The sequence below is a fragment of the Embleya sp. NPDC008237 genome, assembly GCF_042956465.1.
Taxonomy (GTDB): Bacteria; Actinomycetota; Actinomycetes; order Streptomycetales; family Streptomycetaceae; genus Embleya.
Genome location: NZ_JBIBGL010000020.1, coordinates 115,343 through 224,199, shown reverse-complemented (window position 1 = coordinate 224,199; position 108,857 = coordinate 115,343). Strand labels below are relative to the sequence as shown.

Below are 108,857 nucleotides of genomic sequence, written 5' to 3'. Positions count from 1 at the left end.
ACGGGCCACCTCGGCGAACAGCTTGTCGTTCTTCGCCGCTCCGTCCAGCATCGAGTATTCGGTGTGGACATGCAGGTGAACGAACGAGTCAGACATCGCTACCACCTTCTCTCATCGGTTCGAAGCCGCTCCTCGTCATCGGGTCCTGCTCGATCCGACCTCCACGACCAGGCGCAGACCACGCGCCGGGGCGGCGGCCCGCCCCTGTGTGGGCCAGTCGTCCGCCCGGATCCCGTAGATCGGAGGGGTCCATCCGGGGCTGTGGCGCCGATAGACGGTGGCCCAATCGGCCTTGAAATAGCAGGCGAGGAGGCCACCGGTGTTGGGGACCGGCTCGGGGGCCGCGCGATTCTGTTCGACGACCTGGGCGGCGACCCGTTCGGCATGGTCGTGGTGTCGGGCGCAGTACCGGTGTTCGATGTCCCAGCCGGTGGTCGGGTCCTTCTCGACAACGGTGTGGCGGCTTCGTGCTCCGCAGACCATGTCCCGGTTCCGGGGGTCGACTGGCGGCCGGTACTCGGGGGACACGTGCAGAACGGTCGGCGGGCGCCGGCGCAGCGGTATGGGGGCGTCGGAGGCCGGGGGAGTGGAGGGCGTACGCGGCCGATACACGTAGGGGCGAAGGCGGGGGGCCTCGCACCACCCTTGGTCGGGGGAGGTGTTCGGGGGTTTGTACCGGGGCGCGTCGGCGGCGATCATGCGGGGGTAGCGGGGTTGGCCGAGTGTGTCGCGGCCCAGGAGGGCGGCGGCGATCCGCAGGGTGGTTCGCGGGTCGTCCGCGCCTGGGATGAGGGCGAAAGCGACGGCGAGAAGGAGTTCGCGGGCGGGGTGGTCGGCACGCGGGTCACGGTAGATCTCGCGAACAAGCTCGACGTAGTGGTCGTTCGGCGGCTTCGCGGGCGCGTCGACGGCGCGGTGTTGGGAGGCGGTCGCCTGCTCTTTGCGTGATGAGGGCGAGGTTGGCGCGTGCAGCCGTTCGACCTCCGCCTGGAGCCGGTCCCGGTCCTCGTCGGCTTCGGCGAGCGTCTCGATCAACGCGTCGCGTTCGGTTTCCAGTTCTCCCGCGTAATGCTCCGCCTCGTCCTGGGCCCGGGCGGCCTCGATGGCGGCGGTCTCCCAGAGTTGCGCGTCGGAGAGGCGCCGGTGGGTGCCGGTCGGGGCGGTCATCGGGTGGTCCGGTTCATCGTGTGGTGCCCGCCTCGCCGTGGCGTGTCGGCCGTGGCGTGCCCGGCGGAGTCCGTGTCGGTGAGGGCGCTCCTTTGGTCCTGGTGGTGTCGGGGTTGGGGTGCGGCGTCGGGACGGTGCGGGTACGCCGCGGCGAGGAGGCGTCGGGATTGGCGGAGGCGGTGGTTCATCGCGGTCCCTTCGGTGGCTGGTGCGAGGCGGGAGCGGGGTGGTCGGGCGCGAACGCCGGATCTCGTATGGCGATTCCGGGTGGCCGGTCGGCATCACGACCGGCCCGACGTGGCCCGGCCGACGCCGGGAAACGGCTCGGGTGACGAGCGGGTCTCCGCTGGGATGGGCACTCGGCGTCGTTCCGCACGCGGCCTGTGTCGTCCGGGGTTCAACGGGGCTCGTGGTAGGCGCGGAATGGTCGCTCCTGGGCGTCGTCCGCGACGCACATGTGGATGCCGGCGGCGCGTTGCCGTTCGAACATGGCGGCGATCCAGACCTGTTCGGGGGCGTGGACGGCGAGATCGGCCCACGCCTGGGGGGTCAGTTGCATGGGGTCCCTGGGGAGCCCGCAGGGGCACGGGCACTCGGGGATGGGGTCGAGCAGGGCGTTGACGCCGTGGCAGCGGTGGTGCCAGTGGCACCGGCAGGCCTCGCAGGAGTCCTTCGGGATGATGTACGTGGTCGTCCAGGTCGGCGGCGCCGCAGTTGTGCGCCCGTTCGGGGCTCGGCGAGTACCGGCGTCTGTTCGGGCGGTTCCCTTGAGCGTCCGGGCGCGGATATCGGTGACGTCGGCCATGTCGTTGCCTCCGAAATGATCACTGCGGCGGGAAGTCGGCCACGTGGTGTGGACGGGCTCCGGCGGCCTTGAGGGGGTCGACGGGTGCGCGGTCGTCCGGGACGGTCGCGGTGCTGCGCAGGGCGCGAGCGATCCAGTGCGTGTACACGGGTGGGATCGCCTCGGCGATCTCCTTGCGCACGGACGTCCAGTGGATGCCCATGGCGTCCTGCCACTGGGCGATGGAGCCCTTGCCCCCGCCGTCGCCGTAGACGGCGAAGTAGGGCCCTTTGTGCCAGGTTCCGTGCCGGTATCCGGCGACGCGGCCGCGGTGAGGCAGGTGTTCGGGTTGGGGTACGACGGCGCCGAGGATCTCGAAGTACCTGTGCCGGATGACGGCCAGGCCGAACATCTCGCCGCACAACATGAGGTCACGGCGCAGCGCTGCGCCGGGGACGTTCTCGATGACGGCCGGTCTGCCGGACGCGAGGAGGACTTCGCGGGTGGGCTCGATCAGTCGGGGATAGGTGCGGCCTCGGTTGGTTCCCTTGGTGAGGGTGCAGGCGTCCTGGCAGGGCGGTGAGGCGTGAATGAGGTCGTACTCGTGGGCGTGGGCCCGGGCGTACTCGATCGCATCCGCCTGAACGAACACGTCGCCCACATAGTTGGGTTGGGGTGCGATGTCGACGCCGGTCACGTGATACCCGGCCATCTGGTATCCGCGGGCCGCACCCCCGGCGCAGCAGCACAGATCGAGCAGGCGAGGCTTGAGGCCGTCGGCCACTTCGAGTTGTCCGGCGATCACGCCGCGGCCCTCCGTCCCGCGTCCCGCTGTTCGGCGGCGATGCGCCACTCGGCCGCGATGGTCGAGGCCTCGACCCGGGCGCGGGCGAGGTCGCGGTCGGCGGGGGTCTGCGGGCGTAGGCCGGGAGGGATCATCGGGCGTCCTTCCTGGCGAGGCTCTCGGTAATGGCGTCGACCCACACCTGCGGGTCGTAGCCGGCGGCGGACGCCGCGTCCCAGGCGAACTCGACTTGGTCGGCTCCCTCGATGCGTCCGGCGATCAGCGCGGTGGCCTCGGCAGCCGCCGCGGGGTCGGCCGCCGCAAGGGCGTCCAGGAAGGCCAGGGCCGTGTAGGCCGCGCCGGAGAGAGCGATCAGCGCGTCCCACTCGCCGGTGCCGGGCGACAGGCGCCGGAGATGAACGTCGGTGGTGATCACCTGGCGGAGGAGGTCCTCGCGCATGCTGTCGGGGGTGGTCTGGTCGAGCTGGGTCATCGGGTCCTCCGGTGCGCTTCGTGGTGGTGGGTTGCGTTGGTGTCCGCACGCGAGACGGCACGCGCGCGGACGTCCGATGGGGACGCCGGTGTCCGCCGCCACGGCGGGCGGCCGGTATTGGGGTCGGCCGGCCTGACCACCCCGTCGGGGTCGATCACCGTGGCGCCCCAGTCGATGACGTCCTCGACGATGTCGACCGGGCCGGCGCAGCGGATGCACGCCAGCGGCCTCGGTTCGCAGGTGGTGGTGCCCTCGATGTGCGTGCGAGCCGCGACCTGTTCGGCGGAGAAGGTCGGGCAGTCGGTTGCTAGCGCAGGCGCCGGTCGGTGCCGTTCTCGGTGACCACTAGGTCGCGGCGGCCGGAGTCCGCCAGGCAGGCCGCGACGAACTCGCGCGCGGGGACCTGGTCGTCGTCGCAGGGCTTGTAGGTGGCCGTGAACGGGGTGCGGACGCCGTCGACGTCGCAGACGAAGCGGATGCGGGTGATCACGAGACTCCTTCGATCGCGGGTGAACGTGCGGTGGCGGGTGGCCCGCCCGGTCGGGGTGGGCCACCCGCGTCGTCAGGTCGGAGGCAGGCACCCGGCGCAGCGCTGGGTGTCGTCGTTGTCGCCGGAGGACCATAGGTGCTTGCCGCAGAAGTAGTCGCCGCAGCCTGCCTCGGGGCGGCCGGGCTCGGTGCCGCAGAGGTGGGCGAGGCCGCGATCGATGCGGGCGCCGCAGTGGGGGGTGGAGCAGGTGTCGTTCACGCAGTACCCGGCGTCGCGGCCGTCGGCGAGGCGGTAGAAGGCGTTACCCACTGGCTGCTCCCGTCCTCGGCGACGGCGCGGGGGGCGTCGACCGTGTGCCGGCGGGATGGCGGCCGGGGGCTGGGGCGTCGGCGTCGGCGGTGAGCGGGTGTGGGGCGGCGCTCGGTTCGATGTCGGGCGTCACGCTGTCGGAGTGCTCCACGTCCCGGTGATCCTGTGCGACGTCGCGGGCAAGGTCCTCGTCGTTCCCGTGGCCTTGCGCGGGACAGGAGTTGCAGAACCAGCGGAAGGACCCGTCGGGGTCGACGGTGATGGCGTACGGCTGGTCCGGCGCCCGCGCCGGTTCGCACGCCGCCGGTCCCGGAGCGGGGTCGGGCTCCTCGGCCCCCGGGGTGTCTTGCGCGATCCGCGTCGGCGTGCCGTGCTCGGGGATGCGGTGCTGGTCCTGTTCGGCACGGCGCGTGAGCGACCTGAGCAGGTCGACCTCGGCCAGCAGTTTGCGTTCCAGGTCGGTGGAGACGGCGGAGCGGATCGTGTCGAGTTGGCTGTGGGTCATGGCCGGGGAGGGCCCGGTCCCGCACCAGGCGGTGCACGTGAGTCGCGTGGAACCGGATGCGTCGTTCGTCCTTGTCAGGATCGCGCCGGAGTAGGCCGAGAGCCCGCACAAGGAGCAGCAGGGCACGTTCCGCGTGGGTGTGGATGTCGTCATGAAGTCGCCTTCGCGTGGTGGTGATGGCTTCGCGGGGCCGGTTGTCCGGGCGTTTCGCGCCGCGTGATCCGCTCGTCCGGTCGCCGGGCGTTGCACGGAGCCCGCGTCACGCGGCGTGGCTGATCGAGATCAGCCAGCCGGTCTCGTTGAGGATCGCCGCCGGCGTCTCGTAGCGGACGGGCGCGTGTTCGGGGGTGAGCGAGCGGAGGTGGCCGGGGGCGTGGTGGGTGGTGATCCACACGTGGCCGCGGCCGTCGCGGTAGAGGCGGCGCTCGCCGACCACGGGGCGCGGAGCGCCGGGCAGGCTCTGGTGGAGTCCGCGCATCCTGGCGTACTTGGCGTCGGTGGTGTGCCCGTCGTACTCGGCCAGGGGGTCGTCGGGGCCGACGCGGCGGACGTGTCCGAAGAGGTCGTGGAGGTCGCGTTCGCGGTTGATGTGCCAGGACATCGGCAGTTCGTTCGCGGGGTGGGCCTGGTAGAGCGCACGGTCCTTCAGGTCGGGGGCGGGGTCGATCACGACTCCGCCCCAGCGTGCGGCGAAGTCGTGGAGGAAGAAGGCGCGTTCGCGGTAGACGGGCCCGGCAGGGTCGGGGTCGGTGGTCTCGGTGGCTGGACGGTGGTGGGTGGCGAGGTTCACGATGGGTTCTCCGGCCGCCCTTCGCGGGGCGGGGTCGGGCTCGGGGACGGCCACGTCCTTGCTTGGTCGCGGTGTCGTGGCCGTCCCGGGGCGAATTCGGTGGTCCGGGGTCAGGGGTGCGTGCGGCGCGTGCGAGCGCGGGTCGGGTCGTCAGCTCGGGAGTTCGGTCGTGGACTGCACCGTCACGGGCTCGGCGGGCTCGGGGAACGGTGTCTCGCAGTCCTGGCAGGCGTGGGGAACGAGGTATCCGGCTCCCGCGATCTGCCGATCGGTGACCGGGAGGTCGTGCTGCTGCCGGGGGTCGGCGCACGAGAGGCAGAGCCAGCGGGCGTCGGGATCGGGGCTTCGGTGGATGGTGCTGCGCCGCACCACGCCCACTCGTGTGGCGGTGCGGAGCACGCGCTTGGGCACCAGGTGGGCCTCCTTGACGATCCGCCGGGTGCAGGGCCGGGCACTCTCGCATCGGGTGGCGGTGCGGGCCCCGTAGCAGGCGGGCGTGCAGCCGAGCGCGGGGTCGTCGATCTCGCGCTGCGCGGTCCACCAGCACGCGTGTTCCCGGCGCATCTGGCCCACGAGCAGCACCGTCTCCTCCGTGGTCAGCGCGGAGAGTGGCGTCGGGGTGGTCAGCATGCATTCCGCGCCCTCGTGCCACCTGCCCCACACGGTGTCGACGGAGAGGGTGATCTCGAAGCCCGTCGGTCGCCATGCGCCGGCGTTCGCGGGGTCGGGGACCTCCACCACGAACGCGCCGATTCCCTCGTTCAGGGTTATCCGCGCGTCGGGGATGTCGACTGTGGCGCGGAGCGCGTCGAAGGCGGCGTTGTGTGTGAGGTGGTGGGACTCGGTGCCGTAGGGGCAGATGAGGGCCCAGGTGGGCCTCTCGGTCGGGATGGGATAGGGGTCGTCGTCCTCGTCCCAGAAGTCGGTGTCGGGGTCCAAGTGGTTCTCGATGACGGTCACGATGTTTCCTCTCTGCACCCCCGCGGGGGCGCGGTGTGTGGACCGGACGGCCGCTACGCCTGGTCGGTCCCGGCGCGCGGCCGTCCGGAACGGATTCAGGTGGCGGCGACGATCAGCGGTGCCACGCGGCGCAGGCTCGCGAGGCGGTTGCGAACGGCTCGGGCGTGCCTGCGGGCGCCGTTGGTGGCGGCGGTGCTGTTCGCGAGTTCGCTCAGGGTCGACACGGCGTCGTTGACGTCGTCGACGGTGAGCCGGCAGTTCCCCGCGGCGAGCGTGTGGATGACGCTTACGCCCGGGCCGCGGGCGTGCGCCTCGGCGGCAGCCGCGAGTTCCTCCAGACCTCGTTGCGTTCCCAGGAGGGTCCCGCGCGTGCGGACGTGGCTCATGGCGTTGTCGCCTGCGCGTCGGCCGGGTCGACGAACATTCCTTCGTCACCGTCGTGTTCGGCGTGGGGGTGGACGGTCCGGTCGTCGATGCCGACCGCCTCACGGGCTTGGGCTGTTCGGTAGTCCTGGACTCCGTTGTTCACGGTGATCTCCCTCGTGTCGATCGGTGGAGCGGCGAGTTGCGGCGGTGCCGCTTTCGTCGTTCAGGCGGCGGCCTGCTCCGAGGCGCAGTCGTCGCACGGGTGTTCCAGCGCGCTGCCGTGGCAGCCGGGTGTGTGCAGGACCTGGTCGGCGACGCACGGTCCGGATCCGGGTGCGGTGTTCGCCGTCTCGTCGGCGTACGCGTTGCGCCAGGCGAGTTGATACGCGCCCAGTTCCGCGACGACCGTGTTGAACGCTTGGTGCATCGCGTCGGGCGGGTAGCGGTGTGCGGGAAGGCCGGGAATGTAGTCGCCGTCCGGGTCGGTGGCGCCGAGCAGGGTCTCGAGGGCGATTCCGATGGTGATCCCGGTGCTCTCCCAGCGGCCGTTGTCGAGGACGTCCAGGACCTGGCCGACGGGCGTGGCCTCCCAGCGGAGTTCCGCGTCGCCGTACGTGCGCGCGTACCAGGAGAGCCCGGCCTTTTGCGCGGCGGGCACGTCAGGGTGGGTGTCGTGCGGGTCGCAGGAGAGCGTGAAGCCGAGGGGAACGAATTCTCCGGGCATGAGGGCTTGTTCCTTTCGAGCGTTGCGGTGATTCGGGGGGTTGTGTCCGGCCGCGACCCGGACCGGGCCCGGCCGGGACCGTGCGGCCCCGGGGGGTATCGATCGCGCGGGCGTGCGGCCGGCTCGCGCTGAGGGGCGATCAGTGCCGCGAGGCGGCCGTGGGGGCAGGCCGGGTGGCCCTGGTGATCGGTGGGTACCGAGTCGGGCGATGCCGGCCCCCAGGTCGCTCGACTGCGCCGTGGGACGCCGCACGCGTGGGGGCCGGCTGTTGGGATGTGTTCGGGGCATGGGTCGAGGACCCGGGCGCGGGTGCGCGGGGTCGAGTCGACGGTGGGACGTGGCCCGAGGATCGGTCGCTGTGCGGGCAGGGTCGGCGGAGAACGTTCTTCCACGCGGATCCCGAGGGATCGCGCCGACCCGTGCCTGACGCCGCGGATGCGCGGACGATGACCGTGTGCTCGTTCCACCGTACGGGCGGAAGGTCCTGTTTCACCAGAGGGTGATCAGCGGATGAAGTTCGTTGCCCCGCGCGGGTGATCCGCCTCCGCCTTCGCCGCGACCGTGAAGGCGGCTACGCGAACGCGACCTCGGACCTGTGGATTCGGGGTACGCGGCCGGTCAGAGGGATGAGGCGAGGGCCACGGCGCCGGCCGTGAGGCCCAGCACGAGGAGCGCGGCCTGGATGAGCGTGAACTTGACGTTCGCGATCCGGCTCATCCGCTGATACTCCTGGGCCAGGGCCTGGGGCTGTTCGGATTCGGTGAGCAGGCGCAGCGTGGTGTCGGGGTCGGTGGCGACGCGCAGCGTGCCGTGGGTGCGCGGGAGCAGCACCCAGACCAGCAGCACGGCCGCCATGGCGAGGCCGGCGCCGGCGCCGTAGACCGCGGCGCCTTGGAGGGCGCGCAGGCCGGGCGCGACGAGCCCGGTGCCCGCCAGCAGCAGGCCGGCTTTTTGGTCGGCCGCGCGTTGGTTCGCGACGACCAGGTCGACGCGGCGGTGCAACGTCGATCGCAGTGCCGTGGGGTCGGTGTCGCGGGGCGATTCGGTGGTGGGGGGCATGCGGGGCGCTCCCGGGGGGGTCGTGGTTCTCGGGCGGCCGGTCGGCCGCGCTCGAAACCTCCGGCTCCCTGGGCGGGTTCCGGAGGCAACGAGCGCCCGACCGGTTCAGCGACCGGGCTCGGAAACACACCGGCTCACGGGGTGTCCCCGTCCCGGCCGAGCACGCCGAGCAGCGTGGCGACCGCGCCGTCGACGTGGGGGCGGTAGTAGTCGCCGATGGTCTTCGAGGCACTCGCGACGCGGAGCGCGTCGATCATCGCGTCCGCCTCGGCCGGGGTCATCCGGGCCCGGCGTCCGGCTCCCAGATCCGCCAACAGCGCGGCGCCGACGCCGTCCTGCGGGCCGTGGCGGCTGGTCAGGGTAGCGATGTGGTTGGCGTGTCCCTCGTCCGTGTAGACGCAGTGGATCAGGACGGCCAGATCGGCCGGGCGCGCACCCTTCGCCTCCAGGGCGGCGCAATCCGCGCACAACCCGTCGGTGAAAAGCGTGGCGCCGTGGCAGGCCGGGGTGTGAGCGATCCGTCGACGGCGGCGTCCTCCCTCCCAGGCGGCGCGGGTCGCGGCGAGTTCGGTCTGCAGTTGCCGCTTGGTCGCGTTTTCGATCGGCGTGGTGTCGATGTCGTGCGTGTCGGTACTCAAGGTCGTGTCTCCGAATCGCTGTGGTGGCTGGTTGAGTTGCCGGCGTTCTCCGCCTCTGTGGCGGGGTGCGGTGTGGGCCAGCGGCTGATGGGCGGTGCTCGTCGCCCCCGACCCCAGGAGCTGGGCGTCGGGGGCGACGAGCGTGCGACCGGTTCAGGGGTCGGGTTCATGCGTGCTCGCGGGTGTGCTCGGCGATCGGAACGGCCGGCGGGCGGCGCCGTTCACGGGGCGTCGACGTGGACGCCGTCGGTCGTGATGCGGATGCCGTCGTCGACGATTTGGGGGACGCGCGGGTTCGGCCAGTCCTCGATGGCGTAGAGGAGGGCGAGGTCGTCCATCTCCATCCAGCCGATGGGTCGCCAGGGGTCGAACTCGGCGTCCGCGTAGAGGACGGCGGCCAGGACGGAAGGGCCGGCCGTGCCGTTCCGGCGGACTTCCATCACCCGCAGGAGGCTCGGGTATTCGGCGCACGCTCCCGTGCGGCTGCGCAGGCGCCAGGTCTGGTCGGGGGCGGCGATGTGCCAGGGCGAGCAGTGGGACACGAGGTTCACGGCCAGGCGCATCGCGGCTCGCTCGGACAAGTGGTCGTCGCGCTGGTAGGCGTCGATCCAGCCCTGCACGACGCGGGCCGCGCCCTCGGAGCCCAGGACCAGGTCGATGCGCTTGTCGGTGTCCGTCACAGCGTCACCTCGGTCGGAACGGTGTTCTCGAACCTGTCGGCCAGGTCGCGTATGCCGGCAACGCGCAGGCCCCGCAGGATGCGTTCGCGTTCGTCGGTGTCACCGGTGAGCGCGGCGAGCTGCAAGTCTCGGGTGTAGTCCTGCTCGGTGCCGAGGGGGGCTCGACGACCGCTGGTCGTGGCATTCATGATGTGGACTGCCTTCTTCCTGGAGTCGGGTTGGGCATCCGGGCACGGCCGCGTCTGTGGTGGTCGACGGCCGTGCCCGGTCGTGCCCGTGGCCGGCTCTCGCGTCGTGGCGACGCGGGACCGGAACTGTCGGTCGGCTATGCGTCGTCGCGGGAGTCGGTAAGGGCCCTGCGGTCGGCGGCACACTCCGCGCACGGCGCGTACACGCGTGAGCCGTGGCAGCCGGGCGTGCATCGCACGTCTTGGAACGCGTCCAGGACTTCGTGCCATTTGGTGACGTGCGCGGCGACCTCGACGCGCATCGCGGACAGGGCCATCCGCGCTATCCCCTCGCTGAGGGAGCCGACGGAGGTGGGCGGGATACGGCCGTCGGGGGACCCGTACAGCGACGTCGTCGAGATGGCGACGCCGTATCCGGTGGGCAGCCACTCCTCGGCCGCGGGGTCCCACTGTTCGAGGATCTGTGTGTCGCCGGTCGGGGCGATGGCCCACATGGTCATGCGCTGCGGGAAGCGGACCGCGTGGGACCTTTCGGCTGCCGCCATCGCCTCCGTGGAGGAGTCGTACGGGTCGACGGCCGGAGCGTCGGCGGTGGGTGTGATCACGATCCAGGTGGGTTCCGTGTTTGCGGTGCCGGTGCTCACGATCCCTCCAGGGGTAGTCGGTCGGGACGTCATCCGAAACTCCGGCATGTGCCGCACAGGTCGATGCCGCGCACACCGAAGCAACCCGGAGTGCAGTCGCCCCCGCCCTTCCACCACTGCAGCCATGCCGCGATCTGCGCCCGGGATTGCGCGGCCAGCAGGCGCAGGTCGTCGGTGCCGAGGCACTCGATCGGCGTAGCCGGAACCGCCCCCGGGTCGAACTCGTCGGTAGGCGGGGTCCCCCACAGGGACACCACCGAGGGCACCACCTGCCAACCCGACGGCACGAGACCATCGGTCGCCGGGGCCATCGCTTCGACGTGAAAGGTGTCTCGGCTGATCGAGAGAGTCGCCTCGGTGCGGTCCGGCGCCCAGTCGGGCGTGGCGGCCAGGGCATCCTCGAACGTCGGGTACACGGTGGGCGACTCGACGCCGCACGGGTCGACGAGTTGCCAGGTCAACCCCGTTGGCTCGACGGACGTTTCGGCAATGAGCGCAGCGATGTCGAGTAGGGCCCGGGTTGTTGCGGAGGTCACGGTTCCTCCCTGTGTCGGTGGGTCGAATGGTCGGGCTCGGAGCCCGGGGTCGCCGCCCCGAGACGGGGCGGCGACGTACACGGTCACGCGCTCTTCGAGCACACTTCTCCCAGGGCGATGCCGAACGTGGCGCACCTGCCGGAGCACCAGTCGCGGGCCGGGTGCCGCGAGCCGCCCACGAGAGTGCGCACCCACCCGGCGGGTGGCGGTTGCGACGCCGCGGTCTCGCCGCAGCCCTCGGTGGTGCATTGCTCGATCACCGGGGAGTGGGCGGGGGGCCGGGATCGGCCGGTCTTGCCGCCGTTCCAGGTCGCGTTCCGCGTGGACTTCGGTTGGGGTCGTGGCATGACGTTGTCTCCGAAAGGGTTGGCGAGGGTAGGACGGGCCGGACACGCTGGTTCCCGGGTCATGGGGAACGGTCGGTCTGTCAGGGGTAGATCACGCCGGTGTTGCCGCAGCGGTCGCAGCCCTCGCCATAGCAGCGGCAGAGGGTGATGCGGACCTCCTCCTGGTCGTCGGGGTCGTCCGGGAGTGCGACGGGCGGTGGCGGGATGGTCCGGGTGGGCGGGAGGTAGTCGTCGGCCCAGGGGTCGGTGGTGGGCACGTGGTTCCCTTCCTGTCGGGGAGTTGGGGGTCGCCCGTGTAACCCGCGGCCTCGACCGGACCCGAACGAGGGCCGGTCGAGGCCGCGATCTCGGGGCTATCGGCCGAGGGTGGTGTTGGGGCGGGGGACACGGCAGGCCTCCGCGTGGCCCGCGGCCCAGGCGCGGGCGGCGTCGGAGATGCGCACACGCGCGTCCCGGGTGTCGCCGCCTTCGGTGTTCCAGGTCTTGCCTGCGGGGCAGCCGGTGCAGCAGGCGTTGATGACCAGCCAGCCGAAATCCTGGCTGGGGGTGAGGGTCACGCTGCAGTCGCCCGCGGTGGCAACGGCGGTCCGGCCGGTCAGGATCGACATCGTGTGCTCCGTGGTTCGTCGAGGGGTTCGGGTGGCTCGTGCACCCGCGACCCGTGGGGCCGGGCAGGCCGCACAGCGGGTGCGTCGTGTCGTCGGGACACAGGGCCCGGCGCCCCGAGTCCCTTCGAGGGGCCCGGGGTCGGGGCGAACGGTCAGCTCGCGTATCCGAGGTCGGCGGGGCTTTTGCCTGCCTTCAGACCGTCGGCGAGGCGCCTGTACTCGGTGTATTCGCGGTCGTAGTACTGCGCGGCCTCGTGATTCCGCCGGCGGCACTCGTCGTTCCTGTCATCGTCGGCGCCGCGTCGGGCCTCGTCGCGTTGGCGCAGGCTCGCCTTGGCCGAGGCTTCCAAGCCTTCGATCTCGGCGTCGCGTTGCTGCTCGGTCCATTCGATAGAGGGCTTGATCTTCATGGCGATGCTTCTCCTGTCGATCGGGTCGGTGCGGGACGGTCTGCTCAGCCCTGTCGTGAGCGGGCGAGGGTGTACACGAGTACGGCAGCGGCGATCAGCGCGGCGGCCAGGGCCCACAGGGCGTGAGCGGCGGCTTCGACGCCGGGGCCGGCGATCCTGATCGCGGTGGCGACGCCGATCAACGCGAGTGCGATTCCCAGGCCCCCGACAGCGACTCCGAGCGCCCCGGGGGGCACCGTCGTTCGAGCGGCGGGGGTCGGGTAGCCGACTTCGTACGCGATCCGCGTGGGGTGGTGAACCTGCGGTGTCGGATGGGTCGTGGGCACCGGGACACCGGCCGAGGCCGTGTCCGCCTCGGCGCCGGTGATCGCCACGTTTCTGGGCCTCGCAGCGACCGTGGTGAACGGATGCGGATGGCGGATCGCGCGGGAGTCGGGCAGCACGAAGGTCTCCTTGCGGATAACAGGGTCGGCGTCGGGGGGAGCCCCGAGGCTCTCCGCTCCGTCCGCGCCTGGGCGCGGGCGGAGCGGGCAACCGGGGTTCCTCAGTCGCGGCGGGGCGTGGCGGGGCACGAGGTCGGCGCCGAGCAGGCGGGACCGGAAGGGCGCCGAAACGCAATGCCCGACGCGGCGGTCCAGGCCAACACCGCGATCCCGGCGGCGACTTCGCGGTCGGGAGCCGGCGTGCCGATCCACACCATGGCGACGGATGCGCCGGCCCAGGCCGACCACGTCATACGCCCGGCGATCGAGCCGCAGGCGGCGGTGACCAGGGCGACCGCACCGGTCCACTGCCATGTCGTGTAAGCGGTGGACGCGTCAATCGCCAAATGCGTGGTGTGATCGTCGAGGTAGGAACCCACGGGACGGGTGATCGTGGCGCCGAGCTCCGCGAATGCGCTGATGGGAGGCGGCGATCCGCACGTCCGCAGGAGCCAGACGGCGGCACCGGCGAGGAGGAGGGCCCCGGAGGCGATGACGGCGCGGAGCCAGGCAGCCATGTACCGCAGGCCCAGGTACGGGGCGTCGCGGACGTCTCGGATACGACGGTCGAGCAGCTCGGCGAGGCGACGGAAGCGGTCCCACCACGTGCGGCGGGGTCGTGCCGGTTGTTCATTCTCGTGCGGACCGAGGTGGATTACCACTGTCGTTGCGGTGGACGTTCGTGCGGAGTCGGACATGAGTCATCGCTCCAGGAATGGGTGTCGATCGGGGTCACGAGCACGCGCCCGCTGCTCCTCGCTCGGGGGAGGGCGTCGGTGGGGCGCGGCTCGGGGTTGCTCCCTGCGGCGGTTGCGGGGATGCAGTTGTGTCGGTTCTCCGATCCACCCGCCGGGACTCGGCGGGTGGATCGGGCAGCGGGCAGCGGCTGGGGCGTCGGCGGCGATCCGTGATCGGGTCGCGGCTGGCGCCGATGGGTCGCGGGCATGGGAACGGTGAAGGACGCCGCAGGTGTTCGCGGTGTCCTTCACCGTGTCGGTTCGGCCTCGGAAGTGCCGCTGGTCACTGTCGGTCGAAGGTTCGGACGAGGGCCAGGGCGTCGCCCGCCGTGGTGGCCACGTCCTCGCGTCGACCACTGCGACCGCCCTTCGCCTTTCCCTTTCCCTTGCCGCGGCCGCGCCTGGGACGGTCCTCCTCGTCATCGTCGAGGTCGTTCGCGAGGTCCTCCAGGTCCTCGTCGGGGCGGTTCCAGTCGCCCCACAGGTCGCGTGCCTCCAACTCCTGGATCTCGTGGGAGGTGAGGCGGTTGATCTCGTCCGGGAACAGCTCGTGCAGGTCGCCCGCGTCGAAGTCGGCGTACAGCGCGCGCATCAGGACGGCGCGACCGTTGTCCAGGACGATGATGGCGACGCCCCCGGTGCTGACGCCGTCCTCGGGGTCGGCCTCGCCGGTCATCACCCGCTGGATGGCGCTGCCCTCGGAACCGGCGTAGCGCGCCGGGATCGTCGGGACGTCGTAGACGTTCTCCATGCAGCCCTCGGCCGCCTTGCGGGTGGCCAGGCCCGAGCCCATGTTGAAGATGACGCTGCGGCTGTTCTGCTTGAGGTTGTCCTTCATCTCGGTGGAGAAACCGTTGTGTGCGAACGGGCTCTGCCCGGCGACGAAGAAGCCGATGCCGTACTTGAGGCCGGTGACGGTCAGGTCGTCGCCCAGGGTCTGGATCTCCCTGCCGTACACGAGATCCTTGGACGCCGTCATGAACTCGTCGGCGTACACGAGCAGCAGCGAGTACGGACAGCGCGGGTCTCCGGGCTTGTAGTCGTGGGGCCTGCCGTCGAAATCCCACGGCATGTTGGCGCGGATCTCACACAGGGCCTTCGCGGCGCGCAGCATGCGCAGCATGTAGAGGGCGTTGGAGCCGCGCCGGTCGATGAACTCGCCCAGCACGTCGGTCTTCTCGTCCCGGCGGACGGTCGCCAGCCAGATCACCGCGCCGCCCAGGGACGCGGCCGCCATCGTGATCGCGAAATACTGCGTCTTGCCGCTGCGGCTGACGCCGAGGATGAGGCCGTGCGCAGCGGCGTTTTTGTCGTGCTGCCAGATCATGCTCTTCACCGGCTGTCCGGCAAAGGACATGCCGCACACGAACATGCCCTTCGCGTCCGGGGTCAGCAGTTCCCGGGTCGCCGGGAAGCTCCGGCTCAGCGGCGGCCGGTCAAAGATGCTGATCAGGAACTCGTGGCCCTGGACCAGCAGGAACGTACAGGCATCGTCGTATTTGATGCCCAGGCCGCGGCAGACCTTCGCGAGATCCACACGCGGGAGTTCGACCGGGTCCGCCATCGCGCACTCGTAGAACGTCACGCCGCGGTCGGGATCACGGCGCCGGGACACCAGCCGTGAGCCGGGTGCGCCGCCTCCGGGGCGTCCCACCCGGTCGATCCATCGTTCCTCGGGGGTGGGTGCGGCCTTGCGGCGCTGGTTGGCGTCGGGGGTGACGTGGACCTCCAACCAGCCGGGCCCGCCTTGACGGCCGGGTTGTTGCTTGACCGGGGACAGGCGCACGTCCGTTTCGTGGACGCCGAACGCGGCGGCGACGTCGTCCAGGTTGAGCCTGGTGATCGGCCGGCCCGGCTCGATGGCGCGCACCAGCATGGTCAGGTCGTGTTCGGTGCCGGGGTGCGGCTCGACGCGGACGACGCGGCTGGCACCGGGGCTCTTGGCACGTTCCCAGAGTTGGCGCACGCCACGGGTGTAGGCGTCCGCGCCGTCGTCTTCCGGGGCGGTCTCGACGGGCGCGGGCAGCGCACGCGGTGCGGGAGTGTGGCCGAGGGCGGGTCGGTTGCGGCGTCGCGTGGTGCGCGACAGCGGTGTCACCGCGCATCCGGCGGCGGCCCAGCCGGCTGCGACGAGGGCGTCCCAGCCCCAGCCGGGGGTGACGAGAGCGGCCAGGTCGACGGCCATGGCGGTCACCAGGGGGGACCAGCGCATCATCTTCCGGCCGGTGCCCTCGTAGCCCTTGGCGGCCCGAATCGTCCCGAACGCTCCGGCTGCTCCGGCCACCAGGACGGCGCTGTTGGTGATGCCGTCCGGGGCGAGGTTGGGGGCGCAGACCAGTACCGGGGCGGCCAGCGTGTACGTGAGGCGTTCCAGCACGACGCTGCGTGGGGTGGACACCGGGATGCTCTCCTTGTCGGGACATGGAAAGGGCGGCCCCGTGCTCGGCGGGGCCGCCCTGTCGTCGTGGTGGGTATGTGGGGTCAGTCGGCGAAGAAGCCGGGCCTGGGGGTGGTTTCGCGGCGTCCCTCCCTGACCTCGTTCAGGCCGGTGTAGAGGCGGGCGTGGATGGCCTTGGCGGTGTACGCGAGCCCGGACACCTCCTGCACCGACTGGCCCAATGCGTCCACTTGGGCGGCGGCGTCCTCGAGGCCGCCGGCGACGGCGGTCGTCAGCGTCACGTGCGAGGGATCGAGCCTGGCGTGTTCGATGTCGGCGGCCAGACCGGTGGCGCGACGGGCGTTGGCGTGCGCTGTGCGGTGGACGTTCTCAAGTTCGACCACGAGATCGTCCAGAACCTGGGCGAGGCGGCCGAGCTTTTCTTGGACCGCGCGAAAGCTGTTGTCACCGTCGGAGACGATGACCGCCCGGCCGCTCTCGTAGAGCGCGAGGTCGTTGCTCATCGGTGTCTTCCTCTTCGTCAGGCGTGATGGGCGGCGGCGGACGCGTGCTGCAGGCCCGCTTCGTGCTTGGCGTCCATGTCCTCGCTGTACACGCGAGCGACGATCTTGGCGGTCACTCGGCCGGCCTCGGCGGCTTGGCCGCATGCTTCGGAGGACCGCTGCGCCTGAGCCTTCATCTCGCCTGCGGCGTCGGCGAGGTCGGCGATCTGCTTGGCGACGATGGTGACGATGTTGTGGTCGTCGACCAGGTCGCCGGCCATCTCCCGCAGGGCGTCGGCGACTCGGCCAACGCTGTCGGAGAGTTCGTGCTGTTGTTCCTGGTCCTTCATCGCGTGTATCGCGATGTTGGTGATCTGCGTCAGGAAGTCGTCGAAGGTCGTGTCGGTGCGGTGCTGGGCGGCCAGGCCGCTCTGGGCCGAGGCGACCTGCGTGTTGCTCACACTGTTCTCCCGTACTGCTGTGGGGCTGGTGGTTCCGGGACGCTGGGTGTGGGGTTCCGGCGCGGGCGGCAGGGCCGATGGGGTGGGCACGCCGGGAGCGAGGGAGCCTGCCGGTTCCCGGTGTTGCGGTTCCTCGGGCGGTGGGGGGCGTTCCGGCTGGGGGAGTTGTTCGACCGTCATGCCGACGCTCTCGGGTGTGACGGTCCCGGTGGGTTCCTCCGGTTGGTCCTGGTGTTTGCCGCTCTTGTCCGTGAGGTCGTGGAACCACTGCTTGAACCGGTCACGCACGGACGGCCCAGGATCGTCCGGTTCCGTGGTGTCGTCCTTGCCGGACGGAGGGTCGGCCGGGGTGGAGTCCTTGAGGAACTGGTAGGCGGCGAACGCTGTTCCGCTGGGATCGGTGGTGTCGTTGACGATGCGCTTGGCCTCGTCGAGGTCGCCGCGGTCGACCGCCTCGGCCGCACGGCGCGCGGCGTCCCAGTCGACCGAAGGACCCGGGCCCGTACCGCCGCCCGGCGGGGTGGCGCCCGCGCCGCCCCCGACTCCGGCGTTCTTTGTGCCGCGCCGGCCTCCGGCCGGAGGCGTCGGCCCCGGGCCGCCGGCGGCATTCTTACCGCCGCGGTTCTTCCTGCCGGGTCGGTCGTCGGCCGAGGGCGGCGTACCGCCCTTCCCGTCACCGGGGTTCCTGCCGACGCCGGCGTTCTTCCGGCCACGGGCCGGGGGCGTGGCTCCCGGTTTGCCACCGGTGTTCTTCCCGCCGACCGGGGGCGTCGGACCGGGGCCACCGGCGCCGGCGTTCTTCCCGCCGTTGCTCTTGCCGACCCCGGCGTTCTTCCGGGCGCCGGGCGTGGGCGCAGGTCGCGAACGTCCGTTCTTGGCACCGGGGTTCTTCCCGCCGCCGCCATTGTCGCCGGAACCGTCAGGCCCCTTCTGGGGCCCTTTCGGCCCCTTGTCGGGGTTCTTGGACCCACCCCCTCCGTTACGGCCGTCAGAGGGCTTGCCAGAGGCCTTGGTACCGCCTTTCGTCTTGGCTCCGTCTGTGGGCTTTCCGCCGTTCCTGCCGCCGGAGTTCCCCGCGCCCGGTCCGCCTCCCGGGGACTTCGGGGCCTGGGCCTTCGGGCCGGGCGAGCCGCTTCCGGGGGGCTTGCCGCCCGGTCCTTTGCCGCCGCCCGGCGGCTTCGGGCCGCCTGTGCCGCTGCCCGGCTTGGCGCCCCCGGATCGTCCTTTGGAGCCGGCGCCCGGCGCGCCGGACCCATTCCGGGCTCCGGTCGCGCCGGAGCCGCCCGAGGTCTTGGAGCCGCCCTTGCCCCCTCCGGGGCCGGAACGGTTCGTATTCCCTCGCGACCCTCCGGTTTCGGCTTTTCCTCGCGCACCGGTGCGGTCCGCCCGTCCTTTCACACGGGCCTGACGCAGTTTTCCGTTGGCCTCGATCATTGCCACGTCGCGATCGGTGCGCGCCGCGATCAGGGCGATCTTTCGGGCGAGTTCCGCCTCCCGGAACTGCCTTTCCTCCTCCAATCGCGCCCGTCCTTTCTCGACGCGATATTCGAGCCAGTCGCCGATTCGGTCGGCAAAGGAACGGCGGTGTTCGTATTCGCCGTCCGTTTCCTCGTCGGATTCCTGGTCGTCGCTCGAAGGTGGAATTCCTTCGGCGGAGAAAGTCGCCGCCGGGTCCGGGGCGCTCGGAACACGGGGTAATTCGGGGGTTTCTTCGGGGGGATCCTCCGGGGTGTCCCGGGGCGGCGGCGGCAGGGTGTCGGCGTAGTTCGGGATGGGGGGCGGCACGTACGAGGGGTCGCCGCCTCCGGGGAACGGGTACACCTGGGCGTCATCGTCGTCGGACACGGAATCTCCTCTCGGGGTCTTGACAGAGGGTGACCTCTCGTGTGCACGCGTGCACGGGCACGTGAGCACGCGTTACGCGCGCGAGGGCCCGGCGGTGTTCCGCGGGGCTGCGGTGGTGGCGGTCAGTCACGTCGGGCTTCCGGGCCCGGCTCCGGGTCGACGACGGCCTTCGCGTACTGAACCAGGTCGTTCCAGATGCGTCGGTCGCCCGTCCGCCGCTTGTGGATCGCGACGAGGAACAGACGGAGGACGAGCGCGAAGCCAGGCAACACGTCAGAGCGGCCGGCTCTCACTTCCCGGGCGATTTCGGCGCGGGTGATACGGAGCCAGAATTCCATCGCGCCCAGTTCGCCGCGTGTTCGGCGAGCCTGCTTTTCCTGCTCGATGTACCAGTTCTGCCGGAAGTCTTGTCCGAGTTCGAGCTGGGTGAGCGGGCGGGTCATCCTGTGCCCCTCTTCGGGAGGCTGTAAATGTCTGTGGGGCCACTATAACGCGGATTCTGTTCCTTGTTCGCCGGGTTCTCCAGAGCGGCTCGGGCGGGGGCGGCCCGCAGGCCGGGATTCCTTTTGCGTTCCCTGGCGAGTTCCCTTTCCCGGCGCCGGCGGGGAAGCGCCTTCATCTCGTGCTCGAACTCATGCCGCTTGCGAACGCTCTTTTCGAGCTCTGCGACAAGGTTCTGAAGATGCTTGAGCACCCTCTTGAGGGTCTTTTCCGTCGGCCTGGCCCGTCGCCGGGCGTGGTACCACCGGTCGCCGTTGACGTGGGCACTGCGGCAGTGCACACGGGTCTCGCCCTGCAGTGTCTCCAGGTCTCTGCTGATGCCCAGCAGCATCCTCGCGACGTCGGCCAGGTACTGCGCGTACCGGTCCGGGTCCTGGGCCGTACGACGCAGGGCGGCCGTGTGCTGGTCGGTCAGGCGGGGCTCGTCTTCGCGGTTCATCGGGTCCTTCCCTTCTGGTCGGGGTTGGTGGTGATGCCTGTGTCGGCGTCCATGCCGGCTGCACGGCCGAGGCCGGGCAACCGGTAAAGCAGCCGATGGGCGGTGGTGGGTTCGAGCGGATCGGGTTCGCCTTGGGCGACTGGGCCCGGGGTGTGCGCTCACGAAGGGCGTTGTCGCGCGGAGCGCCGCGATCAGCCGCCCGCGCCCACTGCGCTCACGCTCGCTCCCTCACGTTCGTCCTGGTCCTCGACGCGCGCTCGGATGCGCTTGGCGGTCGCGTCGGAGATCTTCGTGAGACCGGCTTGAGCGATCGCGGCGACGATGTCTTCCGTCTTCGGACGCTCATTGAGCGCGAGACGCAGACGGCGGAAAACAGCGTCCTGCTGAGCGCGCTCATCGTTCTTCGTTCCGCGCTCACGCTCGCTCGGCGTCCCGCGCTCAGCTCTCGGCGCGCGCTCACCGTGCGGCGCCGAGGCAATCGCCCGGCGCCTTGTCACGCGGCCGCCTTCCGCGCCCGCCTCCGCGCCGGGGCCGGGCTGCGCCCGGTGAGCGCGTTCGACGGTGAGCGTGACGTTCGGTTCCGCGCTCGCCTCGCGGTGAGCGCCGTCGCTCTCGTGCTGAGCGTCGACGGGTTGAGCGTGAGCGTCGCGAGCGTGAGCGCCCTGCGGGCGAGCGTCGTGAGCGCCGAGTGTGTGAGCGCGGTGAGCGTCGGACGGGTGAGCGTCGCCTTGAGCGTCGGGGTGTTGAGCGCCGGGCGGTTGAGCGTGTGCCTCGGGAGCGGGGCGGCGTCGCCAGCGCCGCTTGCGTGAGCGAGCGCGAGCGCTCGCTCTCTCCGGGTCCTCCAGGAGGACGTGGACGCGCCAGACCACGTAGGGCGGGATGAACGCGGACACGATCAGGATCAGCCACCACGTCGGTTGCAGGTGCCCGTCGGGTCCTTGGATCACGCCGAGCATCCCGTGTTCGGCGAGGTGATAGAGGCCGTTGGACAGCACCATCAGCCCGAGTGCTCCGGGAACGTCCCTGTGGGTGCGGAACGCGACGATGGCGTAGATGTCGATCGCGATCGGCAGGAACGCCGCGATCACCGACGGGATGCCGATCAGGGTGGCCAGTTGGAACTCGCCGGACGCGGTGAGGCCGACTGCGGCACTCAACGCCACCCAGGGCATCGCCTTCCACACCCCGGCGCCGGCGCGCTGCCAGCGGGCCTTGCGCCCGACCTGCTTCTCCCACTTGGCCTCCAGCGCAGCCGCTCGTGCGTGTGACTGTTCGGTTTCCTTGCGCAGCCGTTCGGCGTCGCGGACGGCATCGGCCCGTACCTGGGCCGCGACCTTCTCCGCCTCGGCCCGCAGCGTCTCGCCCTGACGGCGGCCGACTTCCTCGGCCACCGCGATCGCGTCGGCGCGGGCCCGTTCGACCAACCGCGCAGCCTCGGCCTGCGCACCGGCGAGTCGCTCGTCCGCCTCGCGGCGCACCTCGCGGGCCTCGACCACGACGGCGTGCGCCCGCCGCCGGGCCTCGTCCTCGACCCTGCCCGCCGCCTTCACCGACTCCGCGTACAGCGCCTCGGCTTCCGCCCGACGCCGGTCCACGGCGGTGTTCGCGTCCGCGATCATCTCCTCGGCCCGCGTTCCAGCCGCCTGCAGGGCGGCTCGCGCCGCGCCGGTCTCCTCGTCGGAGATCGCCCGCGCGTTCTCCATCTGCCGCTCGGCGAACGTCCGGGCCCGGACGGAGGCTTCCTCCAGTGCCGTCTGTGCCCGGCGCACGGTGTCGTCGGCGAATGCCTCGGCCTCCCGGCGTACCGCGGTGGATCGCTCGTCCGCCTCGGCCGCCCGGCCCCGCGCTTCGGAGACCAGGCGCTCGGCCTCGGCGTTCGCGTCCGCGACGGCCTTGCGGGCCTGGGCGCGCGCGGCCTCGCGCGTCTGCTCCGCTTGGGTACCCGCCGCGGAGAGTGCCTCGGCGGCCGCCCGGCGGGCGTCCGCGCGGATCCGGTCGGCGTCGGCACCGGCGGCTCGGGCTGTCGCTTCCGCCTGGGCGAGGTGTTCGCGTACCGACTTTTGCGTCTCGGCCAGACGTGCCCGGGCTCGCTCGTCGGCGTCGGCGACGATGCTCTCGGCGCTGCGGGAGGCGGCGGCGACCAGGCCCGACGCTCGCGACCGCGCAGCGGCCATCCGAGACATGGCGCCGAACGAGGTCGAGAGAGCAGCTCGACGAGGACGGGGCCGCCGACCGGCACGGGCCCGGCCGCCGGCCTGGCGGGTTCCCGGCGATCCTTCGACCGGTTGTTCCGCCGGACGTGTGGCCGAGACACGCTTGCGAGGCGCAACGGCGGTCTGGTTCGTGGTGCGGGCGGACACAGGCGCGTCCTCTCTGTATGAAAGAGCAGGCGGACCACCCGGGTGGGTGGTCCGCCTGCCGTGGTGAGCGTGGGTTCTCAGGCCGATACGTGTTCGTCGGTCCGGCGCTGCGCCTCCTCCCGGAGGCGTGGGCTCGCGAACGGGTCGACCTTGGGCCGGGATCGGGGCGGCCGGTGGTCCAGCGCACGCTGCTGGCAGTTGTCGACGACCCGGGACGTGTCCTCGACGAGGTCTTCGAGAAGACGGTGCGAGTGGTGCGCCGACCACCGGAGGAGGCGGTACGCGCGGTGGGCCAACCACCGGAACGCGCGAGCGGCTCGCGGCGTGGACCACTCGGCGCTGACGAGTACGAAGATCACCACGACGGCGAGCAGTCCGCTCGCCATCCGGAGGATCGTCCACCCGAACCGGCGCAGGCGCCGCTGACGGGTGGTCACGACGCCTGCTCCATGTTGCGGCGGGTAAGCCTGCGGTCGATGACGACCAGCAGCTGTACGCCGCGGATCTCGGGGCGGGGGTCGTGGGGGACGGGGGACGTGCTGGTGGCCATGTCGAGCCTCCGAACAATCGGGGGAACCGGGATGAGCGGGCAGCGTGTTGGCCTGCTCTCCTCGCCCCTGCGCCCCGACGAGGGCGCAGCGGCGAGGGCAACGGTCAGCGCGTCGTGAGTGAGAGGTCCCGCCCTGTGGCAGTCGGCCGGGCGCGGCAGATCACTAGAGGTCGAAAAGCCAGGCCGCGCGTTCGAGGTTGCCGTCCGCGGCTTTGACGCGCTGGATGTAGTCGTTGATTTCGCGGCCGGTGATGTGCATGCCCTTTCGGGTCATCCGGCCGAAGACGCTGCGGGGGGTGAAGGCTGCCTTGGCCGCTTGGTCTCCGTTGGCGATCGCCCTCTGGATGCCGAGTTGGAGAGCCCTCTGGCTGAGGAGTTCCGGAACAAAGTCCTTTGGAGGCATGAACATTTCGTCTCCTGTGAGGCTGTGGTGTCGGAGTGAGGTGTCGGCCTTATCGCCGTGCCGGTGGTGGGTGTCGTCGTTGACGGTCGGCCGTACGCGGGAGACGCCCCAGACAGCGAAGGTCAGGTAGGCGGCAAGGCCCAGGCTTTCCGGCGCGGGCGGGGTGCGAGCGGCCGAGCCTCATGCGGCCTGGGTCATCCACTCGCGGTTGAGTCCGTGGTCGGCGGCCGGCACGCGAACCGCGGCGAAGCGCTTCGTCGACGGGGCCTTCCAGCGGCGCGGCGGGGCCGTGGCCAACGCGGTTTCGAGGATGCGCGGGGCGCGCTCGGCGAGGTGCGGGTCGACGGACAGCAGGCCGCGGATCCACGGATTGTCGGTCGGGATACCGAGAAGCAGTTCGGCGGGGATGCCGAGGATCTTTTCGAGGCGGGCGGCCATGTGTGCCCGGTCCGCGTCGGTGGGGGCAAGTCGGGGCTTGTACACGAGCACGACGGTGTTCAACGTGGACTCCACGTGAAGTTGGCGATGCCGGGCCGCGGGCCCGGTGCTGATCACCGATCTGCGGCCCGGCTTCGGCGGGCGAGTGTGGTCTTTACCTGGGCGTGTGGGTGTCGGTCTGGTCGGACGGTTGGGTCCGGGTGGTCGGCCTCCACCGGGTCGTGCCGTGCGGCTGATCCGGTGGTTTCGGCGCTTTGGGCGGGTACGTGCTTGGCTGTCGACTCGGGTGTGGCCTACGCTCGGGCTCGGGCGCGGTTCCGGGCGGCGCGGCGCTTGAGCGCGCGACGCTCGTCCTCGCTCAGGCCGCCCCACACTCCGGCGTCCTGGCCGGACTCCAGGGCCCAGCCGAGGCAGATCTCCATGACGGGGCAACGGCGACAAACCGCCTTCGCCTCCTCGATCTGAAGCAGGGCGGGGCCGGTGTTGCCGATCGGGAAGAACAGCTCGGGATCTTCGTCGCGGCAGGCCGCGACGTGTCGCCAGTCCATGTGTGCCTCTCCGGCCGCGACGGGCGCGGCCTCGATTCGTGTGTCCAGTGGGCTCTGGCGTTTCGTCACGGGGCGGCGTCGTTCGGGCCCAATTGCTTCGCCAGCTGCGCGTCGCTCTTCGAGTGCTGGTTGCGCTCCCTGAGCTTGCGCTCCAGTTCGGCGCGCTGCTCGGCAGTCACCGCGATCACCGCGGCTTGGCCGCTTGGCTGCGGGCCGCATCGGCGCGGACCCTGCGCAGGGGCTCGTTGACGTCGATCTGGCCGCCGTCGGCGGGGCGGGGATCGGCGGACCTGGCGTCGTTGTTCGATGCGATGATGTTCATTCAGGCCAGTTCCTTTCCGGGTGTGCCTGTTGCGGCTCCGGGGCTCCAATCCCCGGGGCCGCGCCTGTGTTTGGGGCCGCGTGGTGTCCAGCGGCCCATGAGGGCCGACACCCGGAGCGGGTGCCGGCCCTCATGGGCGTTGGCGTCAGGGGTGTTCGGGGTGCTGCGCCGCTGTCGCGTCGAGGGGGAGCGCGCGGTGGTCGTTGCCGCTCCTGCCGGGGCCGATGTGGATCGGCTCGGCGGAGCGGACGAAGTCGGGGGCCGGTGGGTGGGTGTCCTGCGCGCGCCCGAATGCCTCCGCGGTGGCGTACTGGCGGCGAGGGGGCGTCCATCGGATACCGTCCGTGCGGCCCGCCGTCCGGATGGTCTGCATCAGCGCGTCGAGGTCGGGGTGTTGGTCGGGCGGTCCGTCGGCGTGGGAAGTGTGCTCGTTCACGGTCTTCGTCTTTCGGGTGCGCAGCGCCCGGGCGGGGGTGGTCACCGCCCGGGCGCGCGATGGGGTCCCGGCGCGGGGTCAGGCCGGGATGGAGGAGGTCGGTTGGTCGCCCGCCTGGCGGGTGTGCTCCTCGAGGAGGGACTGGAGTTCGCGGGCGTCCGAGACGGGGATTTCCTGTGCGGAACGGGAGGTGTACACGCTGAACTGGTCGGCGGCGTACAGGGTCGGGTCGGCGTTCCAGACGAGGCGGATGCCGGGGGCCAGTTCCAGGCTCGCGCCGCCGATGTGCCACAGCCACAGCGATCGGTTGGTGAGCCAGTGGTGGTTGATGTCGAGTCGGAAGCCCGCCTGGACGGCCGCCCTCTGCTCGTCGTGGGCGCCCGCCATCCGACCGGCGAGTGTGAGGCGCTCGTGCTGCGTTCGCGGCGGCGGGACAAGGCCTGTGTAGGGCACGTGGACACGAGGGGCCCGGCGGAAGGGGAAGTCGCACACTCGCCGGCGGTTGCGCATGGGCCTGGTGATGTCCCAGCCGAGGGTCGCGGCGATGAGGGTCGCGATCGCGTCGACGGCCACGCGCCCGTCGCCCGGTACCCCGCCGGTGTAGGGGTGGGCGCCGAGCGCGCCGAGTACGCCGAACCCGACGCAGACCGTGGTGATAACGACCGCGCGGCCGAGGTGTACGAGGGTCCGCTGGATCATGGTGTGCCTGGTTTCGTTCACGGTGCCGCTCCTGAATGACGGAGGGCTCCCGGGGGTTCCCGGAGCTCCATGCCGTCCCCGCCCGGTGGTGCGCGGTATCGGCGGCGACAGAGAGCCACGGGCTCGATCGGGCGGGACGCCCCGTCAGCGTTCGCGTCGGTGGCGGTGGGCGTGGTCGGTGACGCGACGTCGGGCGATCGGGCGCGTGGGCGATCTCTCGTCGACGGGCGGGTGCTCGTTGGTCGCGTCGCCGCTCACATGGACGGCGGAGCCGGTGGGTGCGAGACCACGACCGTTCCGCCCTGGTTCGGCGACGAGGAATGTGCTCCCTACTCGGCGAGGTGGTCCAGGGCGCGCTGCAACAGGGGGCGGTGCGCGGTGTAGAGGGTGCGTCCGGCGTCGGCGATCGCGGCGTCGAGTTGGTTGAGGGAGCCGAACGGCCACCAGGTGGCGTCGAGGGCGTCGTCGGCCGCGACGGCGGTCACGGTGGCAGGCAGGAGGTAGAGCGCGCTGGTGGACGCGACCCACGCGTGATCGGAGTTGCGCCAGTCGTCCACGAGGTCCCGGCCGAGGATGATCGGACGGTGGTCGGAGAGGTCGACGCCGGTCTCCTCGCGCAGTTCGCGGACCAGGGCGGCCGGTGCGGTCTCGCCCGGGTCGACCATGCCGCCGGGGATCGCCTCCACTCGGATGTCGTCCCGGGTGATCAGCAGTACCCGCCGGTCCCGGCCGCTGCCCGCGACCACGATCGGGTCCGCGGCGGCGTTCTCGCCCCATCGGCCGAGGTTACGGCCGGTGCGGCCGGTGCGGCCGTGAGGGTGCAGCGGCCAGCCCCGGTCGTCGAGTTCGAACGGGACGAGCGCGGATGCCAGGCGCTCTTGCCAGTCGTGCACGTCGGTCGGTGTGGGCGCCGCCTCCGCCCAGTCGGGCACGTGGCGGGCCAGCGCCGACGGTCGCAGCTCGGGTGGCGTGATGTCCGTGGGCGTGTAGTCGCTCATGACGGATCTCTCCTGGTCTCGTGATGGATTGAGAAGCAGGGGCTCACCACCCCGGCGCTATCTCGAAGCAGCCGACATCGCCGATCCCGACGGTGGACTTGCCTGATGAACGTCGGGCATGGCCGGGCCCTGAAGGGGTCGTCGCCGCGTTCAATCAGCAGGACGTTGCCGTCGGGCGCGCCCGGTTGGGGACCGTCCGGGTGCCCAACGGAAGTGTTTTCTGGTGGGCTTCGGGCACGAGCGGCCTTGAGGGTCGGCACCGTGGGTGTCGGCCCTCAAGAGCGTTGGTGCGGGTCACGCGCCGGTGTGGTGCGGGATCGTCCGGGTCGTCTGGGTGGTTGCGGGGCGGCGCCAGCGGCAATCACGGGGGTCGCTCGGCACGATCAGACGGACCACGTGGCCATCGGAGAGCAGCGCAAAGGGGAGGGCGGCGATCGGGCGCGGTTCGGGATTGGGCTGCTCGGAGGCGTTGTCGCTCATCGCGTGAGCCTTTCGGGAAAGGGTTCGTCGGGGTTGACGTGCGGGTGGGGTTACTGCTCTTCCGTCAGGAAGGTCTGGAGGGCGGGTCGGGCCCAGTCGACGACGAATTCGTTCGGGGTCTCCGCGAGAGCGATGGTGAACTCGCCGCGCAGTCCGCGTCGTTCGGGATTCCAGACGAGGCGGACTCCCGGGGCCCAATGCAGGCTGGTGCCGCCGCCGAGGTGGGCCTGCCATCGGCCGGTTTGATCGCCGGGCGGGTCGTAGCCGAGGGTCTCTCGGGCCCGTTCGGCTGCGGCGCGGGTCGCCTGGTCTGCGCTTCGGGCGGGCTGCACGGCGGGCGGTTCGGAGAGACTCCCGGCGGCCCCGGTGATGAACAGAACGGTGGGGAGTCCCTGTCGTCGTCGTGCGATCAGGGACAGTTCGGCCGCATTCGCCTTGCTGCTCGGGGGGACGGCCTCCGGAACGCGGGGTGTGGGCATCGGGCTTCCTCTCGGGACTGGCAACGCCCGGGCGGGTGTGGACACCGCCCGGGCGCGCGATCGTGGGACCGGCCGGAAGGCCGGCCGTGATGCGGAATGGACCGGCCGTCCCCCGCGGGTCACGGCCGGGCGAACAGGCGGGCAAGCTCCGGGTGGCGGGCGAGGCAGGCGTTGACTTCGTCGACCAGGATCACCAGGTCGTTGACCGCGGGGGCGTCGGGTGCGGGGATGGCCCAACGGGCCGCGAGGGCACGCAGGAAGGCAGGGAAGTCGGCGCGAGCATCGGCCTGCGGCCGGAGCCGGTTCTCCGAGGCGGCCTCCGGAGCGTGGGGCGTGGTCATCGAGTTCTTCCTTCCGGAACGGCTGCGCCCGGGCGGGGTGTACATCCCGTCCGGGCGCGTGATCGTGTGGCCTGCTGCAGAGACCGATGGGTGCCGTCCTCAGACCAGGACCTCCTGGGAGGACACCGGATCGGGCGTCCGACTGCGACGGGCCTCGAGGAACGCGAGCAGTTGGGCGGCGCTGGTGACGGGCACCTCGGTTTCGGAGTCCCCTGTCGCGAGCGTGAACCCGTCCTTGTCGGTGCCGAGCCCCTGCCAGATCAGGCGGACTCCGGGGGCAATGTGCAGGCTTGCTCCCTCCTTGTGGTGGCCCTGCCACAGGTTCTTGTCGCAGAACCATTCGGCCCCGCTGTCCAGGTAGATGCGTGCGGAATACGCCGCCTCGCTGGCTGCGGCGCTCTCGGCGACCTTCGTCATCCGAGCGGTCGCTGCGGTCAGGTCGGCTTCGGCGGTCGCGGCCAGTTCGTCCGGGGAGACGCGGGATGTGCCACACGAGCGCCGGCGGCAGAGCGTGGTCGATGCCTTCGTCAGGATGTCGTCGAGGACGATCGCGAAGTAGATGCCGGCGAGTCCGGCCAACGCGATCCGCAGAAGTCTGGGGGCGTGCAGCGCTTCGACGGCGGCGTAGCCGATCAGGGCGCCACCGGTACCGCCGACGGCGATGGCAACGTGGTTGCGGATGGTGATGATCGTGGCCATTACGGCGTGAAGCCGGGCCCGGGTCGTGGTCTTGGCGTTGGTCATGGGCTGCTCCTGTGGGGAGGAGAGCGCCGGTTGTCCGGCGCTCCACTCCCGTCGTCACCGGAGGTGGCGTGACGGCGAGAGTGGGGCGCGGGTCGGGGCGATCAGGAGTGTTCGTTCGCGAGGGCCGCGAGGACGAGGCCGACGTTGTCGGCGGTGATCCTGATTTCGGTGTTCGTGTTGTTCGCCTGGGCGGTGAAGGTCTCTGTGTCCGCGTGCCAGACGAGGCGGAGGCCGTCGGGGAGGAGCATGCTCGCGTTGCCGCGCGGGTGGTGCCGCCACCGTGACTCGTCGGCCAGGGGCCCGGAGTCGGGGCCGAGGTGCAGGCGAACGGCGAGAGGGATCCGGAACGACTCGGTCGGGACGTCCCAGGTGGTGGGGGTGTCGCCGCGGGGGACCCGTGACCGCTGCTTGTCGACCTTCTCTGCGGCCCGAGCGGCGCGGGGCCACGCGGCCGCCCGCTGACGCGGGACCTGGCGCGCCCGTCGCGCTTCGACTTCGCGGCGGAACTCCTCCAGGATCTCGCCCCCGCGCCGGAGAGCGGGTTCCGCGCGGAGCAAGCTGGTGTGGATACGGGCCAGTTCGCGGCCGGTCGGGCAGTGTGGGGCGAGGTCGGTGCAGACCACGCACCGGTCGCGGTGGGCGATGTACTTGCGCTTCGCGGCCTCGGGGGTGTGCCGGCCGGGCCGCATTTCGCTCACCGGCGGGGGCACTTGGACGATCGGCTTGGGCATGACGTGCGTCGCTCGGCGGGACGCGGTCGCCTTGACGGCGTCGATCCGGTTCTGCTCCCACTCGGCGATGGTCAGGTCCATCAACACGCGCCGATTGGTGCCGCGGTTGCAGCGCGGCATTTCGGTGTCGACCGTACCTGCCCGGGCCTTGTGGTGCGGGCCGAGTTTCCATGTCCCGTGGTCGTTGACGATCGGGCACCACCCCTTGCAATCCGGGCATCGGAGGCAGGGGTGGTAGGGGTCGCGGATGTCAATCTCGGACGGAGGAAGAGTCGAGATGCGGAGCGGGTCACGCGAACTGATGTTCCGCGTCCGGACCCTGGTCCGCCGCTTGCGGGCGACGGAGGTTGATGGTGTGGGCATCGAGGCTCCCGAAAACGTGAGACGGCGTCGCGATTGCGTTCTCCGTCCGCCAGGACACGCGAGGAATCCCGGTGTCATGGCAGGTGGACAGCGCATGGGCGCTGCGTACGCAACAGGTGTTCCGACCCGGGGGATTTGGTGGTGCTATCGCTCGCCGGGCGCCCCGAAGGGCGGGAACTCCTGCTGTCGTTCGGCCTGGCGGTGAGATTCGTAGCCACCGTCGGACTGAGCGACGTGGTGCTGTGGCGGGGCCGTTCGACCCCGTCTCGGAGTGACTGATCTGGCGTGAGCCGGATCGGAACTCCACTCCCGGCGCCACCCCGCAGGGTGGTTCCGGTGGCGGAACGCCGAGCCTCAAGCCGCGATGAGAACCGGGCCGGCCTCCGACGAAACCTCGATGGTCGGCAGCAGCGGCCGCGCCACCACCCGGGTGGCGGGCAGGGCTGGCGCGATGGGGGTCTCGATTCCGTGGTGTGCCCGGGTCTCCAGGGCTACCCAGCGGACGAGAACGGCAAGTTCCTCCCAGGTGGAGATCCACGGGCGGGTCGCGGCCTTGGCCCAGGTCTCCTGGATGACGTCGTCGAGCTCGGTGTGCAGATCGTCGACCGCGAGCAACTCGGCGGCTCGTGCAGCGAGGCGCGCAGCGCAGCGACGGTGCAGGTCATGCAGGGCGGCAGCGGTGAGGGCAGTGGCGATGGCCATTGTTCATCGGTCCTTTGACATGTGATCTGGGAAAGAACTGTGCGCTGGATCCGGGACCTTGATGCAGCGGCAGACGCAACCAAAGTGCTCTGCGCGACATACAGAAGATCATTCGTCACGCCCCGTTAGGGGTACCTCTATTAACACCCGGTGTGCCGCCACTGTCAATAGGGGTACCTGTAAGCTGTGGGCCCGATCTGAGGAGGAGTCGTGCGGGGGTACCGTGACTTGGCTGATGACCTGCGACGTCGCATCGACAGAGGGGAGTTCCCCCCAGGCTCGAATCTGCCCCGCTTGCTCGACCTTGAGGAGCAGTACGACGCCTCGCGACTAACGCTCCGCCGCGCGGTGGCTGTTCTGGCGGACGAGGGCTTGGTCGTTCCCGTGCGCAAGCGAGGCACCGTCGTTCGCACACGGTCAGCCGTCCGGATACCGCTCAGTCGATACGTCCAGGTGATGCAGCCGGGGGGCAGCCGCGGGCCGTGGGAAAGCGCCTGCTTCGAGCAGGGGCTCGACGGCCGCATGACCGTGGTCTTCGTACGACCTTCAGCCGAGGTGCCGGAGAGAGTTGCAACGTTGCTGCAGCTCTCCGCAGGTGAAACGGCAGTGCATCGACGTCGGTTCGCAACGATCGGAACGGACGATGTGGTCCAGGTGCAGGACGCCTGGTACCCATCAGCCCTGGCCGAGGACACGCCGATCGCTCGCGACGAAAAGATCGTCGGTGGTGTCTTTGGGGCGCTGGCCGCTGCCGGCCACGTCCCGGCGTTCGCGGACGAGCGCGTCTCAGCTCGTGCCCCGAGCCCCGACGAGGCAAGCCATCTGATGATCGGCGGCAAGGTGCCGGTCATCGTGGTGGAGCGTTTGACCCGCAAGGCCGACGGAACCCCCATCGAAGTCCTGGAGGTTGTCGCTCCGGCCGATCGCGTGGAACTCGTGTACGACGGCCTGCCGTTGCTTTGCCGCAAATAGCCGGACACGCCCAACCCCTTCTTCGCTGTAAGACCTCATGAACCAGCCTCTAGCGCCGAGACGGTGATCGAGATGTCGCCGTGTGGGCGTGGTGTGGGCGTGGTGTGGACATTGAGCACGTCTTGCCTGGCATACGACCTCTGGGGAGGTGTCTAGTGATCGCCGTGGACCAGTGGACAGGCGGCGAAGCCCTATTGCTGTTACGCGCTAAACGGGGGACGGTGCGCGGCTTCGCCAACGAACTCGGCATCAATGCGAGAACCGTCTCGCGCTGGAGGAAGGCACCGACGGCCGTGTGCCTTCCCGCTACCGCACAGATCCTGGACATCGCGCTGCGTCAATGCACCGCAGAGGAAAGGGAGCTGTTCGGCCTGCTCCTTGCGAACCATCGCGGTGAACCCGTTCCTACATCGAGCGAGGAAGCGTCCGGGCCCCAGCCCTGCACCGTCATCTCACACAAGTTCCTGCCGGTGTACCTCGGCCAGCGCAGTACCTCGCTATTCGATGCTGGAAAGCCTGAAGTAGTCGGTCCAGGGGGCCTTGAGCGCCGGACGTTGGTACTGGACAGCCACGCTGCCCGCTCATCGACCATGCACGTCTACGCATGTGGCGTTGCAGTAGTGCACGTCGAAGAACCTCTGCGGTTCGACACTTTGACCGAATTGGCAGTGTGGCGATACCGCACGTACCGGAAGGAGCCACTCTGGGCAGGTCGGCAGATCGACCATCAACTGGAACAACTCACCGCGGATGAAGGTCCGGTCGCACCCGCCCTTCAATACGTACTTTCTGCCTACGAATTGCGCGACACGTCGTGGACGGGGCCCGGTCTTGACACGGGACTTCATCTACTCACTACGCCGTCTGTGCTCGTCAACCGGCAGGATCCGGAGAACGTCGTACCGCTGGGTCGCGGGGTGGAGGATGCCAAATTTCGCGACCACTGGACACACCCGGAGGCCGTCACGTTCGGGGGTGGCGTGTCCCGAGGCGTGGCTGGTTGGTCAGGGGTTGCATATCACCCACAGGCAGACGAACGTGCCCTGACGATGGACCAGATCGTCGACCTGGAATTGGACGTTCAAGCGCTGTGGGCACTGTCGTCCCACGTGCTGCACATGATCGAAGACGGGCAAGATCCCGTCATGCCGCCGGAGCACGGGTGGCGGTTCCTGCGAGGCTCGCACACGCGCCTCACCAACGCACGCGCGACCGAGACCGCTCAGCACCGCGCGATGCGCGAGGCAATCCTGCTCACAAGCGAACTTCCTGATCGGCTGCGGGCCGCCCAGAATGCGCTCCGAGAAAGCAATCAGTGAACTACGGGGAAGGCGGACTGGGTGGACCCTCGATCGACCGCACTGGTCGTGATCGACGTACAGGAAGGCTTCGTCAATCAGCACAGCCGCGACGTTCTCCCTGCTGTATTTCGACTGGTGAAGGGGTGGCAGGAGGCCGGCGCTCCCATAGTGCTGTCCCGCTTCCACAACCCGCTCGGTTCGCCGTACGAGACGATCACGGGGTGGACTCGGCTGCGTACCCCCGAAGAACAGGCCCTTGTCGCTGGCCTGATCCCCTATGTCGACGGCGCAGTCGCGGTCCTCGACAAGGCACAGGCATCGGTCTTCACGCCTGAGGGAGCACGGTTGTTCCGAGAGTCGGGCTGGAGCGACTTGGTCCTGTGCGGCATCGACACGGACGCATGCGTGTACGACTCCGCGGTAGCCGCTTACCAAAGCGGCTACCGGCCCTGGATCGTCACCGACGCCTGTGCCTCCACTGGGGGAGCCCAATACCACAATGCAGCACTGTTGCTCGCCGCCAGGAATATCGGCGCCGATCAACTCTTCACCAGCGAGGTCGCCTTGTCCCGGATAAGCGGAGCCGCGGGGGCGCGCTCATGAGTGCCGAGTACAACGCGGAGATGTTGGTTGTCGGCGCTGGCCCAGCCGGAGTTGCCGCAGCGTTGCTGGCGGCCAGCCTCAACATGCGAACTATCGTGGTCGAGGCCGATTGCGTGGGCGGCAAGCTGCACACCATCGGTGCCTTGGACAACGTGTCCGGCGACTGGTCAACGGGTCCGCAACTCGCCGAGGCTCTGTCCAGGGATTTGTCGCGCTTGGAGCGAACCGGACTGTGCTCCGTCGTACGGGCCCGTGCCGCGAGTGTGAGCGGCCACGACAATCGCGCCGAACTCGCACTTGAGGACGGGCGTGTTCTCGTCGCCCAGGCAATCGTGGTCGCTACTGGCGTAGCGACGCTGACGCCGAACGACGTCGGTTGGGTGAGTTCTCCCGCCGACTTCTCCGCACCTCCCATGTGGCGTGCCGCCCCCGACGACCTCGTGGAGCAGGTCTACGTACTCGGTGGCGACCGGCCGCTGGGAACATGGCTGCGGGCCCACCCTCGATCGCGGACGACTCTGCATGTTCTCTGTCCAACTGCGGACGACTACAAGGTCGCGGAGGTCTTGAGAGACGAGCGGGTCCGTGTCGTGCCTGTCTCTCGCGTTGCTCTGTCCAAGATCACATCTGGGAACGGCTGGATCGTGAAGGTGAACGATCGACAGGGGGAACAAAGATCCTTCTCGGCCGCGACGGTATTGAGCAATCTCGGCAACAAGCCCGCAAGTCTCCCAGGGCTCATCCCGGCCGGGGACGGCTACTGTCCGCCGGGGAGTCAGCACCCGCGGATTCACATTGCTGGCGACCTGAGGTCGGCAACCTACCAGCGAGTTGCCACTGCCCAGGGTTCAGGCGCTGAAGCCGTCCTCGCCTCCTACTACGCCACGCGGGCCACGCGCGCGAGCAACACATGCTGAACGTCGCAGGCGTACGTCTCAAGGCCGCCACTAAGACGTTTGAGGTAGAGCGGCAACACAACGCCAACCAGCTACTCACCAGACCGCTCCGATTCGACGGGCCGCAAAGCCTCGAGGGCTGCCTGAAGCGTGGCGGAGTCCGAATCCCAGCCGTCGGGCACGCGGAGCTTCAAGCGCTCTCGGCCTTCGGACCCGCGTCGATGTGGTCGGCAGTCCACGATGGGCACGAGACCGAACTCGTACGTATGCAGAAGAACCGGGCGGCGGCGCGCCACGATTGTGCGGAGTTCCTTGCGTGCAACGGGCCCGAGTTGCAGAGTAGGGCTCATGCTCCCGGGCTTGGTTCGCTTTCCGATGAGGACCAGGCCGTCCAGCGTGGGCGAGAAGGCTGGCCATGCCTGGTCCCAATCGGCATCGGCCGGGAAGGCCGTGGCGTAGTACAGCAGTTCGACGCCCGCCGGAAGGGCCGTGCGAATGGCCTCCAACCGAGTTGGCCAGGTTTCGCGCGCCATGACCGTCGGCGGCACGCTTACGTAGACGCGCACCGGCGTGTCAGGTCGGCGATCGGCCGCGAGAGCCTTCATGGCCTGGACGTACTCGGCGCGGCGGGTGCGCGACGCATAGCTGCCCGAACTGGGCTGCGTGGAGGGCGGATTCACAGCGCTCATCATGCCCGGCCGTGGGCGCGTACTCACCAGGACCCGGTGATCTTGTGGAACGTCCCGGCGGTCGCCGGGTGTTCCCGGCGACACGGGGTCCGTTTGGCCGGCTTCCGACCTGCGCCCGGGAGTAGGGTGACGCCGAGCAACAAGATTTATTCCGACTCAGAAGATGACTGGACCCCCGCGAGGTGGCTCTCCGGGGGTGACGGCCGACGACCTGTTAGGGGGTCTCGACGCGATGCAGGCTACCCGTACCTGCCACGAAACATTCAGGCACCCGCTGCTGGGCGACCCTTGTCGTCACCGGCCGGGTGTTTTCGCGTTCCTGACCGCGTCCGGACAGACCTCTGCCGAGGTAGTCGAAGGGGGTGACATGACATAGATCGCTAGGCGGCCCAGCCGCCCTGGCCGCCAATGTCCCGGAAGATTCGCCGTCATCCGGGACTCGCGGCCTACGTGCTCTCGGCCGGCCTAGCCGGCTGAGGTTCTGATGTCGGTTCGCCGCCGCCATCAGAGCAATTCATTGGTTCGCCAGAACCTCTCACCCCTGAAAACGGGGGCCACCGGTAGCGGGCTTTTGCATGCCCAAAACCAGATGGGAATCATCTTGCCTGATGTACACCGGGCCTGTCAGCTTTTGCATGCCCAGATGCTGGTCGTGCCGCGTTCAACCGCGCCACGCCACCCTCTCGACCGTGCCGTTTCCACGGATCCGACTAGCCCGTTTGGGCTGGTCAGCACCCCCGCCTGTGACCTTGCCGACGGTCCTTCTGCCCATGGGGACATCTGCAAGCGATCTTGGTCACTTCGGCGTCCGGCGAATGACCTCCCGCGCCGATCGGGCGCCGCCCGCGCATGCCCGCGCCGAGCCCGTCTGCAGTCCCGCGTGGATGCCGTATCCGCCCAGATCTGCCGTGCTGGGCACCACTGGAGGCACCGGTGACGACGCTCCAGATCTCTGTTCCGCAGCAGAGGGTTGTCGATGGGGCCGTTGTACCGCCGCGGGAAAGCACTCCCATTCCCGCTCAGACCCACGCTGCCCCTGTCGGGGGCTCGGCCCGGCAGAGTGTCGAACCACGGCCCAACCGCCGGGGTCCGTACGGCTCCCGCTGCAAGCTGAAGGGCTTCCGACCGGTCGAGGACTCCCTGCAGACGGTGGAGACGACCGAGAGTCGGATCTCGGATCCGATGTCGTGGCTGCAGGCCGTCCAGTGGGGCGTCGACATGCGCCTGCCGGGCTTTTCCGAGCACACACTGCGCATCGCCCGGATCATGGCTCGACTCACCGAGTGCCGGCCGGGCATCGCCTACCTCAGGCGCGCCACAGGCCTGTCCGAACGCACCGTCTACGGCCAACTGCGCGCGCTGCGCCGCGCGGGACTGCTGGTCTATCGCGCGGTCGGCGGCTTCTCCGACGACAAGCAGCGGCTCGCTGCGGTGTACGTGCTCGTGATCCCCCCGATGTACGACCGAGCCCTGGGTATCCGGGTCATCGGCGAGGGCCGCGAACGCCGAATGGTCGGGATCGCCACACAGGCGGGGCGGCGGGCGATCAAGCGCCTGGCCCGCTTGACAGCTCGGGGGCGTGGGAAGGGACGGGGAGTTCGTCACCGGCGGCCCGCCACGCGAAAGCGTTGCACCCTAGGGGTTTCTGGTCCCCAAGAGATCTCCGCTGCTGGACATCTATCCCCCCAAGACAGCGTCGTGGCCGGGGAATCGGGTCACTCGAGCGCGGAAGGCGGCGTGAACTCCCCGACAGCGACGCGGCGTCGGGTGCGAAACCGTGTGGCGCAACGCCTGGATCTGGCCCGGGACCTCATCCAGCGCCTGCCGTGGCTGTGCCGGGCCGACCCCAAACGCATCTCGTGGGTGGTCCGCGAGGTCGCCGACAGCGGCTGGACCTGCGAAGACGTACAGGCATGGATCGATGTCACCCGCGGAGACGTCGCCCCCGTCGTCCGCCGCCCCAGCGGCTTCCTCGCCGCCCGCCTCGAGGGCGCAGCGGGCGTGTGGGACACCCCGGACCGCCGGGACCAAGGCCGTGAGGCGTGGCGGGACATGCTCGCCGGGAGGCGGGACAGGCCCCGCGAATGGGCCCCGGAACCGGTCCGGTCACGGCCATCGTCCGCGGCTCGGCGTCTGATCGGCGAGGCCTTTGCGCCCATCTCGGTCTCGGTGCGGGCCTCGGATGACGACGTGTTCGACGATCCCCGCCTGCGCCGCGTCGGTTCGGATCCTTTCGAGCCCGGCGACCTGCCGGCGTCGCTCCTCGAGGAGGTCCGCGCGGCCGCGGCTCTGGACCCGAACCTGGTACTCGTTGCCCACCGGACGGCCGGTGCCGAATACGCGCGCCGCCTGTACGGCGAGAACCTGTACGAACGCGCCATGCACGTGGCCACTTCATGCACGATCACCGTCCACGGTCCCGGCGGTCCGCAATGACCGACACACACCCGGCGCAGCCCGCCGAGCAGTGGGTCGGCGCGAACGATCCGGCGGCCGACAATGGGGCACCGCCCCGGGACCTAGCCCGACAGGCGCTGCGGGAGACCCTCGCGGCACTGCGACGGGCCCCGCAGGACAGCCGGGTCGCCTCCAGGGTGACCGGCCGCCGGCCACTGGGCTCAGCGGGCGCGGACGGCCGCGATCCCCGGCCGGTGGCAGCCGTCCTGCAGGACCTCATGGTCACCCACGCGTGGGAGGCGCCAACCGCAGCCGGAGGCATCGTCGACGCCTGGCCGCGCATAGCCCCCGAACTCGCCGACCACGTCACCGTCGAGCACTACGACCCGAGCACCCGCTGTCTCGAACTGCGCCCCGACAGCCCGACCTACGCCACCCAGCTCCGCCTCCTCGGCGACACCGCGATGTGCCGACGGGTGAACGCCGCAGTGGGCCGCGACGTCGTACGGACAGTCCGCGTCCTGGCCACCGGAACCCCCCGAACCAGACCCGCGGCACGGCCGCCGGCGTCCCCTCGCGGCGACAGCCCCACACCCCGGGAACCCCGGAAGACGCCCGTCCTGCGAGCGGACCCCGATCGTCCGCAGCCCGTCGGACACGGCCGACCGGGCGATCCCTGGGCACGCGCGGCGGCACGCGCCCGCCGTGAACGCGACGCCGAACGCCCGTGCGCGACACCGGAGGCCGACACCGGTCGCCACGAATGAACACGTCGCACCGCACCGCCACCGTCACCACGCGAGTGGTGGATCGCCCGTTGGGCCGGATAGCGGTTGAATACGCCACAACAGCACGCCCCACCACCTCGATCCGAATCGGGAGTTCCGATGGGCAAGAAGAGCGGCGGCCGTTCCCGCAAGCAGGTACTCGCCGAGCAGAAGCGCAGGGAGCGCACCGAGACCAAACGTTGCGTATTGGCCCGGTTCCGACCTCCGGGAAGCGCCTACGCGTCCTGGTTCACCCACGACGCCCAATATCCTGCCGCGGCGGACCTTCCCCTGGGGCCCCGGGAGTTCCGCCGACGCCTCGCCACCCTGAAGCCGCTCTACAACGGAGAGGTCCCTCGCGCGGCCTTCCTGCTGGACCTGGCGCTCGACCGCGAACACCTCAGCATGTTCGGCGCCGACGGACGTATTGTCGCCGTCACCAGGACGGCGTTCCTCGGTTCGACGGACGACGCCTCCGACGAGGAGACCCGCTCGAAGGTGCATCGCCTGCACGCGGTCGGTGCACTGCTCGTCGACGAAGCATCGGGCGCTGTGTGTCCGGTCTCACGGCCGCCTCGTCAGCCCGACGACCCCTGGGTGTTCGTCGGCGACCTCGACGACCTTGACGAGTTCGAAGACCTCGACGAGTTCGACGAGGAAGCGCTCGAAGGACCCGTCGTCGGCATCCCCGTGGACGCACTCGCCGAGATGTCCGATGTCGAGCTGCACGCGGCGACGCTCCTGTCGTGCAAGCCGGCGGAGGAAGTCGTGGACATCATGGTGAGGAATTCCGAGGACGGACTCACAGCCGAGCAGGCCCGCGAGATCATCACCTCCGTCAACACCGGCCGATGGGCCACGGCCTTCCAGCTCCGCAACAACTCGCCGCGTGTGCCCGTACCCGATCCCTACTGACGGCATCGCGTGTTCGTTCGTCGTGAGTTCGCGGCGAGCCCGTCATCGGCTCACCGCCTCCGGGGCTCACTGCCTCCGACTGGGCCGTGGCCTCGGGCAGCTTCGTCGTGTCGTGGTCGAGTACGCCGGGTCGGGCGGCGTGCCGTCTCTCTACCAGGGGGGCGAGTTGCTGCCGTCAGGCTCCCACCCGAACCGCAGGATCTGTCGGGCGGAGCACTCACCCGTGGCCGTGACGCGGGCCAGGGCGTGCAGCGCTTCGACGTTGTCGAGGCTGACGGCTTCTTGGCGGAGGCGTGCGCGGTCCCCAGCTCTCTTCGGCAACCACGGGAGGTCCCGCAGCCCATAGGTGTTGCCGGCGTCGGCGGCTTGCCGGTAGAGGCGTTCCGCGCCGTCGCGGTCCCCAGCCTCCTCCCGCAACCACGCGAGGTCCATCAGCGCCTCGGTGTCGCCAGCGTCGGCGGCTTGCCCGGCCAGGCGTTCCGCGCCGTCGCGGTCCCCAGCCTCCTCCCGCAACCACGCAAGGGCCAACAGCGCCTCGCCGTCGCTGGCGTCGGCGGCTTGCCGGTAGAGGCGTTCCACGCCGTCGCGGTCCCCAGCCTCCTCCCGCAACCACGCAAGGGCCAACAGCGCCTCGCCGTCGCCGGCGTCGGCGGCTTGCCGGTAGAGGCGCTCGGCGCCGTCGCGATCCCCCGCCTCCTTTCGCATGTCCGCGAGGACCAGCATCGCTGGGGTGTTGCCGGCGTCGGCGGCTTGCCTGTAGAGGTGGTTCGCGCCGTCGCGGTCCCCGGCCTCCTTCCGCAACCACGCAAGGGCCCACAGTGCTCGAGCGTCGCCGGCGTCGGCCGCTTGCCGATAGAGCAGGGCGGCGTGTCGGTAACGCCCGCGGCGGTGTGCTGCTGCGGCGAGCACGCTCAGTTCTTCCGGGGCTGCGGTGTGGGCGGCGGTTTCCCAGAACGAGGCGAGCGGGCACACCCGACGGCGTTCGTGACGGCCGTGTTGTTCGAGGTAGTCGGCCAGGCGGTACACCGGCCCGCCACCGGCCGCGGGCGGTGACGAGGCCGCGGCGGCGTCGGCCGAGGGCCGTCTGGCGTCCCGGGTGCGGCGCAGTGGGGCGTGTTTGCCGTGGACGGGATGGGCGAGTTCGGCGAATGCGGCCTCGGCCCAGTCCTCGTCCAGGGTGTCCCAGTCGTCGTCGCCGAGATAGTCGGCGGCGGCATCGACGAGGAACGCCCGGGGCAGGTGCAGGCCCATGCCGAGTCTGCGCGCGTCCATCGCGACCTGGAGCAGCGCCCGCGCCGGTGCGGTGGCCTCCCGGTAGCGGCGCAGCAGTTGCGGGCCGCCGGCGAGGTCCTGGGCGATCCGGCCGCTGCCTTGTGCGCGGGTCAGGGTGTCGGCGAGCAGCCGGTCGCCGCTGCGGGCCAGGGTGTTCGCGGCGCGCAGGGCATCGTCGTCGAAGGTGTCCGGGACGGCGAGGGTGCGCCCGGCCAGCAGCTCGCGGACGCGGCTGTGCGGGTCCGGGCCGCCGGGGCGGGCAAGCCGGGTGTACCGGTCGGCGTACTCCGGCCACAGGGTGCCAAGCACCAGCACCGGGCCGCGGCCCGGTGCGGTCAACAGCGTGTGCACTGCGGCGGCGACCTGTTCGCCGACGTGCGGGGCGCCGAGATAATGCTGGGCCTCGTTCAGCCACACCACCGTCTGCGGCCCCACCCGGGCCAGGTCCGTCAGCGCCGCCTCGGCCCGCGTCGGGTCGAACGGATGCCACAGCCGCCACCCGTGATCGGCCAGCGGCCGCACCGCCTCCCAGCACGCCCGCGTCTTCCCCGTCGAAGACGACCCGACCAGCACCACCATCGCGCTACGGCCGCCCACGGCGCCGCACACCACCTCGGCCAGCACCCGGTCGTGGCCGCGCGCCACATACCCGGGCAGACCCTGACCGTCCCTGCCCGACGCGCCGGCTTCCGGCACCGCGCCTGCGGGGTGGACCTCGAGGTCGTGGGGGTCCCAGGCGTCGATCGGCAGACCCACGCCCTGGTCTCGCGCCCCGGCCGCGCCGGGCCGCGTGGGGGCCCGGCGGCGCGGCGGCGCAGGTCGAGCATCGCGGTCTCGTCCAGACCGAGCGCCCGGGCGAGCGCGGCGGTGGTCGCCGCCGAGGGCACCGCGTCCGGCTTGAACGCCTCGTACATCGCCGTCCGGCTCAGACCGGTCAGGCGGGGCAACTGCGCCTTGGCCGTCCGCGACCGTGCCAGCGCGTCGTCCAGCCGCCGGTGCAACTCCGCCTCCGCGGCCGCGCGGTCGTCGTCCCCGTCCATGCACGCTCCCCGGCGGTGGTCGTCCGTCGGTGTACATCATCGTCCGGAGCGGACTCCGCCGTACGGGGATTCACCCACCGTCGGACACGTCAACAACCGCCCGACCCACGGGAGTCCGACATGATCCTCGCCCTCGTACTGACCGCCGCTGCGCTGGTGGCCGTGGTGAGTGTGCTCGCCGCAGCCGCGGCCGCCAAACTCGCCCGCATGGATGGAGCATCCCGTCCCCGGCCCGCGGCCCTTGCCGCCGCCACATTCGCGGCCGTCATCACCCTCGTCGCCACCGTCACCACCACCCTGCCCGCCCTCGCCGCCACTCGGTGACGCGGGCAACCCGGCCCCGCTATCGGTGGATTCCGGTCGCGGCAGCGCAGGTGCGGCAATGCGGACCGGCACGACAGGTTCGTCCGGCCGGAATCCCGACCCGGCCGGCGCCTCACGCGGCGACCGGTGCGCGCGAAAGCCCGTCGGTCGGGAGAAGCAAGGGCGCGGGTCGTCACGACTTCCAAGCACGGCCGCCCGTCCGGCGCCTACGAATCGGACGCACTCCCGGGGACCGATCGGACGACGTACGGCAGGCGCGGAGGATCCCTCGAATCCGCCGCAACCGACGAATCGTTCGCCGATTGCAGCCACCGGACACACCGGAGCAGTCCGGGCTTTGTACGACCGGCAACGAACAACAACCACACGACCAGGGGTGGTTGCGATCTCTGGAAACGGGGCGAGGAGCCTAAATCGGGTGTGATCCGGCTCATCGGTAATCTTCTGAAATGATCACCGATTGAGATGCCGCAGTGACTCCTCCCCGCTACGCGGATCGACGCCTTCGCAAGTGGACCGGGGAGGAGATCTCAAGGCTGGACTCCGACGGCCTGCTCGCGGTGTGGTTGCTCGCGAACGAGATGAACTTCGCTCTCGCGGCGTTCATCGAGGTGAAGGAGTGGCTCGAGACGATACTCGAGGAACGCGACGAATTCCGGGAACGCACGCGGCCGGGAAGGCGACCCGCGTCATGGCCACCGACGCCATCTGGCGCGACGTGGCGTCTACATGGCTGAAGGCACTCGAAAGGTCAATCAAGCCAGCGAACTGCACAACAAGTGCGTGGAACTCATCAAGGGTGCATGCCTCACACAGTTTGCCAACGCCATCCACGACTCCCCCGGCACGTACATCGCGGACCCTCTCCGTGTCGTTCCGGCGGAGGAGGCGTCCGGTCACCTGGCCGCACTCGAACGAGTCCGCGCCCGGGTCGCAGACGCCCGCACCGCCCACTACCACGCCGCGCACGAGATCGCGCTGGCCGACGATGCCCACATGACGTTCCTGAGCAGCGGCCAGAGCGTCGACCTCGACGAGATCGACAACATGGGCCACCGCGAATTCGAACGCCTCACCGCGATTTTGATGTACCGCGACGGATACCGGGTGGAACGCTCCGGCGGCGGGGCTGGCGACCTCGGCGCCGACGTCATCGCCTCCCACCGGACCCGGGGCCTTGTCGTGCTCCAGTGCAAACACCCGCCCGAACGTCCGCGGTCGATTCGGGCGCCATGCAACGGCTCAGCGGCACCGGACGTCCCGTCCCACCGGGCCGACACCGTCATAGCCCTGACCAACGGCACCTTCACGCGGCCCGCGCGGAACCTCGCCACCGGGCAACGCATCCACTGCTTCGGCCGCCTCGAGTTGCGCCGCTGGGCGACGTGGGGCGACCGCCTGGTCGACATCCTCGAGTCGACTCGGACCTGGAATCACGCGACAGGGCATCCGCAGGAGGCGTGACGCAGGTTGCGCGACGTCGGCGGTCGAAGCCCGCGCGGCCAAGATCGCTTCCCGACGACGATCGGACGAGTTTCCGGGGGTCGACCTGCCCCACGCTCCCATCGCCCGGCAAAGGAGCGATTCACCGTGTCCCGGAGTCCGTGTCGTGTCGGGCGCAGCGGCGTTGTGGATGTGACGCCGGTGCGGCAACCGGCCCCGGGATCGGAGGACATGCGTGCCCCCACACGAGCCGTTGCTGTTGAGCGAGATCATGGCGCAGGCCCTGGGCCGCGAGGCGCCGAGTAGGGATGCGCCGGTCACTGCTGCCGTGGGTGGCCCGGCTCCGCGTGCGCGGGAGCGTGCGCGACGGTCGGAGGGTGAGCGTCCGGACGACGATCGGGCCATGGACGCGAAGAGCACCGCGCGGACTCTGGCCGCGGCCTCCGGGTTGGACGTGCACGTGGACGACGTCTGGCAGTTGGCCCGCCAAGGATGGGTCCGCTGCAGGTCGTCGAGCCCATCCCCGGGGAAGCGAACGTGGGTGTTCAGCGTCGGTGACGTGGAGGCTTTGGCCTCGCACTACGAGGTGGTGTCCGACATCGTCGCCGCCCAACCGGCCCGGATCGCGCGCCTCACGGACCGTGAGGCCGCCCAGTTCCTGGAGTGGCCTCTCGTGCTGTTCCGTCGGGTTGTCGGCCATCTGGGTATGCGCCCCGATCCCGACGAGCGGTGGTCGCGCGCCGAGGTGGACGCCCTCGCGGACGACCACGAAGTGGGTGCGCTCGTCGCCGACGAGAGGATCCGTATGCGGGTACGAGGCGACGAACCGGTCGCGTCCCCGTAATTGGCCCCCGGTGGGGCCATGTGACACCGGGGGTCGGTTCAGCGTTTGATGCGGCTGCGGATGGCGAGGGCGGCCAGGCCCAGGAGGACGGGTTCGAGGAAGCGCGACGTCATTTCGATGTACGTGCCCGCGGTGGTCAGGTTCTGGCCCGAGGAGCGGAAGACCACGGAGTTGAGGACGACTCGTGTTGCCTTCTCAGCGCGTTTGCCGGTGAGCCTCGTGTGGAGCGGGCCGCTCAGGGCGGGATCCGGGTTGACCGTGGTGAGCGTGATGTTCTGCCCGCTCAAGCTGCCCTGCGTCTGCGGTTTGGGATCGTTGGTGGGCAGGCCCCAGAGCATCATCGCGAGGATGGTGGCGGTCATGGCAAGGCCGAGCCAGGTGAGTGCGCGGGTGGCGCGGAGCCCGTAGCCGGACAGGGCCCAGTAGGCGGTGATCAGGGCGCGTTCCGCTTGGGGGGTGTCGTGGTGGTCGTGGCGGCGCATGGACATCTCGCCGTAGTAGAAGTCGGCGGCGCCGGGTTCGTTCTTGGCGTCCTCGAAGGCTTTGCGCAGCTCGCGGTAGACGGGTGCGAGGTCGTCGGGTCCGGGGGTTCGGTCCGGGTCCGGGTGGTGGGGGCCCGGCGTCCAGTCGCGGGTGGTGGGTGTGGTCGGGTTGGCGGGCGGGGTGCGAATGGCACGCCAGTGGTGTTCCTCCGCGAGGACGCGTCGGCGGGTCCAGCGCCAGGGGACGCCGTATCGCCAGTGCACGCCGGTGGGGGAGGTGGCGAACACGGTGCGCCCGGTGAGACGGAGCTGGTCGAGATGGAACGCACCGGTGAACACACACTCGGACAGATCGGTGTCGGTCATGACCAGGTGAGCGGCGTCGACCCCGCTCATCGAGAGGACCCGCACCTGCGCGGCCAGTGCCCCCTCGGCGAGGACATCACCGGTCAGGGTGGTGAATTGTGCGGGGTGGGCGGTTACAGCGAAGGGTTGGGTGACAATCGCGCCCCACAGGTTCAGGTCGGAATGCCGCAGACGGAGGGTCGCGGTCGCATCCCAGCGGGTTCGGACACACTGCACGCCTGCGGCGGCGACTTCGATTACCACCGGAGTGCCGAACACGGCCGAGGACAGGTCGAGAGTTTTCGCACACGCGAGAGGCCCCAACATCGACACGGCTTGAAACGTCACGCCGCGGAAGTGGGCGTCGTCGGTGAACCTGACGCCGTCGAACCCGACATGGGCGGCGAACGTCGCACCGTCGAACCGGGCGAGGGCGGAGAACGTCGCGCGGTCGAACACGGCGTCGGCCGTGAACCTGGCGCGGTCGAACCAGGCGAGGGCGGAGAACCTCGCGCCGTCGAACACGGCGTCGGCCGTGAACCTGGCGCGGTCGAACCAGGCGAGGGCGGAGAACCTCACGCCGAGGAACATGGCGTCGGTGGAGAACGTCGCACCGTCGAACACGGCGTCGGCGGAGAACCTGGCGCCGTCGAACACGGCTTCGGCGGAGAACCTGGCGCCCTCGAACGCGGCGACGGCGGAGAACGTCGCACCGTTGAACCAGGCGGGGGCGGTGAACCTGGCGCCGTCGAACACGGCTTCGGCGGAGAACCTGGCGCCCTCGAACGCGGCGTCGGCGGAGAACGTCGCACCTTTGAACCAGGCGGGGGCGGTGAACCTGGCGGCCAAGAACTTGGCGGCCCCGAGATGTGGGTGGGTGGTGGCAGGGTCGCGGACTGCGTCGAGGAGTTCGCTCAGCAGGGGGCCGTCGAGGGTGGTTCCGCAGTGGTCGACGTCGGCGCCCGGGCCCAGCGAGGCCAGATACGCGGCCCGATCGGTGGGGTTGAGATGGGTCAGGCAGAGAGCGTGTCCGGGCACCTGGATACCCCGGCATCCGACGGGGTCGCTCGTGGTCGCGCCTTCCGCGCAATGAGGCCACAGCGGAGGGAAGGGCGAAGGCGCGGGAGGCGACGTCATGCCATCGGGGACGACCCACCGTGAGCCCGCGGTTGCGCAATGGTGACCCCGGGTTCACACGCCTGGGCTTCCGACAGGCGCGCCGTCCTTTCCCGTGCGCTCGTGCGAAGTCGACAGCCTGGTGAGGCCTATCGACCAGGGCGGGTCTCGGGCGTCCGGTTGCCGGTCGTCCGACGCCAGGGCCCGGAGTACCGGCGCCCGCAGCCACGGCACCGCGCCAGATAGAGCGCGGCGGCGGGGCCTATCTGCTCGCTGGGTTCGGCCGGGTAGTCGATCCTCGCGATCCTTGCGACGAGTTGCGGGACGGCGCAGGTACACGTGCCGTCGCGGTGAGGGATGTTCGGGGGATCCGCGTCGGTGGAATCGGTCCGGAAGCCGTCGACCGGCCAGTGCTTCGCCCGTTTCATGGCGTTCTCGAAGCGCCGGACGTCGGTCGGGGTGCGGAACACCAGGAGGAGATCCGCGAGCAGAAGGTAGGCGTCGCCTCGGACGTGCCTGGGTTCCGGGGCGAAGACGGCGGCCGGGACGCCGTTCTCGTCGACGAGGGGGACGCCGTCGGCGTACCGGGAATCGCCCATGCTCCAGCCGACGGTCGCGACGACGTCGTGCTCGTGGGCGAGCCTTGAGAGGGCACGTTCGACACCGGGACGCGGGCGGGGCTCCCTCTCGCGGTCCAGGCGTGCGAGTTGCTCCGCCGCGGTGGCCTCGGCCAGGGCCTTCGCGCGGGAGACGGCGTTCCTGGCGCGGATCCCGTCGCGTTTCTTCTCCCGCGCCTGCTCTCGGGCCCGGGTCTGTTCCTCCTGCAGGCGGCGGCGCCGCTCCTCCTCGGCGAGGTGGGTGTGCTCGGCAGCGATGTATTGCGGTGCCGTCCAGACCTGCGAGAGCTGTCGCAGCGGGTACTCCAGGTGGGTTCGCGGGGCGTGGGGCACGACCTTGCCGGTGAACGCCCAGCGCAGGAAGTCGGCGACGGGCACCTGCGGGGCCGATCTCCACCGTGCGTCCCGGAACTTCACCAGGCCCTCGGCGACGACCAAGCCTGCGTCGCCGTCCCTCGTCGCCAAACGGATGGAGGGGACCGTGCCGAGCCAGGGCGGGCGGGCGCGGTCGCTGAACCATATGGAGGTGACACCGTCGGCCCGCATCCTCTCGGTCCGGGCGGTGATGTCGGCGTCAGTGAGGGGTGACAACTGGGCTTCGAGCGCCGTCCGCCAGGTCCCGGCGGGGTCGCCCGCCAGGACGTCGGCGCGCCAACTGCCATCGGGGCCGCGGACTTCGAGTTCGGCGTGGGCGCCCGCGTCGCGGGCCGCTCCCGCCAACTCCAGCTTGAGGAGGTGGTGGGCGAGGGACTCCAGGCCGAGCGCGCAGGCGGGCGCGCCGGGCGCGTGGGCGAAGAACCTCAGTCCCGCCCTGGAGGTTTTCGCGATCATCGGGTGCCCGCACTCGTCGCAGACGACCGGCGCCCGCGGCCGCACCCTCCACACCGCCTCCCAACCGCGCCCGCATCCCAGGTCGGGCAGATGCGCGAAGACGGTTCCCCACTGCTCGTGTACGGCCCGGAACGCCACGCTGCCCCCTGGAATCGACACAGGAATGTTGTCCGCCGACGAGGCTCCGGAAGCCGGCGCGTTCCGGCGGGAGTTCGTTTCGTCTGCGGTTCCGCTGCGGCCTGCGACACCCGGACCGAGCGGATCCCCCGGGACCGAGCGCACTTCCCGGGACGAGACATTCAGGAGCCGGCCAGCACCACGGCCAGCATCGCCGAGCCCAGCAGAAACGGGCCGAACGCGACGGGACGGCCTCGAGCGGACTGGTCCACCAGCGCCCGTGCCACGGCGAAGAGCCCCGCGGACACGTAGGCGAGGACCACGGCCTGGAGCAGCGCGGCCCACGACAGCCACCCGACGACGAGCCCGACCAGCCCGGCCGCCTTCGCGTCGCCGAGCCCGAGCCCGCCCGCGGTCAGCGCGAGCAGGACGTGCGCGATGAGCATCACCGTCATCGCGAGGGACGCACGCAGATACGCCGTCCCGTCCAACGGGATCGCCAGCAACAGCGCCAGCACCGGATAGCCCGGCAGGGTCAGTGAGTTCGGTAGTCGCATCAGCCGCAGGTCACACGCGACGAGCCCGCACGCGAGCAGCGTGAACGCAAGGAACGCCGGCGACTCGGCTCCGGGCCCCAGGCGCCAGAGCACGGCGGAGCCGGCGACCGCGAACGCGGCGGCGACCGGCAGCCGGTCCTGTCGCAGCACACCGCGGGTATCGGGGTCGAGGACCGGCCCGGGAAGTCGCATATCGCAGGAGCCTCTCACCCGACGCGGACGTCGTCGAGAACCCCGGCGCCGGAACTTGCCGCAATACGGGGGGAATCGGCGAGCGGACCCCGGCTTTCGCCTCGGCGGGGTCGTGGACGCGGCCAGGAGAACCGTAGGGTTCGGTCTCGTGACGAACCCACCACACGGCGAGACCCCCTTCGGCCCCGACCGTGTGCCCCGCCCCTCGTGGTCTCCCACCATCGGCGATGCCGGAGACTCTCGGTCGGCCGCGGCGTCGCGACGCCGGCGGGGCCTGTGGGTGGCGGGCGGCGTGTGTCTGGTGTGCGTGGCCGTCGCCGGGATCACGCTGACCGATTCCGGGGGCCGCGACCGGCATCCCGCCGAATCCGTGGCGGCGTCGGCCGCCACCGCCACGACACCCCGCCCGGCCCAGACAGAGCTGCGGCAGCCTTCCGGGCAATTACGCCTACGCGCACCGTTGAACGGCTGGTCGGCGTCCGCCGCCTGGTCTGTTCCCGTGGCCCAGCCCCGTGCCGGGGACGGCTTCACGTACGCGGGGAACAAGGACGGCGTGGTCATCGCCACCCCGGACCGGGCCCTGGCCGTCCTGAACCCCGCGGACGGAGCGGTACGGACACGCACGCCCTTCCCCGACGGTGGGTTCCACGGGGTGCACGCCACCGCGACGCTGGGACTGGCTCACGTAGGCGAACGCGTCCTCCTGGCCCCGCTCGACACGACCTCACCCCCGATCGCCCTCACCGTCCCGCCCGGTTCGGAGGTGAGCACCACCGGCGACGCGGTGTTGATCACCGCACCCGGCGACACGGCGATGATCGCGGACCGCGACGGCACACACGGGGTTCCCCTTCCACCGGGGACACATGCGCTCGCGGCCGACGGCGACACCGTGATCGCGGCCACCCCCGCCGGTCCGTGGTGGCGGGCGCGCACCACGGGCGCCCCGCCAGTCCAGGTCACGCCCACGCCGCCCCGCCCGGACGCGCGCGTGCGATCGGTCACCGCCGCTGGCCACGATCGTGTCCTGGTGCTGTGGTCCGGTCCCGAGTCGAGCACCACCACGACCGCCCTGCACGACGCGAAGACCGGGGCGGTGATCCTCGCGGCCCAGGTGCCCAGCACCGAGCTGACCGGCGCCTACCTGCTCTGGGACGGCGGCCCCGTGGCCGGGTTCGGGCCCCTGGTCCTGGACATGCGCACCGGTCGCCATGTCGTCGTGCCCACCTTCCGGGCGGCGAGCATCCGGGGAACCACCGTGTTCGGGCACCTCCGTTCCGGGCAGTCCCGAACAGCGGTCGGCGTCGACACGAACGACCTCCAGGCGCCACCCCGTCCCCTCGGCCCGTCAACGCCGCTGCCCTGGGCCGACGCGAAAGGACGGGCTCTCGTGGGCGACCTCGACACCGACGGCGTCTTCCGGATCTACGCCCTGGACCCGGCCTAGTGGGATGTGCCGGCCTCCCGCAGCAACCTCGCGAACGCGGCGGCGACCGGCAGTCGATCCCGTCGCAACGTACTGCGCGCATCGGGGTCGAGTTCCGGCCCTGGAGCCGCATATTGCCGGAGCCTCTCGTCCGGGGCCCAGGTCGTCGAGGTCGGTACGCGACCGATGACGCGGTCCTCGGCGGACCTGGGCGCGAGGAGGAGACGGTTCTAGGTCACCGAGCCAAGTAGCGGCTGTGCTCTGCCATTGCCTTGTCGTGGAGTTCTGTCGCGGTCACGCGAAGGGTCTTCCGGAGCTGTTCGGCGCGCCGTCCGCGCGTCTTGACCGCATGGCAGTTCGTGCACAACGCGATCATGTTGGCGGGGTGGTCCTCGCCATCGCGCGCGAGATCCTGCACGTGGTCGACTTCGAGGATCGGGTCGCCGGTCGTCGAGATCTCAGAAAAATCGGGGCTGGCGCACTCGGGACTCTCGCAACACCCGCCGGACCGGTCGATGACCAGGGACCTTGCCGCACGGGAGCGATTCCGCAGAAGCCTCGTCGTCTCCGTCGGGGAACTGCCCTCCCGTTGCGAGGATTCGAGGACCAGCACTCGTTGGTGGTACTCCGACAGCGCCCGCCTGACCGGTCCCGGTGCGGCGACCTGCTCAGGGATGGTGTGGGCGCTCGGGGTACAGCCGGGGCACCAGAGCTTGTTCCTCTCGTATGCGCGCGCAGCGAGCATGAACCAGCCGATGTCAAAGGGGTGCTGGTGCTTCGTGCAGATGAGGGCGTACCAGCGATTGTCCCGACCAGCCTCGTCCACGCGCATTTGCATCGCGAGCTCGTACTCCCCTTGCGGATGAGGCCACAGCACCTGCCACCCCTGTACGCACGATGGCCCCACCGGATCCCTGAGCCTTCTGCCCATGGCCCCACCTTCGTATACGCAGCGTCTCCGCCGCCGCCCCAAATACTCAGGCTATCGGCCACGCACTCAAACGAGGGCATGTCCCGGACCCGGCGGACGGCGCCTCGTCCTCGACGGTTGTGGTGGGACCGGACGCTCCGGCAATCAGGACTTGGGCGGTGACGGTTGGAGTAGACCGCCGCCCGACTTCGCGAATCCGCCCCCAGGCCGTGCATGACGGCTACGGCGACGAGATCCACCGGGCCCGACCCGGCGCGGCGTGACGTCGGTCGACCAAGCCGGCCCGCGATCGAGGTCGTGAATCGAGCCTTTGTCCTCGCGTGAACCCTCGATGCTCCTGTCGGAAAGCGCAGTTCAGACAGCCTGTTGCCGAGGGACAGGGACGGAAGGGACCGAGATTCGCATTACGACTCGCCTCACCGTCCGTGCCTCCCGTCCGCGCATGCGCGATTACATCGCCGCCTCTTCGACTGGGTCGTTGCGTACCTGTATTTACACCCGCGCCTGGGCTGCTTGGACGTCCCGGCGGGCCGACAAAATTCCGCAGAGATACGGAGCTGTGTCATCGTGCACGGCGCGAGCAACGGGACCGAAGGTTCGACCCGCATTCAGTCCCTTGGGAAACCACCAGGTCACAGGCGTGCGTGTGACCAGCAAGGGACCGAAGGGACGGAGCTTCGGAATAACGCCGAAGCCTGATCGGCGAGGCAGGTCCGACGGCACCCCACGGTGCCCGACATCCCGATTCACACCGGACCCGAACGTTCGGCTTGCGTCCACGCCCCAGACACGGCCATACGGTCTAGACGGACATCGACGGCCTTGGTCAGCCCCTCAACGGCCTGCGGTCGATATCTCGGCGGAACCTCGTTGCGAGCGGGGCGTCTTCTCGCCCACTCGGCCGGGTTCGATGGTGCTGGGGTCGACCGCCTCGCCCGGGGCCCCGTCCTCGTACAGCCCGGTGGGCTGGGTGTCGCGGTCGTGGGGCAGCAGGAAGAAGACGCGGCGCAGGTGCAGACCGCTGTCGGGGTCCGCTTCCGCGTGTTCGTCGAGTTCCGTGTATCCGATCATGCGGCCGTCGCGCTCGTATCGGGGTTTGCCGCGGCGGCGCGGCGTCTTGTCCAGGGATTGGCGGACGTAGTCGAGGCGTTCGGGGTCCTCCACCCACACCACGGTGGTCTCGTGGCCGAGATCACCGTCGTTCAGCAGCGAACTCATGCGGGCCTCATCTCGTCGTCGGGCGGTGCCGCCGGGTGGTGGTCGCGTCGGTCGTCGCGATCCATGGTAGGTGGGTGGTGTCGGAAGGGACGAGCGGATCGGTGTGGCGGGTGCGCGTGGCGGGCTAGTCGGCGTCGTCGGGGAGCAGGCCCAGGCCGGGGTAGTAGCGGGCGCCGTTGGACCTGGTCATGTCGGCCGGTGAGGACAGGCCGAGTTCGTGGCGGACGCGGGTGGCGAATGCTCGTCCGGTGGCCGGGCGGATGCCCTCGCCGGCGGCGCACCACGCGCTGTAGGTGGCGTAGAGGAGGCCTTGTTCGACCTTGGGGTCCCGGGCCCCGTTCGCGCCGGTGGTGGTGCAGCGTTCCTCGAGGAAGCGGCCGATGTGGTCCTCGGTGGTGGCGTAGGCCTGGGTGGCGGTGCGGACCAGGTCGGGGCCGTCGAGGGGGTCGCGGGTGGCCAGGTAGCGGCCGGCGCCCTGGATGAGCCATTGCAGGATGCCCGGTCCCTCGCTGTCGACGAGTTCCTTGGCCAGGTTGTCGATCTTGCGGGAGGCGGGGACGACGCGTTCGAAGGGGATCAGGCGGATCCTGCGCCAGAAGGCGTAGCCGCCGGTGCCGACCTCGGGGCGGTGGTTGCCCAGGAGCCACAGTTTGTGGGTGGGGGTGAAGGAGAAGAAGTCCTGGCGCATGCGTCGGGCCATGATCCGGTCGCCGCCGGTGAGGAGCTTGACGCGGGCCTCGTCGAACTTGTCGTTCGGTTTGAGTTCGCTGCACACCACCATGCGGCGGCCGTGGAGTTCGGTCAGTTCGGTGCTGTGCTCGTTGTACTTGCCCTTCTCCATGAGGAATCCGGGCGGCGCGGCCTGCGCGTAGTCGCCGAGGATCTGCGTCATCACGTCCAGGAGCACGCTCTTGCCGTTCTTGCCCGAGCCGTACAGGAACGGGAGGACCTGGGCGCCGACGTCGCCGGTGATGGAGTAGCCCAGGAGGAGATGGAGGAAGTCGATCGTCTCGCGCCCCCGGGCGTCGTCGCCGAAGGTGTCGGTGAGGAACCTGTGCCAACGCGGGGTGGGGGTGTTCACCGGGGCGACCGAGGTGGCGCGCGAGTGCATGTCCTTGAGCGGGTCGGGCTTTTGCAGCGCGCCGGTGTGCAGGTCCACCACCCCGCCCGGGGTGCACAGGGCGTAGGGGTCGCCGTCGAGGATGTCGGCGCCGAGCGCGAGACCGGGGGCGGCCTTGGCCTGGACGAGCATCGCCTTGATACCGGACGTCGACATCGAGCGCTTGCGGTGCTCGCGCAGCTCCCGGTCACGGAACATCTCGCCGGGGTCGGTGGTGGGCATCTGTTCGGCCATGTCCCCGGCCGCCCACACCACCGCCTTCTCACCGCCGGCCCTCATCCACCGGTAGCCGTCCCAGGCGAACCAGCCCAGGCCGTCCACGTGGCGGAACCTGTCGCCGTACATCGACGCGAACAGCTTCGCGTTCCCGCGGTCGCTGAGCATGGTGGGCAGTTGCCCGACGGTCGCGGTCTGCTGCGCCGAGGACGGCGGCCCGCCGTGTTGTGCGGGCACGGCGGCGTGTGAGGCCACCTGGAGGGCCAGCATCTGCTGGGCGGCTGCGGGAGCGTCGAAGAGCCGCTCACCGCCCTGGCGGTCGCTGTTCATGGGCGTTCTCCGTGGAGCGGGCGCCGCGCGCCGGCGGACAGGGCGGAGGCGATGATGGACGCGCTGCGGCGTCGTTGGTGCGGGCGGGCGACGTCGGCCGCCTCGTCGAGGAGTTCCCGCGCCCGGGCCTCGGTGAGCCAGCCCGCCGCGACGAGACCGCCCGCGGTGTAGGCGGCACGATTGAGTTTGTCGCTGAACCCCGCGCCCTGAGGGCTCGCGGCGCACGCGGCCACCGTCTCCAGCAACGGCGCGAGGCTCCGCAGGGCGTCCTTCCCGCGGCCTCGGCCCGTGCGGGTGGGCGGCGGGGGCGGCGGTGCCGAGGGGCGGTCCGCGACGGTGTGACCGGTGCGACGGAGGTCGTCGGCGAGCCACGCCGGCAGCGGAGCAGGCACCCGCGTGGGCCCGACGGGACGGTAGGAGCCGGCGGGCACGCGGGTGGTGGGCGCGACGATGTAGCCGCCATGGGCGCGGATGTCGACCTGCCAGGCCAGGGCCGTGTTCGGGCTCGAGCCGGTCGAGGATCGGTAGTGGTCGCCCGGGTCTGTTCGGTACCAGATGTGCATGCCTCCTGAGGGCGTCCGAACGCGCAGGGTGGAGGTGTCGTCGACGGGGTCGGGATGCCCGCGATAGGCAGCCAGGAGGGCGAGGGTGTCGAACCCCGAGGCGAGCCCGGTCAGGTCGACGCTCTCGTGGATGGGAATGCCCGGGAGCAGCCGATCACGATGGGGCACGGCCACGGAGTGGGCGTCGACGTCGAGCACGAGGAGATTCGCCGGGCCGCAGGAAACCCCCACACCCAGGCGGGGGTTCGAGCCCCACCACGCGTCGATGAGTTCGAGGTCGGTGGTCGCGGCGTGGAAACCGTGACACCAGCGACCCGCCGGCCGGCACGGACATTCCCGGGGGTCGTGCCGAGCCTGACGGCAGCGGTCACAGTTGGCGGCCGGAACCTTGCGGCCCGCCGCCAGGGGATGAACCGGCCAACCGTTTCGCGCGCACCAGCGGGCGACGGCGCCGGGGCGGGAGTCCCTGTTCCGTGTCGTCTCCTGGCTGTGGCTCCGCACGGTCTTCCTTGTCGAGGGACTGGGCCGGTCACTTTCTGCCCCTGGATGAAAGTGCTGGTCAGAGAGCTTTCCAAGATGGTTCAGGGACGGAAGGGACTGAAGTTTCGAACGAGAATCAGAGCCTAGCGCAGCATGCCCGGCCGGGCGGCACGACATCGCGAATGTTCATTCCTTCAGTCCCTCCGGTCACTCCCATGCGCCGAAACAGGCCCCGGGCTGCCCTTGGGCCCCGGACCGCCCTGGCGCGGCTCCAGGAAATTCTTCTTCTGTCCCTCCTCTCTGTCCCTCTCTTTTCCGTCCCTGTACAAAAAGCCAGGTCAGAGGCCTGATGGCGGCCGGCCAGGGACGGAAGGGACCGAGATTTCGCATTATGAACGCTCCAGGGCCACCCCTCACGCCCGCGTATACGCGCGCGCACAATCAACGGAACTGGAATTTTCAGTCCCTTCCGTCCCTCCCGCCCCTCCAATCCTCGACCATCAGGCCTCTGACCTGGGCCTTTCTCACAGGGACCGAAAGCAGGGACCGAAAGCAGGGACCGAAAGACACGAGCCCCAGCACCGCGCCGCACCCGCAGCCGCGCAGGCCGGCATCACCCCGGCCCGTGGCTCTCACCAGAGATCGGGGCCGCGTGCCGACGCATCCGCCCAGGAACGGACCCTCACCGCCGGGCGGCGCGATGGTCGAGCGTCCGAAACGGATGACCGCCCCGCGTGGGACCCCGCCCCGAGATAGGCTCCCGGCACCCTTCGGGACGACGGCCCTCCGCGAGCCAGGGTTCGCTCCACGCTCTCTCGAAACGACCGCGATGAAATCCGCCGGAGGACCATGGACCAGCAGGAGACGAAAGAGCAAAACCCCCGGACCGCACGGAGACACACCCGCATTCGAGCCGGCCACTACCTGCAGGTCGATGCCTGCCACACCACGGCCCGCGATGTCGGGTACGCGCGCGTTGAGCACGTGGAACACCTCCCGGCCGCAATGCTGTTGCGCGGCCTCGACGCCCCACCGGCGCCGGAACGACCATCACCGCGCAATACCGCAGTGGTGGTGTGGTGCCAGGGCGTTCCCGGGGCGCTGCTCCTGCACCCGGGCAACCATCACCGAACCCTGGTCACCGTGCCCGGCGAGCACCTTGAGCACGACGAACGACACCCGACCCTCTATCCGGTCCTCGGGTGCACCGACGCGGCACCCTGGTGGCTTTGGCCACCAGGGCAGCTTCCCGTTTGAAGGATCTCAAGTCCGACACGATCGACTCTCGCCGCCTGGGGGTCCCACGACTTGCTGCCACGAGGTGTTCCGGACTCGGTGCGCATGCGTAACTGTCGGTCGGGTACGGCACATTGCCCGCATGTTCACCGGACTTGATGACATCGACTGGGCTTCGATGGAGCACGCGTACGGCTCGGCCGAGGAGGTGCCGGCTCTCCTGCGGTCCATGCGCTCGGCGGACGTGAAGGAGCGCAACGAGGCGTTCGGCGAGTTCTACGGCGCCGTCTACCACCAGAACAGCGTGTACGAACCGACCGCCGCGAGCCTGCCGTTCCTGTTGGAGTTGGCCTGCGATCCCGGCACGCCCGATCGTGCCGCTGTGGTGGAGTTGATCGTCGGCATCGGGGACGACGCCATGGCATCCCTGGACCACCGGACCGATGACCCTCTCCCGGCATGGCTGGATGCGGTGGCCGAACTACGGCGACGCGCCGACACCCTCGTCGCGTTCACGGGCGATCCCGACCTGTGCGTGCGGCGTGCGGCGATCCCCGCGCTGGCACTGTTCGTCGACGAAGGCGGCGGCGCCCGGGCCGTCGCGCTGCTGCGTGACCGGCTGCCGGCCGAAGACGGGCTTGTCGAGCGGTTGGCGGTCGTCGAGGCCATGGCGACGCTCGCCCTGCGGCTTGCGGCCGTCTCCGAGCACGCGCGCACATGGCTCGCCACCGTGGCCGTCGACCCGGACGCGGACGCGCAGACCCGACTGGCGGCCCTGGCCCAACACACCCGCTGCACCCCGGACTCGGCCGGGCGGGAGGTCGTCGCGGCGGCCGTCGAGCTGCTCGAGGAACTCGCGGTCGACGCCCCCTCGGAACGGACATGGCGGCATCCCACACCCGAAACGGCGACGACCCAGGATGTGCCGCCGCAGGTCGTCGCCGCGTTCGACCACCTCGAACGGTCCAACCGCGTGCACGCGTACACCACCCGTACGCTCCGCACCCTCCACGAGGCACTCGCCGAACGCGTCGCGCCGCGCTCCGAGTTGCTGACGGCGCAGCTGCGCAGCCCGGACCCGGGCACGCGCCTGGACGCGATACGCATGGCCGGCGATCTGATGAAGGACTGGCGCGGCGACCACACGCCCCTGGTGCTGCTGGTCGCGGAACAACTCGGCGCACGGGATCGGGAGGTCGCCGCGGAGGCCGCCGCCGTCCTGGACGCCTGCCACGCGATCGCGGAGCCGGCCAGGGAGGCACTGGGCGCGCACGTCGCGGCGCAGCGCGTCGAGTACGGCCCCGACGTGTGGGCGGATTCCGACCTGGAGTTGCGGCGGGCGCACCAGACGGCGGTGTGTGGGTTGGCCCGGTTCGGGGATGTGCGGGCGTTGCCGTCTCTGCTGGTGGCGTTGGACGGCGGCGTCGACGCCTGGCGGGCGTTCCAGGTCGCGGGCCGGCTGCCACAGGAGTCCCCCGTCCTGGTGCCCCGGTTGTGCGGGCATCTGCGCGACGCGGATCTCACGCGGTCGTGGTTCGAGGGCACCGCGCCTGCGCTGATGGATGCCCTGTCTCGACTCGGGGACGCGAGCGCCGTGCCCGCGATCGTCGACACGCTGGTCGCCGCCGCACGCGACCAGCACCGGGACAGCACCGTTGCGGCCCTGAATGCCTTGGCACCGTTCGGACCGGCCGCCGCGGACGCCCTGCCCCTGGCCCGGCGGTTGACCAAGGCCCCCGAGACCCGCGTCCGAATCGCCGCCATTCGGACCCTGCACGCCCTCGGCGGCGCCCGCGACGAGGTGCACGCGGCGATCGTCGAACTGGCGGAATCCGAAGGGGACTACTGGATTCGCGAGGTGGGCGACCTGCTGGGACGCATCGGCCCACCCGCCCCGCCCGTACTGGTGACGCACCTGCGGGAAGCGCTGACGGACAACTACGAGTGGCAGCGCGTCCACGCCGCCACCGCACTGTGGGACCTCTTCGGGGAGCCGGAGACACAGACCGTGCTGGACACACTGCTGCGGGCGTGGGAGGAGAACTCCTCCACGGCCAACCACATCGTGGCGTGCCTGGACCGCATGGGGGCGGCCGCGGAACCCGCGATGCCCACGCTCCGGGCCGCCCTGGCGCTCGCGCACCGCGACGGCTGGGCCAGGGCGATCGAAAGCGACGAGGAACTACAGCGGTACACCCGGCGGGTCCTCGCGAAGTTCGACTGACCGCGCCACCGGACACCACAGGCCCGGACGCGTCGAACTCGTCCGGGCCCGGCCCCGGCACTCCGCTCCCGCTGAGTACCCGGCGGCTTCCGGCAGCGTGTCCACAGAAGTGACCGGACTGCCCCCCCGCCCGGGGCTCCCGCGTCGGCAGCAACAACGCGGCGACACGACCGCCCAACGGTGTGCTCGCGCCGGTTCGATCCGACGCCTGCGGGCGGTCAGCCGAGGAGCAACGCCGTGACGGCCGAGGTGTCGGACAGGTCGGCGACAACGTGCGCGGCGCCCGACAGTTCCCGGGCGTCGCTGTTGCCGGTGGTGACCGCGACGACCGTCGCGCCGCCGCGCAGCCCCGCGTCCACGTCGGACGGCGTGTCGCCAACGATGAACGTGTTGCCGCGATCGAACGCGACGCCGTGGCGCTCGCCGGCGAGCCGGCGCGCCGTGCGGACCAGTTCGGGGCGTTCGGTGTGATCATCCCCGTACGCCCCGAGAGAGAAGTCGATGGCCGTGTCCAGGCCGAACATGGCCAGCTTGACGAGACTCACGGTGCGGGGATTGCCGCTGACCACGGTTTGAACGACACCCTCGGTCGCGTCCAGCGCGGCCAGGATCGCCGCGGCCCCCGGCAGGGCGCGCCCGCGCTCGCGCATATCGCCCGCCCGCTCGCGGTACCCCTCGGCCAAGGCCTGTGCGAAGGCGGCGAAGTCGTAGCCTCGGGGGTCCAGTCCGTGGAGCTCGGCGGTCTCGGCGAAGCCCGACGCCCCGGCCGGCGCCCCCGCGCCAGCCGGGCGCCCGACACGACCGACCTGGAGCATGTGATGACCTCGGGCAACCTGCCCGTTCTCCCGCCGGGGCGGCGCCACCCGAGCGCCCCCCGCCCCGCCCGCGCCTGCCGGGACACCGGTACTTCCCCCGGACTCCCCGTACGCGCACAACGGCCGCCTCGACCACGCCATGCGCACGGCCTCACCGCTGCCCTGGTCGGGCAGCGCCTGGGACACCTGGTGCGACCCACAACACCGACCGCATACGCTCGCTACGTTCGCCGACGCGGCCCTGGCGGCCGCCGACGGCGCAGCCCGCGTCGACGACATGCACCTCGAGCACTGGCCGCTGATCCAACGCCTGGCCGACACCACCGAGGCGCTCACCCTGGTCCGGAACATGCTCGGCCCGGACCTGGACGTCGAATCGAGCAGGATCCTCGTCCACCGGGGACCCGCCGCGATGCCCGTGCACCAGGACGGCGCCGGCCCCGGCCTGTTGCTCGACCCGCGCCACACCGTCACCTCGGTGTACGTCCTCGCCCACGACGGCGACACCGCCTTCGCCACCGTGGTGCCCACCTCCCTCGCCGACGGATACCTGCGCCACGGGACACTCGACTGCAGCGAGTTCGGATCGCTGCCCCGTCTGCTCCCCGAGCCGGGCAGGCGCGGGCGCAGCACCGATGTCGACCTACCGCCCGGACATGCCCTCCACTGCGATCCGCGGACGCTGCGCCAGTACGGCAGCAGCGCGTTCTGGGTGGCCCTGATCCTGCGGTGGGTGACACCTCTGGGGGTCGTGCGCCGGCCCGCCGGGGCACCGCCGATCCGACGCGTCAGCGGCGAGTTCGTTCACTGGCACGAGCCCGCAGCGCTCGAACGCGCCCGCAGCAAGAGGTTCGGGCCCGAGCACGACGCGGGTGCCGACGAGTGCCTCGTTGCCCTCGGGACCGGCCCCGGCACTCCGCCCCCCGCTGATTCAGGGAACCTGATCGGAACGCCGCATCGTTCGGTGGGTGGATTCCGGACTGTGGAGTCGGGGCGCCTTCGTGGTGTCGGTGCCATAGCCGCGCTCTCAAGCGGGTGTCGTGGATGGGTTTGCCGCGTTGCGGCGAGCCCGACGCCGACGTTCTGATGACTGACGCGGGCCCGGGCCACAGGGGGCTTTCCTGACCAGCCGACCGCCCGGATCGATGCCGGTGGCTCGCGCATCAATCCGTCGGCTCCTGCTCGAAGCGGAAGTTGCGGTACTGCGCGATTTTGACGGTCTCGTCCTCCGCCAGCCCGACCACTCGGCACTTCTCGCGGAGCGCCTCGGCGGAAACCCGGGACGGTTGCCAACGGCGCGGCACGTTCATCATGTCGGCCTTGACCTTCGCCTGCTCGTTCCACTTGAAGCAGCCGGACATCTCGGCCTCCACGCCGATCAAGTCCATGATCTCGTCGACGTCGGCGGGCAGGCCCGAGTCATTGGCGCGCTCCATACGTCATAGTTTGCGCGCGGAGACGCGCACGTGCCCGTCCATCGACCGTGCCCCGGCTACAGACGTGGCTCCCAGCGGTCGCCGCCGAGGGCTTCCTCGACCAGGCGGACCGCACGCTCGGTCGCCGCCGCGCGTGACCCCTCGTACTCGTACATCCGCAGCACCGCGTCGAGGACGGCTGCGGGCACCGTGTCGCCGAGCTCGGTTCGGGCCGTCCCGTATCCGTGGCGGGCCGCAGCGAGCGCCGCCGATACGTGCTGGCGGGCCATCCGAGCAAGGATCAGCGGATGTTTGCGCAACACCTCGTGACCGCGGTAGCCGCTCGGACACAGGTCGAACAGCCAGGCGACGGCCGTGTCCTCCCAGCCGGGTAGACCCGGCGGTTGGACGCCTCGCGGCCACCCCGGCGGCGCGATCCCCTCCCGCCCCCGCTCCTTGGGAGCCGCGGCGTCGGCCAGGACATGGGCGAATCGACTCGGCTTTTCCCAGGCTGGGGTCTCGTCGTCGCCATTGCCGTACATATGTTCGATTATCGACCCTCGCCGGCTGAAAACGCACGCCGTCGGCGTGTCCACCCTCGTAATCGGTGACGCGAGGGCTGCGACCTCGTTCGAATTGCCTGCGGGCGTGTGACGCGTGCCGCAGCGTCGCGCCTCACCGCTGGCGACGAGAGGCGCGTCCGCTAATGGTACGAACGGGCTGACCACTTTGGGGTCGTTCCGCCCCGGCACCGCGAACCCGACCGTGCCGATGCCTCCCCCGTCGAGAGCTGCGGGCGATACCGTGCATCCATGAGCGACACCAGCATCGAGTTCACCGACGCCGAACTCGCGGCGCTGCGCGAGCGCGCCGCCGAGCGCGGCACGACCGTCCACGACTACGTCGTGTCCACCGCGACCGGCGCCTTCGTCGACAAGGCCCACAGTCGGTTCGACGCCTGGGTCCAGGACCCGGCCTTCGCCGAGGCCGACCGCGCCGTCGACGCCGCGTAGCCGCGTGCCCCGATACGTCACCCTCGCCGAACTCCTCGAACTCGCCGAGGAGATCGAGGACCCCACCGTCACCGACTTCGGAGCCCTGATCGCCGCCGTCGCACGCCACCAGGGCGTCGTGATGGGCATGGAGGTCTACCAGGGATCGCGTGCCAGGGCCGCCGCGCTCCTGCACTCTCTCGCCCGGGTCCCCGCACTCGAGGCCCACAACGCCACCTTCGCCGCCGCGGTGGCCGCCGCCTACCTCGACGATCTGGGCGTCACCATCGACCCGGACCCCGCGAAATGGGCGGCCCTGGCCGTCGACGCCGCCGAGGGACGCGCCGACGTCGCCGAGACTGCCGCCCGCATCCGCACCCTGACCACCTGATCCGGCACACCGCGCGTTGCCGTTCTCGGGGCCCGGTCCGCGTTCATCGGGGAATCCACCTGCCGACGAGGTAGGGCCGTCGCGAGTATTCACGACCCCGGGCCGCGAGCGGGCCGGGGCTCAGGGCACCTCGTTCTCGGCGTCCGCCCGATCCCGCGCACGCTCGGCCAGCCGCTTCTTCTCCAGCACCAACACCTTTAGGCACGACGCCATGGCGTCCTGGGCCAGACCTTCGTCGGTCAACTGGTAGCGGTACGGCTCGTAGCGCTGCGGCCTATTCGGTTGCTGATACAACGTTTCCCACGTCAGCGCTTCGAGGGCCGTGTGCTTGCTCGCCCTTCGGATCAGCCCCAGACGCTGAAGCATGGCGCAACCGTCCTCGTAGGCGTCGCGTTTGAGACCGAACTGGCCCTCGCGGGCATCCGCGTACAGGAACACGCCGGACTCGTCGTGGCTGTCCGGGAAGCGCTTGCGCAGGAGCCGCAGCACGAGCCAGGTGACGATCTCCGAGGGCGACAGGACGTGCACCCAGCCGTGTAGGAAGAAGTCCCGGGGGACCAGTGGCCGCAACAGGCCGGAGGAGGGGACCCGGTAGACGTGCGGGGTGGGGCGATTCCCGCGGCTGTCGTCGCTCAACAACTGGAATCGGCCGTAGTCCCGGTCTCCCTTGGACGGCTTCGTCGGGATCAAGACGAGGTGCTCCTGCTCCAGCGTCCTGAGTGCCCCTTGGACCTGCCGGAGGCGGGCGGTGGTCTCGGTCCGCGTCTGCTTCGTGGAGCGAAGGTAGGTCCCCGTGACGCCGTCGTACGCGGCGTCGATCGAGATGAAGTCCGCCCAACCGTCCACCTGGCCTCCGCCGTTCAAGGGCCGAGTGTTCGGGGACACGCTCTCCCCGATCGCCAGCCGGCACTGCGCGTCGAAGATCGCCAGCAGATAGAAGCGCAGGGCGCTCCCCCGAGACCGCATCAGCCGCGACAGGGGTGGTGCGACGCCGTCGCCGCCCAGGACGAACTCGTGGCGCAGGCGGATGGAGTCGGGTCGTCGACCCTGCTCCCACACCCGCCGCAGCGTTTCGAGCACGAGCGCATGCCGCTGGTGCTTCTGGTTCAACAAGCGCCGTTCCCGGCGCTGAATCAGGTCGGCGACGTCGGCCACCACGAATCTACCTCCGTTTGAGCACAACGCTTTGATCCGCACAAGAGAGCTAATACTATCTAGCACTCTCCAGTGCGGATCAAAGCGTTGCTCAAACGGCCGGGCAGGTCCTCGAAACGAGAGGACCATTGACGCAGAGCAGGGGAATCGCCCCGCTTACCTCGGCTCGGCGGAGCCACCGTTCGCGGGAACGCGAACGGCCCCGGGGGCAACCGGGGCCGCTTCCGTCGGGTTCACAACCACTAGGAGACCCAGTGTCAAATGTACGACTTCGAAACGAGCTCGGTAACCGGGAGCCTCGCCGGCTTCCGCTTCGGTGGGCGGTGATCCTGACCGCAAGCGCGGTCGCGGGCGGCGTCGGCCTCGTGGCCGCAGGCGCCGTCGCCGCCATCATGGTGGCGATCGGGGTGGCCGGAGGGCTGCACAAGATGATCGCGTAGGCCGGCATCGGCCGCGCCCGCAGGTTCGGGCGCGGCCACGTCGGAGCCACACAGCCCATGCCCGTCGACGACGGAGTGTCGCGCCGCCGTCGACGGGCCCGGCCCGTACGATCGAACAAATGCCTGACCTCTCGGCGTCGGAACACTTCCACTTCCGACCGACCGCCAACTCGCGTTCGAACGCGCCCACCTCGAATGCCTACGCGTAGCCGAGGCCCACGACGCTCCCGCGCTGGACCGGGCGCGGGCGGCGCGAATGACCGCAATGCAGGCCCTGATCGCCGCCCGTGAGGAAGCCGGCGCACCCGGTGCCGACGACCGCGACACCCTCAAGAAGGCGGCCTTGGCCGTCCTCGCGCAGGAGGCGAACGAGAGCCCGGCGACGTAGCGACGGCAGGTCCAGGCGCGCCTCGTCGGCCGCGGCTCGCTCCCGGGCGGCGGGCATCAGGTCCGCGCACTCGCGGAACACCTCCTCCAGGGCCGCGGCCTGGGCGCCCCACACCGCCTGCCAGTGCGGCGGCGCCAACGCGGCGCGCATGCGTTCGATGTGCTCGGCCAGCAGCACCAGGCGGGGCAGTTGCGTCGGGAAGACGACCGCGTTGCGGCACAACATGCACATCAACGGCGCCACGTGGCACAGGGACCGGCCCGGGGTGTACGGGGAGTCGTAGGGGTCGCGGCAGTGGGTCAGGCCCATGTCCAACTCGCCCGCGCGCATCGCCGCCGCCTGTGCGGGCGTCATCGCGACCGCGGCCTGCTGTGACGGCTCGTCGAGGAGGTCGACGGCGGCCTCGTCGAGGAGGATCGGGCCGCGCGTCGCGCGCTCGAACACCCGTTGTTGGGCGGTGGTGATCGCACGGCCGGCCAGGACGTGGGCGGTGGTGCCGTGCGCGTAGTGCCCGCGGAACACCTCGACGTGGTGGTCGTCGCCCGCCAGGTCGCTGAGCGTGCCGCCCAGGGCGACGACCTTCGCGGTCTTGGCCGTCTTGCGCAACCGCCGCACCTGGTGCGGAAGGGAGATCACCAACCGCCGACCGTCCTCGTCGCGCTGTTCGGCGATCCAGGCGCCGAAGCGGTCCTCGGGCGTGTTGAACCGCGCCAGATCGCCCCGCACCCTCGCCGGCCCCGAGGCGGTGACCCGCCCGAGGGCGAACAGCCACGTACAGTCCGGATGCGCGCGACGCACCGCTTCGGTGGCGTCGACCAGGCGGCGCAGCAGCCCCGCGGTGTCCCAGCGGGCCCCGCCCGGGTGCCATCGGGCGCGAGCGCGGCCCGCGCGTGCCTTGGTCTGCGTCACGCGCACCCCGCCGTCGCCGAACTCGACGTCGCCGACGCGCAGATCGAGGAGTTCCTCGGGCGTGCAGCCCATGGTCAGCAGCAACAGGATCCGAAACGCCTGCAGTTCCCCCTCGCGCGGGAACAACGCGTCCGCGCTCGCCCGCACCACCGCGGTCGCCGCCGCGTGCGGACCCGGCCGGTGCGCCCGCTCCGCCATCGCGCGCACCGATGGCGGCCATTGTGCGGGGTCGCGTCCCAGGCCCCGGGCGAGTGCTTCCCCGCCGAGCATTCCCCGCGCGGCGGCCCACAGCAGGTTCGCCGGATCGTGCCACCCGCGCACCTGCGGATCCCCGCCCTCGCGCAGCCGTGCCCGGCCATCCTGAAGGCGCTGTTCCATCGCGCGCGTCACCGATCGGGCGGCGCCCTGCAGTGCCAGCCGCTCGGCGTTGGTGAACTCGTCCAACGGGGTCGGCTCCGGGCGGGGGAACAGCGCCGTGGACCGGGTGCGGGCGATCAAGGCGGCCGGCATGCCCTCGATCCGGGCGGCGCGTTGCCCCAGCAGGATCAACAGGTTGCTCGCCTTCGTGTTCGGCTGGGCCGACGGCGGCGGGTACCTGAGTTGCAGGTCGCACTCCCACGCGAACACCACCTCGGCCATGTCGATCGGGCCCGCCCCCAACGTCGCCGACGCCGGGCCGGTGTCGGATTCCGCGAGGTGGGTGTCGACGAACCGCAGGAAGTCCCGTACCGCGCCGGTCACCGCCACCGGTGCCGCGAGCGCGGCCCGGCGCACGTAGATCACCGCCTCGTCGCCGAGTTGACCCGCCAGGACCGCGCAGCGGTACCGCGCCGGATCGATGGTGGTCCGTCGCACGATGCCGCGCAGCGTGTACGGGATCACCCGCCGTCCCACCCGAGCCCCATCCGCGTCCGCGACGGCGACCGGCAGCACGGTGTCGGCGTCGGGGGCGGAGCGCACCCGGTGCCAGCGCGGCGGCATCACCGCACCCCCGAGCCGGTCGCGATCCGCGCCTGGTCGGCCCAACTCGTGTCCGCGTCGGTCCACTCCTCCAAGGCCCGCGCCACGATCGCCTCCGTCTGCTCCAGGTAGTACAGGTACCGGTAGGTCGTCGCCGGACTGCGATGCCCCAGCAATCGCTGCACCGTCAGCAACGGGTTCCGCGCCACATGACCGGCCACATACGCCGAACCACCGGCGCGGCGCTCGTTCTCCTCCCGCACCACCAGCCGGGTCAGGATCGCCAGCATGAACACTGCGAACGTGTGCCGCGTGTCGTGGATCCGCACCCGGGCCGGCATCACCACCCCCGCCTCCGGGGCGGCCGCCCGCGCCCGGGCCGCGGCCGCCGCGAAGATCTGCTCCCAGCGGGACTTGCCGGGCATCACGCCCCGCGCGCCGACGAACAACGCCATCGGCTCCGGGCCCCGGCCCCGGTCGATCACCGTCAACCGGCGCAGCGGCGCGGGCATCGCGGAGATCGCGAACTCCCGCCGGCGGCCGTGCAGCCGGCCGCGCAGTCGCATCCTGCTCTCGTCGACGTCGTCGACCACGAACAACTCGCCCGCGCGCCGTGCCAAGGTGCGGCGTGTGGCCTCGACGGCGACCGCGCGTTCGGTCCGGCGATACAGGTCGATCGAGCGCAGCACAGGGTGCCCGATCACCGCTTGGCGGGCGATGCCGTACTTGGCGACGGCCTGGAGCAACACCGGTGCCCCGGTCGCGTCGGGGCGCGGTGGGCCAACCTCGATGTCGAGCAGGCAGGTGAACTCGCGCAGCCGCATCCCCGTCGTCACCGCGAGCTCCCCGGCCGCCATGTTCCGCAGTCGGTCCCGCCCCCGGAACGCCGGGTCGACGTCGCCGTCCGGCCGGAGACCGCCCAGGCCGACGCGGTGCAGCATCTGCCATTGGGGGTGGGACAGGTGCCGCACGTCGAGCGTGTTGACGCTGCCCCACGACAGCGCGTCACGGCCGTTGGCGCGGGCGACGTACGGCTTCGCGGGCAACGATCCCGACGTCACCGCCCAGGTGTAGAAACCGTTGATCGCCGCACGGTTGCAACGCCACGTCGCCGCCGCGACGGGCGTGTCCTGGCGCACCGTACGGTGGAGCCGGTAGGCGACGAGGTCGTCCTCGGTCGCCGACACCAAGTCCACCGGCGGTTCGAGAACGGCCAGGAACTCGACCAGGCCGATCAGGTCGTAGGCGTAGTCCGCGAGAGTCTTGGCCCCCACGTGCTTGGACATCTCGAAGAAGTACGAACATAACGGCTCCACCGGCCGCATCGACGCGTCCACCACGAACGGCGTCCCGTCCGGCAACGCCCCCGGCCGGCTCAGCACCTCCCGGCCGTCGACGTCCACGCCGTCGGGCGCCTCGAAGTACCGGCGCACCTTCGCGTCACTGACGAAGAAATGATCCACGCATCCCCGCTCCTGAGCCTTGAAGGAGCTTGGAACCTAACGCGGATCCACCACCACGAAACGCACCCGATTCACCTACCTGAGACAGGCCCGGAGAGTGGTCCTAACGAAAACCGTCCCATTTAGGCTCATAAGTTCCAATAAGGGGCAGGGATTCGACCGGCGTGGAGAGTATCGGCTCGGAAGGGACCGTGATCATGTAAGGCCGGTACCACCCGCGCGACGACGGCACGCGTTCGGCCGGGCACGGCGGTGCGTCAACCGCCCAGGCCCGGCTGTGGCGCGTAGGGCAGCACGGCGAACTACACCTCGGTCCCGGCAGGACGTGAAGTTCGGAACTTTTGCCCAACCGGAAGCGGCGCGGGCCCGCCGCCGCGAGGATGAAGGCGAGCCATACGACCGGGCGGAAGGTGGGGGCGTGCCGGAGGACAGGCGGCGGATACAGACGGCGGTACTGGGCGACGCGGACTCGGACGAGCCCCTGTTGCTGCCCCTGGAGGCGATCGAGTTGAGCGCCTTCCGGCGACGCCACCAGGACGACACGTACTGGTGCGGCCTCCTGCTCGGGGGCTGCGGCGGCCGACTGACCACCAAGTTGTACACCGATCGGGTGTGCCACTTTTCGCATCTGCCCGACCCCGACGGGGCGCCGCACGTGTGTGGGCGCCACGCCCGGGGCGTGTCCAGTGCCGACCACCTCTACGTGCGGTCCGCGACCGCCGCGTGGCTCGAAGGCCGCGGGGACCGGGCCGATTTCACCTTCGCCCGCCCCGACGGCGCGCCGATCGGATCGGTGGTCGACATCCGCTGGCGGGACGCCGCGTTACGCGTGCACCTGGACCGGGAGGTGCCCCCGAGATGGGACCAGGGCCACGAACCGGTGCTGGGCGTGTCGGTCCCGGTGGACCGCGACACCCTGGTTCGCCACCGGTACGTCCACCGGATCCGCCTGGACAGCGAGGGCACGACCCGCCGGGTCCGGATCGGCACCGAGGAGTTCGCCCGACCCGTCGAGTGGTTCGGCCTGGACGAATGCGCCACCACCGAACACGGACTCTCGACACCGGCCGTCGAGCGGATCGTCCGCTCCCGCAGGACGCCTCCACCCCTGCGGTGGCCCACCGGCGCGAAGGCCAGGAAGGGACCGGACCCCCACGCGCGAGCGCAGTCCCTGCTGCGCCGCCTCGCGGAGGCGCGCAAGATCGAGGCCGTGGTCGAGGTACACCGGGTGTGCTACGAGATCCGCATCCTGACCGGGGTGGACGACCGGACCCGGGAGCGGCTGACCTCCGAACTGGCGGACGCGCGCGCCTGGTTGGATCTTCAGATCGAGGTTCGCCGAGCGCTGTTCAGCCGCCTGGCCGAGGCGACGACCGGCCGCGACGCCGAGGAACTCGGTGTGCTCCTGGTTCGCGCCAACGCGACCGCCGGGTACGACCGCAACGACGAGGAGACGCGGATCGCGGACGCGGCGGCCGACCGCATCGCCGCGTTGCGGGAGGAGGGACGCGAGGCACAGGTGAACCCGTCCCGGCGGGTGCAAGCCATCATCGACGACCTTCGCCTCCCGGGTCGTTCCCTGTCGCCCACGCAGGTGGGCCATCGTGTGGAGCAGCTCGTGCGGGCGGCGACCGAGGCGGGATCCTTCCTCGCCCCACGCCAAGTGGCCGCGGTCGCCTACTGGAAGTCCCGCGCGGCCCTGGATCGAACCACCTCGCCCGCCGCGACGTCACCCTCTGCGCGGGCCGGGGGCGAGCGTCGGCCGACGCGGAAACGGACCTTGCAGGAACAGGTGGCCCGCCGGTTCTGGATCAAGGAGACATGCCCGCTGTGCCTGGCCGGCAAGGGCCGGGAGTGCGTGAACGTCGACCCGATCGGCACCGGGCAGGCGCGGCCGTTGCCCCACGACGAACGGCTGCGACCGATCCTGGACGAGCGCAAGGCCCGAGTCCTCGAACGCGACCGGGCCTCGTCGTCCCGACCGAGACGACCCGACGAGGTGGCCTGCCCCGACTGCGCGAGCGAACCCGGCGCGACGTGCACGACACGCCGCGGTCCCCATCGGGCGCGCGTCGAGCGGGCGAGGGAGCTCACCCGCCGGCAACGGGAACCACGAGAACCCGGCCCATGACGGGGCGACCGTGTCTCCGGGCTACGGGCGTTCGTGGACCATGACCGCGAATCGCGGCGAGTCGGCGAACGGCTGCGCGTCCCCGACGCGCCGGTACCCCCAGACCTCGTAGATCGCGAGGCCTTGTCGTGCGCCGGGTCGACGAACAGGCGCCCCCTCGACTCGGCCCGCGCGCCAAGGAGTTCGTCGTGCAACCGGCGGGAGAGGCCGACGCCGCGGTACGCGGGCAGCGGCATCAACTCGAACAGGCCCAGGGCTCGGCTGCCGGTCTCACGGGTGTACTCCTCGGGCAAGGGCTCGATCATCGGCCCCCACCAACGCGTCCGGGGACTCAGGGGAGCGGCGTACCGAATCCCGCCGGGGTTTCGCCGTCCCGGGCGACGACGGCGTACCAGTCGGTCCCGGAGGTGTGGCTCGCGGCCCGCGCGCCACCCCGAACCACGAACCGCCCGGCCCGGCGGGCGTAGCCCGGGCCTCCCTCGCCTCCGTCGTCCCGGGCGCCTGCCCCGTCCGGAAGTTCCCCGACCCCTGAATCGCCCACCACCGCAGGCCTTGGACCCCTTGGCCGCGACCGCGTGTGCCGCGTACGATCCCTCCCAAGTCACCCGGGCCGCGCCCGCGTGCCGGGCCGGCGGGGTCGACGACCACCATTGCCGGCTCCCTCGGCGGATCCATTCCCGCCGGCGCGCGTCGAGCACCGCGCCCGCCCCTCGCGGCCTCCCCACGGCCGCCGACACGAACCGCCCCCTCGCAACGCGCGGCCCGACCGGCCATTTTCCCACCCGTCGCCTCGGGTTCGCCCGCGACGGGCGTGCGCCCATGCCGTGACCACACCGGCCGGATGCGCCAAGCGCCACGCGAACGACCCCGCCGCCCCTCGTCGAGAGGTACACCATGCGATCAACCACGCCCCCACGCCGCAGACTTCGCCTTCTCGCGCTGCCGATCGTCGTCGCCTGGGCCTGCGTCGGATGCTGGCTCCTCAGCCCGGACACCACGAACTCCCAGCCCCAGCCCCGGCCCGCAGCCGCGCGCCACCAGGACCGGGCGCCCGCCACACCGGGGCCCGGCACGCCCACCCCGTCGTTCGCGCCCCCGGTCACCGCCGCCGAGGCGCGCGCCGTCGTCGAGGCGTACTACCAGGCCCGATCCCGATGGACCGATCCCTCGGACGTCACCGAGCTGGTGGCCTTCGAGGAAGGCAACGCGGCCCTGGTCAACCGCGGCGCGGCCGACCGGGTCCACCGCTACGGCGCCACCCGCACCGCGACCGAGGCGTCCACCTACCGCTACGCCACCGCCGTGAGCATCGACGTCCACCTGCCGCCGCCCACCACCCGAACCGGCGACCAGTGGTTCCTGGCGACCGTCGTCCAAAGGCCCTCGACCGCCACGAACAACGTCGTCCGCCGGCCCGAGTACCTGTGGTTCCACCGCGGCGCGGACCTCCGGTGGCGCACCGCGTGGTGGCTGATGCCGTTCGGTTGGCGCGGGCCCCACGACGTCGACCCGCCGGCGGTCGGCCCCGGCGGAACCTGGGTCCCGCCGACCGACCCGGCCGGACTCGCCACCGACCCCGCCGACGTGTGCCGCAAACTCGCCGCCACCCAGGACGTCACCAACCCCGCCTGGGAGCAGGGCGTTTCCTGGGGACCGGAAGTACGCCGTCGGCGATCCGACCTCGCCGGCCTCTGGGAGCCCCGCCAGCTCGGCCGCTTCCTCACCGGCGGCGGAACCCGATCGGTGGCCACCGCCGTGTGGCCGGCGCCGGTGGGCCAGGCCTGGCAACTCGCCGACGGACGCGTGATGGTCCCGTGCGCGATCACCTACGAACACACACTGCGCCCGGCTCCCGGGCACACGGTGGACCTGTGGGACACCGCGTTCGAGCAGACGATCGACCGCGGGCTCTCGACCCGATGGTCACGCTGGACCGCGACGTACACCCACCGATCCCTGGTCGTGATCCCCCGCAAGGGCGGCCGGGTCGATTACGCGATCGACGCGTCGTGGCCGCTGTGGGCCGACGGCGACCGGGCGCGATGACCCACCGTCGACATCGCGCCGCGGATACGACGACGGCCCCGTCCCTGCGGACCTACGCCTCGTCCGAAACCTCGACGAACAGGTCGGCCGCGCCCACGCCGAGAGCGTCGGCGACGGCCAGGATCGTGTCCAGGGAGGGGTTGCGCCGTCCGGCCTCGACACCCAGGTAGTAGGCCCGGTCGATTCCGGCGGCCTGGGCGACGTCGGATTGCCTGCGTTGGGCGCGCAGGCTTCGCAGACGGCGCCCGAAAACCTCGCGTTCCGCCGCGACGACGCTCGGCTCTGGATCGGGCGGGGCCGGGACGAGGAGCTCCGCCGCGGGCACGCCGAGAGCATCGGCGACGGCCAGGATCGCGTCCAGGGAAACGTCCTGCGCCCCCGCCTCGACCGCCGCGTAGTGGACTTCGTCCATTCCGGCCGCCCGGGCGACCTCGGTGGGCGTGCGTTCGGCGCGAATCAGCCGCACACGCCGTCCGACGGCCGCACGGCGCGCCGCGAGCGGGCGCGGCGCGGGACCGGGAACGAACAGCTCGGCCACGGGGACTTCGAGGGCGTGGGCGAGGTTCAGGATCTTGTCCAGCGACGTGCTGTGGCGACCGGTCTCGATCTTGCTGTAGTACACCGCGCCCATGCCGGCGGCACGAGCGAGCTCGTCCTGGGTGAGGTCCGCGCGCAGGGCCCGCAGACGCCGGCCGAACGCCTCGCGGCCTGCGACGACGGTGGGAGCGACGGCGGCATCGGACTCGGGATCGGGCATGCCGGAACGGTATCCCATCGAAGCAGCCCCTCCGTGTGTTGTCTATATAGAGATCTTGACATAGCATATAGACAACATTTGATCGGGAGGCGCACATGCCCATCCGGAACACCGGACAGAGCGTGATCGCGAACATCGAAACCGAAACCGAGACGGCCGAGCCGCTGCAACACGTCGTGCAGTTCTCCGGCGGCATGGGCTCCTGGGCCGCCACTCAACGCGTGGCGTGGAAATGGGGCACGGCGAACCTGACCCTGCTCATTGCCGACACCACGGTTGAAGACGACGATCTATGGCGCTTCGCCCGCGAGACCTCCGAGCAGGTCGGCGTTCCCCTCACCATCGTCCGTGACGGTCGCGCACCGTGGGACGTGTTCGAGGACGTCGGATTCATTGGGAACAATCGCGTCGCCCCGTGCACCAAGTTCCTCAAGCAAATCCCTTGCCGCAACTGGCTCAAGGCCAACAAGGACCCCGCCAATACGGTCCTCTACATCGGCCTCGACGACGGGGAACGCATTCGCCTCCCCGGCATCTGGTCCGCGTGGAAACCGTGGCGAACCTCGTTCCCGCTGCTTCGGCGCCCCTACCTGAACAAACAACAAATGATGGACTGGTCGCGTGCGCTCGGGATTGAACCGCCTCGGCTCTACGCCCAGGGCTTCTCACACAACAACTGTGGCGGCGCCTGCGTCCGTGCGGGACAGAAGCAGTGGAAGCACCTCTTCGAGGTCAACCCCGAGCGCTACCGCGAAAACGAACGCCGCGAAGAAGGCATGCGCCAGGAGCTCGGCCCCTACGCCGTTCTCCGCCGGACGCGCAATCGCGTCACCCGCCCACTGCCCCTCGCCGAACTGCGCCGCGAGGCGGAAGGCGGCTGAGCGGCGCCTCACCGGTCCCGGAACCACGTACGACGGTTCCGGAATCGGTGAGGCGCCCCGGACGACCGGCCGCCTTCGACACCCACAACCGGAGGCCCTCATGAGCAGCGACGACTCTCGCCTGATCCAAGCCCGCACGATCGACCCGAACTGCACGTTCAAGACGGACGCCTTGTTCGGTGACCTGCTGACCTGCGCCAACGTCGCGACCGCCGCACGGGTGGCCGAACACCTGCGCGGTCAGGGTACGTACGCGTATCACGCGCCGCGCATCAACGGGGACCGCGTCTTCTTCGACGTCGGCCGTCCCTGAACCCGACGCATTCCAGGTCGGTCCCGGTCGTCCGCCGCCAACGGGGCGACCGGGACCGGACTTGCCGGCCCCATCGGTTCGATCCGAAACCACCCGACCACGCGATACCAGGGAGCCTCGTGTCCGCCCGCCTGTGCACCCACCCGTCCCACACCTACGAGATCAACTCGACCCAGGGCCTCGTCGCCCAGGACACCACCGAGAGCATCGCCCCGCCGCCCACGGCGATCGACGCCTACATCGGCAGCGCGGCCGCCGGCGCGAGCCCCTGGTTCGCGGCCTGGACGGCCGACCCGCAGACCGGCCGCGACGTTCACTGCGCGATGTACACCGGGCTTCTGACCAGCGCCGCCGAGCGCCACCGCGAGAAGGAGGCGTCGTGACCACGCGCATCGTCCTGCACGTCGCGATGTCCGCCGCCACCGCCTTCGACGGCGACGCGGTGGTCGACGCTCCCGACGACTGGGACCGGATGACCGAGCACCAGCGGGACGACTGGGCCCGGAGCCACCTCCGGCGACACATCGAGAACTCGGTCGCCGCGTCATGGTGGGACGAAAGGGACGCGTGATGCGGTTCGTTCACCTCCTCGGGATGGCCTGCTCCGTGGTCGAGTTGGGCGTCCTGATCACACGTATTTGACCCCACCTCGCCAAGGCTGCGCCGGGGTCGCCGCGCACATCGACAGCCCCGGCCCAGGGGACGACGACCGCGTTCGCGACGCCGTCTGGGAATGCGACATGCACTGAACCGAAAGGCCGACCCGCCCGCCGGCGCCCGAACCCGCACCGGGGCCCGGGCGCCGGCCGTTCCCCTCGACCTACCCGACCGCACGAAGAGCCCGCCACGACGATCGGAAGCCGATCATGAGCGAAGAGACCGTCACTCCGGGGAACGTCACCCACCTCGGCGAACCCCTAACCCTCACCCGGACCGGACAGTGCACCTGGACGGCGGGAAACGGCATCACCCTGACGTACCGCCCGAACATGATCTGGGCGGCCACCGCCGGACCCCACACGACCATCGGCGCCACCGCACAGGACGCCCTCGACTCCCTCACCATTCACCGACGCCGAACCACCGGCCACGAAGCGGCACTCCGGCGGATGAGCCACGGCCGGCTCTTCGCCCGGCAGATGAGCCGCTACCTCCACATCGGCCCCGGCAGCCGCCGCTTCCGCCGACCCGAAGGAGACCTCCACAAGACCATCATCCGCACCGCGATCGAGGCCACCCGCCCCGCCGAACACGGGCTGCACCCCGAGCACATCGAAACCGCCGCGCGACCCGCGATCGGCGCGCTCCTGGCCTGGGAACGACACATCACCGGCCGCCAAGCCGACGCCCGCGTCCTGCGCCACGCCCACGCCCTCGGCCCCCGGGCCGTACTCGGCCTCCTCGGCGACATGGTCGACGCCGGCGTCACCACCGTCGACGACGGCGCTGCATGGTTCGCCGACATGAGCCACTCCCTCGCCCCCGACGACCCCCGCCCCGCACGCCCGGGCGCGAACACTCCTCGGACGCCGTAGACCCGCACCCCACCGGCGCTGCCGTCGAGCGGCCTTCCGTTCTGGCCCCGTCCGAGGCCGATCTGCGCACCGTCGCCACGATCGACGCCGACGACGTCGACACCATCGACCACAAGGCGATCGACGCCGCCCTCGAACGCCTCCTCAAGACCCACTTCCCCGCCCTGAGGGATCGCGTCATCGAACTGGAGGAGGCACTCGGAGCCTGGGACGACGAAGCTCACGAACGCTGGATCGCCCGGCAGGAAGCCGAGACGGCGATGCGTTCTATCGACTTCCGCAACGGCGCGGCGATGGAGTTCGAACCGGCTCGCGAGATGGTCGCCCATTGGGTCGGCGCAGCCCGAGCCATGCTGGACGACGCGGCGAACTACACCCAAACGCCCGTCGAGTTGACGGTCAAGGTCGCCGAGAGCCCCGAACAGTACGCGTTCATCCTCCAGCGGGTGGCCCCCGGCGCCCTGACCCCGCACCAGGCCCGGGAGGCCGCCGAAACTGAGCGGGACGCCGCACTCGCCGAGATCGAACGATGCGGAAGTCCCTGGCACACGAGGCAGCCCGGCCAAAGGACGCGGTGATGTGGTTCCCGCGGACGAGCGGGAGTCGAGTCGAAGCGGCCGAGAGATCGTTGTCGCGTTGATCGGAAGAACCTCGTCGCAATCACCGTCGATACGGACGGAGAGGCAGCGGCCTTCATCTTGACCCTGCACGTGTTCTCCGCGTCGTTCTCTCCTGACCCGGAGAATCACGTCATCGGGCGCCGTGCGTGCGTCCGACGGTCTGCGTGTGCGCGTGGTGGGGTGTGCGACGCTCCAGGCATGACTGTTGCGTCGATTCTCGCGGTGGCCTGTCGGCGGTACGGCTTCGATTCGGACGCGGCGGAGGTGATCCGCATGGGGGAGAACGCCCTGTATCGATGTCCCGGTGGTGTGGTCGTGCGTATCGCGCGTGCCGGTCAACAGGCGTCGGCCGCCCGGGAGATACGGGTGGCGCGCTGGCTCGCGTCGCACGGGATACCCGCGGTCGAGGCGCTCGAGGTCGACCAGCCTCTGGTGGTCGAGGATCGGCCCGTGACGTTCTGGCGTGAGCTTCCCGCGCATCGCGCGGGTACGCCCGTGGAGATCGCGGTGTTGATGCGCCGCCTGCACGACCTGCCCGTTCCCCGAGACGAGGGTTTCGGGGTGCTGGCCCCCTTCGTGCGGCTCACAGAGCGGCTGTCCGCGGCGACGGTGATCGACGCGGACGACCGCGGCTGGTTGCTCGATCGCCTGGCCCACCTCACGGCACAGTGGGAAGCCGGGTTGCCGGCGGGTCTTCCGGAGGCGGCCGTGCATGGTGACCTGTACGGCGGCAACGTGGCGGTGGACGCGACCGGGGTGGGCCGATTGTTGGACCTCGAACGCTTCGCGGTGGGGCCGCCCGAGTGGGACCTCGTGTCGACCGCGATCGGATACACGTCCCTGCGCCAGATCTCCGCTGCGGACTACGGGGCGTTCGTCGCCGCGTACGGAACCGACGTCACGGCCTGGAGCGGGTATGCGTTGCTGCGGGACATCCGCGAATTGCGCATGACGTCGTACGTGATCCAGCTGGCCTCGGAGAATTCCGTCTACACGCGCGAGGCCCGGTGGCGCGTCGATTGTCTGCGCGGGCGCAACGGCCCGCGACCGTGGACCTGGACGCCGTGTCCGTGAGGCGGTCGAAAGCGCGTGGGCACGCCGGGCCTTGTCACGACGACGGCGTGGCGGTCACGCCGTGACGACGGCCTTGATGCGTTCGCGCAGGGCGATGATCTCGGGCACGCGTCGATGGGAGGCGGACGCGCTGAACAAGTCCCCCATGTCCCAGGCGGCGCGCTTGGAGCGCAGTCGGTCCACCTCGTTCAGGGCCCGGTGCCCGATCGCGGCGGCTTCCCGGGGGTCGCCGGTGATCATGGTGAGCGTCGCCAACTTGGTGCCGCTGAACGCGCGGGAGCGCACATAGGCGTCGGTGTGTCCGTTGATGGCGGTGACGAAGCGTTCGCTCGCCTCCTTCGTGGACTGTCCGGGCAGGACCGCGATGTCGAATGCGGCGTGGGCGGTGTCCCCGTGGTGTTGCGCGTTGTCGTAGTACGCCATCCACGGGGGGTCGTTGTCGTCGGCGCCGGCGTGCGCGAACGCGTCGTCCGATGCGCCGATCGCGGCCAGCGTCGCCTGACGGTCGCCCATCTTCGCCAGTGCCCGTGCGCGGGCGTTGTGTACGGCAGCTCGTTCGCGCGGGTTGAGCCGGTCGGCGCGCACCAAGGCCTGCTCGGCATGGGTGAGGCCGTCGTCGGGGCGTCCGCACCAGATGGCGTGCCGCGCCCGCCAGTTCAGCGCGTGCGCCCGCAGGTGCCAGTCGTCGGCCTGCTCGGCGCAGTCCGTGGCGAGCGTCAGCAGGGCTGCGGCGTCCTCGTGCTCGAAGGCGTCGAACGCCGAGGCCCCCAGGACGGCCGCCATGTGCCCGACGGCCGTGAACAGGGCCGGGCGCAGACGAGGCGGGCAGGGGAGGTCGAGCAGACCTCGCGCCCAGCGCAGTTGTCCGATGGAGGCATTGCGCACGATGCCGCCGCCGCCGTAGAGGTTGTCCCACCCCGCAAAGGTGGTGGACGCGGTCCGCACCTGTTCGACGTCGCATCGGGTCACGCGTGCGGGCAGGGGCGTTCCCGCGTGGGCGAACGCATCGGTGAACGCGGTGGGGGTGAAGGCGGCCAGTCCGCCTACGGCCAGAAAAGCGCGACGTTCCATGGCACTTGCACTCCGATCCGAACAGTCCGAACAGGTGGGTGACGCATGTTGGAGGATGCCCGCCGAGGCGGGCGTCGAGCCCTGCAGGGACGAGCCGGCGGCGAGGCTGTCCGCATCCGGGTGCCGGCACGAGTCGTCCTCCACGCGTCGCCAAAGCCGTCGCAGCGCCCCTCCGGCGTCCAGGACATCGTCGAGACGGGCGGCCAGCACGGCGTTGCAGGGACGTTCGTCCTTCTCGATGCGTTCGATCGAGGTGCCGCTGAGGTGCACGGTCTTGCCGAGGGCGGTGGAGGACAGGCCCCGGACCCGGCGCCAGTTGCGTAACTCCACGCCCCACCACGCGCGGACCGAGACGGTGTCGTCGAGGGGTTTGGGCTTTTGTGACATGGGCTCCCCCGGTCGGTCCGATGCGGACAACGTGGTCGGCGTCTCATTGTCCGCATCGCCGACCATCGATGTGCGGGGTTTGTCTGGATTTCGCGTTGCACGTGGAGAACGATTGCCGAGACGGCGAAACGGGGACGGCGGCGCCCGGACGTCGCCGTCGGGCTATTGCGGCGCGCCGCGGGTCGTGGCCAGGAAGGCGTTCCACGCGCCGGCGTGCACGTGGAGATGCGGTCCGCCCGGGTTCTTGGAGTCCCGGACGCCCACGGCGTGAGGGTCGAGCGGCGCGCATTCCACGCACTCGCTCTGGGGCGAGGCGCTGTAGCTGCTCTTGCGCCATCGGTTCGTCTGCTCGGCCACTGGATCCTCGCTAGTTTCGCTGGTGGATGGTGCGGGCCTCGGCGATCAACTCGGCCGAGGAGGTCGTGTCCAACGCCTTGCGGCGCAGGGATGCGAGGGCGCGCGTGTATGCCGTCGCCTGGTGTTCCTCGAGGAGGAGGCGGCCGCTCAGGGTCTCCACGAACGCGGTGTCGAGCGCGGCGTCGGATCCGCCGTACACGACGAATCCGTGCAGGGCTGCGGCGTGGGCGCCGGCGGAGAACTGCAGGACCTGGATGGTGATGTGGGGTTCGCGGCCCCGGTCGAGCAGGTGGTCGAGTTGCGCCACCGTCACCTCGGGGCTGCCCACCCTGCGGCGGATGATGCCCTCGTCCAGGACCACGGAGTACGCGGGAGGGGAGGGGCGGTCCAGGATGAGCTGCCGTTGTCCTCGCACGCGCACGTACCGGTCCAGTGCCTCGGGTGAGAGCGCCGCGCCGGGGGCCGCCTCGATCGCCCGGGTGTACGCCTCGGTCTGCAGGAGGCCGGGGACGATGCCCACCGAGTGTTGGCCGATGCGGGTCGCCTCGTTCTCCAAAGCGAGCAACAGCCGCATATGTTCGTCGAGTTCGCCGGCGTGGGGCAGCCACCACGCGTCGGTGACCCGGCTCTGCTTGGCGAGTTCGATCAGTGCCTGGCGTTCCCGGTCCGGGGCGTCGTACACCCGACACAGTTGATCCACGTGCCCCCATCGCACCGTGCATCGCGCACGTTCGTATCGGGAGACCGTGGCCTTGGACAGGCCCGCGCGTTCGCCCGCCTGTTCGGCGGTGAGTCCGCTGGCGCCGCGCAACGCCGCCAGGCGCAACCCGAGTTGTCGCCGTCGAGCCGTCGGTTCGGAACCGACCTTCGGACCGTTCATGAGACTCCTTCGCCTGGACAGTGTCTCCAAGGGAGCGGTCACAGGGGAAGTTACAGGGTGGAACAGGCCGGAAGGGAGGGCGCGAGAGGCCCATGCGGACACTTCCGCCGTGAGCGTTCCATCGGATCGGCCACACGCTGAATACTCCGGACCGTCACCGAAACGGACGTGCTCCACGACGTCGCGTGATCACAAGTCCTCAGCGGGAGAGGTCGTCGTTGTGTCCGAGATCGAACCGTCGTCCGCGAATCGTACGCGCACCTCGGAATGGCGCGAGGAGGGCACGGCGAAGGCCGTCGGTCGACTCCGCCGTGCAGCGGTCGCGGAACTGAGCCGCTGGGGTGTCGCCGAGGACCTGGTCGAGTGCGCCGAACTCGTCACCTCCGAACTGCTGTCGAACGCGCTGTGCCACGGGGGCGGGGCCGCTGCGGGGCTGCTGCTGACCGTGCGTCAGTACGGAGCCGTGCGGCTGCGCGTCGAGGTGTGCGACCACACCCGTCGTCGGCCGCGGGTCCTCGGCGACGGCGACGAATCGGGTCGCGGGATGGTCCTGGTGGCGGCGTTGCCCGGCTGTTGGGGGGTGGACGATCGCACCGACGGCAAGATCGTCTATTGGGAGAACGTCGATGCGTCCGGCAACCCCTCGGCCGGCCGCACCCACCGTCCGGGCGCCGTCGGGGGCTCGGGGCACGACGTTCCGCCCGTCGTCGCCCCCGTGTCGCTTCACCGCGTGGATCGGTACCGCAACGGCCACTCTCGAATACGGTCCCGGACCCCGGCCACCGTGCTCGCGGGGCACCCCGCGTAAGAAGACGGTCGGCCGTCCGCCCCGAGACCGCCGGCGCCAGCCCGCACCGGCGCCGGTGTCGGAGCTCGCGGCCCCCACGTGTGGGGGTGCGCGCCGCGAGTCGGGTCGCCGGGAGGGAACCTTCCTTTCCTGGCGACCGCCCCGCGGTCCGGAGCCCTGTCCGGAGCGCGGTCGGTTCCTCCCGTCGGGCCCACCCGCCCGGCGGCCCCGGCCCCCGCACACCGCGCGATCCGCGGTGTGCGGGAGGACCGGCCGACGCGGCCTCGTGAGCCGCCGGACCGCGTCGGCCGGGACGACTTCGGTCCGCGCCCGTGGCGGTCCGAGGGGCAGGTGGTGGAACGTCCTCCCCGTAGACGCTCCACCACTCGCCACCTCCGCTCGGCGCGCTCCCCACGAAGGGGTCGAGCGCACGACGGGGAAAGGTGGGGCCGCCGACGACGCCGGCCCCACGGGTGGTGGCACGAGGCGTCTCGTGCCACCACCCCGACGACCTCGATCCGACTCGATCCGAAGGGAAAGCACACGTGGACACCTCCGTGGACGTCGGGGACGTCCCGCACCCGGCCGACGGTGTGCGGGCCCGCATCGAGGCCGTGGTGCCGGGATCCCTGCCGAGGTGGACCGAGCTCTTCTCCTCCGGTTCCGGGACGGTGTGGGAGTGGTGCGGCGCCTCGGTCACCAACGTGGAGCGTGACGTGCGCGACCTGTTGGCCGAGGAACTGGGCGAAACCGCGAACTCGATCCCGTCACACCGCATCGCCGCGTTGGCGGGCGCCATTCGTGGACGGCTCGCCGCCGACCGATACATCACGCTGGTGCTCCATCGCCTCGCCTCGCAGCGCGGGCGGGACCGCGTCGGCGTGTGGGTGTGCTCGCGAGAGGAATTCGCCTTCCACAGCATTCCGTTGGCGGCCGCCTGGGTCGACTACCTCGCCCTCGCGTACGACGGCGTGACGATGGGAATCGATCGCCCTCTGGCCCTCCTGGGCGCCGAACCGGCCGGGTCCGAGCAGGGACGGGCCGCGTCGTGACCACCATGGCGCGGGTCGCCGAACTCCTGCGGCCCGGAACGGATTCCCGCACACCGGTGGCGTGGGACGTGCGCGTCGGGGGCGCCGCCTGCGAACAGGCCCGGCTGCCCGCCCTGGGCGAGCGGGTGTTCGAGGTGTCGCGTGCCCAGAAACGCCCGCGCTCGTGAGGGACGTCATTGTGTCCTCGCACCCGCCGATCTGGCCCGGCGGAACGTGGCGACCGTGGCGCCGTCCGCCGGAGCGGCCCGACGATCCGCCGCCGGCGCCCGAATCCTCGGCCGGCGAACCCTGCTTCGCGCTGCCGATCCGTCCGCGCACCCCGCAGTCCCCGCACCGGTCCGCCGCCGTCGCGTCCACGACGCACCCGTCCCGACGGCCTTCGCCCAGCGAGGTCGGTGCCCGGATGAGCGCCTACTACCGCGGCGTACGCGCAGCCGCCGAAACCATCGACCCCCGGGAAGCCCCGTGACCGCACCCCAGTCGCCCCACGCGCTGCTCGCCGACCTCGCCGACCTGCCGGGGGTCCGCCTCGCACAGCTCGTCACCGACGACGGTTTCACCGACATCTGCGTCGGCCGCGACCTCCACACCGAAACCGCCCCCACCCCGCACGTGATCGACACCCTGGCCACCACGTGCGCCGGCGTGCACAAACTCGCCGCGGCACTGTCCCCGGCCCACACCCTCGACTGCGGCCCCCTGGCCCGCCACACGGTCGAGTTCGAACGCGGATACCTCGTCCTGGTCCCCGTGTCGGGTCCCGCACTCCGCACGCTCGTCGTGGTGACCCGCGCCGACATCGACCACCACAAGATCGGGGAGGCCACCACCCGCACCGCCGCCCTCCTCGCCACCGTCCTGGCACCGAACCCCCGGCGGACCGCGTGAACACCGCGTCCGCACCCCACCTCCTCCCGGACCCGACCGCCCGTGCCCGCGGCCACCGCCCACGGCACACCGACATGCGCCGCCCGATCCGCCCGGCGCCCCGACCGCAGTCGCCCGGCCCACACCCGTCGACGCCCGGACGACCACGCCCACGACGCACCGCGGGATCCGATTCACGCCTCGGACGAGTTCGGCTGTGCGCCCCCTCACCCCGAACACCGAAACCGCGAGACGTCGGACCACCCTGCCGACAGCACCCGACCACCGCGAACGTTCCTGCGGCCCGGCGCCGGCCCACCACCCCGAGGAGGGACCTCATGACCGACCATCACGTACCCGCAGAACGGGAAACACACCAACCGTCGGGAGTCGACACCACGCGACCGACACCGGCCCGCATGTACGACTACTACCTCGGCGGCAAGGACAACTTCGCCGTCGACCGCGAGGCCGCGGAGCGCGTCCTGGCCGCGAGTGCGGGGGTTCGCGAAGCGGCATGGGGGAACCGGCGGTTCCTCCAACGCGCCGTGCGGTGCCTCGCCGACGAGGGGATCGAGCAGTTCATCGACCTCGGCGCCGGTCTGCCCACGGTGGGCAACGTGCACGAGATCGCCCAGGCGGTGAACCCCGACGCGCGGGTGGTCTACGTGGACAACGACCCGGTGGTGCTGGCGCACGGGCGAGCCCTGCTCGCCGGCGGCGCGAACACCACGGTGATCACCGGCGACATGCGCCGACCCCACGACATCCTTGGGCACCCCGACACCATGAGGCTGATCGACTTCCGCCGCCGCGTCGCGGTGCTGTTTGTCGCCACCCTTCATTTCGTTCCGGACGAGGACGAACCGTACGACCTCGTACGTGCCTACCGCGAGACGATGGCCGCGGGCAGTCACCTGGTGATCTCGCACGCCACCACCCAAGGACCGTCCGCCGACCAGGTCGCCGCGGTCGAGGACGCCTACGAGAACGCCACCGCGCGGGTGACGATGCGCTCCGAGACGGAGATCTCCGCGTTCTTCGACGGATTCGACCTCCTGCCACCGGGCCTGACCCGCCCCGACCTGTGGCGCCCGGACCCGGCGCAACCCACGCACACGCACCGGCCCCGCGGCCGTGGGCAACCCGCGGGCACGGACTGGCTGTTCGCGGGTGTGGGCCGACGCACCACGACCTGAACGACCCAGCCCTGCCGACCGCAGCGAGGCACGACCCCTGCGGCGGCCCCGGTGTTCCGGGCGGCGACCGGCAGTACCGCCGTGATTTCCCCGCCCGCCCCACCGAGCCCCCGTTCCGTTCCCGACCCCGCGCACCGCGCGATCCTCCGGAGCACACCAGCGATGACCGCTCTCCCGTCCGGACCGGACACCACGGTCGACACCCGAAACGCCCTACGACACTCCGATTCGGCCACACCGTCCCGGTGCAACAGGAGAGGGGCCGCGTCGTGACGACCATGTCGAGCGTCGTCGAACTGCTGCGTCCCTGCGGAGATCCCATGACGTGGGTGGTGTGGGACGTGCGGATGGGCGGCACGGGCGCCGCCGTGCTGACCCGCAGGGAGACGCCAAGGGGGCACGCGCCGCGCCGGATTCGGAAGGTGCTGCTCGACGATCGGCAGGACTGCGCGGTGGCGATCGCCGCCTGCGAACGGGCCCACCAGCCCGCTCTCGGCGAGCAGGTGTTCGCGACGGCCGTCGCCGACCTCGACATCCCCGCGAGGGAACTCGACCACCTGGTCGGGGAGTTGCTCGGCGACGACTACACGGGCGTCGACGCGATGCCGTCGGCGGGTGAACGACCGTGACCCCCACCCCGCACCGGCCCGGCCCGGTCGTCACCGTGTCCACCGGCCCCCACAAGGGTCTGCATCGGCTGACCCTGGGTCCGCGTGGACGTGCGAGTACCCCGCCCGAAGCCATGACGTTGAACACCGCGCAGGCGTGCGCGGCGGCCGAGGCCCTGCTGAAGTCCGTGCCCGACGCCGCCCGCGCGGCCGTGCTGCGCCGTTGCGGACCCCCGTCCCACTGAACCTCGATCAGCCCTCGATCCGATATCCCACCGGGGCTGAGCCACCTCTTTTGTTCGTTCGTGTCGTGCCGGAGGTCCGCATGTCCGTGTCACCCGTCGCCGGGCCGGTCGTTACCCGTGAACAGCTCGCCGAGGCGACCCCTTTGGGGGCCTTGCCGGTGATGCCGGTCGTCGTCGACTGGTATGCGTCCGGTTTCGTCCCCTCGCGCACCGCGAGCACCACCATCCTGCGGTCGTCCCGTGACCTGGGCCCCGTCACCGCGCGGCCCGCGCCCACGGTCGCGCGTGCCCTGGAACTGGCGCGGACGGCCGGTCCGCAAGGGCTCGCGTACCTGCCCGCGGCCCGCAGCCGGCAGGCACTGGGCGCGGCCCTCGCGGTCAGCCGCCTCCTCAGGACGATCCCGCCCCGAACGCTCAACCGCTCCGCGCACGCCACTGCCAGGGCGCACGCGCCGCTGATCGCACCGGCACCCGTGGCGATCACGCCCGCGACGCACGCCGTGTGGTTCCCGCACCTGGTCACCATCGACGCGCGCGAGCACGTCGTGTGGGAGCTGATGCGACCCGACCAACTGCGCGCGTGGGCGGGAAGACCCCCACGCGAGATGCCCGCCGCCGACCTGGCGGCCCTACTGCCGGCGTTCCTGCGCCTGCGCGCAGTGAGCCGGGCTGGCCGGCTGGGCGAACTCGGCGCGGACGGCCACCGGGCCGCGTCGATCCTCGCCGTGCACCCGTTCACCGTCTCCCTCGTCTGGCGCCACCCCGACCTCTTTCGGCGCCTGGCCGAACGGATCACCCGAGTCGCCGCCCCGACCGCGTGATCCGCACCCCCCACCGGAGTCACCACCATGCGTCCGTCGAGCACCCCGCCCCTGCGCGTGGGTCTTCTCGCCACCTTCCCGGCGGTCCTGCGCGAACTCCACGAGATCTGCGCGCTTGCCGGTCACGCACCCGTGGTCCACGCCACCCACACCCCCCGACCCGTCGGCGGGCTGCACGACGATCGCCTGACCGAGATCCACCGCAACGCGCCCGGACGCCACGCGATCGCAGAGCCGCCGACCCTTCTCGCCGCGCGTATCGAGCCGCTGCACCTGGACGTCCTTCTCTGCCACGGCTACCCCACCCGACGTCCTCGCCGCCACCACGCACGGCGTCGTGAACCTGCACGCCGGCGACCTGCCCCGACACCGCGGCCCCTGCCCGATCCCCTCCGCCCTGCTGCAGGGCGACCCGACGGTCAGGGCCACCGCCCACCGGATGACCACCACCTGCAACCAGGGCCCGGTCCTGGCCCGCAGCGACCCGATCGTCCTGCCCGACTGGTTCGACCCCCACCGCCTGTGGCGCGAGATCACGACCGCGACCCTGCGCCTGGCCCCGCGCGCCCTCGACGCCGTCGCGGCCGCGGACCCCGGCCGCGAACAGGACGAGGCGACCGCCACTCGCGCCCCCCGTCCCGACAAGGGCCTGTGCCGGCTCGACCGCGCCCGCAGCGCCCACGACATCCACAACCAGGCGCGGACCCTGCATTACCTCGGCTGGCCCGCGATCACCGACATCGACCGCGTCGCCGTCCGCGTCGTCCGCACCCGGCTGACACCCGGCCCGATCCGCATCCCGTGCGCGAAGGGCCGCCTGTGGGCGGACGCGATCCTCCCGCTGGACCCACGCCCCGACGATGACGCACCCGCCCCCGCAAGCCGCCACCCGCGCGCCGCGACCACACGGCCGTGCCCCACCCTCGCGCACCCGAAGGGAGACGCCATGGCGGTACGGCGCCGTCCGCCCGCCGACGGCCCGGAGGAGCACCGGCTCCACCTGGCCATTCTCGAACTGCACGCCCGCGGCCTGGGCTTCGCCGACATGCGGGAGGCACTGGGCCTGAGCGAGTCGCTGCTCGCCCGCGCCAGACGCAACCTCCTCGATGTCCACGACGCCACCACCCTCGACCAGGCCATGGTGACCGCCGCCTGCGACGTGAACCTGCCCGCGGCGCGGCACGACCCGCCCCGACCTCAGCCGCCCACCCTCGGGGACAGCCACCGCATCGTGCTCACGGCCTGGGCCCGAGGGCACACCCGACGACGCATCCGACACGAACACGGCCTCGACACAGACGCGTACGCACACGCACGCGCCGAACTCCTCGATCTCCTCCGCGCCACCGACCGCACCGAAGCCCTGCTCCACGCACTCCGATGGCACCTCCTCGACTCCGACCTCGGACCGGCACCACCGCTCCCGCATTCCTGAAGGAACTTCCGTTGTCATTACCGTCCCTCGCCTCCCGCGTCGACGTCCCGCCGACGCTCCACCCCCGGCGCGCGTACCTGTATCTCGTCCTCGCGTTCGCCGCGGGATGCGGCATACCCACGCTGCTCGGCCTGCGTCGCCTGCGCCGTACCGCCGCCGACGCCGTCGGCGACCTGCACCTGTCCCCGGTGCTCGTCCTCGCGATGACCATGGTGTTGCTCGCGACCCCGGCCGTGTTCCCGGCCGTGCGGGTACATGCCTGCCGCCGCAACGACCACGCGCTCGCCGTCGCCTATCTGGCGATCGTCACCGTCCTGCTGGTGGCCACGGGCGATATCGTCCCGCACGGGGCGCGGCGCGTCGGCGGCGTCATCGCCTTGACGCTCACCCCGACGCTCGTCCTCGCAGTCCTGTATTGGCGGGCCCGGCCGCTGCCCCCGCGCGCACGCCACCGTTTCATGGTGCTTGCGGGTCTGGGGCTGGCCCTGGCCGTGTGTGGGTACAAACCCGCCGCCGCGGTGGGCGTGACCGTGACCGTCGTGGCGATCGTGGCCCTGGTCCTGCGCCTGATCGACGCGCCGCGACCACCGCTGCTCTTGCCCCCCGCGCCGGCCGTAAGCGTGGTGCACCACGACGGCCTGGCCGTTCGGGTGGAGCGGCCACCAACCCTGGGCGGGGAACTCGGGCGCGGCGCCCGCGCCTACCTCACCGGCGTCGTCGGCCTGATGATCGCCATGATGCTCGCCTCGGGCACCGGCGCGCTGATCGCGGGCCTGCCCGACGACGCCGACAAGCAACGCGCCGCGCTGGCCCTGGACGAGATGGACATCCCCCTGCGGATAGCCTCCGTCACCTGGACCTCGATCGTCGAGACGCTGGTGCTGATAGTCCTGGTCGTGGTGCTGTTGGAACGCGCCCGCCGACCGCTCACCGAGATCGTCGCCGTCGCCGCCCTGGGCCGCGTCCTGGTGCACCTGTACGCGGGCACCGCCTCGTTGATCATCGCGGCCCTGGTCCTGGGCGGCCTGTCGGTGCTGCTGTACCGCCGGACCCGACTGGTCGTCCCGCTGATCGCCGGCCACCTGACCTTCGACTCCGCCACCGTGTTCGCCCCCGGGGCGGTGTTGCCGATGTTCCTCGCCGGCCTCGCGATGTTCGTTCTTGCCACCGGCCTGCGCTACGGCCGGCTCACCCGGGCCGGTGACGCGTGAGACGACCGCCCGAGGTCACCGTCGTCCTGGCCGTGCTCATCGTCGGCTCCGCTGTCATCACCGGTGCCATGGACCCGATCCGCGCCCCCAACCCGTCCGCGCCGCTCACTCGGTGGCGGGTCCACCACAGCCCCGGCGCCGGGCCGTCGACCGCCTCCGACAACAGCGATGCCGTCTCGCCCTGTCGACCGCATCCTCCGGCAGGCGGATGCAGGAGAAGCGGATGACGGCCCCCACACCGTGGCAACTTCCGCCGCCGCGGATTCCTTTGGTCGATCGGGATGCCCAACGCGACGACCTCGACGCCCGTCTGTCCCTCGCCGGCGCAACCGGCCGGCCCACGCGTTACCTCGTCACCGGGGTTCCCGGCGTCGGGAAGACCGCGTTCGCGGTCGACTGGCTGAACCGGCTGGGCGCACGGTTCCCCGACGGGCAGCTCTACGCCGACCTGCGCGGCGGCGACAGCCGGCGGCCGGACGGGACGCGGGAGGTGTTGGCGGGGTGGGTCGGTGCCCTGGGCGCGCCGAGCGTGCCCGAGCACATCGACCACCTCGTGGGCCTGTATCGGAGCCTGACGCGCGGGCGACGCATGGTCGTCCTGCTGGACAACGCGGGCACCGAGGATCAGGTCCGGCCGCTGTTGCCCGCCGGGGACAGCCTCACGGTGATCACCGCCCGTCGGCGCCTGCCGGGCCTGGCGCTCGACGGGTACCACGGGATCGAACTCGCGCCGCTCGACCCCGAACACGACGGGCTCGCGCTCTTCGCCGCCGTCCTGGGGGCGGGCCGCGTCGAGGCCGAGCCGGACCACGCCCTTCGCATCGTTTGCGGCTGCGGGGGCCTGCCGCTGGCGGTGTGCCTGACCGCGGCCGAATACGCGAGCCGACCGCATCGGCCCCTTCGTGATCGCCCCCACCACGTGGAAGGAATCGACACCATCACCGACACCATCGACGACATCGTGGCGGCACTGCCCGACGATGCCAAGACTCTGTTCGCGCGCCTGGGCCTGCACCCGGGCACGACGTTCACGCCGTCCGCGCTCGCCGCGCTCGCCGGTGTGCGTCGCGCCGACGTCGACCCGCCGATCCGCACGCTCCTGGACCGGCAACTGCTCGCGCCGGGCCCCGCATCCTCCGGTGGGGAGACGTTCGTCCTGCCCGAGGTGGCGCGGCACCCCGCGGCGGCCGCCTCGCGCGCCCTGCCCCAGGAGGAACAGGACGACGCCCGCCGGGGCCTGTATCTCGGCTACTACGTCGCCACCGCCTCGGTCGCGGCGCAACTGCTCGAACCCGAGCGGGAGTTCGCCCTGAACGACCCGTTCCCGTCCGCCACGACCGAATACCTCGACGACGTTGCCGCCGCCCGGGAGTGGTTCGACGGCGAGCACGCCGCGCTGACGACGATCATCCTCGTCGGTTGCGACGACGGATGTCCCGAGGCCGTCCACCTGCTCGTGGACCGCCAGTGGTCGTACTGGCTCCAGGTCCGGTCCGGAGACCACGTGGTGACCGCGCATCGGGCGGGGCTGCGGGCCGCGCGCCTGTGCGGCGATCACGATGCCGTCGGACGCATGCTCACCTCGCTCGCGCTCGTCCTCCCGGCCCCCGAATCGACCGAGGCCCTCGACCTCCTCACCGAGGCCGAGAACCTGTTCCGCGCCGGGGGCAAAGACCTGTTCGCCGCCCGTACGCTCCACTACCGAGCTGTGGTCCTCACCAAGGCCCACCGGCCCGACGAGGCGGCGGCGGCCCATGGCGAGGCGATCCCCGAATGCGTGCGGCTGGGTGAACCCCGGGTCGCGGGCCTGGGACTCGAACGCCTGGCCCGGTGGGCGCACCGCAAGGGCGACCACGGGACCCCGGCGGTGCTCGCCGCCGCGCTCGCCGCCGCCGCCCACAGCCTTCTGACGACCGCCCGCGATCCGATGAACACCGCGCTGGCGGCCCTGACGTGGGCAGAGGTCGAACTCGCCTGCGGTCGGCGGGACAACAGCAAGAAACTGGTGTCCGCCGCGGAACGGACCCTGCGCCGGCACTACCCGCGACAGGTTCCCGGTGCCTGCGACCGGCTCGCCCGCTGGGCCGACGCGATCGGCGACCCCGCCCGGGCCACGGCATACCGCGTCGAGGCCGCGGCCCTGCGCGCACAGGCGCACGACGGCGCATCGGGCGGGACCGCGTGAACCCCCGACCGCTCGACCGGCACACCGGCGCGTCGGCCACCGTCACGGACGCCCTCCTGGGCGTCACCACGTCGGTGGTCGCCCTGGTCGACGACCGCTTCCCGACCGGGAATCACGTCGTGCCCCTCGGCCACGCCGCCGGCGGCACCCGCTTCGTCGGGTGGGACGCCGACCCCGAACCCTGGAACTGGGGCCGGACGTTCTTCCCGGACCGCGACGCCCTCGCCGCGTCGCTGCATCCCGGTGTCCTGGGCATCGCCCGCCTGCCCCGCCCCACCGACGGGCCCACCATCGCCGCCCTCCTCACCACCAGCCGCGACCTGCCCCGCCCCACCCCGGCCCTGGTGTCCCCCACCTACAACAGCGGATACGTCGACGGCGCGTTCGACGGTTACGCGCGCCGTCCGTGGTTCCTCGCCCAACCGGCACACCCCGACGGGCGCCTGACGGTGTGGGAGACGATGCCACCGCACTGCTGCGAGGCGTGGGGCAGCGCGGACCCGCCACTCGACGACGACGACCTGGCGCCGCTCGTCGACGACTGGAGCATCGCCCACGCCCTCCACTTCGACGGACGTCTGGCCACCGTGGGCCGAGCCGGTGCCGAAGCCGCGCGGATCCTGGAACGAGAACCCTTCGCGCTGCGCACGATCGTCGGCTCCTGGGACCTGTTCTGCGAACTGGCGCACGCCCTGCGCACGCGACCGCGACTCGGTGCCCCCGCGCGACTCGAAACCGCCCAGGCGCCCCGACTTCCCGGAGAACCCTCGTGAGCGTCGTGCCGGCCGAACCCCTCCCGCGTCGCGTCACGATCGACGGACCCCCCGCCGCCGGTACGACCACCCTGGCGATGGGCCTCGCCGAGACGTGGAGCACCGACCCGGGTCACCGCGGAACGGTCGTGCTGGACACGCGCCTGACGTATGTCGCCGCCGCGTGGGTCCTGAGCCGCGAACCCGACCTCACCCCGACCGAGTTCACCGTCCGGTTCCTCCACCTTCCGGCGTTGTGGCACGGCACCGCCACGCAGGATCCCAAGGAGCCTCTGGTCCTGATGTGGGACGACCAGCCCATCGCCGACCGACTGCACCGGGAGGAAGCGGCTGCCCACCTGCCCCTGATCGAGGACAGCGATCTCTGGCGCGATCCGATCCTGGCCATACACACGAACCTGATGCGCCGGGCCGCGCCGTACGACGCGGTCGCCGTCGGCCGCGACACCGGCATCACCCAGGAACCGGCACCCGACCTCGCCGTCTACCTCACCGCCGACACGCCGATCGAACCCGAGACGCCATGCGACGTGCGCGTACAGACGGCACTCGCCGCCCGGCCACGCACACTCCGCATCGACACGACCCACCTGCCGCAGGCCGCCGTCCGAGCCCGCGTCCTCGACGCCCTGGCCCACGACAGGCAACAGACATTCTCCGCGGACGGGACCGGCGGAGGATCGCCGAACGCCTCCCGCACCCCGTCGTCGCTCTCCGACTGCCCCACCGAACGGAGGAACCCGTGACCTGGGAAGAACACGCCGCGCGACTCGCCGATACCGTCGTGCACCCCGCATCCCGCTGGCACGAGCCGATCGCGACCACACCCCGGCACGCGTTCGTTCCCCATTGGTGGACGTGGACCGATCGGGGCTGGACACTGCGCGACACCGCCGGCGACCCCGCCACCGCATACGAGGACCGCACGCTGGTCACCCGCGTCGGCACCCTGCACGCCGACCACGCCACACCCGGCGACCACCCCACCGGTCGGCCGACGTCCTCGTCCACCCTGCCGACGCTGCTCGTGGACATGTACCGCCAAGCCATGATCGGCGACGACGACCACGTGGTGTGCGTGACCGGCACCGGATACGGAACGGCCCTACTCGCGCGGCGACTCGACGACCGCCGCGTCACGAGCGTCGACGTCGACCCCCACCTGGTCGCCACCGCGAAGAACCGCCTGGATCGGATCGGGTTGCGGCCGCGGGTGCTGGAGTGCGACATCACCGGCCTCCTGCCCGTCGGCTACGGCTCCGTCGACCGCATCGTGTCGACGATCGGCCTCCGCGGCATTCCGAAATGCTGGCTCGACGCGCTCGCCTGGCCCGGCCGGCTGGTCACCACCCTTGCCGGAACCGGCCTGATCATCGCCGCCGACACGACCGAGGACGGCGGCGCCGTCGGCACGATCACCGCCGACCGCGCGAGCCTCACGCACACCCGGACCGGCGACGACTACCCGCCCCCACCCGACACCGACCCCGCCCGAACCGACGACGGAGACGACGTCGGCACCGGCCGATACCCGGTACTGGACATCCGCCGGCGCTGGGAGGTCGGATCCGCCCTCGCGCTCCGTACCCCCGGAATCGAACACGACTACCACGAGGACCCCGACGGCGTGCGCACCGCGATCATGACCCACCCGGACGGGTCCTGGGCACGCGCCACCGGACGCCGGAACGAGACCCCCACCGTCCACCAGAGCGGCCCGCGGCGACTGTGGGACGACGTCGACGCCCTCCGCCTCGACTGGCTCACGGGCGGCGAACTTCCCGGCCACGGCGCGAAGGTCGTCATCGACCCCGACGGCACCATGCATCTCGGCCACCGGACATGGCGCACCACCATCGCGCCCGCAACGGCCGCATGACCGGCGCTCCACAGGCTGCTTCGCGGGACTGTCACACATGCGACAGTCCCGCGAGCACCCCCCACGGCCTATGCCTGCCCTGCGACGCCGCCAGGGTGGGCATGCCCGACGGCTACGGCGTCTACGGTGTGCTCGATGACGACGGCGAAACGCTGCTGTGCCACGAATGCGGCGTTCGCGCCGCGGCCCTCCACAGGCACGCCTCCTTCGTGCACGCGATGACAGCCGAGCAGTACCGCACGGCACACGGGCTGCGTCGCACACAGCCCCTCGTGTCGACGGCCGTCAGGAACAAGCAACGCGCGGCCGCGCTACGACGCATGGAGCGCAACCCCGCAGGGTGGGCGCGCCTGGAAGCGGCCCGCGATCCGTGGGCCGCCGTCGACGCGCGTACCCCCGAGGAACTGCGCGGCAACGCGGCCAGCCACGCCGGCCGCCTCGCCCACCCAGGACCTGCGGCCAAGCCGCTGAAGGCACGCGTGTGCGTGCGATGCGGGACCACCTGGACACCCCCCACACCCGCCCAACGACGACGCCGCACGTGCGACGGGGAGGAGTGCGCGCGGATGCAAGGCCCCTACCGACGTCCCCTCGCAGCGGACGAAATCGCCGCCCTGCGCGACGCCTCTGCCGATCCGGACGAACGAATGCGCCTGGCCGTGGCGCTCACCGAGAGCGGGGCATCCCAGAGGGCAATTGCCGCAGCCGCAGGGATGGACAGGGTCAGACTGCGCAAAGCCGTGTGGCAGGCACGCAACCCGGTGCCGGGGGTCAGCGGTTCGGGCCACGTTGCGGCCGGGGATCGCGCTGCCGCGCGGCGCGGTCCGGCTGCGGAGGACGATCCTGCGGGGCGCAGTCATGGCTGAGGAACTCGGGGCTGTCCGCAGCCGTGCGGTGTCCGCGCAGCTGACCGCAGCCGGACGAGACCGGGCTCGATCGATTGTGACGGCCCATGAGTACCGAGGTTCACGATGGCGACACGAAGAACGCGATCTCGTACGGCGCCGCGGCGCGCACCCTGCCCCGATTGACGTGAACGAGTTGCCACACGCCATCGGCTCGGCGACCACGTCGGCGAGAGCGTCGCCTCCGCATTTCGTACCCACACACAGGACATCCCGCCGCGCGCAGACCGAGCAACGGCCTGCACCGCTTCCCCCGTCACCACCGTCCGCACCGGTCCTTTCGACACCCACACACCCGGAGTCCGCCATGACCACGCCCCGCCCGCCGGCCACCCCCACCGGTCACCCGGCCGAGCACTTCCACCGGCTGCGCACCGACGCCCGAGCCCGCGACCTTCTCCAGGCCCGCTCCGCGATCCAGCACGCCATCCGCCGCCGACTCGACCTCGACGGCCACACCCACGTCGACACCCCACTGCTCCAGCACCGTTCCCCCGCCACGCGCCCACACGTGACGACCCGCCACCGGGGACCGGACCGGGTCCTGCGCGACCAACCGCCGTACCTGCGCGCGATGCTCACCGCCGGATTCGCCCGCGTCTACGAGATCGCCCGCACCCGCAACGAACCCGCCGACGCCACCCACACCGGCGAGTACACCCTGGTCGAGATCCACCGGGCCCACGCCGACTACGTCACCACCCGACACCTGATCCAGAACCTTGTACGCGCGGCCGCCGACGCCATGCCCTGGATCGAACCCGCCACCGGCGCAGGGCCGCCGCGCATCGACTGGGTCCAGCCCTGGGCGGTGACCACCGTCCACGCCGCCGTCGGCGCGGTGGTCGCCGTCCACATCACCCCCGACACCGACACCCCGGAACTGCTGCGCCTCGCCCGGAAACACGGCCTCGACCCCGACCCGGCAAGCAGCGCGGACGAACTTCTTCTGCACCTGTACGACAACCTCGTCGAACCCGCCACCCACACCCCGACGTTCCACATCGACTTCCCCGCCTCGCAGGCCCCCCTCGCCCAGCCGTGCGCCCACGACACACGCCTCGCCCAGACATGGGACCTGGTCGTCGCCGGCATCCACGTGGCCACCTCCTCCACCGCACTCGCCGACGGCGCGGCACTCCGCGCCCGACTGGCGGCGAACACCCCTCGAGTCGACCGCGACGAGCCGGCGACGATCGACGACGCCTGGCCGGCGGTGTTCGACGCCCCCATGCCCCCCTCGGGGAACCTGCGCATCGATCTGGACCGCCTGGTGCAGGTTCTCACCGGCGCCGAACGCATCGACGACGTCCAGAGCCGATGAACCCCACGGACCGCCTCGCCGCCGACACGACCGAAGACGGCGGCGCGCAGGGCAGGATCACCGCGGATCGCGCGTCTTTCGTGCGCTGCGATCGCGGCCGTCCCCGCCCGGCCCGGCCGACAGCTCGTCCTCGTCGTGTCCCGGAGCGGCGACCCGTTCCCCGTGCGCGTGGTTGCGAGCCACGGCCATTGCCGCCCCCGACCGCCCAGCCGGACACGTCCACGGGGAGCCACTCCCGCCCCGGGCCACAGGATCGCGACCCGCCGAAGTCGATTGTTCGCATCCTGCCGACGCGCGACCATCCTCGGATGGACGTGGACGTGGATCGGACGCTGGTGCGGGTGGTGCAGACCTGTCACGGTTTTCCGTCGCAGTGGGACGCCTGGACGGTGTCCGGCCGGTACCTGTATCTCCGATACCGGCACGGCGAGGGCAGCGTCGAATGGCATCGCGGCCCGGACGTCTCGGACGACACGCCCGAGACGTGGGACGAGGGACTGTCGGGGCTCCTGGTCGAATGGGACGACGGCACCGACGGCGGTGAGATCGCCCTCGAGAACTTCCTCGCGGCAGCCGGCCTGGTGCTCGCGCCGGATGCCGCGGTCGACTGAGCTCGCGACCCTCCGATCGGGCGCGGAACCGGACGCCGGGTGCCGCCCCAGGAGACCGCCGAGGGTCGCCGGGAACACGCGGTCCGCTCGGCGGGCGGGATGAGCCGCTCGAACCGATACGCGCATGTCGACGCCGCGATGCGCGAGTTGATCGAGGCGCCGGCCCGGCTGACCCGCGCCCGTCCCCTCCGAGTCCTACAGTGCCGGAATCCGCCACACCTGCACACCGGAGGAAAGTCGTGGGAACACCGAGCAGTCCGCCCGACACCGAGTCGTCGTTACCCCCGACCGGCGACGCCGCGCCGAAACCGCCGCACAACCCGCTCGCCGTCCTCGCCTCCATCAACGGCAGTCCGGCGCGGGCCCGCGCGGCCGTGCCCGGGATACTCCGACGACCACGACCCCTCACCCGGCCACGCGTCGCCGCGCTCCCCGCCCCGGCGACGACGACCCGGTGGACCACCCGGGTCGGTGCACGGCATGGGTCCACGCCCTCGTCGTGGGGGAACCGTGGTCACCGGGGCGCGACCCCGTGACGAGGGATCCATCGGGCTACGCCACCCCCTGGTTCTTCGCCCCGGCCCCGGAACAGCCATGGGACGTCGGCCTCGACGAGCTCGTCGCCTCCCTCGAACAACGACCCGATGCCCACTGGTCGCTCGGCGAAGGCTTTCGCAGCGAGCCCCTGCTCGACGTGTGGTTCCCCCTCGGACCCTGGCTGTTCCAGGGCTCCTACACCCCGCATCCGTCCTCACTGAGCATCCGCATCTGCGACGTGCACGCCGCCACCGAGGTGTTGACCACCTGGTTCCTCCCACTGCTCCCCGAACGGGTCACGAGCGTCGTCTTCAACACCGAGGACGGAGTCGAGAACGGCTACGCCGACGTCGACTTCACCCTCCCCTGCCGCAACGGCCGCGACGCCCTCGTCGACACGCTCTCCCGACACCTCCGACACGTGTGGGCCGCCGGCGGAGGCCCTCCGGCGCCGCGCGCCCACGGCTGACGCCGGCCGAACACCCGCCGGCATCGGGCCGGAACCGGCCACCGAAAACCCGACACACCAGCCTCGAACCGCGTGATCACACACCGGTGGCATCCCCACGCCGTCCCGGTGTTCGAATCGACGTGCCGGGATGCCGACGTGCCCCGGGCACGGCTCGATCGTTGAACCGACCGAGCGCCCCCATCCGGGAGCACACGATCCACACCGTCACACACCCAACCCGGCCCGCACACGCCCCGATCCCGACGTCCACACGGCGCAGTCCCGGGTCGGCCGACGCGCACTCACCCCCCGCCCGACATCGACGAGCCGGAGTCCACCCGTGTCCGTGCCCCGCTTCCGCCTGGCCTGCTGTCTGTGCCGCAAGCCCATCCCGCTCTCGACGGACGTCTACGCCCTGGACGCCGAGTGGCAGCGCCGGTATCCGGCCATGCTCGGCATCCTCGCCTGCCAACGCTGCGCCCTGTCCACCGGCTGGTCGAGCTGCAAGGGGAGCGACGGCGTCTACGCGGACGGCCACATCCCGGCCGCTCGGGCACGGTGCGACGTCGACGCCTGGAGTCACGTTCTCGGTATGGGCACCCACATCGGCATGGTGCAGAACCACCCGCGGTCCGCGCTGCTCCAGGGCGCGGAACCGTATCTGCGGCATCTGGCGCAACGCCCGAGGGTGGCTCCCGCCGTGGCTCTGCGACTGCGCGCGATCCTGGACGAGTGGGACGCCGCGCCCTCGACGGATCGAGTACGTCCCACCGGAGGCGTCGCGCCGTGCGAAAGCCCCCTGCGGTAGGCGTCGTTCCCGCCGCCGCAATCCACTGTCGTCGGCCACCGGCGAGGCCCCGAGGCGGCAACGGTTGACGACGACCGTGCCCACGCACTCGACGCCGGCCCCGCCCGGCGTGCGTCGGCATCGTCGCGCAAAGCCCGGGCGATTGTGACCGCGTCGGGATTGCCCAGGGCGAAGCCGCGGGCCCGGTGGGCGAGCGCACGGCCTTGGACGCGGTCGTCGATCGGCACGTCCACGCCCGTGATGCCCGTCCCGGCGATGCCCGTTCGCGAGCGCCGGGGCGCCGAACAATCGGCGGCGGCAGGTCGGTCAGCCGCCGGCCGGGGCCCGGCACCGATCGGATGCCGCAACCGCAGCTCCACACCGGGAAGTCCGGTCGAGCGGGACATCCCGCCGTGGACGCCGATCCGCGCCTCTTGGCCGCCTACGCCGCCGCCGTGCACCTGGACATCACGCCCGGCTCACCCACGCCGGCGTCCCCGCCCCGGTGGTACGGAAGGCGTTGGTCGCCTGCGGCGGCGAAGCAGCCGCTGTGCCCGCCTGACGCTCGAAACAGTCGGGTAGACCACCGTGCGCCCAAGCACCGCCGAGTCCCCCACCCGAAAGGAAGGTTGGGGGACTCGGCGGCGGGACTTCGCACCGCAACGCCATCCGGAGCGCCTCGCGGCAACGAGAGCGACTCCGTCCCTGATCCCTACTGATCCTGAAGCGTCGGGGCCGTGGAGCAGCGACATCGCCAGACTGCCCGCGCGGCATCGACACCGCGAGCCGAACCCGCGTCCACGAACGACCCACGGCGGCGCGACGGTCCCCGGACCTGCGGAAACATCATCCGAAATCGGATGTCGGAGAGCCGGACGATTCCGCAACAACCCGCGCACCCGCCCACGTTCGCGGGCCTGCGCGACGACAGCTACGCCTCGCCCTCCGAGGGCGGCGAGTTGCCCCGACCCAGGCGGCGATCTCCCACGCCTCGTCATCGGTGAGCGCCTCCAGCGACACCCGCCGGCATACGAAGGAGTTCAGCCGCGGCGTCTTCTTCGCCAAAGCAACGCCCACTGGGGGAACCGATCCCCACGTCCACTGCGTGGTCGTCCGCCAGGGCCTCGAGATACTCCAGGCATTCTCGGGGGAGGCCGTCGACGGCCCGTTCGAACTCGACGGTGACGCGAGGAGCTCGCCTACCGGGGCACAGCCCCGACCACAACGCATGCGCCACTGGCGCGTGGTCGGCCCGGTCCGGAACGCCAACCACAACTCTCGCCCGGCCGGGGATCCCTCCTTGAGGGCCGACGCGACGGCGGTGGAGAAGCATAAAGGATCAGCGCACGGTGCGGGTACTCGACGGCGCAGCCCCGAGGCGCCAATCGGACGCCTTGTGTCCGGCGAACGTGACACCGCTGGCAATCTTCGCCGTGGCTTTGGCGGCCCTGGCGCAGGCAGGATGAGCGAGTCCGTACTTCTCGGTCGGCCTCAACGCGGTCCCGGCACGGTAGTTGCGTTCACACAGGAGGCACGTGCCGGCGGCGGGTGCGGCGACCTCGCCGGGCTTCGGCGGTCGAGGACCGCGCACCTGGACGGGAACGGATCCCGTCGACGCCGGATTCTTCTTCTTGCCGCCGTACCGCTTCGCACCCTTGCCGGCCTTCCCGCCCTTGCCTGCGGCAGACCCGCTCTTGCCTGTGGCGGACCCGCTCTTGGGCTCCGGGCGCAACGGGGGCAACCCCGGTGCGCACGCGGCATGGGCCCAGCCTTGCGCGGTGCGCACGCGTGTGCCCGACGCCGGGTCGAAGCCCTGCCCGCACGCCGGGCATCCGCGTGACCGCGCCTGATCGGGCGGGCGAGGGGACTTGGGCTTCTTGCGTCCCGAGACGGGGATCGGTGGTTGGGTCTCTCGGGTTCCGTCCGGCCGGGTGATCACGACGCGTCCGGCGCGGGGGATCTCACCGGTGAGGCCCTCGGGCTGCCTTGGGCGATACGTATTGCGTGCGCTCGGGCTCTCGCGCCGAGGGGGTTGAGACGACACGAACGGCAGCGTAGAGCCGGTGACTCGAACCGTCGGAACCTTCCGGGCCCGTGTGGGTGAATCCGCATTCTTTGGGGCGGTGATGTGGCCACGAAGGAGTGAACTCGGTGGTCCGACCGAGGGCACCCCGGCCGTCCCGCGATGCGAGCAACGCATCGGCAACATACCCGCCATGACCATCGAGACGGCCGACAATTCCGAAGACATGCTGCGCGACGACGCTTATGTGGAATCAACCGGGGCTAGACATTTCCTTCGGATCTCCTGGTTGACCAGTTGATGGCCGCGAGGTGGAGTCCGGCGAAGAGATGTTGGTCTTGTCGTAGCGGGTGGCAAGGCCGGGCCGGCTTGAGTGTGTGGAGTACGTCTGATCGGTCGAGACCTGCGGCCCATGACCGGCTGAAGGCGGGTGGGTAGTGGGACTGGCCAGGCGGGATGACGAACGTCAGCGGCCGTCCGTGGCGAGTTCGTTCTTGATGGTCAGTCCGCCGCGCGGCCGTTGGAGGGTACGGTCGGCGGGGCCCTCGAAGACAGTGTGCTGCGTTGCCCCTCGCCCGGCGGTTGATTCGTCCGTTGGGTGGGGAGGGTTGAGGACGACGGGACGCGATGACGGAAGGGCAGGGCATCCCGCCGCTAGTCGAGCATTCCACCCCTTTTGGCGATTGGTGGTTCTCGCGTATGACCGCCCAGCACTCCCAGAAGATCATTGCGGGTGCATCTTTCTGGCCGCTTGCGGATAGATATCGTGCGGCCGAAATTCGGAAATCAGGCTACCCCGGCGGGGGTTGGTTCAGGGAGTTCGACCCGCCCACCCTGTCTCAGATCAGGGCACGGCGTGATATCGGGAAGCCCTACACGCCCAAAAAATACCCGATGCCGGGGGACTGGCAGAAAAAAGAACCCGATCATCCGCTCATAACCCTGGCCAAGGTGGGCCACCTAGTCTGGAAGTGGCAGAAGGAGCGCCCTGAGCGTGAGGCCGATCGGCGAGAGTACGAGAGAGGGGTCGCACGGGTCCGCGAGAAGCGCAGGTCGGTGTCGCACCTTCCAGATCGCTGGGGGAGGTTCCTCCACGAGATCGGGGGGACTGCCTGCCCCCGTCCGACGACGGTACGCCGAGCAACTGGGACCCCGTCCGGCTCGGGGCGCAGACCCCGAACTGGAATCCCCTCTTGTCCGAAGTCGGCGCAGCGCACGTGCGACTGCGTGAGCTCGCAACCCTTCCGCCGAGCACAGAGGTCTACGAGGAAGGGGTCGTGATGCTTACCGACCTCTCCCGGCGCATTGCGGATTGGGTGGAGGTCAACTATCGGCACCTGCCGCTGCCCCCACAATTCCCCTCAGGGGGGTACTGGAAGTACACGCTCCGGGGTTCCTTGGAGCTCTATGCCACCTACATGCGCGACCTGGCTCGGTTCGAGTTCGGCGAGCTACCCGATGTGGCCATTCCTAAGTTCAATAAACGGGGGGTCGAATGGGAAGATCTTTCCCCGATACATGCTGCCGTAGGGAGAGCGTATCTCGAAGTAGCGGAGACAGTAACGGCCTGCGCCCCCGCCCTCGGGCGACTCCTACATGTCCATAACACGGTGCGTAAAGGCAGCCCCGAAATGGACGCGGACATCGAGGCTTTGGGTTCTAACCTGCTGCTGCTGGACACTCGGCTCCGCACCCGGCTTCGCAGCTGATAGTTGTGGCGCAGAGGGCTCGTCCCAGGCATGACCGCCAAGTTCCAGGGCAGCTTGGTGCTGCTCTGGGCCAGCCATGCGGCCTGCGCCTAGCTTGGAGCCATGGTCGATGTCCCGTGGGGCAAGTTCTCCATCCTGGCAGCGGATCAAGAAGCCCGCAGGTGGCTGCAGTTCATGGCGAACATCGGACGCGCACCGAACACGATCGACGCGTACGGCCGTGCTGTGGACGACCATCTTCGCCGCGGAAGGTACGGAAGCGCTGTACGCGAAGGCGGACACGGTGGCGGCGTGGATCGGGGAGATGCTGGAGCGCACTCCTGGCTGGCCGCAGGGGAAGGGGGCGAGTCGTGCCGGTCAGAGACTGGCGAACGCGACGGTGCAGCAGCGGCTCGTGGCGGTCCGCTCCTTCTATGAGTTCCTGGTGGAGGACGGGCTGCGGGAACGCAACCCGGTCCGCCGCGGGCAGTCAGGACGACGCGGTCGTCGGCTCAAGCGGGGTCTGGTGCGGCGCATCGAGCAGGCTCCGTGGATACCGACGGAGGCTGATTGGTAGCGGATCCTGGAGGCGGCTCGCGCCGAGCCACTGAGGAACCGCCTGATGGTCTCGCTCGCCTACGACGGCGCTCTGCGGCGTGAGGAACTCGTCCAGCTCTCCGGGGACGACTTCGATCCCGCCTACAGCCTGATCCGGCTCCGGGCGGAGACGACGAAGTCCAAGCGGTCGCGGGAGGTCACCTACGGGGAGGCAACCGGGCGGCTGTTCATGGCCTACCTGGCCGAGCGACGCAGTTCGGTCGGCAGGGTCGCCAGGCCGCTGTTGCGGTCGATGTCGAACCGGAACCCGGGTGGTCCGCTCGGAGCGTCGAGCTGGTCGAAGTTCGTCGAACGCCTCAGCAGCACGTCGGGCGTCAACCGCCTGTCCACGCACACCGCGACCTGGCCACGACCATGCGCTATATCCACCTGTCCGGTCGTGAGCTCGCAGCACGCTTCCACCTGGCCAACACCACCCTCCACGCCGACCGCGAGCGGCTCCTCGCCCGTCTTTTGGAGACACCGTGAACCACACCCCCGGCCACCGGCTGACCATGCATCTGCTGCCTGACCTGATACCGACGGATGTGACCGCGCTGGAGTACATAGCCCCGTTGAATGCGATGTACGCCCGCTCGGCGGCGGATCGGGGCCGCCTGATCATCCCGATCGACAAGGTTCGAACGACGAGCCGTTCCTGGAATCCGGTGAGCATGCTCCGCGAGCTTCCGGCGTCGCGGCCGAGAGCGCACGGTATCTGGCCCTGCTGTGGTGCGTGCGGGGTCGTTTGCCGTGACGACTGGGTCGGTTCCTCGACGAGGCGACAGACGTCGGTCTGTTGCGGGGCACCGGTATCGCCTACCAGTTCCGCCACCGCGAACTTCAGGAGTGGCTCGCCCGTCATCCTCGTCCTTGACAGGGCGTGGTCGATGCCACGTCCTCCCGGACTCGTGCCTGACGTTACGATCGGCGCGCAGGCGCCCGCCCCGGCGACCGCCCGCCGTGCCGCGCCGGACCCCGGACGCGCGTTCACTCGATGGGGCGTGCCGGACCCCGCGACCGCGATGCCGGGCAGCATGTGATCACGGTCCGGCACGAGCCTCTTCTCCTCGTGCAGCCGGCGGAGTGCCGTTCTCGGTCCCGATCTCGGAGGCCCCGAGTGAGGGTCGTCCGTGGGCCCGCCGATTGGGGCCGAGGCCTTCGGACTCCCGCTTCGAGGAGCCTTCGTGCCTCGCGGGGGTGTCGGAGTGCCGGGCTACGCTGGGCGGGCGATCGACCGCGCCGAGGCCACGCGAACACGCCCTCCGCGTCACACGCCCCGACGATTTCGAAAATGTCCCCTTGCATATGCAATCGCATATTCACCCGTGCGAGTGAAAGCCATCGGGGATGACCGTTCGGGTCTTCGGGGGCGGCTGAACGGATTCGACCGACGGCGACGTCGTCCCGGCCATTCGACGTCCTCGCGGTGATCGAATACGAAAGCGGATCGTCGCATTTCGATTCATCCTATTTTCGCGGACGTCCGTCGTGCGGGCGTTCGAGGAATTGAGGCCCGTATGTCCGGGTGCGGGGCGTTGGGCCGAATGCGTGGCGGCCGGCCGTTCCTGCCTGCTTGAATGGCGGGGTTCGACCCAATGAAAAGGCCCCGGGCGCGATACCAGCGCGCCCAGGGCCCACAATCCGAACGGATATTCCAATGCCCGAATCAATGCGTCGACGGTTCACTCGCGAACCGGCAACGCCTTTCGAATATAACATTCCACGTCCTCGTGGCGCGGAAACTCGCGGTATCGACGTCTGGGACGTGAGGCTGCGCCCGGGCGCGGTCGCGCCCGCCGCGGCACTGTCCTGGTGGGCCTCCTCGCCCGGCGCCGCGGTACATCCCGTTGTGGTGGGCCTGTCGGTGGCGGCCACCGTGTTCATGGGGCGCTCCACGATCCGCTGGGCGCGGATCCGCCTGCGCTGAGCCCGACGCCTCCCGCCGGTCCGCCGGCACGGACCTTGTTCTGCCCACCTCGCCGTGCCCGCCCGATCCCCGGGGCGGGCACGGCGAGGCGCCCGATCGAAGGAGATGGACATGGGCGCCGGCTCCCGCGCGACCTCCCCAACCTGCCGCGAATGCCGCAGGCACTTCACCCTGCCGCCCGCCCGCCGGGGCCGTCCCCCGGAATACTGCGGCCCGAAGTGCCGAGCGTCGGCGGCCAACACCCGCAAACGCGAGGGCCGCGCACGCGGCCGCGACACCCCCGACGACACCACCCCCGCCGACGTCCTCCTCACCCTGGCGACGTCGCTGGTGAAGGCATACCGTCGCGGAGCCGGAGCACGGCAACTGAACCACCTGCACGAGCAGTTGCACGCCGAGAACCTGCGACTGGCCGCGGCCCGGGTCGGCGCGAAACCCCGACCCTCCTCGCGCGACCCACGCCCGGCCGCCTCGATCACACCCTCGCCCCCCGCACGGATCCCGCCCGACCACGACCTCCCCGCGCAGCCGTTCGACCGAACCGCGCCCGCGAACGAACGGCCCCCGGATCACCTCTTCACCGCCGCCCCGCACACCCCGTTCACCGGCAACCCCGACATCGTCGGCGCGCCGCCGAACCCGCCCCCCGCCCCGCCCCGAACACCCCCCGCGGCCCATCCAGGGCCGCCCGACCCGCCGTGAGGACCTCGCCACCGCCCGATGACGCCCGCCCCCGCACACCACGGAGCAGCCCCATGACCGCGTCACCGCCCGCCCCACCCACCACCCGCGCCGCGTTCACCGCGTTCCGCCTGCGCCACCACCACCCCTATCACCGCTACGCCCACACCCGCGTCGAGGACCGCCACCGCGCCGCCGCCGCGGTCGAGGGCGCCTTCGACGAACTCGCCGCGCGGTGGGACGAGATCCTGCGCACCGCCAATCCCGCCCGCGACGCCTGGAGGGTGTTGACCGCCGCCGTCACCGCCGCCGCCGGATCCCGCGACCGCGCCGGCCGTCCCCTGCGCGACCTCGCGCGGGCCCTGCCGCCGGAACAGGTCGACGCCCTCGTCCTGCACTACCGCCTGGGCATGACGCTGACCACCACCGCCGACCTGATCGGCGTGGACGCCCCCACCGTCGCCCTGCGCCTGGTCCTGGCCGAGAGGGCCCTGCCGGCCGCGATGATCCGCGACCTCGAACGCGCCCACCCCGCCTGACCACCCGGCGCCCTCGTCGACCACCCCCGCGAAGCGGACGTCCCCGACGCCCACCGAACGCGCTTGCGAAGCCCACACGGGCGGTCGCGGGCTCGCCCCCGGCCCCCGGGGGCGGTCGCGTGTGGGCGCGTGCCCCTGTGCGAGCGTTCCGGCCCCACCGCGCGCCGCATTCCGCGCCGCCGCCGCGAAATCACCCCCACGGAAAGGCGGTTCACTCCCCGGAGTCGCCGCGGTCCTGTTCTCGCGGCCCCTAGCATGGGAGCCGTCACCCTGGCGGGAGGTGGCGCGGACGTCGAGGGGACACCATGCACGAGGACACGGACTTCGATCCGCCGCCCATCGACACCGAAACCCCCAGCGTCGCCCGCATGTACGACTACCTCCTCGGCGGCACCGACAACTACGTCGCCGACCGCGTCGCCTGCGAACAACTGCTGCGGATCGTCCCCGACACCCGCGCCCTCGCGCTGAACAACCGGGCGTTCCTGCGCCGGGTGGTGCGCGTCCTCGCCGACCGGTACGGGATCCGGCAGTTCGTCGACCACGGCTCCGGGCTGCCGACCCGCGACAACGTGCACCAGGTCGCCCAGGCCGTCGATCCCTCCTGCCGGGTCGTGTACGTCGACAACGACCCCACCGTCCTGGCCCACGGCCGCACCCTCCTGGACGAGGACGACGAGTCGACGCTGTTCCTGCAGGCCGACATGCGCCGCACCGACGACATCCTCGACCGGCCCCTCGTGCGCGAGATGATCGACTTCGACCGGCCGGTCGCCGCCCTGTTCGTGTCCGTCCTGCACTGCATCCCCGAGCAGGACGACCCCAAGGCGCTGGTGCGCCGGGTCGCCGCGAAACTGTGCCCGGGCAGCTTCCTGGTGGTGTGCCAACTCGTCAGCGACGATCCGAGCGTTCGCGAGGGCGTCACACGGTTCATGGCCGAGGCCACCGACGGCAACTGGGGCGAGGTACGCCCCCGCGAGGCCGTCCACGACTTCCTCGAGGGCCTGGAGATCATGCCACCCGGGCTGATGGAGGTCACCGACTGGCACCCGGACACCGAACCTCGCGTCCTGCAGAGCGACGACTTCATCGAATACGGCGGCCTCGCCCGCGTCCGGTGACCGAAGCCGCGACGCCGAACCCTCGTCGGGCCGCGGGCCGCACCGCACGTCCGTCTCGCGCTTCGATCGCGGCTGCGCGCCGGACCGTCTCCTGAAGGGCGGGACGATCGCGGAGGAGGTGCGTGCGGTGGGGACCGGAGGCGATGTGGGTGCCCGCCGGTAGGTTCGCGGCGTACCCCGGGAACGAGAGGCGTGGCATGGGCTTTTGGGGAGAGTACGTCGTGGCCCGCAGTGGCCGGTCGTTGTCGGAACTGGAACCGTTGAGCGCGGGCGTGTGCCGGGACGGCGACGAGGGATGCGTGGGTGTTCCCCGCGCGCACGGTGACGGCTGGCAGACGGTGGTCGTGCGTCACGGACTGCCGGGCCACACACCGCAGACGCTGCGGACGCTGGTGGAGCGGACCGGCCGGCCCGCGCTGGTGGTGTACATCTGTGACAGCGACACCGGATTCGTCCAGGGTTGGTCGGACGGGGCCGGCTTGTTCGAGACCTGGTACACGCCCGAACTCGCCGCGGACTACGAAGTCCCGAACGACATCTGCTACGAGGACGAGACCGGAATGCCGGGCACGGCCTACCAAGCCGCGTGGGACGCGGCGCACAGCCGCATCAGGGACGAGATGCCGCAGCGGGCCCGCGAGGCCTGCACCTGGGCGGTGGCGGCGGGTTGGCGCCCCGAGCCCGCGAAGGTGCTGGAGATCCTGTCGGCGGATTGCATCGAGTTCGCCGAGCACCACTTCTTCGAACTGCTGCGCGCGATGGGCCTGCCGACAGCCGACGCCTGACCCTTGCGAGCGCGACACAGCGCGGCGCTCACCACGCCGTGCCCAGGGGCAGGACGTCGGTGCACCGGCCGACCGGGAAGGTCGATCCTCGTGTGCGGACCGCGGCTCGCGCTCTGGTGACGGCGATCGAAAACCACGGCTGCGAGACCTGCCGTCCGGCCTGGACGCAGGCCTTCCCGGTGCGTCGTGCGCACCCTTCCTCGGCGCAATCGGACGCGGGGAAGCCCCTACTGTCGAACGACAGGTTCGAAGGGGTCGCTGGCCTGGATCTCGAAGAGGGGTTCTGTTCCGTGCCAAGGCTGGGGATCAAGGATCGCTCGCAGGTTCGTGATGCTGCGTCGCCAGCGCTCGCCTTCGCCGGATTCGTCCCAAAGCTCGGCGAGGTAGGACCCTTGCGACGCGGTCGAGCGCCTCCACCGCGAGAACGCGAAGGTCGTCAGGGAGCGCCGGCATCGGCTCTTTCGGGCCGCAGACGTCGTCGACGGGCTCACCCGTGGGCTGTCGAGCCGCGATCAGGCGGGCCGCGGCGACGGCTTCCTCGAGGTGCTCCTGGGCGCGGACCGCCGCGCGAAGGACCCGACGGATGACGGCTTCGCGTGCGCTCGCGTCCGTTTCATCCAGGGTGTGGGAGAAATCCGCCGCCGTGTCGTTCTCGAATGGCCCCATGCCCCAGGTGCCCATGCCGTTGACCTCCCTTGACAAGGTGGATCCTCGCACGAGCCGCCTGACCAAGTCGGGCGGTGGCCCCGGGCCCGGCCTGTGGTGGTGATGCCGCATTCGGTCCGGCGCGGGGCAGTGCCTCGGACGCCGGACCGGTTCTCGGGCCCGCCTTGAACGGCTCGTTGAACGCGTTCGTCGGGCGGCCTGCTGTTCGCGGTTGCGCCCGGGTCGGCGGTGCGGACGACGGTGGCTCCCTTGCGGGTGAGGCGTGTGGTGGTCACGGCGATCGCGGCCCGGCGACTGAAGAACCCGAAGTCCCCGCGGGGTGGCGGATGGTCCGCGGGGAGCGCGCCACGTGAAGCCGTTGCGTGACGTGGCGGATCGCGTTGACGTCGCAGCGGTGGTGCCTCCCCCGCCGCGCGTCGTCCGGCACTCAGCCGCTGGCGGCCCGCTGTTCGGCTCGGTACCGGTCGTGGGCTTCGAGGATCATCGCCTTGCTGCGGGCGCGTGATTCCGCCGCCAGGTACAGCGATTCCAGCAGCGCGCGGTAGCGCTCCACGTCCTTGGTCCGGCTGAGGTACGTGGCGGATTCGACGTGTTCGAGGTAGACGAGGTCCTGCGGCCCGCCGTGCTCGAACCGCAGGAGCGTCATCGACGAGGGAGGCGTCAACGTCGCGGACCTCGAGAACCGCACGATGCGCACCTGGACCCAGCGGCGTTCGATCGCCTGCAGGAGGAACCGCATCTGACCGGCCATCACCTCCGGCCCGCCCACCGGACGCTGGAGCACGCTCTCGTCCAACAACGCGATCAGCAGCTGGGTGCGTTGCCCGTTGCCGAGCACCTCCTGCCGCCCCCGCCGCAACAGCACCCGCTGTTCGATCTCGCGCGGGTCCGCGCCGGGGAAGCCGTTGGTGATCACCGCGCGCGCGTACTCGGGGGTCTGCAACAGGCCCGGGACCACGTGCACCTCCCACGTGCTGATCCGCGTCGCGGACTCCTCCAGGCTGATCAACCGTCGCACCCAGCCCGGGGTGACGTCCGCGTACCGGTGCCACCACGGCTTCTGGTCGGCCTTGCGCAGCAGGTCCTCGACGGTGGCCAGTGTCGCCGGGTCCCGCACGCCGTACGCCCGCACCAGATCCAGCACGTCGTGGTGCTTGGGCGGGCTCTCGCCCCGCTCCAACCGCGAGATCTTCGACGCCGAGCCGCGGATGATCGCGGCCGCGGCCTTCAACCCCATGTCCCGCTCCAGGCGCAGGTCCCGCAGCATCGACCCCAACACCTTCACCGCCGCGGCCGGCCGGTCGGGCAGCGGATCGACGTCGGAGGCGCAGCCGCGGGCGGCGGCCCCCGCGGCCTCGGGGGAAACGGACACGCGCGACTCCAGGAACGAGGGGGTGTGCGCGTCAGTATCCCAAACGCGCGCACCCTCGTCGGCCGATCTCCGGATCACACCGGAACGTTCCTCATTCGATCAGGTGGTCGAACTCGCCGCTCCTGGCCCCCTCCACGAACATCGCGATCTCCGTCCGCGTATACACCAGCGCGGGCCCGTGCGGGTCCCGCGAATTGCGCACCGCGACACCGCCGTCGGGCATCGCACCCAACTCCACGCACTGACCCGCCGCCGAACTCGCCGAACTCCTCACCCATTCCGACACGCCCAACGAAGTCGCCGGGGCACCGTTCACACCATCACGCACGACCGCCACCACATTTCTCACAGACCCGATCCCACGCCCCCGCGGGGCGCGAACACCGCCCGTGCAACGCCATATGCAATTGCATGAGCCGGTTCGAGAAGGCTAACCAGAGAATCGAACCGACAACGTCCCCCGAAAGGGTGGCTCTCGCGGCGATGCGACAGGTGGACCCGGAACGGGGGGCGTGGCGGGCCGGTTCAGGGCCGAAGTCGTCGTCGTGGCGAAGGAGATGAACGGTGGGGCACGCCGGGAGCGACCACCGTCGACGGCGACGGTCCTGGCCCTGTTTGTCGGCGGTGATCGCCACCATGGGGACATGAGCAATCCGAACCTGACCACCGGCAGTGTGTGGCGGCTCCACCACGGCGACCGGGAGGTTGCCCGGCTGACCGTGACCGGCGTCGACATGCCTTGGACGCACGCCGACGTCGAAACACTGCCAGGCTTCGAGGAGTTCCGTCCCCTCTTCGCCGAGCAGGAACGGGCCGCCGCGGAGGGGGACTGGGAGCAGGCCGACACCTGCCACACCCGGATTCGCAGCGCGCTCACCCTGACGCTTCCCGACGGCGGCCCGGTCGCCGAGTT

Annotated in this window: 120 protein-coding genes and 1 pseudogene (1 of these 121 cut by a window edge); 53 read left to right on the top strand and 68 right to left on the bottom strand. The window is 70.9% G+C overall.

The window, feature by feature from the left end; all coding sequences use genetic code 11:
- Positions 1–135 precede the first annotated feature (135 nt).
- From ACFZBU_RS39875 to ACFZBU_RS39650, 46 genes are all read right to left on the bottom strand, one after another.
- Positions 136–1,167, bottom strand: coding sequence for a hypothetical protein (locus tag ACFZBU_RS39875; protein WP_391588668.1), 1,032 nt, complete (start codon positions 1,165–1,167; stop codon positions 136–138).
- A gap of 397 nt (positions 1,168–1,564) precedes the next feature.
- Positions 1,565–1,972 (bottom strand): hypothetical protein, encoded by a 408-nt coding sequence (locus ACFZBU_RS39870; protein WP_391588667.1) that lies wholly within the window; start codon positions 1,970–1,972, stop codon positions 1,565–1,567.
- A 19-nt stretch (positions 1,973–1,991) separates the two neighbouring features.
- The gene (locus tag ACFZBU_RS39865; protein WP_391588666.1) at positions 1,992–2,756 is read right to left on the bottom strand and encodes a DNA methylase; all 765 of its coding nucleotides are present in this window, start codon (positions 2,754–2,756) and stop codon (positions 1,992–1,994) included.
- Positions 2,753–2,890: a hypothetical protein gene (locus ACFZBU_RS39860; protein WP_391588665.1), complete on the bottom strand. Its 138-nt coding sequence runs from the start codon at positions 2,888–2,890 to the stop codon at positions 2,753–2,755. Before ACFZBU_RS39860 ends, ACFZBU_RS39865 begins: the two co-directional genes overlap by 4 nt.
- Positions 2,887–3,228 carry a hypothetical protein gene (locus tag ACFZBU_RS39855; protein ID WP_391588664.1) on the bottom strand — a complete coding sequence of 114 codons (342 nt, stop codon included), beginning with the start codon at positions 3,226–3,228 and terminating at the stop codon, positions 2,887–2,889. The genes ACFZBU_RS39860 and ACFZBU_RS39855 overlap by 4 nt, the downstream gene beginning before the upstream one ends.
- 307 nt (positions 3,229–3,535) lie before the next feature.
- Positions 3,536–3,718 carry a hypothetical protein gene (locus ACFZBU_RS39850; RefSeq protein ID WP_391588663.1) on the bottom strand — a complete coding sequence of 61 codons (183 nt, stop codon included), beginning with the start codon at positions 3,716–3,718 and terminating at the stop codon, positions 3,536–3,538.
- 72 nt (positions 3,719–3,790) lie between these two features.
- On the bottom strand, positions 3,791–4,027 hold the full coding sequence (locus ACFZBU_RS39845) for a hypothetical protein (RefSeq protein WP_391588662.1): 237 nt from the start codon (positions 4,025–4,027) through the stop codon (positions 3,791–3,793).
- Entirely contained in the window at positions 4,020–4,532 is a 513-nt protein-coding gene (locus tag ACFZBU_RS39840) for a hypothetical protein (protein ID WP_391588661.1), read from the bottom strand. The genes ACFZBU_RS39845 and ACFZBU_RS39840 overlap by 8 nt, the downstream gene beginning before the upstream one ends.
- 259 nt (positions 4,533–4,791) lie before the next feature.
- On the bottom strand, positions 4,792–5,322 hold the full coding sequence (locus tag ACFZBU_RS39835; RefSeq protein WP_391588660.1) for a hypothetical protein: 531 nt from the start codon (positions 5,320–5,322) through the stop codon (positions 4,792–4,794).
- 150 nt (positions 5,323–5,472) lie between these two features.
- The gene (locus tag ACFZBU_RS39830; protein ID WP_391588659.1) at positions 5,473–6,282 is read right to left on the bottom strand and encodes a hypothetical protein; all 810 of its coding nucleotides are present in this window, start codon (positions 6,280–6,282) and stop codon (positions 5,473–5,475) included.
- A gap of 95 nt (positions 6,283–6,377) precedes the next feature.
- The gene (locus ACFZBU_RS39825; protein WP_391588658.1) at positions 6,378–6,668 is read right to left on the bottom strand and encodes a hypothetical protein; all 291 of its coding nucleotides are present in this window, start codon (positions 6,666–6,668) and stop codon (positions 6,378–6,380) included.
- The gene (locus ACFZBU_RS39820) at positions 6,665–6,811 is read right to left on the bottom strand and encodes a hypothetical protein (protein ID WP_391588657.1); all 147 of its coding nucleotides are present in this window, start codon (positions 6,809–6,811) and stop codon (positions 6,665–6,667) included. Before ACFZBU_RS39820 ends, ACFZBU_RS39825 begins: the two co-directional genes overlap by 4 nt.
- A 60-nt stretch (positions 6,812–6,871) precedes the next feature.
- Positions 6,872–7,372 carry a hypothetical protein gene (locus tag ACFZBU_RS39815; protein WP_391588656.1) on the bottom strand — a complete coding sequence of 167 codons (501 nt, stop codon included), beginning with the start codon at positions 7,370–7,372 and terminating at the stop codon, positions 6,872–6,874.
- Positions 7,373–7,990: 618 nt separating this feature from the next.
- The gene (locus tag ACFZBU_RS39810; protein ID WP_391588655.1) at positions 7,991–8,431 is read right to left on the bottom strand and encodes a hypothetical protein; all 441 of its coding nucleotides are present in this window, start codon (positions 8,429–8,431) and stop codon (positions 7,991–7,993) included.
- A gap of 134 nt (positions 8,432–8,565) precedes the next feature.
- Positions 8,566–9,069, bottom strand: a complete 504-nt coding sequence (locus ACFZBU_RS39805) for a hypothetical protein (RefSeq protein ID WP_391588654.1) — start codon at positions 9,067–9,069, stop codon at positions 8,566–8,568.
- A 221-nt stretch (positions 9,070–9,290) separates the two neighbouring features.
- Entirely contained in the window at positions 9,291–9,749 is a 459-nt protein-coding gene (locus ACFZBU_RS39800) for a hypothetical protein (RefSeq protein WP_391588653.1), read from the bottom strand.
- On the bottom strand, positions 9,746–9,937 hold the full coding sequence (locus ACFZBU_RS39795; protein WP_391588652.1) for a hypothetical protein: 192 nt from the start codon (positions 9,935–9,937) through the stop codon (positions 9,746–9,748). The genes ACFZBU_RS39800 and ACFZBU_RS39795 overlap by 4 nt, the downstream gene beginning before the upstream one ends.
- Positions 9,938–10,074: 137 nt before the next feature.
- Entirely contained in the window at positions 10,075–10,581 is a 507-nt protein-coding gene (locus ACFZBU_RS39790) for a hypothetical protein (RefSeq protein WP_391588651.1), read from the bottom strand.
- Positions 10,582–10,610: 29 nt separating this feature from the next.
- Positions 10,611–11,117 (bottom strand): hypothetical protein, encoded by a 507-nt coding sequence (locus tag ACFZBU_RS39785; RefSeq protein WP_391588650.1) that lies wholly within the window; start codon positions 11,115–11,117, stop codon positions 10,611–10,613.
- Positions 11,118–11,200: 83 nt separating this feature from the next.
- On the bottom strand, positions 11,201–11,464 hold the full coding sequence (locus ACFZBU_RS39780; protein WP_391588649.1) for a hypothetical protein: 264 nt from the start codon (positions 11,462–11,464) through the stop codon (positions 11,201–11,203).
- An 80-nt stretch (positions 11,465–11,544) separates the two neighbouring features.
- Positions 11,545–11,721 carry a hypothetical protein gene (locus tag ACFZBU_RS39775; protein ID WP_391588648.1) on the bottom strand — a complete coding sequence of 59 codons (177 nt, stop codon included), beginning with the start codon at positions 11,719–11,721 and terminating at the stop codon, positions 11,545–11,547.
- Between the two features lie 96 nt (positions 11,722–11,817).
- Entirely contained in the window at positions 11,818–12,072 is a 255-nt protein-coding gene (locus ACFZBU_RS39770) for a hypothetical protein (RefSeq protein ID WP_391588647.1), read from the bottom strand.
- Positions 12,073–12,224: 152 nt separating this feature from the next.
- Entirely contained in the window at positions 12,225–12,482 is a 258-nt protein-coding gene (locus ACFZBU_RS39765; protein WP_391588646.1) for a hypothetical protein, read from the bottom strand.
- A 44-nt stretch (positions 12,483–12,526) separates the two neighbouring features.
- Positions 12,527–12,925: a hypothetical protein gene (locus ACFZBU_RS39760; RefSeq protein ID WP_391588645.1), complete on the bottom strand. Its 399-nt coding sequence runs from the start codon at positions 12,923–12,925 to the stop codon at positions 12,527–12,529.
- 101 nt (positions 12,926–13,026) lie between these two features.
- Positions 13,027–13,482 carry a hypothetical protein gene (locus ACFZBU_RS39755; RefSeq protein WP_391588644.1) on the bottom strand — a complete coding sequence of 152 codons (456 nt, stop codon included), beginning with the start codon at positions 13,480–13,482 and terminating at the stop codon, positions 13,027–13,029.
- Positions 13,483–13,984: 502 nt separating this feature from the next.
- Positions 13,985–16,099: a chromosome segregation protein ParM gene (locus ACFZBU_RS39750; RefSeq protein WP_391588643.1), complete on the bottom strand. Its 2,115-nt coding sequence runs from the start codon at positions 16,097–16,099 to the stop codon at positions 13,985–13,987.
- Positions 16,100–16,182: 83 nt separating this feature from the next.
- On the bottom strand, positions 16,183–16,602 hold the full coding sequence (locus tag ACFZBU_RS39745; protein ID WP_391588642.1) for a conjugal transfer protein TraB: 420 nt from the start codon (positions 16,600–16,602) through the stop codon (positions 16,183–16,185).
- Positions 16,603–16,619: 17 nt separating this feature from the next.
- Positions 16,620–17,330, bottom strand: a complete 711-nt coding sequence (locus ACFZBU_RS39740; protein WP_391588641.1) for a hypothetical protein — start codon at positions 17,328–17,330, stop codon at positions 16,620–16,622.
- Between the two features lie 1,679 nt (positions 17,331–19,009).
- A complete protein-coding gene (locus ACFZBU_RS39735; RefSeq protein WP_391588640.1) occupies positions 19,010–19,330 on the bottom strand; it encodes a hypothetical protein in 321 nt (106 codons plus the stop codon).
- On the bottom strand, positions 19,327–19,827 hold the full coding sequence (locus ACFZBU_RS39730; protein ID WP_391588639.1) for a hypothetical protein: 501 nt from the start codon (positions 19,825–19,827) through the stop codon (positions 19,327–19,329). The genes ACFZBU_RS39735 and ACFZBU_RS39730 overlap by 4 nt, the downstream gene beginning before the upstream one ends.
- A gap of 191 nt (positions 19,828–20,018) precedes the next feature.
- Positions 20,019–22,001, bottom strand: coding sequence for a hypothetical protein (locus tag ACFZBU_RS39725; RefSeq protein ID WP_391588638.1), 1,983 nt, complete (start codon positions 21,999–22,001; stop codon positions 20,019–20,021).
- A 263-nt stretch (positions 22,002–22,264) separates the two neighbouring features.
- Complete coding sequence (locus tag ACFZBU_RS39720; protein WP_391588637.1) at positions 22,265–22,624, bottom strand: hypothetical protein; 360 nt, start codon at positions 22,622–22,624, stop codon at positions 22,265–22,267.
- A 276-nt stretch (positions 22,625–22,900) separates the two neighbouring features.
- A complete protein-coding gene (locus tag ACFZBU_RS39715) occupies positions 22,901–23,146 on the bottom strand; it encodes a hypothetical protein (RefSeq protein WP_391588636.1) in 246 nt (81 codons plus the stop codon).
- A 174-nt stretch (positions 23,147–23,320) separates the two neighbouring features.
- On the bottom strand, positions 23,321–23,641 hold the full coding sequence (locus tag ACFZBU_RS39710; RefSeq protein ID WP_391588635.1) for a hypothetical protein: 321 nt from the start codon (positions 23,639–23,641) through the stop codon (positions 23,321–23,323).
- Positions 23,642–23,871: 230 nt separating this feature from the next.
- Positions 23,872–24,126, bottom strand: coding sequence for a WhiB family transcriptional regulator (locus ACFZBU_RS39705; RefSeq protein WP_391588674.1), 255 nt, complete (start codon positions 24,124–24,126; stop codon positions 23,872–23,874).
- A 65-nt stretch (positions 24,127–24,191) separates the two neighbouring features.
- The gene (locus ACFZBU_RS39700) at positions 24,192–24,314 is read right to left on the bottom strand and encodes a hypothetical protein (RefSeq protein ID WP_391588634.1); all 123 of its coding nucleotides are present in this window, start codon (positions 24,312–24,314) and stop codon (positions 24,192–24,194) included.
- Positions 24,311–24,448 (bottom strand): hypothetical protein, encoded by a 138-nt coding sequence (locus ACFZBU_RS39695; RefSeq protein WP_391588633.1) that lies wholly within the window; start codon positions 24,446–24,448, stop codon positions 24,311–24,313. Before ACFZBU_RS39695 ends, ACFZBU_RS39700 begins: the two co-directional genes overlap by 4 nt.
- Positions 24,449–24,593: 145 nt before the next feature.
- Complete coding sequence (locus ACFZBU_RS39690) at positions 24,594–24,884, bottom strand: hypothetical protein (protein WP_391588632.1); 291 nt, start codon at positions 24,882–24,884, stop codon at positions 24,594–24,596.
- A 78-nt stretch (positions 24,885–24,962) separates the two neighbouring features.
- The gene (locus ACFZBU_RS39685) at positions 24,963–25,604 is read right to left on the bottom strand and encodes a hypothetical protein (protein WP_391588631.1); all 642 of its coding nucleotides are present in this window, start codon (positions 25,602–25,604) and stop codon (positions 24,963–24,965) included.
- Positions 25,605–25,912: 308 nt separating this feature from the next.
- Positions 25,913–26,581, bottom strand: a complete 669-nt coding sequence (locus ACFZBU_RS39680; RefSeq protein ID WP_391588630.1) for an NUDIX domain-containing protein — start codon at positions 26,579–26,581, stop codon at positions 25,913–25,915.
- Between the two features lie 294 nt (positions 26,582–26,875).
- A complete protein-coding gene (locus ACFZBU_RS39675) occupies positions 26,876–27,061 on the bottom strand; it encodes a hypothetical protein (protein ID WP_391588629.1) in 186 nt (61 codons plus the stop codon).
- A 50-nt stretch (positions 27,062–27,111) separates the two neighbouring features.
- On the bottom strand, positions 27,112–27,540 hold the full coding sequence (locus tag ACFZBU_RS39670) for a hypothetical protein (protein ID WP_391588628.1): 429 nt from the start codon (positions 27,538–27,540) through the stop codon (positions 27,112–27,114).
- A 119-nt stretch (positions 27,541–27,659) separates the two neighbouring features.
- Complete coding sequence (locus ACFZBU_RS39665; protein WP_391588627.1) at positions 27,660–27,881, bottom strand: hypothetical protein; 222 nt, start codon at positions 27,879–27,881, stop codon at positions 27,660–27,662.
- A 99-nt stretch (positions 27,882–27,980) separates the two neighbouring features.
- Positions 27,981–28,625 carry a hypothetical protein gene (locus ACFZBU_RS39660; RefSeq protein WP_391588626.1) on the bottom strand — a complete coding sequence of 215 codons (645 nt, stop codon included), beginning with the start codon at positions 28,623–28,625 and terminating at the stop codon, positions 27,981–27,983.
- Positions 28,626–28,726: 101 nt separating this feature from the next.
- A complete protein-coding gene (locus ACFZBU_RS39655; protein ID WP_391588625.1) occupies positions 28,727–29,476 on the bottom strand; it encodes a hypothetical protein in 750 nt (249 codons plus the stop codon).
- Between the two features lie 597 nt (positions 29,477–30,073).
- Complete coding sequence (locus ACFZBU_RS39650) at positions 30,074–30,421, bottom strand: hypothetical protein (protein ID WP_391588624.1); 348 nt, start codon at positions 30,419–30,421, stop codon at positions 30,074–30,076.
- Positions 30,422–30,631: 210 nt separating this feature from the next.
- On the opposite strand from ACFZBU_RS39650, the gene ACFZBU_RS39645 reads away from it, so the two are divergent.
- From ACFZBU_RS39645 to ACFZBU_RS39630, 4 genes are all read left to right on the top strand, one after another.
- Positions 30,632–31,393 carry a GntR family transcriptional regulator gene (locus tag ACFZBU_RS39645; RefSeq protein ID WP_391588623.1) on the top strand — a complete coding sequence of 254 codons (762 nt, stop codon included), beginning with the start codon at positions 30,632–30,634 and terminating at the stop codon, positions 31,391–31,393.
- A 155-nt stretch (positions 31,394–31,548) separates the two neighbouring features.
- A complete protein-coding gene (locus tag ACFZBU_RS39640; protein ID WP_391588622.1) occupies positions 31,549–32,712 on the top strand; it encodes an XRE family transcriptional regulator in 1,164 nt (387 codons plus the stop codon).
- Positions 32,713–32,760: 48 nt separating this feature from the next.
- Positions 32,761–33,297 (top strand): isochorismatase family cysteine hydrolase, encoded by a 537-nt coding sequence (locus tag ACFZBU_RS39635; protein WP_391588621.1) that lies wholly within the window; start codon positions 32,761–32,763, stop codon positions 33,295–33,297.
- On the top strand, positions 33,294–34,214 hold the full coding sequence (locus ACFZBU_RS39630; protein ID WP_391588620.1) for an FAD-dependent oxidoreductase: 921 nt from the start codon (positions 33,294–33,296) through the stop codon (positions 34,212–34,214). Before ACFZBU_RS39635 ends, ACFZBU_RS39630 begins: the two co-directional genes overlap by 4 nt.
- 71 nt (positions 34,215–34,285) lie before the next feature.
- Here the strand turns inward: ACFZBU_RS39630 and ACFZBU_RS39625 are convergent, their stop codons facing one another.
- Complete coding sequence (locus tag ACFZBU_RS39625) at positions 34,286–34,873, bottom strand: hypothetical protein (RefSeq protein ID WP_391588619.1); 588 nt, start codon at positions 34,871–34,873, stop codon at positions 34,286–34,288.
- 1,158 nt (positions 34,874–36,031) lie between these two features.
- Here ACFZBU_RS39625 and ACFZBU_RS39620 point away from each other — a divergent pair.
- From ACFZBU_RS39620 to ACFZBU_RS39610, 3 genes are all read left to right on the top strand, one after another.
- On the top strand, positions 36,032–37,318 hold the full coding sequence (locus ACFZBU_RS39620; RefSeq protein WP_391588618.1) for a hypothetical protein: 1,287 nt from the start codon (positions 36,032–36,034) through the stop codon (positions 37,316–37,318).
- Positions 37,315–38,046 (top strand): DciA family protein, encoded by a 732-nt coding sequence (locus ACFZBU_RS39615; protein WP_391588617.1) that lies wholly within the window; start codon positions 37,315–37,317, stop codon positions 38,044–38,046. Before ACFZBU_RS39620 ends, ACFZBU_RS39615 begins: the two co-directional genes overlap by 4 nt.
- 120 nt (positions 38,047–38,166) lie before the next feature.
- Positions 38,167–38,961 (top strand): hypothetical protein, encoded by a 795-nt coding sequence (locus ACFZBU_RS39610; RefSeq protein WP_391588616.1) that lies wholly within the window; start codon positions 38,167–38,169, stop codon positions 38,959–38,961.
- A 150-nt stretch (positions 38,962–39,111) separates the two neighbouring features.
- On the opposite strand, the gene ACFZBU_RS39605 is transcribed toward ACFZBU_RS39610, so the two are convergent.
- Positions 39,112–40,989: a tetratricopeptide repeat protein gene (locus ACFZBU_RS39605; protein ID WP_391588615.1), complete on the bottom strand. Its 1,878-nt coding sequence runs from the start codon at positions 40,987–40,989 to the stop codon at positions 39,112–39,114.
- Between the two features lie 404 nt (positions 40,990–41,393).
- On the opposite strand from ACFZBU_RS39605, the gene ACFZBU_RS39600 reads away from it, so the two are divergent.
- From ACFZBU_RS39600 to ACFZBU_RS39590, 3 genes are all read left to right on the top strand, one after another.
- Positions 41,394–41,597 (top strand): hypothetical protein, encoded by a 204-nt coding sequence (locus ACFZBU_RS39600; protein WP_391588614.1) that lies wholly within the window; start codon positions 41,394–41,396, stop codon positions 41,595–41,597.
- A 729-nt stretch (positions 41,598–42,326) separates the two neighbouring features.
- Positions 42,327–43,061: a restriction endonuclease gene (locus ACFZBU_RS39595; RefSeq protein ID WP_391588613.1), complete on the top strand. Its 735-nt coding sequence runs from the start codon at positions 42,327–42,329 to the stop codon at positions 43,059–43,061.
- A gap of 382 nt (positions 43,062–43,443) precedes the next feature.
- Positions 43,444–43,884, top strand: a complete 441-nt coding sequence (locus ACFZBU_RS39590; RefSeq protein WP_391588612.1) for a hypothetical protein — start codon at positions 43,444–43,446, stop codon at positions 43,882–43,884.
- A gap of 38 nt (positions 43,885–43,922) precedes the next feature.
- On the opposite strand, the gene ACFZBU_RS39585 is transcribed toward ACFZBU_RS39590, so the two are convergent.
- From ACFZBU_RS39585 to ACFZBU_RS39575, 3 genes are all read right to left on the bottom strand, one after another.
- Complete coding sequence (locus ACFZBU_RS39585) at positions 43,923–45,749, bottom strand: pentapeptide repeat-containing protein (RefSeq protein ID WP_391588611.1); 1,827 nt, start codon at positions 45,747–45,749, stop codon at positions 43,923–43,925.
- Positions 45,750–45,976: 227 nt separating this feature from the next.
- Positions 45,977–47,434: a competence protein CoiA gene (locus tag ACFZBU_RS39580; protein WP_391588610.1), complete on the bottom strand. Its 1,458-nt coding sequence runs from the start codon at positions 47,432–47,434 to the stop codon at positions 45,977–45,979.
- A 140-nt stretch (positions 47,435–47,574) separates the two neighbouring features.
- Positions 47,575–48,099: a prepilin peptidase gene (locus ACFZBU_RS39575; protein WP_391588609.1), complete on the bottom strand. Its 525-nt coding sequence runs from the start codon at positions 48,097–48,099 to the stop codon at positions 47,575–47,577.
- Between the two features lie 541 nt (positions 48,100–48,640).
- On the opposite strand from ACFZBU_RS39575, the gene ACFZBU_RS39570 reads away from it, so the two are divergent.
- The gene (locus ACFZBU_RS39570) at positions 48,641–49,588 is read left to right on the top strand and encodes a hypothetical protein (RefSeq protein ID WP_391588608.1); all 948 of its coding nucleotides are present in this window, start codon (positions 48,641–48,643) and stop codon (positions 49,586–49,588) included.
- 214 nt (positions 49,589–49,802) lie between these two features.
- On the opposite strand, the gene ACFZBU_RS39565 is transcribed toward ACFZBU_RS39570, so the two are convergent.
- The 4 genes from ACFZBU_RS39565 to ACFZBU_RS39550 form a co-directional block, all read right to left on the bottom strand.
- A complete protein-coding gene (locus ACFZBU_RS39565) occupies positions 49,803–50,498 on the bottom strand; it encodes an HNH endonuclease (RefSeq protein ID WP_391588607.1) in 696 nt (231 codons plus the stop codon).
- Between the two features lie 834 nt (positions 50,499–51,332).
- A complete protein-coding gene (locus ACFZBU_RS39560; RefSeq protein WP_391588606.1) occupies positions 51,333–51,716 on the bottom strand; it encodes a DUF6009 family protein in 384 nt (127 codons plus the stop codon).
- A gap of 124 nt (positions 51,717–51,840) precedes the next feature.
- Positions 51,841–53,382, bottom strand: a complete 1,542-nt coding sequence (locus tag ACFZBU_RS39555) for a phage/plasmid primase, P4 family (RefSeq protein ID WP_391588605.1) — start codon at positions 53,380–53,382, stop codon at positions 51,841–51,843.
- Complete coding sequence (locus ACFZBU_RS39550; protein WP_391588604.1) at positions 53,379–54,602, bottom strand: bifunctional DNA primase/polymerase; 1,224 nt, start codon at positions 54,600–54,602, stop codon at positions 53,379–53,381. Before ACFZBU_RS39550 ends, ACFZBU_RS39555 begins: the two co-directional genes overlap by 4 nt.
- Positions 54,603–55,274: 672 nt before the next feature.
- Here ACFZBU_RS39550 and ACFZBU_RS39545 point away from each other — a divergent pair.
- Together ACFZBU_RS39545 and ACFZBU_RS39540 are read left to right on the top strand one after the other, a co-directional pair.
- Positions 55,275–55,682 (top strand): hypothetical protein, encoded by a 408-nt coding sequence (locus ACFZBU_RS39545; protein ID WP_391588603.1) that lies wholly within the window; start codon positions 55,275–55,277, stop codon positions 55,680–55,682.
- A gap of 121 nt (positions 55,683–55,803) precedes the next feature.
- Complete coding sequence (locus tag ACFZBU_RS39540; protein ID WP_391588602.1) at positions 55,804–57,885, top strand: HEAT repeat domain-containing protein; 2,082 nt, start codon at positions 55,804–55,806, stop codon at positions 57,883–57,885.
- Positions 57,886–58,103: 218 nt separating this feature from the next.
- On the opposite strand, the gene ACFZBU_RS39535 is transcribed toward ACFZBU_RS39540, so the two are convergent.
- On the bottom strand, positions 58,104–58,700 hold the full coding sequence (locus ACFZBU_RS39535; RefSeq protein WP_391588601.1) for an HAD hydrolase-like protein: 597 nt from the start codon (positions 58,698–58,700) through the stop codon (positions 58,104–58,106).
- A 139-nt stretch (positions 58,701–58,839) separates the two neighbouring features.
- Between ACFZBU_RS39535 and ACFZBU_RS39530 the strand changes: the two genes are divergently transcribed.
- Positions 58,840–59,787, top strand: coding sequence for a hypothetical protein (locus ACFZBU_RS39530; protein ID WP_391588600.1), 948 nt, complete (start codon positions 58,840–58,842; stop codon positions 59,785–59,787).
- A 76-nt stretch (positions 59,788–59,863) separates the two neighbouring features.
- On the opposite strand, the gene ACFZBU_RS39525 is transcribed toward ACFZBU_RS39530, so the two are convergent.
- Entirely contained in the window at positions 59,864–60,136 is a 273-nt protein-coding gene (locus ACFZBU_RS39525; protein ID WP_391588599.1) for a hypothetical protein, read from the bottom strand.
- A 56-nt stretch (positions 60,137–60,192) separates the two neighbouring features.
- Positions 60,193–60,657 carry a hypothetical protein gene (locus tag ACFZBU_RS39520; protein WP_391588598.1) on the bottom strand — a complete coding sequence of 155 codons (465 nt, stop codon included), beginning with the start codon at positions 60,655–60,657 and terminating at the stop codon, positions 60,193–60,195.
- Between the two features lie 270 nt (positions 60,658–60,927).
- On the opposite strand from ACFZBU_RS39520, the gene ACFZBU_RS39515 reads away from it, so the two are divergent.
- Positions 60,928–61,128, top strand: coding sequence for a hypothetical protein (locus tag ACFZBU_RS39515; protein WP_391588597.1), 201 nt, complete (start codon positions 60,928–60,930; stop codon positions 61,126–61,128).
- Between the two features lie 4 nt (positions 61,129–61,132).
- On the top strand, positions 61,133–61,498 hold the full coding sequence (locus tag ACFZBU_RS39510) for a fic family toxin-antitoxin system, toxin component (protein WP_391588596.1): 366 nt from the start codon (positions 61,133–61,135) through the stop codon (positions 61,496–61,498).
- A gap of 120 nt (positions 61,499–61,618) precedes the next feature.
- Here the strand turns inward: ACFZBU_RS39510 and ACFZBU_RS39505 are convergent, their stop codons facing one another.
- The 3 genes from ACFZBU_RS39505 to ACFZBU_RS39495 form a co-directional block, all read right to left on the bottom strand.
- A complete protein-coding gene (locus tag ACFZBU_RS39505; protein ID WP_391588595.1) occupies positions 61,619–62,656 on the bottom strand; it encodes a hypothetical protein in 1,038 nt (345 codons plus the stop codon).
- A 636-nt stretch (positions 62,657–63,292) separates the two neighbouring features.
- A complete protein-coding gene (locus ACFZBU_RS39500; protein ID WP_391588594.1) occupies positions 63,293–65,371 on the bottom strand; it encodes a hypothetical protein in 2,079 nt (692 codons plus the stop codon).
- Positions 65,371–66,813: a site-specific integrase gene (locus ACFZBU_RS39495; protein WP_391588593.1), complete on the bottom strand. Its 1,443-nt coding sequence runs from the start codon at positions 66,811–66,813 to the stop codon at positions 65,371–65,373. Before ACFZBU_RS39495 ends, ACFZBU_RS39500 begins: the two co-directional genes overlap by 1 nt.
- Before the next feature lie 418 nt (positions 66,814–67,231).
- Between ACFZBU_RS39495 and ACFZBU_RS39490 the strand changes: the two genes are divergently transcribed.
- Both ACFZBU_RS39490 and ACFZBU_RS39485 read left to right on the top strand, forming a co-directional pair.
- Positions 67,232–68,944 carry a hypothetical protein gene (locus ACFZBU_RS39490; protein ID WP_391588592.1) on the top strand — a complete coding sequence of 571 codons (1,713 nt, stop codon included), beginning with the start codon at positions 67,232–67,234 and terminating at the stop codon, positions 68,942–68,944.
- A gap of 894 nt (positions 68,945–69,838) precedes the next feature.
- Positions 69,839–70,990, top strand: coding sequence for a hypothetical protein (locus ACFZBU_RS39485; protein ID WP_391588591.1), 1,152 nt, complete (start codon positions 69,839–69,841; stop codon positions 70,988–70,990).
- A 52-nt stretch (positions 70,991–71,042) separates the two neighbouring features.
- Here ACFZBU_RS39485 and ACFZBU_RS39480 read toward each other — a convergent pair whose 3' ends face one another.
- On the bottom strand, positions 71,043–71,747 hold the full coding sequence (locus ACFZBU_RS39480; RefSeq protein ID WP_391588590.1) for a helix-turn-helix domain-containing protein: 705 nt from the start codon (positions 71,745–71,747) through the stop codon (positions 71,043–71,045).
- A gap of 95 nt (positions 71,748–71,842) precedes the next feature.
- Between ACFZBU_RS39480 and ACFZBU_RS39475 the strand changes: the two genes are divergently transcribed.
- The 7 genes from ACFZBU_RS39475 (at position 71,843) to ACFZBU_RS39445 (ending at position 76,170) form a co-directional block, all read left to right on the top strand.
- Positions 71,843–72,628, top strand: coding sequence for a hypothetical protein (locus ACFZBU_RS39475; RefSeq protein ID WP_391588589.1), 786 nt, complete (start codon positions 71,843–71,845; stop codon positions 72,626–72,628).
- 100 nt (positions 72,629–72,728) lie between these two features.
- The gene (locus ACFZBU_RS39470; RefSeq protein WP_391588588.1) at positions 72,729–72,941 is read left to right on the top strand and encodes a hypothetical protein; all 213 of its coding nucleotides are present in this window, start codon (positions 72,729–72,731) and stop codon (positions 72,939–72,941) included.
- Between the two features lie 119 nt (positions 72,942–73,060).
- A complete protein-coding gene (locus ACFZBU_RS39465) occupies positions 73,061–73,324 on the top strand; it encodes a hypothetical protein (RefSeq protein ID WP_391588587.1) in 264 nt (87 codons plus the stop codon).
- Entirely contained in the window at positions 73,321–73,512 is a 192-nt protein-coding gene (locus tag ACFZBU_RS39460) for a hypothetical protein (RefSeq protein WP_391588586.1), read from the top strand. Before ACFZBU_RS39465 ends, ACFZBU_RS39460 begins: the two co-directional genes overlap by 4 nt.
- Positions 73,513–73,807: 295 nt before the next feature.
- On the top strand, positions 73,808–74,476 hold the full coding sequence (locus ACFZBU_RS39455; protein WP_391588585.1) for a hypothetical protein: 669 nt from the start codon (positions 73,808–73,810) through the stop codon (positions 74,474–74,476).
- The gene (locus ACFZBU_RS39450; protein WP_391588584.1) at positions 74,392–75,054 is read left to right on the top strand and encodes a hypothetical protein; all 663 of its coding nucleotides are present in this window, start codon (positions 74,392–74,394) and stop codon (positions 75,052–75,054) included. The genes ACFZBU_RS39455 and ACFZBU_RS39450 overlap by 85 nt, the downstream gene beginning before the upstream one ends.
- A gap of 240 nt (positions 75,055–75,294) precedes the next feature.
- Entirely contained in the window at positions 75,295–76,170 is an 876-nt protein-coding gene (locus tag ACFZBU_RS39445) for a phosphotransferase enzyme family protein (protein ID WP_391588583.1), read from the top strand.
- Between the two features lie 54 nt (positions 76,171–76,224).
- Here the strand turns inward: ACFZBU_RS39445 and ACFZBU_RS39440 are convergent, their stop codons facing one another.
- From ACFZBU_RS39440 to ACFZBU_RS39430, 3 genes are all read right to left on the bottom strand, one after another.
- A complete protein-coding gene (locus tag ACFZBU_RS39440) occupies positions 76,225–77,628 on the bottom strand; it encodes a helix-turn-helix domain-containing protein (RefSeq protein WP_391588582.1) in 1,404 nt (467 codons plus the stop codon).
- A 162-nt stretch (positions 77,629–77,790) separates the two neighbouring features.
- Positions 77,791–77,985, bottom strand: a complete 195-nt coding sequence (locus ACFZBU_RS39435) for a DUF397 domain-containing protein (protein ID WP_391588581.1) — start codon at positions 77,983–77,985, stop codon at positions 77,791–77,793.
- Positions 77,986–77,995: 10 nt separating this feature from the next.
- Complete coding sequence (locus tag ACFZBU_RS39430; RefSeq protein WP_391588580.1) at positions 77,996–78,865, bottom strand: helix-turn-helix domain-containing protein; 870 nt, start codon at positions 78,863–78,865, stop codon at positions 77,996–77,998.
- A gap of 220 nt (positions 78,866–79,085) precedes the next feature.
- On the opposite strand from ACFZBU_RS39430, the gene ACFZBU_RS39425 reads away from it, so the two are divergent.
- The 27 genes and pseudogenes from ACFZBU_RS39425 to ACFZBU_RS39295 all read left to right on the top strand — a co-directional run bounded on the left by ACFZBU_RS39425 (position 79,086) and on the right by ACFZBU_RS39295 (position 105,906).
- Positions 79,086–79,673 carry an ATP-binding protein gene (locus ACFZBU_RS39425; protein ID WP_391588579.1) on the top strand — a complete coding sequence of 196 codons (588 nt, stop codon included), beginning with the start codon at positions 79,086–79,088 and terminating at the stop codon, positions 79,671–79,673.
- A gap of 524 nt (positions 79,674–80,197) precedes the next feature.
- On the top strand, positions 80,198–80,704 hold the full coding sequence (locus ACFZBU_RS39420; RefSeq protein WP_391588578.1) for a hypothetical protein: 507 nt from the start codon (positions 80,198–80,200) through the stop codon (positions 80,702–80,704).
- Entirely contained in the window at positions 80,701–80,871 is a 171-nt protein-coding gene (locus ACFZBU_RS39415; protein ID WP_391588577.1) for a hypothetical protein, read from the top strand. The genes ACFZBU_RS39420 and ACFZBU_RS39415 overlap by 4 nt, the downstream gene beginning before the upstream one ends.
- 298 nt (positions 80,872–81,169) lie before the next feature.
- Positions 81,170–81,592 carry a roadblock/LC7 domain-containing protein gene (locus ACFZBU_RS39410; RefSeq protein ID WP_391588576.1) on the top strand — a complete coding sequence of 141 codons (423 nt, stop codon included), beginning with the start codon at positions 81,170–81,172 and terminating at the stop codon, positions 81,590–81,592.
- 317 nt (positions 81,593–81,909) lie between these two features.
- Positions 81,910–82,770, top strand: coding sequence for an SAM-dependent methyltransferase (locus ACFZBU_RS39405; protein WP_391588575.1), 861 nt, complete (start codon positions 81,910–81,912; stop codon positions 82,768–82,770).
- A 269-nt stretch (positions 82,771–83,039) separates the two neighbouring features.
- A complete protein-coding gene (locus tag ACFZBU_RS39400) occupies positions 83,040–83,399 on the top strand; it encodes a hypothetical protein (protein ID WP_391588574.1) in 360 nt (119 codons plus the stop codon).
- Complete coding sequence (locus ACFZBU_RS39395) at positions 83,396–83,623, top strand: hypothetical protein (RefSeq protein ID WP_391588573.1); 228 nt, start codon at positions 83,396–83,398, stop codon at positions 83,621–83,623. Before ACFZBU_RS39400 ends, ACFZBU_RS39395 begins: the two co-directional genes overlap by 4 nt.
- Positions 83,624–83,703: 80 nt before the next feature.
- Positions 83,704–84,444 (top strand): hypothetical protein, encoded by a 741-nt coding sequence (locus ACFZBU_RS39390; RefSeq protein ID WP_391588572.1) that lies wholly within the window; start codon positions 83,704–83,706, stop codon positions 84,442–84,444.
- A 313-nt stretch (positions 84,445–84,757) separates the two neighbouring features.
- A pseudogene (locus tag ACFZBU_RS39385) lies at positions 84,758–85,879 on the top strand (formyltransferase family protein); the annotation flags it as partial.
- Positions 85,880–85,890: 11 nt separating this feature from the next.
- A complete protein-coding gene (locus tag ACFZBU_RS39380; protein ID WP_391588571.1) occupies positions 85,891–87,090 on the top strand; it encodes a hypothetical protein in 1,200 nt (399 codons plus the stop codon).
- A 223-nt stretch (positions 87,091–87,313) separates the two neighbouring features.
- Positions 87,314–89,275 (top strand): hypothetical protein, encoded by a 1,962-nt coding sequence (locus ACFZBU_RS39375; protein ID WP_391588570.1) that lies wholly within the window; start codon positions 87,314–87,316, stop codon positions 89,273–89,275.
- Positions 89,272–90,048: a hypothetical protein gene (locus tag ACFZBU_RS39370; RefSeq protein ID WP_391588569.1), complete on the top strand. Its 777-nt coding sequence runs from the start codon at positions 89,272–89,274 to the stop codon at positions 90,046–90,048. Before ACFZBU_RS39375 ends, ACFZBU_RS39370 begins: the two co-directional genes overlap by 4 nt.
- On the top strand, positions 90,045–90,794 hold the full coding sequence (locus ACFZBU_RS39365) for a hypothetical protein (RefSeq protein WP_391588568.1): 750 nt from the start codon (positions 90,045–90,047) through the stop codon (positions 90,792–90,794). Before ACFZBU_RS39370 ends, ACFZBU_RS39365 begins: the two co-directional genes overlap by 4 nt.
- Entirely contained in the window at positions 90,791–91,927 is a 1,137-nt protein-coding gene (locus ACFZBU_RS39360) for a protein-L-isoaspartate O-methyltransferase (protein WP_391588567.1), read from the top strand. The genes ACFZBU_RS39365 and ACFZBU_RS39360 overlap by 4 nt, the downstream gene beginning before the upstream one ends.
- Before the next feature lie 101 nt (positions 91,928–92,028).
- Positions 92,029–92,793 carry a MucR family transcriptional regulator gene (locus tag ACFZBU_RS39355; protein ID WP_391588566.1) on the top strand — a complete coding sequence of 255 codons (765 nt, stop codon included), beginning with the start codon at positions 92,029–92,031 and terminating at the stop codon, positions 92,791–92,793.
- A 346-nt stretch (positions 92,794–93,139) separates the two neighbouring features.
- Positions 93,140–94,156, top strand: coding sequence for an amino acid--tRNA ligase-related protein (locus ACFZBU_RS39350; RefSeq protein WP_391588565.1), 1,017 nt, complete (start codon positions 93,140–93,142; stop codon positions 94,154–94,156).
- Between the two features lie 308 nt (positions 94,157–94,464).
- Positions 94,465–94,767, top strand: a complete 303-nt coding sequence (locus tag ACFZBU_RS39345; protein WP_391588564.1) for a hypothetical protein — start codon at positions 94,465–94,467, stop codon at positions 94,765–94,767.
- A gap of 532 nt (positions 94,768–95,299) precedes the next feature.
- Positions 95,300–95,773 carry a hypothetical protein gene (locus ACFZBU_RS39340; RefSeq protein ID WP_391588563.1) on the top strand — a complete coding sequence of 158 codons (474 nt, stop codon included), beginning with the start codon at positions 95,300–95,302 and terminating at the stop codon, positions 95,771–95,773.
- 322 nt (positions 95,774–96,095) lie between these two features.
- Positions 96,096–96,563, top strand: coding sequence for a hypothetical protein (locus ACFZBU_RS39335; RefSeq protein WP_391588562.1), 468 nt, complete (start codon positions 96,096–96,098; stop codon positions 96,561–96,563).
- 3,282 nt (positions 96,564–99,845) lie between these two features.
- Entirely contained in the window at positions 99,846–100,274 is a 429-nt protein-coding gene (locus ACFZBU_RS39330; RefSeq protein WP_391588561.1) for a hypothetical protein, read from the top strand.
- A 220-nt stretch (positions 100,275–100,494) separates the two neighbouring features.
- Complete coding sequence (locus ACFZBU_RS39325) at positions 100,495–100,830, top strand: hypothetical protein (protein ID WP_391588560.1); 336 nt, start codon at positions 100,495–100,497, stop codon at positions 100,828–100,830.
- Positions 100,831–100,875: 45 nt separating this feature from the next.
- Complete coding sequence (locus ACFZBU_RS39320; protein WP_391588559.1) at positions 100,876–101,382, top strand: site-specific integrase; 507 nt, start codon at positions 100,876–100,878, stop codon at positions 101,380–101,382.
- Between the two features lie 1,236 nt (positions 101,383–102,618).
- Positions 102,619–102,780: a hypothetical protein gene (locus tag ACFZBU_RS39315; RefSeq protein ID WP_391588558.1), complete on the top strand. Its 162-nt coding sequence runs from the start codon at positions 102,619–102,621 to the stop codon at positions 102,778–102,780.
- A 111-nt stretch (positions 102,781–102,891) separates the two neighbouring features.
- Entirely contained in the window at positions 102,892–103,482 is a 591-nt protein-coding gene (locus tag ACFZBU_RS39310) for a hypothetical protein (protein WP_391588557.1), read from the top strand.
- A gap of 53 nt (positions 103,483–103,535) precedes the next feature.
- On the top strand, positions 103,536–104,000 hold the full coding sequence (locus tag ACFZBU_RS39305; RefSeq protein ID WP_391588556.1) for a sigma factor-like helix-turn-helix DNA-binding protein: 465 nt from the start codon (positions 103,536–103,538) through the stop codon (positions 103,998–104,000).
- 305 nt (positions 104,001–104,305) lie between these two features.
- Positions 104,306–105,121, top strand: a complete 816-nt coding sequence (locus ACFZBU_RS39300) for an SAM-dependent methyltransferase (RefSeq protein ID WP_391588555.1) — start codon at positions 104,306–104,308, stop codon at positions 105,119–105,121.
- Between the two features lie 197 nt (positions 105,122–105,318).
- Positions 105,319–105,906, top strand: coding sequence for a hypothetical protein (locus ACFZBU_RS39295; RefSeq protein WP_391588554.1), 588 nt, complete (start codon positions 105,319–105,321; stop codon positions 105,904–105,906).
- A gap of 306 nt (positions 105,907–106,212) precedes the next feature.
- Here ACFZBU_RS39295 and ACFZBU_RS39290 read toward each other — a convergent pair whose 3' ends face one another.
- The 3 genes from ACFZBU_RS39290 to ACFZBU_RS39280 all read right to left on the bottom strand — a co-directional run bounded on the left by ACFZBU_RS39290 (position 106,213) and on the right by ACFZBU_RS39280 (position 108,272).
- Positions 106,213–106,587 carry a DUF4259 domain-containing protein gene (locus ACFZBU_RS39290; RefSeq protein WP_391588553.1) on the bottom strand — a complete coding sequence of 125 codons (375 nt, stop codon included), beginning with the start codon at positions 106,585–106,587 and terminating at the stop codon, positions 106,213–106,215.
- A 412-nt stretch (positions 106,588–106,999) separates the two neighbouring features.
- Positions 107,000–107,944 (bottom strand): helix-turn-helix domain-containing protein, encoded by a 945-nt coding sequence (locus ACFZBU_RS39285; RefSeq protein WP_391588552.1) that lies wholly within the window; start codon positions 107,942–107,944, stop codon positions 107,000–107,002.
- A 91-nt stretch (positions 107,945–108,035) separates the two neighbouring features.
- Positions 108,036–108,272 carry a DUF397 domain-containing protein gene (locus ACFZBU_RS39280; RefSeq protein WP_391588551.1) on the bottom strand — a complete coding sequence of 79 codons (237 nt, stop codon included), beginning with the start codon at positions 108,270–108,272 and terminating at the stop codon, positions 108,036–108,038.
- A 316-nt stretch (positions 108,273–108,588) separates the two neighbouring features.
- Between ACFZBU_RS39280 and ACFZBU_RS39275 the strand changes: the two genes are divergently transcribed.
- Positions 108,589–108,857: the 5' portion of a hypothetical protein gene (locus ACFZBU_RS39275; protein ID WP_391588550.1), read on the top strand. 76 nt of this gene lie beyond the right edge of the window; only the first 269 of its 345 coding nucleotides appear in the window; its start codon is at positions 108,589–108,591; its stop codon lies beyond the right edge, outside the window.

What these genes read in the sequence shown, in the direction of transcription:
- ACFZBU_RS39875 (WP_391588668.1), bottom strand. Translation starts at nt 1,167, where the DNA reads ATGACCGCCCCGACCGGCACCCACCGGCGCCTCTCCGACGCGCAACTC.
- ACFZBU_RS39870 (WP_391588667.1), bottom strand. Translation starts at nt 1,972, where the DNA reads ATGGCCGACGTCACCGATATCCGCGCCCGGACGCTCAAGGGAACCGCC.
- ACFZBU_RS39860 (WP_391588665.1), bottom strand. Translation starts at nt 2,890, where the DNA reads ATGATCCCTCCCGGCCTACGCCCGCAGACCCCCGCCGACCGCGACCTC.
- ACFZBU_RS39855 (WP_391588664.1), bottom strand. Translation starts at nt 3,228, where the DNA reads ATGACCCAGCTCGACCAGACCACCCCCGACAGCATGCGCGAGGACCTC.
- ACFZBU_RS39840 (WP_391588661.1), bottom strand. Translation starts at nt 4,532, where the DNA reads ATGACCCACAGCCAACTCGACACGATCCGCTCCGCCGTCTCCACCGAC.
- ACFZBU_RS39825 (WP_391588658.1), bottom strand. Translation starts at nt 6,668, where the DNA reads ATGAGCCACGTCCGCACGCGCGGGACCCTCCTGGGAACGCAACGAGGT.
- ACFZBU_RS39815 (WP_391588656.1), bottom strand. Translation starts at nt 7,372, where the DNA reads ATGCCCGGAGAATTCGTTCCCCTCGGCTTCACGCTCTCCTGCGACCCG.
- ACFZBU_RS39810 (WP_391588655.1), bottom strand. Translation starts at nt 8,431, where the DNA reads ATGCCCCCCACCACCGAATCGCCCCGCGACACCGACCCCACGGCACTG.
- ACFZBU_RS39795 (WP_391588652.1), bottom strand. Translation starts at nt 9,937, where the DNA reads ATGAATGCCACGACCAGCGGTCGTCGAGCCCCCCTCGGCACCGAGCAG.
- ACFZBU_RS39780 (WP_391588649.1), bottom strand. Translation starts at nt 11,464, where the DNA reads ATGCCACGACCCCAACCGAAGTCCACGCGGAACGCGACCTGGAACGGC.
- ACFZBU_RS39770 (WP_391588647.1), bottom strand. Translation starts at nt 12,072, where the DNA reads ATGTCGATCCTGACCGGCCGGACCGCCGTTGCCACCGCGGGCGACTGC.
- ACFZBU_RS39765 (WP_391588646.1), bottom strand. Translation starts at nt 12,482, where the DNA reads ATGAAGATCAAGCCCTCTATCGAATGGACCGAGCAGCAACGCGACGCC.
- ACFZBU_RS39755 (WP_391588644.1), bottom strand. Translation starts at nt 13,482, where the DNA reads ATGGCTGCCTGGCTCCGCGCCGTCATCGCCTCCGGGGCCCTCCTCCTC.
- ACFZBU_RS39745 (WP_391588642.1), bottom strand. Translation starts at nt 16,602, where the DNA reads ATGAGCAACGACCTCGCGCTCTACGAGAGCGGCCGGGCGGTCATCGTC.
- ACFZBU_RS39735 (WP_391588640.1), bottom strand. Translation starts at nt 19,330, where the DNA reads ATGACCCGCCCGCTCACCCAGCTCGAACTCGGACAAGACTTCCGGCAG.
- ACFZBU_RS39730 (WP_391588639.1), bottom strand. Translation starts at nt 19,827, where the DNA reads ATGAACCGCGAAGACGAGCCCCGCCTGACCGACCAGCACACGGCCGCC.
- ACFZBU_RS39725 (WP_391588638.1), bottom strand. Translation starts at nt 22,001, where the DNA reads ATGGCCGCTGCGCGGTCGCGAGCGTCGGGCCTGGTCGCCGCCGCCTCC.
- ACFZBU_RS39715 (WP_391588636.1), bottom strand. Translation starts at nt 23,146, where the DNA reads ATGTTCATGCCTCCAAAGGACTTTGTTCCGGAACTCCTCAGCCAGAGG.
- ACFZBU_RS39705 (WP_391588674.1), bottom strand. Translation starts at nt 24,126, where the DNA reads ATGGACTGGCGACACGTCGCGGCCTGCCGCGACGAAGATCCCGAGCTG.
- ACFZBU_RS39695 (WP_391588633.1), bottom strand. Translation starts at nt 24,448, where the DNA reads ATGAACATCATCGCATCGAACAACGACGCCAGGTCCGCCGATCCCCGC.
- ACFZBU_RS39680 (WP_391588630.1), bottom strand. Translation starts at nt 26,581, where the DNA reads ATGAGCGACTACACGCCCACGGACATCACGCCACCCGAGCTGCGACCG.
- ACFZBU_RS39675 (WP_391588629.1), bottom strand. Translation starts at nt 27,061, where the DNA reads ATGAGCGACAACGCCTCCGAGCAGCCCAATCCCGAACCGCGCCCGATC.
- ACFZBU_RS39670 (WP_391588628.1), bottom strand. Translation starts at nt 27,540, where the DNA reads ATGCCCACACCCCGCGTTCCGGAGGCCGTCCCCCCGAGCAGCAAGGCG.
- ACFZBU_RS39665 (WP_391588627.1), bottom strand. Translation starts at nt 27,881, where the DNA reads ATGACCACGCCCCACGCTCCGGAGGCCGCCTCGGAGAACCGGCTCCGG.
- ACFZBU_RS39660 (WP_391588626.1), bottom strand. Translation starts at nt 28,625, where the DNA reads ATGACCAACGCCAAGACCACGACCCGGGCCCGGCTTCACGCCGTAATG.
- ACFZBU_RS39655 (WP_391588625.1), bottom strand. Translation starts at nt 29,476, where the DNA reads ATGCCGCGCTGCAACCGCGGCACCAATCGGCGCGTGTTGATGGACCTG.
- ACFZBU_RS39650 (WP_391588624.1), bottom strand. Translation starts at nt 30,421, where the DNA reads ATGGCCATCGCCACTGCCCTCACCGCTGCCGCCCTGCATGACCTGCAC.
- ACFZBU_RS39630 (WP_391588620.1), top strand. Translation starts at nt 33,294, where the DNA reads ATGAGTGCCGAGTACAACGCGGAGATGTTGGTTGTCGGCGCTGGCCCA.
- ACFZBU_RS39615 (WP_391588617.1), top strand. Translation starts at nt 37,315, where the DNA reads ATGACCGACACACACCCGGCGCAGCCCGCCGAGCAGTGGGTCGGCGCG.
- ACFZBU_RS39610 (WP_391588616.1), top strand. Translation starts at nt 38,167, where the DNA reads ATGGGCAAGAAGAGCGGCGGCCGTTCCCGCAAGCAGGTACTCGCCGAG.
- ACFZBU_RS39600 (WP_391588614.1), top strand. Translation starts at nt 41,394, where the DNA reads ATGATCCTCGCCCTCGTACTGACCGCCGCTGCGCTGGTGGCCGTGGTG.
- ACFZBU_RS39595 (WP_391588613.1), top strand. Translation starts at nt 42,327, where the DNA reads ATGGCTGAAGGCACTCGAAAGGTCAATCAAGCCAGCGAACTGCACAAC.
- ACFZBU_RS39590 (WP_391588612.1), top strand. Translation starts at nt 43,444, where the DNA reads ATGGACGCGAAGAGCACCGCGCGGACTCTGGCCGCGGCCTCCGGGTTG.
- ACFZBU_RS39565 (WP_391588607.1), bottom strand. Translation starts at nt 50,498, where the DNA reads ATGGGCAGAAGGCTCAGGGATCCGGTGGGGCCATCGTGCGTACAGGGG.
- ACFZBU_RS39560 (WP_391588606.1), bottom strand. Translation starts at nt 51,716, where the DNA reads ATGAGTTCGCTGCTGAACGACGGTGATCTCGGCCACGAGACCACCGTG.
- ACFZBU_RS39555 (WP_391588605.1), bottom strand. Translation starts at nt 53,382, where the DNA reads ATGAACAGCGACCGCCAGGGCGGTGAGCGGCTCTTCGACGCTCCCGCA.
- ACFZBU_RS39550 (WP_391588604.1), bottom strand. Translation starts at nt 54,602, where the DNA reads ATGTCGTGCCGCCCGGCCGGGCATGCTGCGCTAGGCTCTGATTCTCGT.
- ACFZBU_RS39545 (WP_391588603.1), top strand. Translation starts at nt 55,275, where the DNA reads ATGGACCAGCAGGAGACGAAAGAGCAAAACCCCCGGACCGCACGGAGA.
- ACFZBU_RS39540 (WP_391588602.1), top strand. Translation starts at nt 55,804, where the DNA reads ATGTTCACCGGACTTGATGACATCGACTGGGCTTCGATGGAGCACGCG.
- ACFZBU_RS39535 (WP_391588601.1), bottom strand. Translation starts at nt 58,700, where the DNA reads ATGCTCCAGGTCGGTCGTGTCGGGCGCCCGGCTGGCGCGGGGGCGCCG.
- ACFZBU_RS39530 (WP_391588600.1), top strand. Translation starts at nt 58,840, where the DNA reads ATGCGCACGGCCTCACCGCTGCCCTGGTCGGGCAGCGCCTGGGACACC.
- ACFZBU_RS39525 (WP_391588599.1), bottom strand. Translation starts at nt 60,136, where the DNA reads ATGGAGCGCGCCAATGACTCGGGCCTGCCCGCCGACGTCGACGAGATC.
- ACFZBU_RS39520 (WP_391588598.1), bottom strand. Translation starts at nt 60,657, where the DNA reads ATGTACGGCAATGGCGACGACGAGACCCCAGCCTGGGAAAAGCCGAGT.
- ACFZBU_RS39515 (WP_391588597.1), top strand. Translation starts at nt 60,928, where the DNA reads ATGAGCGACACCAGCATCGAGTTCACCGACGCCGAACTCGCGGCGCTG.
- ACFZBU_RS39500 (WP_391588594.1), bottom strand. Translation starts at nt 65,371, where the DNA reads ATGCCGCCGCGCTGGCACCGGGTGCGCTCCGCCCCCGACGCCGACACC.
- ACFZBU_RS39485 (WP_391588591.1), top strand. Translation starts at nt 69,839, where the DNA reads ATGCGATCAACCACGCCCCCACGCCGCAGACTTCGCCTTCTCGCGCTG.
- ACFZBU_RS39480 (WP_391588590.1), bottom strand. Translation starts at nt 71,747, where the DNA reads ATGCCCGATCCCGAGTCCGATGCCGCCGTCGCTCCCACCGTCGTCGCA.
- ACFZBU_RS39475 (WP_391588589.1), top strand. Translation starts at nt 71,843, where the DNA reads ATGCCCATCCGGAACACCGGACAGAGCGTGATCGCGAACATCGAAACC.
- ACFZBU_RS39470 (WP_391588588.1), top strand. Translation starts at nt 72,729, where the DNA reads ATGAGCAGCGACGACTCTCGCCTGATCCAAGCCCGCACGATCGACCCG.
- ACFZBU_RS39455 (WP_391588585.1), top strand. Translation starts at nt 73,808, where the DNA reads ATGAGCGAAGAGACCGTCACTCCGGGGAACGTCACCCACCTCGGCGAA.
- ACFZBU_RS39450 (WP_391588584.1), top strand. Translation starts at nt 74,392, where the DNA reads ATGGTTCGCCGACATGAGCCACTCCCTCGCCCCCGACGACCCCCGCCC.
- ACFZBU_RS39445 (WP_391588583.1), top strand. Translation starts at nt 75,295, where the DNA reads ATGACTGTTGCGTCGATTCTCGCGGTGGCCTGTCGGCGGTACGGCTTC.
- ACFZBU_RS39440 (WP_391588582.1), bottom strand. Translation starts at nt 77,628, where the DNA reads ATGTCACAAAAGCCCAAACCCCTCGACGACACCGTCTCGGTCCGCGCG.
- ACFZBU_RS39430 (WP_391588580.1), bottom strand. Translation starts at nt 78,865, where the DNA reads ATGAACGGTCCGAAGGTCGGTTCCGAACCGACGGCTCGACGGCGACAA.
- ACFZBU_RS39405 (WP_391588575.1), top strand. Translation starts at nt 81,910, where the DNA reads ATGACCGACCATCACGTACCCGCAGAACGGGAAACACACCAACCGTCG.
- ACFZBU_RS39390 (WP_391588572.1), top strand. Translation starts at nt 83,704, where the DNA reads ATGTCCGTGTCACCCGTCGCCGGGCCGGTCGTTACCCGTGAACAGCTC.
- ACFZBU_RS39375 (WP_391588570.1), top strand. Translation starts at nt 87,314, where the DNA reads ATGACGGCCCCCACACCGTGGCAACTTCCGCCGCCGCGGATTCCTTTG.
- ACFZBU_RS39355 (WP_391588566.1), top strand. Translation starts at nt 92,029, where the DNA reads ATGCCCGACGGCTACGGCGTCTACGGTGTGCTCGATGACGACGGCGAA.
- ACFZBU_RS39350 (WP_391588565.1), top strand. Translation starts at nt 93,140, where the DNA reads ATGACCACGCCCCGCCCGCCGGCCACCCCCACCGGTCACCCGGCCGAG.
- ACFZBU_RS39345 (WP_391588564.1), top strand. Translation starts at nt 94,465, where the DNA reads ATGGACGTGGACGTGGATCGGACGCTGGTGCGGGTGGTGCAGACCTGT.
- ACFZBU_RS39330 (WP_391588561.1), top strand. Translation starts at nt 99,846, where the DNA reads ATGCTTACCGACCTCTCCCGGCGCATTGCGGATTGGGTGGAGGTCAAC.
- ACFZBU_RS39320 (WP_391588559.1), top strand. Translation starts at nt 100,876, where the DNA reads ATGGTCTCGCTCGCCTACGACGGCGCTCTGCGGCGTGAGGAACTCGTC.
- ACFZBU_RS39310 (WP_391588557.1), top strand. Translation starts at nt 102,892, where the DNA reads ATGGGCGCCGGCTCCCGCGCGACCTCCCCAACCTGCCGCGAATGCCGC.
- ACFZBU_RS39305 (WP_391588556.1), top strand. Translation starts at nt 103,536, where the DNA reads ATGACCGCGTCACCGCCCGCCCCACCCACCACCCGCGCCGCGTTCACC.
- ACFZBU_RS39300 (WP_391588555.1), top strand. Translation starts at nt 104,306, where the DNA reads ATGCACGAGGACACGGACTTCGATCCGCCGCCCATCGACACCGAAACC.
- ACFZBU_RS39295 (WP_391588554.1), top strand. Translation starts at nt 105,319, where the DNA reads ATGGGCTTTTGGGGAGAGTACGTCGTGGCCCGCAGTGGCCGGTCGTTG.
- ACFZBU_RS39290 (WP_391588553.1), bottom strand. Translation starts at nt 106,587, where the DNA reads ATGGGCACCTGGGGCATGGGGCCATTCGAGAACGACACGGCGGCGGAT.